A 115,343-nucleotide genomic window follows, 5' to 3' on the forward strand; every position below is an offset into this window, starting at 1 on the left:
GGTTACTTCTTTGGCCGGCAAAGAAGTAACTGCCACATTGCCAAGTGCCACTTGGTAAACAGCGTAAGGCCACTGAGCTTCAGCGGTACAAATCCACCTTGCTAAGGAGCCCTTGACAAATAAAGTACAGCAGCCGCGCCACCACAGAACAGTATCCAAGATTCCAAGCGGAACTTGGCGGTAACTGGAAGACTGCTGAGTCTCAGCGACACAACAACCATCCCGCAAAAATAAAAAACCAGCCCACACCGGGTTTAAGAAACTGAAACGCAGAAGGACGTCGTGCGGCAACGCATGCCGTCCTTCTGCGTTTCATGACAGGTTTTCGCGGGAATATCTTGTCAATCCCCAGTGCTTTGTGGTATACTATATATCGTATTGCGAAAAAACGGGAGGAATGTCGGCTTGCTGGATTTTATAACGGAACAGGAAGACCTTTGGCAGCGCCTGCAGCGCGCGGAAAAACCGGTCGTACTGTATGGGATGGGAGACGGCGCGGATAAGATTATGAAGGTATGCGCCGCTTACGGCATCCCGATAGCCGATGTTTTTGCAAGCGACGAATATGTGCGCGGCCACTCATTCCGCGGCTACGAGGTTCTGCGGTTCGGCGATGTTTTGAAGAAGCACGGACGCTGCATCGTTCTGCTGGCATTCGGCAGCGCGGACTCAAGGCTGATCGAACGGTTTGAATGGATGCGGCGGCATACCGAATTCTATGCGCCGGATGTGCCGGTGATTGGGGGCGGCCTGTTCAACGCGGCCTATGTCAGGGAACACGCATCCGAACTGCGGAGTGCCTATGAATTGATGGCGGACGAGCAGTCCCGCCGGGTGTTTGCGGCGACGGTCAACTACAAGCTCAGCGGGAAGATCGATTACCTGCAGCAGGTCACCACGCCGAAGGCAGAGGTCTATACCAGCCTGCTCAACGTCGACGAACGGGAGGTGTTTGTCGATCTCGGCGCGTATGACGGCGATACGATTGAGGAGTTCCTCCAATACACAAAGGGACAATTCGAAAGCATCCTTGCGGCCGAGCCTGACCCGAAGAACTATCAAAAGCTCCTGCAGCATATTGAAAAGGCCGGATGGAAGCGCGTTATCCCGATAAACCTTGGCATCTGGTCCGGGAAAGACACGCTGTCCTTCCAGGGCAAAGCGGGCCGCAACTCTGCGCTCGGCGAAAACGGCGGAATTCAGGTGCCGGTGGATTCGATCGATCATATTTTGCAGGACAGATGCCCGACCCTGATTAAAATGGATGTGGAAGGCGCCGAGTATCGGGCGCTTGAGGGCGCAGCCGAAACGATCCGGCGGCATCACCCGAACTGGATGATTTCCGCCTACCACCGCAACGAGGATCTGTTTGCGCTGCCGCTGCTCTTACACCGATTGGATCAGGACTGCAGTATCTATCTGAGGCATCATCCATATATTCCGGCGTGGGAGACCAATTTATACGCCGCGGCGCGGCGATGAACCCGATGAGGACAGAAGGAAAATCCGAAGGACCCGGCTGGCATCCAACAGACGCGTCAGGTGTTTCCGGAACGGCTGGAGAAGGGAGACGCATTCCTATATGGCTGTGCGGTGTTGAAATGACCGGAATCCACTGGAATCGATAAAAATATCCCATTTATTATTGACAAATTGGATTAGATATTCTACAATATTACATATATTATTCATATTGTGTCGGCAGAAATCAGGACGGCTGAAAGAGGTAGTTATGAAGACTTTAACCATGAAGGATATTGCAAATCTGGCAGGCGTGGGGCTTACAACGGTTTCCCGCGTCATCAATAACGAACCATATGTCAACGAGCATACCCGGCAGCGGGTTATGGAGGTCATCAACAAGTACAACTACATCCCGAACAACAGCGCGCGCAACCTGAAAAGAACGCGTTCCAATACCATCGGTGTGCTGGTCAAGGGCATCACCAACCCGTTCTTCTCCAGGATGATCAAGGTGATTGAAAGCGAGATTACCAAGCACGATTATACGATGACGCTGCATCAGGTTGACATCAACGACGATGAGATTGCGAACGCCATCAGCCTGGTCAATGAAAAAAGGCTGGCAGGCCTGATCTTTCTGGGCGGTAATTTCAGCCACTCGCAGGATCGTTTCCTGCAGCTGAAGGTCCCGTTTGTGCTGACCACCATTATGGTTGACAGTGATAAGGTGGACAAGGATGTCTTTTCCAGCGTCTCGATCAACGATACGAAGGAATCCTTCGATGCGGTCAACTACCTTTGCAGGCTGGGCCATCGCAAGATCGCGATCATAGCGGCAAGCCAGAACGATACCAGTATCGGCCGGCTGCGTCTGGACGGTTACCGTCTGGCGCTGGTCAGGAACGGCATCGATTTTGATGAAAACCTGCTGGAGCATGGTGAATTCACTCTGGAGTCCGGCTATATCGCCATGAACCGTCTGCTGGACCGCTGCGAGGGCATCACCTGCGTCTATGCGATTTCCGATTTTCTGGCGCTCGGCGCGAGCCGCGCGATTCTGGAACGGGGACTGCGCATCCCGGAAGACATTTCGGTCATGGGCTTCGACGGCATCGATCTCGGCGAATATTCGACCCCGTCGATCACGACAATCGCGCAGCCCGGTGAAGAGATGGCGCTGCAGAGCGTCAAAATCCTGTTTGATCTGATCTATAAAAAGAATACCAACCAGCACGTCATCTTTAAAGCAAAGCTGATTGAGCGGGAAAGCTGCCGTGAGGTGCAGCAGGCTTCTGTTCAGACGAATTGACAGCTCTTTGGCAGAATTAGCTGCCCAAGTTATTATAAAACGAATGAGAAAATTGACCAATACAAATTGGCAAAAGGATTTTAAAGGAATTATTGCCGGCAATTCTACAGAATTTTAAAGAATGCTCCAAACTGAAGGCAGGAGCATTCTTTTTTATAATATGGAGGATGGTTCACCTTCCATCGACAGGTTTCTTCCTTATTAATATAATGAAAGGATGCGCACCTGTAAACACAAAAAAAGAATATCCCGCGCCACTTTGACGCGGGATATTCTCTTGCTTTCATTTTGCCTCTTAAGATTTGCTATATTATAAACCATTCGGATTGTTCTGCGTAAAGCGCCAAGTGTCGGCGCACATCTCTTCGATGCCGCGGGTAGCTTCCCAGCCGAGTTCCTCCCTTGCCTTGGTCGGATCAGCATAGCACTCCGCGATATCGCCGGGACGGCGGGGAGCGATCTTCTTTTTGATTGAAACGCCGCTTGCCTTTTCGAACGCTGCAACCACCTGAAGGACGCTGTAACCGTTGCCGGTGCCGAGATTGTAGGTCATGACGCCGTCCGTTGCCAGGACTTTGTCGACCGCTTTCAGATGTCCAAGCGCCAGGTCCACAACATGGATGTAGTCGCGGACGCCGGTGCCGTCGGGTGTCGGATAGTCGTCGCCGTAAACGCTCAGGCATTCCAGCTTGCCGACTGCAACCTGCGCGATATAGGGCATCAAATTGTTTGGGATGCCGTTCGGATCCTCGCCGATGCGGCCGGATTTATGCGCGCCGATCGGGTTGAAGTAGCGAAGCAGCACAATGCTCCATTCCTTGTCGGCAACATACAGATCTCTCAGGATGTTCTCGATCATCAGTTTGGTGCTGCCGTACGGGTTGGTGGTTGAAAGGGGGAAATCCTCCCTGATCGGCACCGATTTCGGTGTACCGTAAACGGTTGCCGAGGAGCTGAATACGATCTTCTTACAGCCGTATTTCTCCATGACCTCGCACAGGATCAATGTGCCTGTGATGTTGTTGTGATAGTATTTCAAAGGGATGCGGACCGATTCCCCGACTGCCTTAAGGCCGGCGAAATGGATAACCGCATCAATCTTGTTTTCTGCGAACACTTTTTCAAGGGCTTCCTTGTCCAGCAGGTCAACCTCATAGAATTTGACCTCTTTGCCGGTCAGCTCCTTGATTCTGTTTAACGCTTCCGGTTTGGAGTTGACGAAATTGTCAACAACAACGATGTCTTTGCCGGCGTTCAGCAATTCCACACAGGTATGGGAACCGATATAACCTGTGCCGCCTGTCACTAAGATTGCCATAGAAAACACTCCTTTTCTGATTCCAGTGAAGCCGATCGTTATGATGGATTCCAACAAGCTGCCAGACTGACAAATTTACCGCCTGACGGCCTTTTCACGATACAGCAGTTTTCTGAGTGCCTTTTGTTTACAAACCCAGTATAACACATCCTGAGACGCTGTCAATCAATTCTGGAAAAGTGGATAGATAAATCTATTATCTCGCAACAATAATACATAAAACGAAAAGAATTTAGAAAGATGGCTTTTATTTTACGATTGAAAATTATATAATAAGATAGAGAATAGAATCCCCGATAAACCGTTCTTTTATGCTTGAATTTAAAAATATCGTGATTTTTTTATAGGAAAAGCGCACAAAAATTTTGTTTTGGAAAAAACTTTCGAAAGTGAGGAACACACATGTCCCATGTTACATTTAAGCAGGTTCAGAATCATGCCGAGATCAAAACCTACATCCAGAAAGCGGATGAAGCGCTGGAAAAACAAGGATACACAGAGCATTCCTTTGCGCATGTCACCAAGGTTGCCGAAACGGCGAAGGATCTGCTCATCCGGCTGGGATATTCCGAGCGGGAAGCCGAGCTTGCGCAGATCGCCGGTTTTCTGCACGATATCGGCAACGTCATCAACCGGGTGGACCATGCGCAGAGCAGCGCGGTGATGGCGTTCCGCATCCTTGACCGGATGAAGATGCCGCCGGATGAGGTGGCTACGGTGATTGCGGCCATCGGCAACCACGATGAGGAAACCGCCTTTGCGGTCAGCCCAATCGCGGCTGCGCTGATCCTGGCGGATAAAAGCGATGTGCGCCGCACCCGCGTGCGCAACCGCGATTTTGCGACCTTCGACATCCATGACCGGGTCAACTACGCGGTTGAAGATTCGAGGCTGATTCTGGACGCCGACACGCGCAGCATCACGCTGGATTTAAAGATCGACACGAAGATCTGTTCGGTGGTGGATTACTTCGAAATCTTCCTGAACCGCATGCTGCTGTGCAGGCGCGCGGCGGACTTTCTGGAGTGCCAGTTCCGGCTGAATGTGAACGGCACGGCGCTGCTGTGATAACTTCCATTCTGATGAAATACTTTTTTCAGTGTGATGGATCTCATAATCCTGGTTTGATATTGTCTGTGGCTATTGGTACCCGAGTGATATTTTTACGGTTTCAAGCCGATTCTGTATACTTGTCAATGAAACTGAAAGAGATACATCCAGTGAAAGATACAGATCAGGATAGATATGGACTGAGAAGGATACAGACAAGGGGAGACACAGACCGGGATCCATACAGAAAGACCGTAAGATGCGTTTTGAAAGCATGAAAAAAGGCGGCCGTTCAGCCGCCTTTTTACTGCCGGGGAACTGCTGTCAATATCCAAGCAGTCCATCCAGGGATTCATCCTGCAGAACCCAGGCCTCGTTGACGTCGATTGTCCGGTATTCATCCTTGGTATCGCGGACGACGACCGTCTGAATACCGGCGTTGATAATCATGCGTTTGCACATTGCGCAGGGATTGGCATCCTTGACGATCTCTCCGGTCCCGTATTCCTTGCCGACCAGAAACAATGTCCCCCCGATCATATCGTTGCGGCTGGCGGCGATGATGGCATTCTGTTCGGCGTGCACCGACCGGCACAGCTCGTAGCGCTCGCCGCGCGGGATGTTGAGCTTTTCCCGCGTGCAGACGCCCAGGTCCGAACAGTTTTTGCGTCCGCGCGGCGCGCCGACATATCCGGTCGAGATGATCTGGTCGTGCTTGACGATGATCGCGCCGAAGTTCCGCCGGATGCAGGTGCCCCGTTCCGCTACGGTCTCCGCGATATCCAAATAATAGTTGATTTTATCTCTGCGTTCCATACTGCATTTCACTTCCTCTTTGTCCGGACACAACGCCCGGTACGTTTCTTTATCCTCTATCATAATATGTACGTGCAGTTTTGTCAAATCTGTGCTATACTATGGAAGAGAATTTCAAAAAATATGATTGCAGGAGGCAGCTATGCAGAATTTATCCAACATCTCCACACTCAAGGAACTGCTTGGCCGGCATGGATTCCGATTTTCCAAAGGGCTTGGGCAGAACTTTCTGGTGAATCCGACGGTCTGTCCAAGGATTGCCGAGGAGGGCGGCGCGAAAAGTGGCGTAGGCGTCATCGAGGTCGGGTCCGGCGTCGGTGTGCTGACGGTGGAGCTGGCCGCCCGTGCGGACAAGGTGGTCTGCATCGAGCTGGACAGCCGGCTGATGCCGGTGCTGGATGAAACGCTCAGCGGGTTTGACAATATCCGCGTCATCAATGAGGACGTGCTGAAGGTCGATCTGAAAAAACTCATTGCGGAGGAATTTCCGGATATGCCGGTCGCCGTCTGTGCCAACCTGCCGTATTATATCACCTCGCCGATTATCATGACGCTGCTGGAGGAGCGGCTTCCAATCGATTCGATCACCGTCATGGTGCAGAAGGAGGCTGCGAAGCGCATCTGTGCGAAGCCCGGCACGCGGGATGTTGGAGCGGTCAGCATCGCCGTGCAGTATTACAGCGAACCGAGGCTGCTGTTCCATGTCTCACGCGGCAGCTTCTTGCCGTCCCCGGATGTGGATTCTTCGGTTATCCGGCTGGACATCCGAAAAGAACCGCCCATTGCGGTCACGGATGAAGCGTGGTTTTTTCAGGTGGTGCGGGCCGCGTTTTCGCAGCGGCGAAAGACCGTTCTCAACGCGCTTTCCTCTTCGCTTGGCATTTCAAAAGAGAAGGTGTCTGAAGCTTTAGAGCGTGCGGGTGTCGCAGCGTCGAGCCGGGCCGAACAGCTTTCGATGCTTGATTTTCAAAAAATTTACCAGAATCTTCATGCCTGAGCTGCCAGAAAACACAGGATAATCGTACAGATATTTTCTCCGTTTTTGGAGAGAATATCTGTTTTTTTGTCTGTATATGTTCCCGCCGAAAGCGAACAATAAAACTGCACGAAATATAGAAAGGATGTGCAGACTTATGAGCTTTAGAGATCGCAAAAAAAATGTGGAACATGCCAACCGCGTAAACAACGACCTGAAATGCTATGAAGGCTTCAGCCCACTTATCGAGAACCGTTATGGTTCCCACAACTATGCGCTGAACCCGATTGAACAGACGTTGGAAAGCTACCGGGCCAAGAATGAAATGCCCGGCAAGGATTAAACGCGGAGGGACAGCATGAAGAAAAAGGATGATATCGAGCTTCTGGACGAAATCTATCAAAATGCGCATATGGGCATGGAGTCCATCGATGCGCTGCTGCCGAAGGTCGACAACAACAACAAGCTTTACAATGAGCTGAAAACACAGCGGGACCGCTATTTAAATTACTGCGGTCAGGCGGAAGACATGCTGAAGGGATATCAGAAAAGCCCGAAGGATGTCGGCGCCATGGAGAAATTTTCGGTGAAAACGGGCATTGCCATGAACACGATCATCCAGCACGATACGCCGCATATGGCACGGATGGTGATCGAGGGCAATACCATGGGAATTGTCAAGATGACGGGACATCTCAAACGCCATCTTCACTGCGATTCCAATATCGTGAAGCTTGGCAGGGATGTCGTCAAATGTCAGCAGCAGAACATCGAGGAGATGAAACGCTACCTGTAGCCAGGCGCTGATTTTTTAAAATCAGCATATCAATGGTATTTTGTGCAGACTGGAGAGAAAAAAACATGTCAGATGAAAAGATTATCAGGGGAAATGACACCAAGATTGACCCAAATGAATATGTTTATCCGACGTATATCACCCAGGCGATCACGCAGATAAACGGACGGGGCGAAGGCCGCGTGCCGCTGGTGAACGAATGGAACGTATGCTACAATAGACGTTTTGTTGAGGTCAACAAGAAGTAACACAGCAAAAAAAGGGCGGGATGGAATATCATTTCATCCCGCTCTTTTTGCAGCTTTAGCGTAACAAAGCCACCGGTTCTGCGGAGAGAACACAAAGCTTTAGCTTTCAGGATAAGGGAAGCGAAGAACAACAATCATTTCGTACAAAGTGAGAAGCTGTGAGAGATAAACTGCTTTTAACAGCTGCAGTGCGTGCGATGCGATTGACGAATTATTCAGTGCCTTTTAAGAGGACAGCCCCCTTCCAAGGCTGGAACATACCACCAGTTCAACTGATGGTTTTGATTGTGAGTGAGAACGGCTGTAGAATCATTCTGAGGGAAAAGGACATTGCGGAAAAACCATCTTTACCACAGGATAGCGCTGCAACTGGTGGCTCCAATTGTAAGTTGCATGGTGACTGTTTGCTGAAGACCGGCAGTCAAATTATATGGAATAAGCAGCACTTGGATAGAGGCGGTTATTTCCATGTTCGTTTTTTCACTGGAGAAAAAAACTTTTTGCGACAGATAGTTTCCGAAAAGTGCCTACTTGACTTCTATTTTCCACTGCTTTATGATAAGATAAGGATAACGAAATGCAGGCATCTCTGCAGAAAGGAAAAGATCATGACCGCAAAGGATTGTTTAAAGATACTGCGCACGGTGAAGGATGCCGCCTTCGCCACGGTCGACGGGGAGGGAAGGCCGCAGGTCCGTATCATCGATGTCATGCTCGTCGAGGATGAACGGCTTTATTTCTGTACCGCACGGGGAAAGGATTTCTACCGGCAGCTGCTGGATACGGGGTGGACAGCCGTCACCGCCATGAACCATAATTTTCAGATGGTGCGGCTGAGCGGGCAGGCCGAACAGCTTCGGGAACAAAAGAAATGGATTGACCGTATCTTTGAGGAGAACCCGGTCATGAACGAGGTGTATCCCGGTCAGAGCCGGTACATACTGGAACCCTTCTGTATTGAAGCCGGACAGCTGGAATTCTTCGATTTGGGGAAAACGCCGATCTATCGGGAGAGCTTTGCGATCGGAAACGCCCCAAAGCCTGTCAAAGGGTTCGTTATCACGGAAGACTGCATCGGCTGCGGGACATGCCTGCAAAGCTGTCCGCAGGCATGTATCGAGGCGGGAAATCCCTATCTCATCCGGCAGGAACACTGCCTGCACTGCGGACTTTGCGTTGAAGCCTGTCCTGCCGGGGCCATTCAGAGAAGGGATGTGTAAAAATGTTACAAGAAATGTGGTCGATGCTCACACAGCGCACCGGATTTTTTCTGAATCTGGCGTGGGAGCATCTGGAAATCTCGCTGCTTGCGATCCTGATCGCCATTGTTGTCGGCGGGCTTGTCGGCATTTTGATCAGTGAATATCAAAAATCCTCAAAGCCCGCGCTGGGCGTCATCAATTTTCTCTACACGATCCCATCGATTTCGATGCTGGGTTTCTTAATCCCGTTTTCAGGAATCGGCAACGCCACCGCGGTCATTGCCCTGACGGTGTACGCCTTGCTGCCGATGGTGCGCAACACCCACACGGGCATCACCAACATTGACCCGGCGCTGCTGGAAGCGGCAAAGGGCATGGGAAGCACAAGGCTGCAGATCCTCTTTAAAATCAAGCTTCCGCTTGCCATGCCGGTCGTGATGTCGGGTATCCGCAACATGGTCACGATGACGATTGCGTTGACGGGTATCGCCTCCTTCATCGGAGCCGGCGGCCTGGGCGTTGCGATCTATCGGGGTATCACAACGAACAACGCGGCCATGACCATGCTGGGAAGCCTGCTGATAGCGGCGCTTGCGCTGATCATGGATGTGATCCTCGGCTTCATAGAGAAACGGATGAAGAAACGCTCCGCCAAGTCGAAGCGGACGAACCGGATTCTTGCCGTAGCTGCGGTGGTTCTGTGCGCGGGCGTTGTCGGCGGCGGCATCCTTGCGTCCCAGAAGAAGGACACCATCCACATTGCGACCAAACCGATGACTGAGCAGTATGTGCTCGGTGAGATGCTCGATATCCTGATTGAGCAGGACACGGAGCTGGATGTGCAGCTGACACAGGGCGTCGGCGGCGGAACCTCCAACATCCAGCCTGCCATGGAAAAAGGGGAATTTGATCTCTACCCCGAATATACGGGCACCGGCTGGAATATGGTCCTGAAAAGGGAAGGGCTCTATACAGAGAACCTGTTCGACGAGATGCAGGCCGCATATCAGGACGAGCTGCAGCTGCAGTGGATTGGCATGTATGGATTCAACAACACCTATGGCCTGGCAGTCCGGCGTGAAATCGCGGAACAGTACGGGCTCAAGACCTATTCCGATTTGAAAGCGGCCGCGGGTCAGCTCACCTTCGGTGCGGAATATGATTTCTTCGAGCGTGAGGACGGCTATGACGCGCTGTGTGAAACCTATGGCCTGCGCTTCAAAAACACCGTGGATCTGGATATCGGGCTGAAATATCAGGCCATCAACCAGGGCAAAATCGATGTCATGGTCATCTTTACAACGGATGGACAGCTCAGCGTGTCCGATGTCGTCGTGTTGGAGGATGACCAGAGCTTCTATCCATCCTACCTGTGCGGAAACGTCATCCGCACCGAGGTGCTGGAGCGGCATCCGGAGCTGGAGAGCGTTTTCGAAAAGCTGACCGGCATCCTGTCCGACGACGCCATGGCGCAGATCAACTACGAGGTGGAGACGGAGGGGAAGGAACCCAGAGCCGTTGCGGAAGCCTTTCTGCAAAATGCGGGCTTACTACAGTGAGGAGGCGCAGCATGAATACTGTGATTGCATTCAAAGATGTCAAAAAGGCATATGGCGACAAGGTCGTTTTGGAACACTTCAATCTGTCCGTCGAACAGGGGGAGTTTGTCACGATCATCGGCTCGTCCGGCTGCGGGAAGACGACCATCCTGAAGATGATCAATGGGCTTATCAAGCCGACCGGCGGCAGCATCCTGCTGCATGGGCAGAACATTGAGGAGAAGGATATGATCCAGCTGCGCAGAAACATCGGCTATGCGATTCAGGGCAGCGTGCTGTTTCCGCATATGACCGTGGAACAGAACATTTCCTATGTCCCGAACCTGCTGAACAAGAGAGATAAACAGCGGACCAGGAACGCCGTCAGCAAATGGATGAAGATTGTCGGCCTGGATGAGGAGCTGAAGGAACGCTATCCGTCCGAGCTGTCCGGCGGGCAGCAGCAGAGGGTAGGCATTGCCAGATCGCTTGCGGCGTCCCCGGACCTGCTGCTGATGGACGAGCCGTTTGGGGCCGTGGATGAGATCACCCGCGGACAGCTGCAGGTGGAACTGAAACAGATCTACGAGAAAACGGGCATCACGGTTCTGTTTGTCACCCACGATATTTCGGAAGCCCTGAAGCTCGGCACAAAGGTGCTGGTCATGGATCATGGCGTGATCCAGCAGTACGCGCCGCCCGATGTGCTCCTGCATGCTCCGGCGACGGAGTTTGTGAGGCGGCTGGTGGAGAAGGAACGCCGTGTCTGCCGTCTGCCGGAGGAAAAGCTTTTGGACTGCGCATACAGCGGCGCATCCAGCGCCATAGAATAATGCACCGATGATAGGAAGCAAAGGACGGGGACGCCTGAAAGATGGCGATGCCCGTCCTTTTTTCTGTTCATGAAACCATATGATGGAACGTTATGCCAAATTAAAACGATGAACACCGTCATAAAGAAGTATACCACCCGTATGCAATCTGTTTTTATCGTACCGCAGATATTATCCCCATGTGGTCATCTGTCCACAGCATACCAGAGCATTTCGGTCAGCCCGCTTAGAAGTTGGAGCGAGAGAAACAAATATACTACAGATGTAGAAAAATTAATAAATTATTCAAAAAGGTGTTTACTTTTCTACATCTGTAGTATATAATAAAATAAAAGGATTTCTCTGTGGGAAACATCCTTTCATTCAGAATGAAGAAGCGGATTCCAGAATGGAGAACGCTGCTGATTGGTTCAATTTCCTGCCGAGAAGAAACGTTTTGCAATAGTAGACCATTCTTTCCATTAAAGAGGAGGCTTTTGAAATGAAAAAGTGTTTCCGTGTTATTCTGGCGTTTGTTTTTATCAGTATGGTACTGACCGGCTGCAGCTCCAGGCAGAAGGGCGAGCCCATCACCGCAAATGTTTATCGTTTTACACCGTATGCAGATTGGGAAATGGAAACGGAACATCCCGATAATGGAGCGGATTATTTCGGCATTGTTTTTCTAATAAAACCCAGTGAAGCAGGACTTTGTGTAGCCTATACCGACCGGACAGTTCATACAAATGTTCCGGAGGCGAAAAAGAGAGCAGAACTGGCGGGACAATCGGTCGGAACAATTTCCTATGAAGATATAGTGAAGGATGAATGTGTAATCGGGGGACGTCAAATGTACCGCGTTGTCATGAAATGTATCAATTCAGATCCGGGTTTAGATCTGGATTTAAATCCAAATCCGGCAGAAATGTGGATTCATGTATATTATTTTGATACGGATCATGGTCTTGGCGAGGTCAGCATCTCTTACAATGCGGATGTCGATTACGATCCGCAAGAAGATCTCAATCAGGTGCTGAATTCATTGGAGTTTCTGGAAGAATAAAGCCGTATACATATGAGTGGACACTGCGCGTTGGTGGGACAGAGCTGTGTATGGACAGAATCATGGCAGCCGAAAGGACGGGAAACCATAGCGGGTCCATATCGAATTTTATCTGCAAAAGCCGCCGCTTAAAAAAGCAGGCGGCTTTTGATGTATTTGCTTATTGTGACAGCTTCGTTCCCAATACAGTACGCATAAAAATCCATGCATATGCCGCCTGTAGGCTGAACTGCTGTCATTGATTCCTGCTGGCAGACAGATCCCGCCCCGAAAATACCTGCGGCCATCTTCCAACAAAGTGGTTTAACCCGCTTTTCCGCTCACTGATTGCAAAAGGTGCTTATCATGATTTTTTGTCCGAATCATTTTCCAGAAAGCTCTTGACAAATTGGTTAGACGATGCTAACATATATACGGTTAGGAAAGCCTAACCGTATATATGTCCTTGAAGGTTAGCTTAGACTTACCGAAAAAGAGAGGGATGAACATGATGCCATTGACGTTTGCCAATGTTGGTGAGGAGAACATGATCCGAAAGGTGGGGGGCAATCCCCAAGTTAAAGCACATCTTGAAAACCTCGGCTTTGTGCCGGGGGGAAATGTAACGGTGATTTCGACCATAGGCGGAAATCTCATTGTCAATGTCAAGGAGTCACGCATTGCCATCAGCAAAGAGATGGCAAAGAAGATCATGGTGTGAGAATTGGCATAGTATCATAAAGTCAGGAGGCTGCAGTATGAAAACATTGAAAGAAGTAAAGGTTGGAAACACAGTCACGGTCGTGAAGCTCCATGGAGAGGGCGCCGTCAAGCGCCGCATCATGGATATGGGGCTTACCAAAGGCACTGCCGTTCAGGTGCGGAAGGTGGCTCCGCTGGGAGACCCCGTGGAGGTGACCGTCCGCGGATATGAGCTTTCCCTGCGCAAATCGGACGCGGAAATGATCGAAGTGGAGTAGCTTGCACCGCGTAGAAGCTCATTTTTTGGGCTTGTTAGTTAGTTATAACTAATTACATATGGAAAGGAAGAACGGTTATGGAAATTAGAATCGCTCTTGCGGGAAACCCAAACAGCGGCAAAACCACGCTGTTCAACGCGTTAACCGGGTCTAACCAGTTCGTGGGAAACTGGCCGGGCGTGACGGTGGAGAAGAAAGAGGGAAAGCTGAAAAAGCACGGAGATGTTGTGATTATGGACCTGCCGGGCATCTATTCGCTGTCCCCTTACACACTGGAAGAGGTCGTGGCAAGAAACTACCTGATCAATGACCGGCCGGACGCCATCCTGAATGTCATAGACGGTACAAATCTGGAACGCAACCTGTATCTGACCACGCAGCTGACCGAGCTGGGCATTCCGGTGGTTGTCGCGGTCAACATGATGGATGTCGTGCGCAGGAACGGCGACAAGGTTTATATCGAGGAGCTGTCCCGCCAGCTTGGCTGCAAGGTGGTAGAGATCTCCGCGCTGAAGGGTTTGGGCGTCATGCAGGCGGCTGAAGAAGCTGTCCGCGCGGCCCAGGGAGAGAAAACCGTGCCGCAGCACAGCTTCAGCGGCGTTGTGGAGCACGCGCTCGCCCACATCGAAGAAGCAGCGGTTCACAACCTGCCGGCCGAACAGCAGCGCTGGTATGCGGTGAAGATCTTTGAGCGCGATGAAAAGGTGCTCGAGCAGCTGAAGCTCGACAAGACGGTGCTTGCACACATCGAGCAGGACATCAGGGCCGCGGAAGAGGAGCTGGATGACGATGCGGAGAGCATCATCACCAATGAGCGGTACGTCTACATTGCGTCGATCATCAAGGGCTGCTATAAGAAAAAGAACCTGGGCAGGCTCTCCGTCTCCGACAAGATCGACAAGGTCGTGACCAACCGTTTCGCGGCGCTTCCGATCTTTGCGGTGGTCATGTTCATCGTATATTTTGTATCGGTTACGACGGTCGGCACCTGGGCGACGGACTGGGCCAACGACGGTTTGTTCGGGGACGGCTGGCATCTGTTCGGCATCGGTTCCTCTGCGTATGAGAAGGCGGCGGAGGAATATGCCGAACCCGGCGCAATCGTCGAGGCGTTTGAAGCGGCGGCGGAGGACGCCGGCATCGAACCCGATCAGGCGGCCAGCCTGACCGCCACCGCGCGCCTGTACGACGACGAAGGCAACATAGAGGAAGAGATTCCGGTGGACTTTGCCGCCTATGAACAGGCGGCTGCGATGGAAGAACCCGATCCGGCTGCGTACGGCGTATGGGTACCAGGCATTCCGGGAATGGTTGAAGACGGGCTGAACGCGATAAACTGCGTTGACTGGCTCCAAAACCTGATTGTCAACGGCATCATCGCAGGTGTGGGCGCGGTGCTCGGCTTTGTGCCGCAGATGCTGGTGCTGTTTTTGTTCCTCGCATTTCTGGAGTCCTGCGGATACATGGCCCGTATCGCGTTTGTCATGGACCGCATCTTCCGCAAGTTCGGGCTTTCGGGCAAGTCCTTTATCCCGATGCTGATCGGAACCGGCTGTGGTGTTCCGGGCATCATGGCTTCCCGTACAATTGAGAATGACCGCGACCGCAGGATGACCATCATGACGACCACCTTCATCCCCTGCGGCGCGAAGCTGCCGATCATCGCACTGATCGCCGGCGCGCTGTTCGGCGGCGCGTGGTGGGTCGCTCCAAGCGCCTACTTTGTCGGCATCGCGGCGATCGTCGTCTCCGGCGTCATGCTGAAAAAAACCAGGATGTTTGCCGGAGAACCGGCTCCGTTTGTCATGGAGCTTCCGGCCTACCATCTGCCGACGGTCATGAATGTTCTGCGTTCGATGTGGGAGCGCGGCTGGTCCTTTATTAAAAAGGCCGGTACCATCATCCTGCTCGCAACCATTCTGATCTGGTTTACCTCCAGCTTCGGATGGGAGAACGGCTCGTTCGGCATGGTCGGTATGGACAACAGCATCCTCGCCGCTATCGGCAATGCGATTGCGTGGATCTTCTCGCCGCTTGGCTGGGGCAACTGGCAGGCGTCCGTGGCGTCGATCACCGGCCTGATTGCAAAGGAGAACGTGGTCGGAACCTTCGGCGTCCTGTTCGGCGGATTCGAAGAGGTCGCGGAAAACGGCTGGCAGATCTGGAGCAATATGCGCATGGCGTTTACACCGCTCGCCGCCTACTCATTCCTGGTATTCAACCTGCTGTGCGCGCCCTGCTTTGCCGCCATCGGCGCGATCAAGCGTGAGATGAACAGCGCGAAGTGGACGTGGTTTGCGATCCTGTACCAGTGCGGCTTTGCTTACGCGGTTTCCCTGGTGGTGTATCAGCTGGGCATGCTCTTCACAGGACAGGGCAGTATCATCGGTTCCGTCGCGGCGTTTGCCATCGTTGCGGTGCTCGCATATATGCTGTTCCGACCGTACAAGGAGTCAGGTGCATTAAAGACAAAGGTCAAGGCGACATCTCATTAAGGAGGGACCTGCCATGTTAAGTTTCTTTGCTTCCTACGGAGGGACGATCATCATTGGGGTGGTTCTGGCCGCCATTGTTGCCCTGATTGTCGCAAAGCTGATCAGGGACAGGAGAAAAGGAAAATCATCCTGCGGCTGCGGCTGCGAAAACTGCCCATCCTCCGGTATGTGCCATAAAAAATAGCTTTCATCCAATCATCTAAATTCTTCTGATCCCGGCATGCGGAAATCAATCCGCATGCCGGGATTTTATTGTTCCGGAAATCACCCGCTGTGCCGGAGCGGTATCCCTGTATGTTAGGGCTTCAGGCATTGAGTAAAACGAACGAGCATGAAAATGGTTCGCCGCGGCTGAAAGGATGTCATATAACAACCGTCTCAGCAGTGGCAATGTGTTTGATGCGTGGGACATGTTGTTCCGTACTTCTCAAAATGCGAACCGGTTTTATGCCCCCTTATAGGAATGCTGTATACCATCCGTTCAACGGTCGATTTGATTGTCCAGCCGGATGATGAGGAGGAAACTCCCGGTGTCCGCGTACAGAGCAAGCCGGTGGAACAAACCGTACATGGGACGCAGTATATTTCATTTTAACGGTTGTGTTGCATGAGCTTTTCCTGCGTAGTGCCAGCCTTATGAACGCATATCAGCCGGACAGCCCACAAAAAGTGATAAATGAACTTTTTGTGAATGCTATTGACTTGGAGTTAAGTCCAGGTGTTATGCTGTTTACACAACAGGGAAACAGCATAACACCTGGAAAGAGGGAATACGATGCGGCCAGGGCGGGTTGGATAGGACGCTCCAGTGAAAAAGCGGGGCCGTCGCCTGTTGAAGATATGAGATTAAAAAACGATCACAAGACAAGAAGAGGAGGACATTGCTTGAAGAATATACTTGTTTTATCCGGAAGTCCCCGAAAGGGCGGCAATTCCGATATACTCTGCGACCAGTTTATCAAAGGTGCGGATGAAGCCGGAAATGTGACGGAGAAGATCTATGTACGGGAACAGGATATCGGCTATTGTACAGCCTGCGACGCCTGCAGAAATCGCGGCGCGTGTGTGCAGAGGGACGATATGTCCGCAATTCTTGACAAAATGGTAGAAGCGGATGTCATTGTAATGGCGACGCCGGTATATTTTTATTCCATGGATGCCCAGATGAAGACACTGATTGACCGTACGCTTCCGCGATACACCGAAATCGAGGATAAGGATTTTTACTTCATAGCGGCTGCGGCTGCGGGAAAGGCGGCGATGGAGCGGACGATAGACGGTTTTCAGGGGTTCACAGACTGTCTGCCCGGCGCAAAGGTAAAGGGCGTCGTTTATGGTTCAGGGGCTTGGCAGAAAGGGGATATCCGGCGCAGCAAAGCGATGGAGGAAGCATATCGGATGGGAAAAGGAGCATAGTACGCCCCGTGTTCGCCAATTCCGCGATGGAATTGCCTTTAAACCCAGCGGCTGAAAAAACTGATCCGAAATGCCGCCGGGACATCCGGACGGCATGGACAGGATCAGAATCTAAACAACGGAAACCTTCTTTCAATATAAAGACAATATGGGGGATTCTATATGCTGTATCATCCTTCAAAGGAGACATACAGGACCTGTCTTTGGATTTCACATGCACTGCGGTGCCTGTCGTTCCATCCTGAGAACGGCTATGAAAAGATCGGCTTTCAGAATGACGAAGATTTGTGGTCCCAGGTATTTCTTCTGGTCGGCAACGGTTATCTGGTGCGGTAAACCGGCATTCCTGTTATATAGCGGCTGTGTTCGCTGTATATCTGTTTATGAACCTGACGTTCTGCAGTGAGCATGTCCATTGATGAACCTGACGTTCTGCAGTGAGCATGTCCATTGATGAACCTGACATTCTGCAGTGAACGCATCCATGGAGGAACTTGACATGCTGCGGCGAGCGTGTCGATGAGAACCCGGCGAAACGGGTCTTGGATATGCCAGACAAGACAGGTACATATCCACGGATCGACTTCTGCGCCGGACGCCGAAGATAAAAATCAGCGGACAAGATACGTACATATTCACGAATTGATCGATCTGCGGGCGGATGTTAGACTTTTCCCGGGGAATATGGTATCATCATGATGACTGGCCGGATGCGCATGCGTCATATGAACAGATGAAGAGATGCATGGGCGTCATGCGTATCTATCTTGTATAGAAAACAGAAAGGGGAGAACGCAATGAAGTATCGAACACTTGGACGGACGGGCCTGCAGGTCAGCGAAATCGGATTGGGCTGCGAAGGCTTTTCCGGCCGGGATGAGACGTTTACGAAAGAAATGTTTGGCCTTGCTTTGGAACACGGCGTCAATTGTATGGATCTGTACAGCCCGGACCCGGAGATGCGCAGCCGAATCGGAAGGATGCTGCGGGGAAAAAGGGAATCGTTCGTCATGCAGGCACATCTGTGCACCGTCTGGAAGGACGGGCAGTACCAGCGCACCCGGGATATGGAAGAGGTCAAAGCCTCCTTTGAGGACCTGCTTACAAGGCTGCAGACCGATTATATCGATATCGGCATGATCCATTATGTGGATTCCGTCGATGAATGGAAGGAAATTGCGGATGGGGAGGTCATGCAGTATGCCTTCCGGCTCAAGGCGGAAGGCAGGATTCGGCATGTCGGTATCAGCAGCCACAATCCGGCTGCGGCGCTGGCGGCGGTCGGAAGCGGGCTGGTCGATGTGCTGATGTTCAGCGTGAATCCCTGCTACGACCTGCTGCCGCCCGATGAGAACTGTGAGTCATTGTGGCTGGAAAGCAGCTATGAAAAGCCGCTTCTGAATATGGACCCGGACCGTGAAAAGCTGTATGAAACCTGCCAGCGGCTCGGCGTGGGCATCACGGTCATGAAGGCGTTTGGCGGCGGGGACCTGCTGAGCCCCCATTCCCCCGCCGGAATGGCGCTGACGGTCAACCAGTGCATCCACTATGCCCTGACGCGTCCGGCGGTGGCTTCGGTGATGTCCGGTGTCCGGTCCGCCGAAGAGCTGCAGGCGAACCTCGATTACGAAACCGCATCGGACAGCGAGCGGGACTATGCGTCCGCCTTCGCTGCCCTTCCAAAAATCAGCTGGCAGGGGCACTGCATGTACTGCGGCCACTGCGCGCCCTGCCCGCAGGGCATCGATGTGGCGACGGTGACTAAGTTCCTGAACCTTTCGAAGGCGCAGGGAGCGGTTCCGGAAACGGTCCGGGAACACTATGCCGCCCTTGCGCATACGGCGGACGCCTGTATACAATGCGGCGCGTGTGAAAGCCGCTGCCCGTTCGGTGTGCCGATCCGGGAAAATATGAAGGAAGCCGCCGCCTTATTTACGGGATCATCCGCCAAGTGAAGCGGATGCCGCAGTGCTGCCATCTGCCCCCACCGGCGCATCAATGATTGCGAAGCTCTTTGCGCCGGTTTTCAGGGAAGACAATTTAACAGCGCGCTTCGCAACTCCGGTGATATCGGACGAAACATGATAAATTGATGGAGGAATATTTGTATGTCAACAATTGCATTGAAAAGAACAGCAATCAGGAATAAGTCTATCATGACAGTGCTGACGGTCGTGGCGGCCATCGTGCTGCCGCAGGTCTTTCACGCGGTCGGAATGGTCTCCGGCACCGGCGCCATGCTCGGCTCGGCCTTTCTGCCGATGCACCTGCCGGTGCTGCTGGCGGGACTGATGGGCGGCCCGGCCGTCGGCGTCATTGCCGGCGCTCTCAGCCCGGTGATCAGCGCCGGCATTTCCGGCATGCCCGCCGCCGCGGTGCTGCCGTTCATGGTGATTGAGCTTGCCGGATACGGACTGGTCGGCGGGTTCCTGGCAAAAACCAAGCTGCCGGTTTTCGCCAAATTGGTGCTGACGCAGGCCGCAGGCAGGGCACTCAGAGCCGCCGCCGTGCTTATCGCGGTCTACGGGCTAGGCAGCCAGGCGGTCCAGGCGGTGCAGATCTGGAACATGGTGACCACGGGACTTCCCGGCATCCTGCTGCAGTGGGCGCTGATCCCGCTTCTGATTTACCGCATAGAGGGGATGAAAAAGCGTCATGACTGATTGGGAACGCGCGAGGAACCTTTTAAAGGATGGAAGCTATACCTGCGTCCTGTGCAGGGGAGAGGTCCTGCACACCAGCACCAAGCGCGGCGTTGCGCCCCTGGTGGATTGGATCGATCTGGGCGCCGACCTGCACGGCTGCTCTGCCGCGGATAAGATTGTGGGCAAGGCGGCGGCGCTGCTCTTTGTGCTGGCGGGCGTCAAAGCCGTGTATGCGCCGGTCATGAGCCGGGAGGCCACACAGGTGTTTTCCCGGTACGGCATCCTTTACGAATGCGACACAACCTGCGAAGGAATCATCAACCGGCTTGGAACGGGATCCTGCCCGATGGAACAGGCCGTTCGGGATATCGAGGAGCCGATGAAGGCTCTGGAGGCTGTCCGACGCACCATGGAGCAGCTCAGAAGCAAACAGGAAGGAAAGTGAAACGAATATGAAGAAATTGGGATTCGGCCTGATGCGCCTGCCGCTCATCGATGAAAACGATCCGGCAAGCGTGGACATGGACCAGACCATACAGATGGTGGACACCTTTCTGAAACGCGGATTCACCTATTTTGACACGGCATATATGTATCACAACTTCAAAAGCGAGACGGCGGCCCGCGAAGCGCTGGTGAAGCGGCATCCGCGGGACAGCTTTACGCTGACCTCCAAGCTGCCGACAATGTTTTTGAAGACCAAAGAGGATATGGCGCGGATTTTTGACGAACAGCTGGAAAAGTGCGGCGTCGATTATTTCGACTACTATCTTCTGCACAATTTGAATATCTCACATTATGCGGTCGCGCAGAAGCTGGGCTGCTTTGATTTTATCCAGCGCAAGAAGCGGGAGGGGAAGATCAGGCGGATCGGATTTTCCTATCACGACAACGCGCAGCTGCTGGATGAAATCCTGTGCGCGCATCCGGAAGTGGATGTGGTTCAGCTCCAGCTCAACTACCTGGACTGGGACGATCCGAGCATCCAGTCCCGTAAATGCTACGAGGTGGCGAGAAAGCACGGCAAAGAGGTCATCGTCATGGAACCGGTTAAAGGCGGAACGCTGGCCAAGGTGCCGCCGCAGGCCGAAAAGCTCTTCAAAGAGTATGCGCCCGGCCGGTCCGCCGCATCCTGGGCGGTCCGCTTCGCGGCAAGTCATGACGGCATCCTGACGGTACTCAGCGGCATGAGCAGCATGGAGCAGCTCGAGGACAACACCGGCTATATGCAGGATTTTATCCCGCTCAGCGAGGAAGAACGCGCCGTTGTCAGAAGGACGGTGGAAATTATCAACGATTCCATCACAGTGCCCTGCACCGCCTGCGGCTACTGCGTCGAGGGCTGTCCCAAACGCATTCCGATCCCGCAGTATTTCGCGCTGTACAATGCGGAGAAGCAGGCGGGAAGCAAGGGATTTTCCCTCCAGCAGGCTTATTATGAAAACTATACGCACACCCACGGCAAAGCATCCGACTGCATTGCCTGCCGGCAGTGCGAACGCCAGTGTCCGCAGCATATTGCCATCATAGACGGGCTCAAGGCGGTCGCGGATGCCTTTGAAGAGGATATGCAGTAGGAATTTGTTATAGATAGAAGAATGAAAAGGGGAGGTCATTCCATGACCATCGCAGAGGTAAGCAAACGGTTTGGGCTGACAGCGGATACGCTGCGTTACTACGAGCGCATCGGGCTGATTCCGGCGGTGCCGCGCACATCGGGCGGCATCCGCAGCTATACGGAGGAGGACTGCAACTGGATCAACTTTGCGAAATGCATGCGGGGCGCCGGCCTGCAGGTGGAGGCACTCATCGAATATGTTGCGTTATTCCAGAAGGGCGATTCCACCCGGGAAGCCAGAAAGCAGATTTTGATCGAGCAGCGCGACCAGCTCCGCGAACGGGTTGAACAGATGCAGCAGACGCTGAAGCGCCTGGACGGAAAGATTGAAGGGTATGAACAGTGGATTGCATCGTCCGATGAAAAGCTGCGCTCTTCCCAGAGTAAGCAATGACCGGCGATCAAAGGGAAGCGGGAACCAAGTAGGAACCATATTTTCTTTCTAGATGATGGCTCATCCTGCAAAGCGTATAAACGCCGGATGGTTCGGTCGGTTCCGTATATGCTGTGTATTCCTCCCTAAGAATACACGGCATATGCTGATGTTCGGGATTTGTTTAAACATAAAGACGATGGTTTAATCTGTAAAGCGGATAACCATCAAACTGCTTAATTGTTCGGTCGGTTCCATATAGGTCTTTACTTTCCCGCAACAATATACGACATATGCCGGCGTGCAGGAATTGTTCTGCATATGAAGATGATGGTTCATCCTGCAAAGCGGATAAGTTTAAAACAACCCAGCCTGTACCTGATCGGCTTTTCACTTTCCTATGGAGAATACACGGCATATATAGGCTTTCATAAATTGTTCTGCATAAATTGTGCCGGTCCTGATTGAATGGATGCCAGTTGGGCAATCTAATGCCGGAGGTGTTTCTATGAATCCAAAGGTCTACGAGTTTGAGACGACCATCTACAAGGTTCCGGAAATCGACGGCGCATATGTGGAGTTCCCCTATGATGTGCGGGAAGAGTTCGGCAAAGGGCGTGTGCGGGTATCCGCGACGTTTGACGGCGTATCCTATGAGGGCAGCCTGGTGCGGATGAAAACGAAGCTTCACATCCTGGGCCTGCGCAAGGATATCCGGGAGCAAATTGGAAAAGGACCCGGCGATACGGTGAAGGTTACCATTCGTGAAAAAACCGAACATTAAAAGCGTACTGCCGCACAGAAAAAAATGATGCGGCAGTACGCTTTTTATGTTATAATAAGAGCCAAATATCTTGGAACCGTGAAGGAGGATGCCTGTATGAACCAGGAACTGCGCAGCCGGCTGGACAGCTGGCATGAACAGGATCAATATGAATCCATCGTAAAGACCATCAGGGAAATCCCGGAAGAGGAACGGGATTATGAGATGACCGGGCATCTGGCGCGGGCGCTCAACAACCTTTCGGAATATGAGGAAGCCGCGGCGCTGCTGCTCTCGGTTCAGGAAGCGGGGAAGGATGATCCGCTCTGGCATTTTCGCCTTGGATACGCCTATTATTATCTGGACCGCGAAGAGGAAGCCGCCCGGGAATTTGAACGCACACTGGAATTGGATGCGTCGGATGAGGATGCGCGCGAGATGCTCGATTGGTGCAGGGAGGAATTGGAAGAGCACACATCCCGTCCCCTCGAACTCTATGAGGAAGAGGAAATCCGTGCTGTCGAAGCGCACATTGAACGCCACTTTGGAACGTTCGAAAGCGTCTTTCACGAACTGGCGTCGCCGGATATCCATGTCGATCTCGCCGTCATCCAGCCGGATGAAAAACGCGATTACATCACGCTGGTCACCATGGGGATGGGCGCGCACCGCATGTCGGTGCCGGACGCGCTGTCCGAAGCCGGTTTTGACCGTGCGGAACTGCTCATCTGCCTGCCGAAGGACTGGGACCTGCGGAATCACGATGAAAAATGGTACTGGCCGCTGCGCTGGCTGAAGATACTGGCACGGCTGCCCGGCGATGAGGACACCTGGCTGGGATGGGGGCACACGGTGGAGAACGGCGGGCCGTTTGCAGAAAACACGGATCTGGCCGGTGTTCTGCTGACAAACCCGTTTGCGCCGTTAAGCCCCGCTGATGCGCAGGTTCCGGACCGCGAAGCAGCGGTCTGTACGCTGCCAGGCGGCGAAAAGGTACGGTTTTACCAGGTGATTCCGCTCTATCAGGAAGAGATGGATTACAAGATTGCCAGCGATACCGAAAGCATTCTGGAGCGGTTTGGAGAGACGCTTTCCCCGGTACTGAATATCGGCCGGCCGTGTGTCTGCCGCACCTGCGAACTGGAGGCCGGCGATTTCAAGAACAGCGCGTATGCTTCCTGTGAAACGGCCGTCACCCTGTGGCATCAGCCCGATGTGACGCTCAGCATCGATTTTCCCGCCGAGGAGGACAGGGAGACCTGTTTAAGACAGTACCTGCCCGTCCTGCGGGAGCGGGTTGCATGGCTGCAGGACAGCCGCACAGCCATTGTAAAGGCTTTGCTGGACGAAAATATGCTTTCATTGGCGGAGGATTGGGCCAGCAGTGCAGAGGAAGCCGAGGATGAGGAGCAGGAGTGCTATATCATGGAGGATGGGGAAAAGGTGTTCCTGCCCATCACACAGGAGAATTTCTGTGACAGTCTGCGGTTTGAGGGAATTCACATCGATTTTCCGGGAGAACTGCCGGAAATGGAATTGTACCTCTACTGTTCCCCGGATTACTTTGCCGGCCACTGCATCTGGGTTTCCATCGATGAAGCGGGACAGATTACCTGCAATGGACTGGCAGGATAAAGCGCTGTACGCAAGCCAAACACGGCCCTGCCGCGTAAAAAGGAATGCGGGACGCCTAAACAGGAGAGGAGAGAATCTATGAATCAATGGAACAAGATGGATCCGTCACAGTGTCCGGATATGGAAACGATCAGCCGCAGCGTGGACAACAAGCTGTGGGAGGACCTGTGCGGGTATCTGCATATACAATACCAGGCAAAACCGCTGATTTCATACAGCCGGTGTGCCAGTATGCCGGGATGGAATGTAAAATACCGCAAAGCGGGCCGCGGCCTGTGTACGTTGTATCCGTCTCAGGGGACCTTTACCGTGCTTGTCGTGATAGGAGACCGCGAGCGCGGGGAAGCAGAGCTTATACTCCCATCATGTACGCCGTACCTGCAGCGGCTGTACCATGATACCGCAGAGGGCATGGGTCAAAAATGGCTGATGATCGATGTAAAGGACGAACAAATTCTTACCGATGTGAAGAAAATGATTGCAGTTCGCAGAGAACCGGGAAGCCGGAAAAAGTAACATGCATTTGATAAGGTTAAACTGGTATCCGATTGATGCGAACGATGCTGTCCGAAATGGGGCTGTGCTTTTTGCTCTGACGCTATTCGGCTTCGATGCCGCATGCGCAGCGGATTTCGCTTTTGCTGTGTGATATAAAACGGGAGAGGTGAACGCGTTGAAAGATATCTACGAGGAATTCGCATATGACTACGATGAATTTGGAAACATTGAGGATTATCTTGGCAGTGAAAAGGCGTTTTTTGAACAGCTGTTTGCCGAGAACAACGTAGAAACCGTATTGGACTGCGCCTGCGGAACCGGGCAGCATCTATATATGCTGTCTGAAATGGGATACCGTGTCTTTGGCTCCGACTATTCGGCCTCCATGCTGGATGTAGCGGCTAAAAATCTGGAAAAGCATCGCAGAGAAATCCCTTTGCGCCAATGTGATTTCAGGTTTTTACAGAAGGCATACACAGAAAAATTCGATGCGGTTGTCTGTCTCACAACAGCGCTGCCCCATCTGCATACCGATGAAGACCTGGTTACGGCGCTTGTGTCCATGAAGGACAGACTTAAAGCGAATGGACTGCTTGTATTGACACAGGGAACAACGCATAATACATTATCGCTGCCGTCGATCGAGGTGGTGGTGAACAGGGATGATTTTTCCCGCATCTTTGTCAAAGAGCACGACAGCCGGTTTCAGACCATACACATCTTAGATCTGTACCATTCTCAGAAGCGGCGGGAAAACAGGCAGTACGACATTGTCTACAGGATTCTTCTGGATGACGATTACAGGCGGCTGTTGACGGCTGCCGGATTTGAACGGATCCAGATTTACGGTGATTACGATCGAAGTCCCTATGATCAGCAAAGCGGACGGCTTATCGTCGTTGCGCGATGATCAGAATGAGCTTCATCCTGGAGCAGACAGAAAAAGACCGCCATGCAAAGTGTGCGGACGGTGCGGAAGAATCAAGGAGGTTTTATCTGGATGGATTTGAATAGCTTTCTGCTGGAAACGGAATATGTCGATTATCGTTCTTCCATTATCGTCGGCAAAGCGGCGGAATTGTTCACCGAAAGCATGTCTGAGACCGAAAAAGCAAGAATTGCCTACGCGTTTGTGCGTGATGAAATCCCGCACTCTTTTGACTGCGACGCTTCAGTCATCACGGCAAAGGCATCCGATGTTTTAAAGTATCAGACGGGCATCTGCCACGCAAAGGCCAATCTGCTGGCCGCGCTTCTGCGTTCACAGGGAATACCGGCGGGCTTTTGCTTCCAGCATATCACGCTTGCGGACGACGATTCATTGGGTTACTGCGTCCACGCGTTCAATGCGGTCTGGGTGGAAAATCGATGGATCAAGCTGGATGCCAGGGGAAATACAAAGGGGATAAACGCTCGGTTCTCCTTGGCAGAGCCTGTTCTTGCATTTAAAAACCGGCCAGAGTACGATGAGTATTTTTGGAAAGGCATCTTTTCCCGTCCGCATCCTGCATCGATGGAAATGCTTGAGCGGGCGAGAGATTTGCAGGATATCATCGAACAGATCCCCGATACGTTGGCATAGAACCCTGATATTGCGGAGGATTAAAAGCAGAATTGGCAGTCCGCTCTATTTCCTGCACGCCATCTTTATGCTCCCGATATCATGGGCGATTCCAAGCAGAAACGAAGCGTATTGATGAAGGTTTACAGTCTCCACAGCGGTTTGCAGTGGAATTCTTATCCAACAAAGCGGGGCAGAATTGTAGCTTATAAAGGTTAAACTGTTTAGAAAGACAGCAAAATCAGCAGAAGATGCAAAACAACTTTTGCATGAATACCAGACACAATATTTTTAATTAGAATGCTGCAGAAAGGGGGGAAGCAGATGTATATCATCCGTCCGCCGTGCTAACTTTCCATATGGATTCGAGGACCTCCATATAGAATCTGCATACGGTCAACCGATCACAAAATTCAGATATTTAAATTATGGAGGTATCACAATGAAAAAGAGTTCTTTAACGCTCCGTCCCGTCAGCGACGCGGATATCGATATGTTGGCTGGATGGTTGAACAAGCCGTATATTTTAACATGGTATCATGACGCGGACGAATGGCTTACCGAAATAAACGGAAGGCTTAGCGTCTACGCATGGCTCCATCATTTTATCGTCATGGAGGGGGATACCCCCATCGGTTTTTGTCAGTATTACGACTGCTACGACGCCAGGGAGCTGGAAGACTGGTACCATGTCACCCGGCGCGGCGATACATACAGCATCGACTATTTGATAGGCGACGAAGCCTATCTTGGCAAAGGCTATGGAAAATCCCTGATAGCGCTTTTAACCGATACCATTCGGCAAAAGGAAGGCGCAAGACGCATCATCGTACAGCCGGACAGGGCGAACCACGCCTCCAACCATGTATTGATGGCAAACGGCTATCTGTATGATGAACAGATGGAGTATTACTGTAAACTGCTGGATTAGCCGCTTTAAAGCTGAAACCGGCAAAGAGGGATAAACACAAAGCCGGGCATCCAAGATGCCCGGCTTTTCTGTATCTGTATAGCGGTCAATCGGACCGCATCCATTCAGGAATCTCTTGACGGGATTTAAAGGCTCTGCGCAAATTCCCGGCCCAGCTCCTTGGCTTTCTGAAGATCTTCTTCCGATGGAACAAAACAGACCTTGTAACCGTCGCCGAATACCTTCATCTTCAAGCCGTTTAGGCGGGCGGCAATGTTTGGAACCGCCTCGCCGCTCCATCCAAAGGAACCGAAAGCAAGACAAGGCTTTTTCTGGTTGTTGATGGCGTCCACGTGGCTCAAAAGCACCCATACCGGCGGCACCGCATCGCGGTTGATGGTCGGGGAGCCGACTGCAAACGCGTCACAGCTGTTTAAAAGGGCCGAAAGCTGTGCCATATCGTGTTCGATGATGTTGCAGACATCGACGCGGGCATCGCTGTAAACCTCCAGAATACCCTCCTTGATCTTTTCTGCCAGCTTGCCGGTGTTGCCATAGGCACTGCAGTAGAAGACAGGGATGGTCTTGACCGGATTCTTCTGCGGCTGGCTCCAGACCTTGTACATCTCCTTGGCATATTCCAGCAGGCCGTTTTTGGTCAGAATCGGGCCGTGGCTGTTGGCCACGAATTCGATATCCAGCCCTTCCATCTTCTGAAGCCCTGCGAGCACATACGGCTTGAACGGGCCGAAGATGGCGTCGTAGTATCCCTTAAACGCCTTTTCATAGGCATCCTTGTAAACGATGTTGTAATCGAAAACCAGCGGCTCGCAGTAGTGACTGCCCAAAAAGTCACAGGAGAACAGGACCTTGTCGTCCTTGTCCCAGGTGAACATCGAATCCGGCCAGTGCAGCATCGGCGCGCTGATGAATTTGAGCTCCTTGCCGCCAAGATCCAGCGTGTCTCCGTCCTTGGCAACCCGCACCTTCAAATCCTTGTTGTTGGTGATGTTTTTGAGATAGATCGATCCGGCGGTCGAGACGACAATCGTCGCGTTTGGAATCAGCTCGGCCAGCTTCGCCAACGCGCCGGAATGGTCGGGCTCGCAGTGGTTCAGGATGATGTAGTCAATTTCCTCGAGCCTGCATACGCTCCTGATGTTCTCGAGATAGGCATCGAAATATGTAAGATGGCAGGTTTCAACCAGCGCTGTTTTCTCCTTGCCTTTGACGATGTAGGAGTTGTATGAGGTGCCGTAATCGGTGGCCATGACGATATCAAATACCCGCAGGTTCGGGTTTAAAATTCCCACAGAATAGATGTTGTCGGTGATTTTGCAGACTGACATAGACGTCCCTCCGTTTGAGATTTTTTTAACAATGAAACCTTTAAAGAATCGCCCTCTCTGGCAGGGGCGGTTTATAAGCGGTGGAAAGGGGGCGTCACGCCCCCTTTTTCGGACACTTAGTTTTTGTCAAACATGTCCTTGGTCGCGCCGCAGAGCGGACAGACAAAGTCTTCCGGGACGTCTTCCCATTTGGTACCGGGAGCGATGCCGTATTCCGGCGCGCCGTCCTCTTCGTTATAAACCCAACCGCATAATGTGCAAACATAGCTTTCCATAATCATGCTCCTTTCGGATAATTGTGATATCAAAATGGTAGACTGTTTTCGCAATATTGGGAATGCATCCGCCATTTTTTCACTCTGTTGTGTTGAATCTGCTAAAATTATACCATAAAAGTATACATCCAGTAAATAGACCAATTGGACGAACATCTTTGTTATTTTTGATCCTTTTTATCTATTTTATACACCAAGCGGGATCAAAAGGCATCCTGCATTTCTGCCGGTACATGGAGAACGAAGCTGTCAGCGGTATTCTGCCGAGCGCAATGCGTTTCCCTATACGAAATATGGCGAGTGCGATATATAGAGAACAAATCTGCCGGCGTATTCCGTGTGTACAATACGTTTCCCTGTATAAGAAATGATGGAGACAGTACGAGATGGACAAAGGTGCCGCAGTGTTCTGCCGGTTCATCCGGGTCCATTTATCTAGTATCATCATACTACCGCAAGAATACGCATGTTATTGTGAATTATTCGAAATATTTTTTCAAATATTTACCCGTGTAGGATTTTTCACAGTGGGCAATCTCCTCCGGCTTGCCGCAGACCACAACCTCACCGCCGCGGTCGCCGCCCTCAGGTCCGAGATCGATGACATAATCGGCGATTTTAATGACGTCCAGGTTGTGTTCGATGACCACCACGGTGTTGCCGGAGTCCACCAGCTTCTGAAGCACATCGATCAGCTGATGCACATCGGCGGTATGCAGGCCGGTGGTCGGCTCGTCCAGGATGTAGATGGTGCGCCCGGTTGAGCGCTTGGACAGCTCGGTCGCAAGCTTGACGCGCTGCGCCTCGCCGCCGGACAGCGTCGTTGCGGGCTGACCCACCTTGACATATCCGAGTCCCACGTCGTAGAGCGTCTGCAGCTTCCGCTTGACCTTCGGGATGTTCTCGAAGAACCCCAGCGCTTCCTCCACCGTCATCTCCAGCACGTCATGGATGCTCTTGCCCTTGTATTTGATATCGAGCGTTTCGCGGTTGTAGCGCTTGCCCTTGCAGACCTCGCAGGGGACGAATATATCGGGCAGGAAGTGCATCTCAATCTTGATGATGCCGTCGCCCTCGCAGGCTTCGCACCGGCCGCCCTTGACGTTGAACGAGAACCGTCCCGCCGAGTAGCCGCGCATCTTCGCGTCGTTGGTGTTCGCGAAGATTTCACGGATGTCGCCGAAAACGCCGGTATAGGTGGCGGGATTGGAACGCGGCGTGCGGCCGATCGGGGACTGGTCGATGTCGATGACCTTGTCCAGGTTTTCGATGCCGAGGATCTCGCTGTGCGCGCCGGCCTTCTTGCGCGCGCCGTTCAGCTCGGTCGCCAGCGTCTTATACAGGATTTCATTGATCAATGAACTTTTTCCGGAGCCGGATACGCCGGTGACCACCGTGAAGGTTCCGAGCGGAATCGACGCGTCGATCTCCTTCAGGTTGTTTTCGGCGGCGCCCTTGACGGTCAGGAACTTTCCATTGCCTTCGCGCTTGTGTTCCGGAATTGGAATGAACTTTTTGCCGCTCAGATACTGGCCGGTCTGTGAGTTTTTGCATTTTTTGATCTTGTCGATCGTACCGGCGCAGACGATCTCGCCGCCGTGTACGCCCGCGCCGGGGCCGACGTCGACGATGTAGTCCGCGGCGTTCATCGTGTCCTCGTCGTGCTCCACGACGATCAGCGTGTTGCCGATGTCGCGCAGCCGCTTGAGCGTGGCGATCAGCTTGTCGTTGTCGCGCTGATGCAGGCCGATGCTCGGCTCGTCGAGAATGTACAGCACGCCGACCAGCGAGGAGCCGATCTGCGTGGCGAGCCGGATGCGCTGGTTCTCTCCGCCCGACAGCGTGCTTGCGTTGCGCGCAAGGGTCAGATAATCCAGGCCGACGCTTTTCAGGAAGCCCAGGCGCTCGCGGACCTCCTTGAGGATGCTGTGCGCGATCATCTCGTCGCGTTCGGACAGCTTCAGGTTTTTCACAAAGTCCAGCGCATCGTTGATGCTCATCCGACAGAACGCGCTGATGTTGATGCCGCCGACCGTCACGGACAGCGCGCTTTTGTTGAGGCGTTCGCCGTGGCATTCCGGACAGAGCACGGCGTTCATATAGGAGGTGATTTCGGTGCGCATCCATTCGCTGTTGGTTTCGCGGAACCGGCGTTCCAGATTGTTGACGATGCCCTCGAAATCGGTGTAGTAGGTGCCGTTCACGACGCCGTTTTCGCGCTTCATCGAAAAGCGTTCGCCGCCCGAGCCGTACAGGATGATGTCCAGTATCCGCTTCGGCAGTTTTTTGACCGGGACGTCCAGCGAGAAGTCATAGTGCTTCGCAAGCCCCTCCATATACATCTGCGCGATGCCGCCTTCGGCGTAGTACCATCCGCTTGCCCGGATCGCTCCCTCCCGGATGGTCAGATTCTTATTGGGGATGACGATATCCGGATCGACCTTGAGGAAGGTGCCGAGTCCCGAGCATTTCTGACAGGCGCCGAACGGGTTGTTGAAGGAGAACATCCGCGGCGTCAGCTCCTCGATGCTGATGTTGTGCTCCGGGCAGGCGTAGTTCTGTGAGAACATCATCTCCTTGCCGTCCACGACATCGACGATGATGAGTCCGCCGCTGAGTCCCAGTGCCGTTTCAATCGAGTCGGAAAGGCGCGATGCGATCTCCGGCTTGACGACGAGACGATCCACAACGACCTCAATCGTATGCTTCTGATTTTTGTTCAGCTTGATTTCTTCCGATAAATCGTACAGATTGCCGTCCACCCGCACGCGGACAAAGCCGGAGCGGCGCGCGGCGTCCAGCTCCTTGATGTGCTCGCCCTTGCGTCCGCGGACGACCGGCGCCATGATCTGGATTTTGCTGCCCTCGGGCAGTGCCATGGTCTTGTCCACCATCTGGTCCACCGTCTGCTGTTTAATGGGTTTTCCGCAGACCGGGCAGTGCGGTATACCGATCCGCGCGTAGAGCAGGCGCAGATAGTCGTAGATCTCCGTCACCGTGCCGACGGTGGAACGCGGGTTCTTCGAGGTGGTCTTCTGATCGATCGAGATGGCAGGGGAGAGACCTTCGATGTAGTCGACATCTGGCTTCTCCATCTGGCCGAGGAACTGGCGGGCATAGGAGGACAGGCTTTCCACATATCGGCGCTGTCCGTCCGCGTAGATGGTATCGAATGCCAGAGAGGATTTTCCCGAACCGGAAAGGCCGGTGACAACGACCAGCTTGTCACGCGGGATTTCAATATCGATGTTCTTCAGGTTGTGCTCCCTGGCGCCCTTTATAATAATTTTATCAATAGACAATTAAAAACCTCCCAAACGCTGATTCAACCCGCCGCCCGGCCGGGCGGCGGATGCTTCGCAGGGCCTGCCTGCGACGTATATAACAATTTTCTTATTTGAGATGTTTATCCTTTAAGGATTCTTCAAGCTTCTGGATCTTGTCGCGTAAGTAGGCGGCATGCTCAAATTCCAGAATCTTGGCAGCGTTTCGCATCTCGCCCTTCAGCTTCTCAATCAATGCGTACGTTTCGCGCTTGTTGAGCTTCCGTCCCTTTTTATTCTTGGGCTTGTCGTCGTCATGCACCGAGATTTCAAGGATGTCGCGGACATCCTTCTTGATGGTCCTCGGCACGATGCCGTGCGCTTCGTTATACGCCTGCTGGATTTCACGGCGGCGTTCAGTCTCCCGGATCGCGCGTTCCATAGACGGCGTGACGCTGTCCGCGTACATGATGACCTCACCATTCTCATTGCGCGCGGCGCGTCCGATGGTCTGCACCAGGGAGGTTTCGCTTCTCAGGAAGCCCTCCTTGTCTGCGTCCAGGATCGCCACCAGCGACACTTCCGGGATATCCAGACCCTCTCTGAGCAGGTTGATGCCGACGAGCACGTCGAATTCACCGAGCCGCAGATCGCGGATGATCTCCATACGCTCAATGGTGTCGATGTCGTAGTGCATGTACCGGATTTTGACGCCCATATCTTCGAAGTAAGCGGTCAGGTTTTCCGCCATCTTTTTGGTCAGCGTTGTGACCAGCACCTTTTCGCCTTTGGCGGTTCGCAGGTTGATTTCGGACAGCAGGTCGTCGATCTGCCCCTCGACCGGCTTGACCGTGATCCTCGGGTCGAGCAGTCCGGTCGGCCGGATGACCTGTTCCACAATCTGCTTGGATTTTGAGCGTTCAAAGTCGCCGGGCGTCGCCGAAACAAAGATGGTCTGGTTCAGCTTGTCATAGAACTCGTCGAAGTTGAGCGGACGGTTGTCATAAGCGCTCGGAAGGCGGAAGCCGAAATCGATCAGGTTCTTTTTGCGGGCATGGTCGCCGCCGTACATGCCCTTGACCTGCGGCAGCGTGACATGCGACTCGTCGATAAAGAATAAGAAGTCGTCGGGAAAATAGTCGAGCAGCGTAAACGGGGCGCTGCCGGATTTCCTGCCGGACATGACCGCCGAATAGTTCTCGATACCCTTGCAGAATCCGATTTCGGTCAGCATTTCGAGATCATAGTTGGTGCGCTCCGCAATGCGCTGCGCTTCGATCAGCTTGCCGTTGTCCCGAAAAAACTTCACGCGCTCGTCCGCTTCGGCGCGGATTTTCTCAAGCGCCGACTGCATCTTGTCCTGCGGCACGATGTAGTGCGAAGCCGGATAGATGGCGACATGGGCAATGCTGTTTTTGATTTCTCCGGTCAGCGGGTTGATTTCGGAGATGCGGTCGATCTCATCGCCGAAGAACTCCACCCGGATCGCGGTATCACCGCTGTAGGCCGGAAAGATTTCGACAACGTCCCCGCGCACGCGGAACTTGTTGCGGATAAAGTTGATGTCATTTCGTTCATACTGGATTTCAACCAGCTTGCGGATCAGCTCGTCGCGCTCTTTTGTCATCCCTTTCCGCAGCGAGATGACCATGTTGCGGTAATCGATCGGGCTGCCCAGGGAATAGATGCACGAGACGCTCGACACGATGATGACGTCCCGGCGTTCCGACAGCGCGGAGGTCGCCGAATGGCGCAGCTTTTCAATTTCCTCGTTGATGGCGCTGTCCTTTTCAATGTAGGTATCGGTGTTGGCGATGTATGCTTCCGGTTGGTAGTAGTCATAGTAGGAGACAAAATACTCCACGGCGTTCTCCGGGAAGAATTCCTTGAACTCCGAGCAGAGCTGCGCGGCCAGCGTCTTGTTGTGCGCAAGCACCAGGGTGGGCCGGTTCACCTTGGCGATGATGTTTGCCATGGTAAAGGTCTTGCCGGAACCGGTGACGCCCAGCAGCGTCTGTTCCTTGTACCCGTTCTCGACGCCGTGAACCAGCTGGTCGATTGCCTGCGGCTGATCTCCAGTCGGCTGATACGGCGATTTCAAAATAAAACGATCCATAAAACTAGCTCCTAAAATACTGTGATCAATCACAAAATATGGCGTTTTCCCGTCTCTATCTAATCGCGTCATTCGCTTCATTCGTCATAATAGTGTCATAGACCAGCCGGATCATGATGATACAGCGAACAGGTCCTCAAAAAACCGCTGAATTCGGCAGGTTCTGAGAAAAGTTCGCAACGAAAAAGCCCGCTTGGCGGCTTCTTATGATCAACTGGTTTTACAGTTCATTATAACACAAAATAAAAGTTTATTCAATTGGACAGGTATCTAGTTCATCCCCGGGACGACCACACATTTTTTGTAAGTTATGGTTGCTTAATATGCGATTCCATGATGATCTATGTAAAATTTGGTATTGAAAGTTTGATCCACCCTCATCCTTTAACATGAAGATGTGGGCATAAAAATGATACAATTGCATTTTCTCAATGGAGGGAAAAGAAAGGCTTTCTTTCAGAGAAGTTATTTTTCAGTATACCCAATATCTTGTATATTTTGATGCTGCAATGAAAGGCGCGCGCGGCGGTATGTACATGCCAGGCTCTCGGCACGCGGCTTTGTTTCCTGAAGCGGAAAAAATTATGATGGGCGCATGGCGGACGAAAATTTCTGAAGAAATGCGTGGATATCGTTCAGTATGTCTTTTCGATAAGAAAACCATCTGATGATACCATTTCCGTCATGAATTAAAAAGTGGCGCGGTTTATTCTGACTCTTTAGATCGTTAAAAAACAAAACGGCGGCTTTGAAATTTCTCCAAAATCGCCGTTTTGTTATCTGTATGTAATTTGGTATCAGCAGTCGTCTTCCGATCTGCAGGCTTATCGTTTTCATACGAGTGCTGTCTCTTTGGCGTCAATAGATGGATTCTCTGTCAACTGACGCCGCTGCGGCCGGTAGGAACTTGCTTTTATATGCGGCCAATTCCTTATGAAGATGGACGGCCATCCATACAGTGACCACCGCAGAAATCACGTCCGCAATCGGCTGAGCGAAGAGGACGCCGTTCAGTCCAAAAAAACGCGGCAGAATCAGAATGAGAGGTATCAAGCAGATTCCCTGTCTGCAGGCGCCGAGGATACTGCCCTCCTTTGCTTTCCCCATGACAAGAAACAAAAACGAATATACCGTATAAAAGCCGAAGAGTATAAACGTCATACCGTTTGCCCGCAATGCAAGCGAACCGACACGAATCATTTCCGTATCGCCTTTTGTAAAGAACGCCATGATCTCTTCGGAGAATATGGCGGCAGCGAAACCAAAGATGGCGCAGAATACAGTGGACCAGAGGATGGAAGTTTTCATCGCGTCACGCAGACGGTCAAACTTTTTTGCCCCATAGCTAAATCCGGCGATTGGCTGGAACCCTTTCAGAAATCCAAATACAACAAGGCTTCCCATAGACATGATTTTGGTAAACGGCCCCATTGCGGCAAGCGCGGAACCTCCCAATTCCTTTGCCGCATTGTCTGTCATACCGATCGAAAAACTGGTCAGCAGCTGGAAAACCAGTGTGGGAATTCCAATCTTTAAAATCTCGGACATGATCTTTTTGGAAAAACTGCATTCTCTCACGCGAAAATGGAATATACTCTTTTTCCGGAAAATATAGCACAAATAAACCAACGTGGACACGATTTGTGAAATGGCAGTGGCGATGGCGGCACCGGTAACGCCGAAGTTTAACGCATAGATGAGTACAGGGTCCAATATCACATTCAATACAGCCCCCATCATAAGCGCAAACATGGCCGTTTTTGCGGCTCCTTCACTGGATACGATGTTGTTCATCGTGACATTGAATACATTAAAAATTGAAAAGGTGATATAAATACTGGAATAGGCAATGGCATCGGGCATGACGCTTTCAATTGCGCCGAATCGGCTCAGTATGGGCTTCAGGAAAACAACCATGCAGAAAATAGCAATTGCCCCAATGAAAATACTGCTGTACACGGCTGTGCTGGCCACTTTGTTCGCCGTATCTTTGTCTCCTCGGCCAAGCAGCCTCGACAGATAGGCAGCAGCGCCATTACCAAACAGCAGCCCTAAGCCCACCACAATCTGCCCCAGAGGAAAGGCCACCGTAACCGCTCCCATTTGGTCGGTTCCCAGCCCTCCCACAAAGTAGGAGTCCGCCAAATTGTAGAGGGCATTGATCAGCATACCGATCATGGTTGGCAGTCCCAACGCCAGAAGTGCTTTTGGTATTGGCGCGCTCCCCAGCAATTCTATTTTTGTGTTGCGTCCATTCATGTTGACTCTCCTTTCACTTGACAAAACACGTAAATTATAGTACTATAAATTATAGTAATTGTGTGATAGAAACCATACTACTATAATTTATACTAGTTGTCAATAGAAAAAGGAGGTTATTATGGCAACCATAGATTTGATCGTATTGGGAATATTAAAAAAAGAATCCTTGAGCGCTTATGACATTCAAAAGCTGGTGGAGTATCGCAACATCTCGAAGTGGGTAAAAATCAGTACGCCTTCGATATACAAAAAGGTGATTCAGCTGGAGGAGAAGGGCTGCATCAAAGGACAATCAATAAAAGAGGGGAAAATGCCGGAGAAAGTCGTTTATTCCCTGACAGACACCGGTGAAAAGGTATTTGAAAGTCTGATGTATGAGATCGCTTCGCAGCCCATTCATTTATTTTTGGATTTTAATGCTGTGATCGTAAATCTGTCAAGCCTTTCACCAGAGGGCCAGAAAGCATGCCTGACCTACATTGAGGACAATGTAAAGACCCTAAAGGCGTATCTGGAAGATAATATTAGAGAAAAAGAACATGCGTCGGATATCCCTGAAACAGGTATGGCCGTCTTAAAGCAGCAGTATGTATTGGTGCAAACCATCGAATCATGGATTGCGCCGCTGAAAGAGAAAGCGCTTTTTTTAGATTGAGATTGACGAAAACCGCACGGATTCTCTGTTTTTTACCGCCTGGTAAAAATGTACCGGCGGTCTGACAAACGATGCTTCTCTGGGGCAAACGGTACAGCCTAGAAAGCTGCACTCCCGCCCAAAAGTATTTTTGGTTACCAAAGAGCCATTGATAGGATTTTCGAAACTGAAGAAGCAAAGGACGACTGCCGGCGGCCCCGTTTTTTCTAAGCAGTTTGATATTAAATGGATGGATCGTTTTTATGTACCTGCGATTTAAGACCAGACTGTTTTCGTCCGTAATATTCACCGAATGCCGCTCCGCCCAGAATGAGAAAGGCGCCTGCAAACTGAATCAATGCCAGCCGTTCCTGCAGGAAAGCCGCAGAGAAGAAAAGTGCTGAGAGTGGTTCCAAATAGCCGCACAGAGCAACCGACTGCGCGGTCAGGTGTCCGATTGAGGAAAAATACAGATAGCATCCGATACCGGTGTTGACAACGCCGAGGAACAGAACAGGAAGAAGATCTCCAGCGGCGACAGGAATGCAAAAGCCCTGTTTTAGAAAGGTGAAAATCGCTACCGTGACAAAGCTGGATGACAGCTGCCAAACAGCGTTTTCGAGTCCGGTGATGCTTGCTGAAAGTTTATTGAATACGACCATCACAGCATACATGACCGCAGACAAAATGCCGCAGATCAATCCCCAAGAGAACCCGCCCTGCAGCAGATCGTTTCCATTTATCAGAAAGATGCCAAGGAGGGCGGCAATGATGCCTGTGATCTTTGTTGCTGTCAGCTTTTCTCTGAAAAGAAACGGTGCGGCCGCCATCACGATGACGGGACCGAAATAGTATGTCAGCGTTGCCAGACTGACGCCTATTTGATGATAGCCCTCGTATAAAAACATCCAGCTTGCACCCATCGCGGCTCCGGAGATCATCAAATACAAGGTGTGTTTTTTATTCTGGGGCAGTTGAAATCTTTTTTGGGTTATACAGTATATCAGGAGTAAAAATATGCTGCCGATCATGGTTCTTAAAAAAACAGTCTCATAGCTTGTCAGGGAGATATAGCTGGCTACAAGTCCATTGGAACCGAAAAGCAGCAGTGCAAAGATGTATTTGATATAGTTTTTTCTCATCATGTCACCATCCCAACTTGTAATTTCTTAACGGATAGTATATCATATCTGTATATATCAGAAAAACGAATGTTTATCATCTGTTATATGACAATCTATCATAATGAGGGAAACGATCATGGGAATTCAAAAATATATGGCATTTGTGAAAGCGGCGGAGTGCGGGAGCTTTACAAGGGCGGCTGAATTGTTAAACTATTCACAATCAGGCGTCAGCCGTATGATAGCGGACTTGGAAGCGCAATGGGGAATATCTTTGCTGGACCGGGGCCGGTCCGGTGTTGCGTTGACTTCAGACGGCCTCAGACTGCTTCCTTATGTACAGTGCATCTGTAATGATTACCGTCAGCTCCAAATGCAGGTGGACGACTTGAACGGAATGCAGTCAGGCCTGATTCGAATCGGTACCTTTTCCAGTGTAGCCACCCATTGGCTTCCTAAAATCATCCAGGAATTTCAAAAGGACTATCCCAATATTGAATACGAACTGCTTTTGGGAGATTACACGGAGATTGAAAAGTGGATTCTGGAGGGACGGGTGGATTGTGGTTTTCTCCGGCTGCCTGCGAGGCCGGAACTCGAAACCATCTTTTTAAAACGGGACCGGCTGCTGGCGGTACTGCCGGAGAACCATACGTATGTGGCCTGTGACAGATTTCCGCTGTCCGCATTATGCAGGGACCCTTTTGTGCTTTTGGAAAAGGGCGCAAAGGCTGAAATATCGGAGGTCTTTGACAAGAACCATATCACTCCGAATGTACGCTTTACGACGTGGGATGACTATGCTGTTATGTCCATGGTGGAGAGCGGGCTGGGGATCAGCATTCTGCCGGAACTCATTTTACAGCGCATACCATATAAAGTGGTATGCAAGGAATTGGAAATACCGGCTTATCGCGACATCGGATTCGCCATGAGAGACAGTAAAACGGTATCCGTGGCAGTCAGACGGTTTCTGGAATATCTGCCTTACAGAGATAGATAATAGGAATTTCCGGAGGATGCAAGCCGGATGCCAAAAAACAGATGGCATTTCCAAGACTCTTAGTCTTACAGACAGATTGTGATGGATATCGCAGATTAAGGACGGCGCGGTTCTGCGCTGCAGCGGAAGCATTTCACCTGTAAAATAGCGGAAGGCCACAGATTCCCTGCAGCCTTCCGCTATAAATGCTTTATTGTGAAATTTGCAATTAAAACCCGGTGAAAGATGGGTCAAATGCGCCTGAGTCTGCCAATGAAACAAAATCATCCTCTGCGACAATGATATGATCCAATAGCTGAATGTTTAATGTCTCCAAAACTTCCTTGATCTTCAGTGTTGTATCGATATCATCGTTGGAGGGAATGGCCAGTCCCAATGGATGATTATGTGCAACGATGCAGGCCGTTGCGTTGTCTTTGAGTGCCAGCTCGACAATTTTGCGTATGGAAATGGCAACAGCATTTACATTTCCTTCAATGATCTTGCTGCAGTTGATAACCTTGGACTTGTTGTCCAGACTCAGCAGATAAGCAGCCTCGTTCGTACGGCCTATAAACTTTGGAAGAAGGAATTCTCCAGCTTGCTCGGTGGAATTGATGACATGTCCATTCTTGTATTTGTCATCCAGATAAGCGCGGGAGAGAGGCGCAATCAATTTAAGCAGTGAAGCGGAGTTTTCCGATATGCCCTTCACCTTGACAAGTTCCTCATAAGGAGCATCCAATACATTGGACAGAGAACCGAAAGCATCCAGAAGCGCATGTGCGATTGGATTTGTATCTTTCTGTGGAATCGAATAGAAAAGCAGCAATTCCAAGATGTTATGATCTTCAAAATCATCCATTCCGCTTTGTAAAAAACGCTTTTTCAGCCGTTCCCGATGTCCTTTGTGTGGATTTTCTGTCAATTCCAGTACCTTCTGTCCTTTAAAATTTCTATCTGTTATTTGGTCGGCAGTTTACGGCTGCCGGGTTTCACCAAATCAATTTTGCCTTCTTTGCACAGGGGGCAGTTCTCAGCTTCCCAAGCCTCTACATCCACTGCGATGACGCTCTCAAATGGGACGCCAAAATCGATCTTTCCATTGGTGCGGTCTACAATGGATCCGACGCCAACGATATCCCCACCGGCCTGTTTGACCAGTTCAATGACCTCGCGCACCGAACCGCCGGTGGTGACAACATCTTCTACAATCAGAACCTTCATACCTTCATGAACCTGGAATCCACGGCGCAATGTCATTTTACCGTCTTCACGCTCTGCAAAGAAGTTCTCACAGCCAAGTGTGCGGCTGACTTCATAGGCCATCTGGATTGCTCCCAAAGCCGGACCGATGACAACCTCAACACCCTTGTCCTTGTATTTTTCAGCAAGAGCGGCGCAGAGCTCTTCGCTGTATTTGGTATGCCGGAAGATCTTAGCGCACTGCAGGTATTTATTGCTGTGTTTGCCGCTGGTCAGCAGAAAATGTCCCTCCAGCAGAACACCAGCTTCTTTTAAAATTTCCAAAACCCGTTCTTTTGTAATCACAATCAATTACCCCCTGTATTTGTCATGAACCCACCTGAAAATGATCTGTAGGTCATATTATTTCTATTATATAATATTTCTAGCGTCAAGTAAATAGGCCATTTTATGACCTTTTTGTCACTTATGTGTTACTTTCAGATAGTGTATATGCAGATAACTCTTTTGTGAGACTCGGTTGTTGTCTATAACTGTGTCAAAAGTAAGAACTGTCATAGATCGACGAAAAAGCAAATAGATTGACAATATCCTTATGAGCGCGGTATAATAATACTGTTCATAAAGAATCACGGAAATCCCTGTGCGAATGTCGAGTGAACATGAAATCTCCAGGAGGTTCGCAGTGTCGTATTGATGGGATTTTTTGAATATTGACGGTGTTTGATGGTAAGATTGAGATGCTGTTTATCACCTTCGCATAGAAGAAGCTGTAAAATGGCCTGTTAGGCTGGTTCTTTGTGTATGCGGTCGCACCCTTTGCGGGTGCGTGGATTGAAATGCGGAATCCTTAATTGGAGCAACATCAGGCGGAAAGTCGCACCCTTTGCGGGTGCGTGGATTGAAATTCTTTGTGCGTCCGGGAGATTTCGCAGGCTTCGCGTCGCACCCTTTGCGGGTGCGTGGATTGAAATAACTCGTCTATGCTTTTAGGTTCGGCGCAATCGGGTCGCACCCTTTGCGGGTGCGTGGATTGAAATAGCGCATCGATCAGTCGATCGACCACTACCCATTGGTCGCACCCTTTGCGGGTGCGTGGATTGAAATTAGATAGCCGAAAAGAGGATTCTTTTTTATGTGGGTGCAGTCGCACCCTTTGCGGGTGCGTGGATTGAAATGCGTCCACCGTGATGACCGTATCCTCCGGTCCCGTCGCACCCTTTGCGGGTGCGTGGATTGAAATCCGATGCTTTGCGTCACCATACACCTGAACTTCTGTCGCACCCTTTGCGGGTGCGTGGATTGAAATCGGGCGTCGGCGGCATGGGCTTTAACATCGGCCTGTCGCACCCTTTGCGGGTTCGTGGATTAAAATTCCACAACGCCGTCTTCGCTCGTTTTAACCAGCCGTCGCACCCCTTTGTGGGTGCTTGGATTAAATTTGTTGAAGCAAGTCGTATCCTTCATAAGTACGTAAATTGAAATCAATCTGTCTGATTCCCACAAGTCACAAAACAGGATTGTGCAAACAGTCCGGATCTTTATCAGTACTAAAGAATAAACAACAAAAAATCCCCGCAGATGATCTTGGTCTGCGAGGCTTTTTGTTTGCTAAAATTTCATTTTAGCAAACAAATTCATCATAAAAATAAGATGGAAAATTGATATAATATTTTGAATAGCGGAATTTGAAGAAAAGGGAGAGAGTATGAAGACTTTTGTCATTGGGCAAAACGACTGCAACCAGCGCATCGATAAGTTTATCACCAAAGCCGTGCCGAAGCTGCCCCAGGGGCTTTTATACAAATATATTCGCACCAAACGTATCAAAATGAATGGCAAGCGCTGTAAAAACGATACCCGCCTGCAGCTTGGAGATACGGTTTCCCTTTATATCAACGATGAATTTTTTGAAACGAATCCCGGCGGTCTTGATTTTTTACGGGCCGGCACGCACATTGATGTGGTCTATGAGGATGAAAACATTCTGCTGGTCGATAAGCGCCCGGGGCTTATCGTGCACGAGGACCAGCAGGAACAGGTTGACACACTGATCAACCGGATCAAACATTATCTGTATGAAAAAGGGGAATATGATCCTGAGGATGAACATTCCTTTGCTCCGAGTTTGTGCAACCGAATTGACCGGAACACCGGCGGTATTGTGATTGCGGCCAAGAACGCGCCGTCGCTTCGAATACTGAATGAAAAGATAAAATGCAGAGAACTGAGAAAATGGTATCTCTGCATTGTACACGGGATATTGCCGCAGAAGAGAGGCGTGCTGAAGGGCTATTTGACGAAGGATGAGCAGAACAATACCGTCACGGTGTTCGAGTCTCCAAGACCTGGAGCAAAGACGATTCTGACCAAGTACAGGGTTTTGTCTGAAAAGCGGCTGTTCAGCCTGGTTGAAGTTGAGCTTCTCACAGGGCGGACACACCAGATTCGGGCGCATTTCGCGTCGATCGGCCATCCACTGCTGGGCGATACCAAGTATGGCCGCAATCGGATGAACAAGGGAACGGGATTTAAACATCAGGCCCTGTATTCGTATAAGCTCACGTTTGATTTTCAAACCGATGCCGGTGTGCTTGATTACCTGAACGGCCGGACCTTTACAGTTGAGGACGTATGGTTTGCGCGGGATTTTGAAGCGGGAAAAATAATTTGACAGAACCCCGGCAGGTTCGGTATAATAAAACAATATGTTTTACAAATTCCGACCGGATGTCATATCTTTCGAAACTGCCATTGAAACGTGCTGTATGGCGGTTTGATAAACGACAAGGAGGAAACAATTCCTTATGGTAAAATCCGTAAGCACCGTTCCAGAAGAAATACTGGATGAACAGCGCGCCTTTATGAAGCGTGTTTATGATATCAATATGACTGCATGCCAGCAAAGCGGCTCAAGTCCGTATGCGTTTGTACACAGCTATGGCTGTCAGCAGAATGTTGCCGACGCCGAGCACATCAAGGGCATGCTTGCGGAGATGGGATACCGCATGACCGATGAAATTGGGCAGGCGGATGTCGTCATCTACAACACCTGTGCCGTACGGGAAAACGCGGAAGACCGTGTGTTCGGCAATGTCGGCGCTCTCAAAAACCAGAAACGGCGGAATCCATCGATGATTATCGGGCTGTGCGGCTGCATGATGCAGCAGGAACACATCGCTCAGCGGATTAAAAAGAGCTTTCCTTTCGTAGACCTCGTATTCGGAACCCATGCGCTGCACGCGTTTCCGGAGCTGCTGTACGAGGCGTTGACCAGCGGGCACCGCGTTTTTGAAACCACCGGGTCGGACGGCGTCATAGCGGAAGGACTGCCGACCAAACGCGACGGCCATATCAAGGCATGGGTTCCGATTATGTATGGATGCGACAACTTCTGTACCTACTGCATTGTTCCATATGTGCGCGGCCGAGAGCGCAGCCGGTCCTCGGAAGCGATATTAAAAGAGGTAAAAGAGCTGATAAACGAGGGCTTTAAGGAGATAACATTATTAGGGCAGAATGTCAACTCCTATGGCAGCAAAGAGGACGAGATATCCTTTGCGGAGCTGCTGCGAAGGATTGCGGCCATCGATGGGGATTTCCGTGTCCGCTTTATGACTTCCCATCCAAAGGACGCCACAAAAGAACTGATTGACACCATCGCCGCATGCGATAAAATCTGCAGCCACATCCATCTGCCGGTGCAAAGCGGTTCCAACCGGATTCTGAAACAGATGAACCGCCGCTATACAGCAGAGGATTATCTGGACATCATCCGCTATGCAAAGGAAAAAATCCCGGGCGTGACCTTTACCAGCGATATCATGGTGGGATTCCCATCCGAAACCTATGAGGACTTCAAACAGACGCTCGCGCTTGTCAAGCAGGTCGAATATGACGCGCTCTTCACCTTCCTCTATTCCAAGCGCGTCGGCACCAAAGCCGCCGCTATGGAGGACCTTACGACCGACGCGGAGAAATCCCGCTGGTTCCGGGAGCTTTTGGAGGTGCAGGGTGAAATCGGCAGGAAGCGCAACGCTTCCTATGTCGGACAAACACTGCGTGTGCTGGCGGATGGGAAGGGGCGCTCCGGGGAGGGCTTTTTGACCGGACGCAGCGAAAGTAATACCATCGTTGATTTCGAAGCGGATGATAGCCTGATTGGCCAGTTTGTTCATGTAAAGATCACTGAAGCACGAAACGCGGCGCTGTCGGGCGTGCTGGTTTGAGCATACTTAGAAAGGTTCTGTCCCGGCGTGGGCGTCGGTGCGCCCCGAAGTTTACGGCGGCAAAAGGGCTGGGCAAATAGGGTTCATTTGCTTTACGAAACCTTTGCCGGCGGATGTAAATCAAATTGAGGACTGCTTTGCGAACATGACCGAATATCGCTGAACGCAGCAGGGATGCTGCATTCAGATGCAAGGGCTTTTTGGAAGAGAGCCTTTGCATCTGAATAAAAAGAGATTTGTTCAGTATATTACAGTCAAAGGAGTTATGGATTATGGATATCATTCAAATGGCAAAGGACATGGGCAAGGCCATCCAGGCCGATGAGAGATACATCGCGCTGATGAGCGCCAAAAAAGCAAACGACGAGGATAAAGAGCTGCAGGAGCTGATCGGCAAATTCAACCTCGTGCGTCTGGACCTCAACAACGAGGTCAGCAAGGAAGATAAAGATCAGAAGAAGCTCGAGGAGCTCAATGAAGAGCTGCAGAAGGTCTATCAGCAGGTCATGAGCAATCCGAATATGGCTGCGTTCAACACCGCCAAGGTGGAGATGGACACGCTGCTGAACCAGGTCAACCAGGTGCTGAGCCTGTGCGTCAACGGTCAGGATCCGGATACCATCGATCTGGATGCGCAGTGCTCCGGCAGCTGCTCGAGCTGTTCGGGCTGCCACTAAACTTCATAGAAGCTGATCGTCGGCCTGCCGGTTTTCTCCGGCGGGCCGGGACCATATCATAAGAGAATCCATGCAAAAGGGAGAACGACAATTATGGCAGAGCTTTCACCCATGATGAAACAGTATACCAACATCAAAAAGCAGTACCAAGATGAAATCCTGTTTTATCGGCTCGGCGACTTTTACGAGATGTTTTTCGACGATGCGATCAAAGCGTCGAAGGAACTGGAACTGACCCTGACCGGCAGGGACTGCGGACAGGAAGAGAAGGCCCCGATGTGTGGCGTACCCTATCACAGCTACGAGGCATATGTCAAGCGGCTGGTGGAGAAGGGGTACAAGGTCGCCATCTGCGAGCAGGTGGAGGACCCGGCAAAGTGTAAGGGCATCGTCAAGCGGGAGGTCGTACGGGTCATCACGCCGGGTACGATCATTGAAACCAGTATGCTCGACGAAACCAGCAACAACTTCCTGTGCTGCATCTATCTCAATGAGAAGAAAAAGGCAGGCGTCTGCTTTGCGGATATCTCCACCGGACAGATCTACATCACCGAGCTGGTGGACAAGAATATCCAGAACCGGCTGATGAATGAGATCGGGCGGTTCACGCCTTCGGAGATCATCTTCAATCCGCGGGTGCTGAAATGCAAGAAGCTCACGGACTTCATCAAGGTCACGCTGAACTGCACGGTGGATTATTATGAGGAAGAGGACTTTGCGCTGGAGCCCAATACCCGTGAGGTCCTGAACCATTTTAAAAAACCGCTGCCGGATATCGGGCTGGACGACAAGGATACGGCGATACAGTGCCTGGGCGTGCTGCTCTCCTATGTCTCCAAGACGCAGATGTCCGGTCTGGAACGGCTGCACACCGTCAACTTTTACAACGACAACCAGTTTATGAATCTCGATCTGGTCGCGCGCCGGAATCTGGAGCTCACCGAAACGATGCGTTCCAAAGAGAAGAAAGGCTCCCTGCTGTGGGTGCTTGACAGGACCAAAACCGCCATGGGGAAACGGCTCATCAAAACCTATCTGGAACAGCCGCTTTTGAATCCCGCGCTGATCAACAACCGGCTCAACGCGGTCCAGGTGCTTTATCAGGAAAATGTCCTGCTGCAGAGCCTGACCGAGCTGCTGACCCATGTCTTCGATATGGAACGGCTGATGACCAAGATCGTCTATGGCAATGCGAACGCAAGGGAGGTCAGGGCGCTGGCCTTTACGTCGAGGGTGCTTCCTCAGATCAAGCAGAGCATCGAAGGCATCGACACCATTATGCTGCGGGAAATCTATCAGAATATCGACACCCTGGAAGATATCCATGACATGATAGAAAACGCGATCGTCGACGACCCGCCGGTCAACCTCAAGGACGGGCATGTGATCCGTACGGGATACAACCGCGAGCTTGACGAACTCAGGGACATTGTCCGGCACTCTAAACAGTATCTGACCAATTTGGAGTCGTCGGAGAAGGAGAAAACCGGCATCAAGAATCTGAAGATCGGCTACAACAAGGTTTTCGGATATTACATAGAGGTAACCAAGTCCAATCTGCCGCTGGTACCAAAGGCGTACATCCGCAAGCAGACGCTGGCGAACTGTGAGCGGTACATCACCGAAGAGTTAAAGGAGCTGGAAAGCAAAATACTTGGAGCCAATGAAAAGATCGTCCTGCTCGAGCAGGACCTCTTTGAACAGATACGCAAGGAGATTGCGGCGCAGCTCTACCGCATCCAGCTGACCGCACAGGCCGTCGCCAAGCTGGATGTGCTCTGTTCGTTCGCGTCGGTCAGCGTCAAGCAGGGTTACTGCTGCCCGACCATCACGCTGGGCGATGAGATCATCATCAAGGATGGCCGCCATCCGGTGGTTGAAGCGGTGCAGAGCGGCTCGCTGTTTGTGGCGAACGACACCGACCTCAACTGCGCGGACCGGCAGATCGCCGTGATCACCGGACCGAACATGGCAGGAAAATCCACCTATATGCGCCAGGTGGCCCTGATCACCCTGATGGCGCAGATCGGCTGCTTTGTGCCGGCTAAGTCGGCGCAGATCGGCATTGTGGACGGCATCTATACCCGTGTCGGCGCATCCGACGATCTGGCGAGCGGGCAGTCCACCTTCATGGTCGAGATGAACGAGGTTGCGAACATCCTTCGAAACGCGACCAGAAAGAGCCTGCTGATCCTCGATGAGATCGGCCGCGGCACCTCGACCTTCGACGGCATGAGCATTGCGCGCGCGATTCTGGAATACATCGCGGATTCCAAAAAGTTGGGCGCCAAAACGCTGTTTGCCACCCACTACCACGAGCTGACCGAGCTGGAGGAGATGTTCGACTGCATCAAGAACTACAACATCGCGGTCAAGAAGCGCGGGGACGACATCATCTTTCTGAGAAGGATTATCCCGGGCGGCACCGACGACAGCTACGGCATCGAGGTTTCGAAGCTGGCGGGCATCCCGAACGAGGTGGTCAAGCGCGCCTATGAGATTCTGGACAATCTGGAAAACGGCATCGGCATCAACCTGCCGAAGAACGTCAAGGTCAAAAAGCGGGAGTACAATCCGGACCAGTTCATCATCCAGAATCCGCAGGATAATGAGGTGATCAAGCGGCTGGGGGAAATCGACACCAACGTCCTTTCCCCGCTGGAAGCGCTCAACATCCTGCATGAGCTCAAGCTGATCAGCGGTAAGAAGGACGGCTGACGCACAAATTCGAGACAGTATCTTGGCGTTACTCATCTGTTTTGGTCGAAGCTTTAGTCGTTTTTCAAAAAGGAAACATACATTTTTCAAAATAAGAATATCGAACAAATGATTACAGAAGACAGAATAAGCGAGGTGAGTTTGATTGGCAAATATCCGTGTTCTGGACAAGCAGGTCGCCGAACAGATTGCGGCGGGAGAGGTCATTGAACGGCCGGCGTCGGTGGTCAAGGAGCTTGTCGAAAACGCCATCGATGCGGGTGCGACAACCATCACCGTCGAAATCAGGCGGGGCGGTGTGACCTTCCTGCGCGTGACCGACAACGGAAAGGGCATCGAGCCGGATGACGTGCCGACGGCGTTTCTGCGGCACGCAACCAGCAAGGTGCAGACCAGCGAGGACCTCGACACGATCTTTACGCTGGGTTTCCGCGGCGAGGCGCTCGCATCCATCTGCGCGGTGTCCAAAGTGGAGCTTTTGACCAAAACAGCCGGGCAGCAGAACGGCACCCGTTACGTCGTGCACGGCGGCGAAGAGGTTTTCCGCGATGAAGCGGGCTGCCCGGACGGCACCACCGTCGTCGTGCGGGATATCTTCTACAATGTACCCGCGCGCATGAAATTCCTGAAAAAAGATGTGACCGAAGCGAACGCGATTGCGTCAATCGTCGACAAGATGGCGCTGGCCAACGAGCAGATATCCTTCCGGCTCATCAACAACGGCACCGAAAAGCTCTTTACGCCGGGGGACAGCAACCCGCTGTCAGCCGTCTATGCGGTGTTCGGGCGGGAATTTGCCGGTTCGCTGGTCAAGGTGGATTATGAGGAGAACGGCCTGCGCGTCCATGGATTCATCAGCCGGCCCTCCGCTTCACGGCCCAACCGGCGGATGCAGCACTTCTTCATCAACCGGCGGTACATCAAGTCACAGGTGCTGATGGCCTCGCTGGAGGAAGCGTACAAGCACGCCATCATGGTTGGGAAGTTTCCGGCCTGCGTCCTGAACATTGAGATTCCGCCGAACACCGTCGACGTCAACGTACATCCCGCCAAGCTCGAGGTGCGCTTTGCGGATGAACGCCGCGTCTTCCAGCTGCTGTATGCGGCGGTCAGAAATACACTGATGAGCGCGGAAGATCATGTGCCGATCAGGATTGCCGACCAGCAGAAGGCATTTACATCCGCTCAGCCGAAAGCGCCTGAACAGCTGCATATGACGGCGCAGGCCTATAAGGAAGCATTCGGCGCGCAGCCGGCGGAAAAGCCGCGGCCATCCTGTGAGCCGGCTGAGGATGGCTCTGTAATCGGACAGCGCCGTTCCCAGTATGAAGCGGCGATACCCGCGGAAAAATCCAAAGCACAGGGGCAAACCATTCTGCGGCAGCCCACCGCTGTTGTCTATGAAAGCAGTCGTTCCTGGCCCGAAACCGCCGCCGAGGATGCGCAAAATCAGCAGATGAAAACCGAGGAGATTGAGTGGCGAAGGATCGAGCGGGAGCAGGCCGCGTCGTTGACCCAGCCTGTGATGCCGATGGAAACTCAGCGTACGAACCTGGAGACAGGCGGGTCACAGGATGCTCCCGAACATACAGGGGGTTCGGAGAATACCGGCTTCTCGGACATCGACGAATACCGCGTGATCGGCGAAGCGTTCTGTACCTACATTGTCGTGGAGCATCATGACGAGCTGCTGCTGATCGACAAGCATGCGGCGCATGAACGCATCCTGTATGAACAGATACTGGAAGGTGCAAAGGAGCACAAACAGGTGCTGCTCGCGCCGGTGACGGTCAGCCTGAGCCGGGAGGAGTATGACGCGGCCATCCGTCATCTGGAGCTGTTTGACGAGGTCGGGTTTGAAACCGAGGACTTTGGGGAAGGCATGCTGATTGTGCGGTCGGTCCCAATCAGTCTCAGCGAAAAGAGCGTGTCGGATATCATCTGCGAAATTGCGGATGAGATGGCAAATCATAAGCGGAAGATCCTTCCCGAAGACCTGGACTGGCTGTATCATTCGGTTGCCTGCCGCGCGGCGATCAAGGCGAACGACCGCAGCTCCAAGCTGGAGCTCAGACAGCTGGTATCCATTTTGAAGGAGCATCCGGATATTCAGCACTGCCCGCACGGCCGGCCCATCTATCTGAAGCTCACCCAAAAGGAGCTGGAAAAACAGTTTGGACGGTTGGGCTCATGATCGTGTAACGGCTTATAACACTTATATCGGTTACATAAGGCTGAGATATATAAACTGGATTGTAACGGTTTTGCGGTACGATTTCCGTTACCATTCCGCTGCCCGGTACATTTTATGAATCCGTCATCATCTGCAGGTACGGTGTTTCCCAGCAATTTCATAAACATTTATTGACGTACTGTCGCACAAAAGGACAGGGAATAACCTGAACCCAAACGTTAAAGCGGAGACAGCATCACAGCCGGATAACCAATCCTGCCGGCTCTGGCAATGATACCGTTATATCCATCGTTTCAGAGTTTTATCGCGCGGCATGCCTGTTCGGCCGCGTTCAATACCGGGCCTAAATGCTGTACGGGTATTAGTCAAAATGATAAAATAATTCTATGAGACTTGTTTTTATGAAAGATCATGGTATGATAATGATAGAACACAAACCGGAGTGAGAGTATGATCAATCTTGTCGCAGTGGTCGGACCGACGGCGTCCGGCAAAACGGCGCTGGGCGTCGCGCTGGCACAGCGGTATCATGGGGAGATTGTCTCCGCCGATTCGATGCAGATCTACAGGGAGATGCAGATCGGCACCGCGAAGCCGTCCGCTGAAGAGATGCGGGGCATCCCGCACCATCTGATGGATTTTGTCGATCCCGCAGAGAATTTCAGCGCGGCGGATTATGTCCGGTGTGCGAAGCCGGTCATTTCCGGCATCCACGCGCGGGGGAAGCTGCCGGTACTGGTCGGCGGCACCGGCCTTTATGTGCGCGCGCTGCTCGAAAACATCCAGTTCAAAGAGGCCGAAAGCGATTCCGCTGTTCGGCTCAGGCTGGAGGAAGAGGGCCGCGCATACGGACCGCTCACGCTTTGGGAAAGGCTCAAAGCAGTGGATCCCGTCCTTGCTGAAAAGCTGCATCCGAACAATCAGGGCCGGGTTATCCGCGCTCTGGAGGTGTACGAGCTGACCGGCATCCCGATGAGTGAGCATCAGCGCCGCTCGAGACTCGCGCCGAGAGAATACAATACCTGTATGATCGGCCTTGCGTACCGCGACCGGCAGAAGCTGTATGACCGCATCAACCTGCGGGTTGAGAAGATGATGGATGCGGGGCTTTTGCAGGAAGCACAGCGCCTGTACCGTCAGAGTCTCAGCCGGACAGCCAGGCAGGCCATCGGCTACAAGGAGCTGTTCCGCTATTTCGACGGGGAGCTTTCTTTGGAAGAGGCGGTCGATAAGATCAAGCAGGAGAGCCGCCGGTATGCGAAACGACAGCTGACCTGGTTTCGCCGGGAAGAACATATAAATTGGATTTATATGGATGATATGGACGAAATAGAAAATTTATTGGAAATTTGCGGAAAAAGTATGGAAATTTGTGGGATACTATGATATCATGTAGGAGAACCAAGCGGATAGCCGCGAACTATTTGGAAGGAAGTGCAAAGATGATGAACAAACCAATCAATCTGCAGGACGTGTTTTTAAATCAGGCAAGAAAGGACAAGATTCCGGTCACCATTTACCTGACCAACGGATTCCAGTTCAAAGGCGTGGTCAAGGGCTTCGACAACTTTACCGTGGTGCTGGACTGCGAGAGCAAACAGAATCTTGTATATAAGCATGCCATCTCCACAATCATCCCTTCACGATCGATCAACATTGTGGAGGCGGTCGAGAAGGAAGCGCAGGCAAACGGAGAGAGATAGGATGGAGAAGATTGTCAGACGGCTGGCGGTAATCCTCATCATCCTGATCGTGCTCGGCATCGGCGGATATCAGCTGTTTCGCTACCTGAATCCGCCGTACAAGTTTGAAACGGCCTATCAGGCGACGATGGATGATTTTGTGGAGGGCAAGGGCCTTATTATCCGCAATGAACAGCTCATTGAACAGCAGGCCGGCGATTACGCCGTTGCTTACACCCAGTCGGACGGCAGCAAGGTCGCCAAGGGCGGCAAGGTCGCGCAGCTGTATACCGATGACAGCGACATCCAGTACCAGACACAGATTGACAGTATGAAGGAGGAGCTCGAGCTGCTTGAGAAAGCCGAGCAGTCGGCGGTCGTCTATCTGACCGATGCCGACATGACGGCCAAACAGCTCAGCGAACAGCTCTATGGGCTGTCCGACCTGATGGACGGCACCTGTGCCGACAGGGCGGAGAGCGTGCACGGCGAGCTGCTGTTCGAGCTGAACCGCCGTCAGGTATCCTTGGGCACGGTGAAGGATTTCTCCGAGCGCAAAAGTGCGCTGCAGACCCAGATTTCCGAACTGGAAGGCAAGCTCGGCGCGGGCGTGCAGGACATCACCTCCGATGAGGCGGGCTACTTTACCAGCGTTGTGGACGGGTTTGAGGACCGTCTCAGTGTCTCGGACCTTGACCGGCTGAAGGTTTCCGACCTGGATGCGATGATGGATGAAAAACAGCAGATCTCCGGCACGGCCGTGGGCAAGATCATTGTCGGTTATGACTGGCGCATTGCGGTGCCGGTCGATCCCGCGGATGCGGAGAAATTCTCCGAGGGCAGCACACTGACCGTCAGCTTCGAGGACCTGCCGGACGTCAAAGCGCCCGGAACGGTCGTCGGTCTCAAGCAGGACAATACCTCTGACAAGGCGTATGCGATCATCCGGCTGGATTATATGAACGCCGCGCTTTCCCGTATGCGCACCGCCGAGCTGAAGATCACGTTCGCGAGCTATACCGGCCTGCGCATCAATAAGGATGCGGTCCGGCTTCAGGACGGCACGGAGGGCGTTTATGTCAATGAACAGAATTATGCGGTCTTTAAGCGCATCAACATCATCTATCGGACCGACGCGTACGTTCTGACCAGCGACAAAGGCATTTCAGAGGAGGAACTCAGCGCGTACAGCTGGGTGCAGCTCTATGACAATATCGTGGTGGAAGGCAGGGATTTGTATGAAGGAAAACCGCTTCGATGAGGAGAAGCGCGCCCTTAGAGAACGTTTAAAAAGTGTTATGGACCAGGTTCACAATCAGATGGTAAAATCGAACAGAAGCATCGATGATCTGCGCGTGATGGCTGTCACTAAGACCATCGATCCCGAAATCATCAATGAGGCGATCCATCAGGGCATCGCGCTGCTCGGCGAAAACCGCGCGCAGGAGCTGCTGGAGAAGTACGAGATCTATGACAAACAGGGAGTCGACATCCATTTCATCGGGCATCTGCAGACCAACAAGGTCCGGCAGATCGCCGACAAGGTCTGTATGATCGAATCGGTCGACAGCCTGAAGCTGGCTTCGGAGATCGACAAGGAGATGGCGAAGCGCGACAGCGTTATGGAAATTCTTGTCGAGGTCAACATTGGAGGCGAGCAGAGCAAATCCGGCATCGCCAAGGAGATGACCGAACAGCTTTTGGAACAGATTTCCTCGATGCGGCACCTCAGGGTGCGCGGACTCATGACAATTCCGCCGGTTTGCGAAAAAAAAGAGCAGGTTCTTCGATATTTTGAAGATATGTACCGGTTATTTGTTGACATCAGGGCCAAAAACATGGATAATATAGATATGTCCTATCTGTCGATGGGCATGTCGGGCGATTATCTCGAAGCCATTCAGTGCGGCGCAAACATCATCCGTTTGGGTACGGCGCTGTTTGGACGGAGGAGCCGTCCGGTCAACGTGTAATGTAGGAGGAAAAATAGGGATGAGCTTTTTTAACAAACTCTTTGGAAACCCCGACGACGAATTTGAGGAAGAGACAGTCGATGAAATAGAAGAAAAGGTTGAGGAGGAAAAACCGGCGCCGTCCTTCAGCGAGCCGGCCCGCAACCGCGCAAAGATCACCAACATCCACCCGACCACGCAGCTTCAGGTTGTGCTGGTCAAGCCGGAGCGCTTTGAGGAGGCAAGCTCGATTGCCGATCACCTGAACGCGAAGAAAACCGTAGTGCTGAACCTCGAGGCAGCCGGCAAGGACACCGCCCGCCGCCTGATTGACTTTCTAAGCGGCGTCGCCTACGCGAACAACGGCCAGGTCCAGAAGGTCTCCAGCAGCACCTTCATCATTACGGCGCACAACGTCGATCTGATGGGTGAGATTCTGGACGAGATTGAGAACGGCAACCTGTATTATTGAGATGAACCTGAACCATCTGAATGAGGAGGACAGGCTGTTTATCTCCCGCATCGGCGACCTGTTCGCCATTTCGCAGACGCGGAATATTCCGAAGTACATAGGATTTTTGAATGAACGCGAGGTCTTTCTGGCCTCAGAGCTGATCCGGCAGCAGGGATTTACAGGCTGCCGGTTCTTCGGCGGCTACGAAGGCGCCGCCAGGGTGGTGCTTGGCGCGCTGCCGGATTATCTACAGGATTCGGAAGCGTCCTTCCCGGTGCGCTGCGTCGGCGTGCGCTACCCGAAGCAGTATGCCTTATCCCACCGCGACTTTCTCGGCACGCTGATGCATCTGAACATCGCGCGGGAATGCGTCGGGGATATTGTGGTCGGGGAAGGGCAGGCATACCTCTTTGTGCTGGAGCAGGTCGTGCCGCTGATTCTGGATGAGGTTGTCAAGATCGGCTCGGTCGGCGTGAAGTGCGAGGAGACGCAGCCGCCTGAAATCGAATCGGAGCAGGCCTTTGAGGAGATTTCCGGAACCATCGGCTCCGAAAGGCTGGATGCCGTTGTCGCGCTGGCCACAAGGCTCAGCCGACAGAAGAGCTGCGAGCTGATCAGCCGCGGGCTGGTCCAGTTACAGTATGAAACCGTCTCGAAGCCGGATATCCCGCTGAAAGAGGGGGATGTCTTTTCGATTCGCGGATATGGAAAATACAAACTGAGCAGGATAGGCTCGCTCAGCAAAAAGGGCCACCTGCATATCACCATTGAACAATACCGTTAAGGGGGTTAAGGATACGATGACACCGAACAACATCAAAGAAGTCCGGTTCCGAAAGAGCTTCCGCGGCTACGATGTCAGAAGCGTCGAGGCCTACAAGGAAGAGGTTGCAAAGGCGTATGCGAATCTTCTGGAGGAGAAGGAAGATCTCGAAGAGAAGCTGCGGGTCGTTGCAGGCCGTCTGCAGGAGTACATCAAAGAAGAGGACAGCCTGAGCAAGGCGATTCTCTGCGCGCAGAAGACCGGCGACCAGCTTGTCGCTGAGGCGGAAGAGAAGGCTGCCCGGATTGTTGAGCACGCGAACCAGCAGACCGAGCAGATGATGGAAAATACCCGCCGCCAGATCGAACGGGAGCAGCTTTCGCTGAACCGTCTGCAGCATGAGGTTTCCAACTTCAAAAGCAAGCTGATTTCCATCTATAAGACCCATATCGAACTGATCACGGCGCTTCCAGATGAGGAAGTGGACGAATCCGCGCGTTCGGTCAAGGTGGAAGAGAAGGCCGATGCGCCGGCGAAATCCCGTGCATCAGAGGAAAAGGCCGAGGAAGAAGAGAATCTGGCCTACAATTGAACGGTGCAGACCGCGCAGCGGACAGCTGAAACGCGAATGGAAGGGCCGCGTTTCAGCTGCCCGGTGCTGCAATGAAATATCAGGGCGGTTTGGGTGGAAAACCTGTCATTGGATGAAGCTGTGCTGTACGGCGCGTTTCCGAGGTTCAAAAGGGCCCCGCTTCGATATCCAGATGCGGATGCCCACTCCCGTATGATACCGTCCGTGCCGGATTATAGACAAGTCTGATAGGCCATTTATGGCAGAATATGCGGTGCGCCCGCTTCGGGCACGCCGCAAAATTTTCGTGGAGGAGTACTATGGGAATCTATATCGCGCTCGTATCCATTGTCGTGCTGATCGGTGTCGATCAGCTGATTAAATTTCTCGTGGATGCCAATATGGTCGTGGGCCAGAGCATCCCGGTGATACAAAATATCTTTCACCTGACCTATGTCGAGAACAAAGGCTCCGCTTTTGGATTGTTCAGCGGACACCGCGAATTCCTGATCATCATCGCCGTGGTGCTGCTGGCCGCTGGCGTCTGGCTGATGCTCAGCAGGAAGATCAAGGGCAACTTTGTCCTGACCTGTGCCGCCATGATCATTGCGGGCGGATTGGGCAACCTGATCGACCGCATCTTCCGCGGCGCCATCATCGACTACCTCGACTTTCCGTTCCTGAATTTCTATATCTTCAACTTTGCGGACTGTCTGGTCGTGGTCGGCGTGATATGTTTCATAGTTTATTTATTATTTGGTGATTACTTTAAACGCAAAAAACATGTAAAATTGGAGCGGGAATCGGTTTGAAAGAACTGAAATTCGAATTGGAACCTGTCTTTTTGTCCCAGCGCATCGATAAGGCGCTGTCCGAACGGATGGACGGCCACACGCGTTCCGCCATCCAGAGACTGCTGGATGACGGCTTGGTGTCGGTCGACGGAAGGACGGTTTCCAAAAATTATAAAATTAAGCCCTCCGATCGATTGATATCGGTCACACTGCCCGAACCGAAGGCGCTGGACCTGCCGGCACAGGACAGGAAGCTTAACATCCTGTACGAGGACGACTGCCTGCTAGTGGTCAATAAGCCGAAAGGCATGGTCGTGCATCCCGCGCCGGGCAACGAGGACGGCACACTGGTCAACGCGCTGCTGTACCACTGCAGGGACAGCCTGTCCGGCATCGGCGGCGTGCTGCGCCCCGGTATCGTGCACCGGATCGACAAGGACACCAGCGGGCTGCTGATGGTGGCCAAGAACGACCAAGCGCACCTGTCGCTGGCCGGGCAGATCAAGGAGCATTCGTTCACCCGCCGCTATCATGCGGTGGTGTACGGAAATATCAAAGAGGATGCGGGAACGCTCAATTACCCGATTGGACGGCATCCGGTCGACCGCAAACGGATGGCGGTCACGCAGAAAAACGCGCGCGAGGCCGTCACGCATTTCCGCGTGCTGGAACGTCTGGGCGGCTTCACCTATCTGGAGCTGACGCTCGAAACCGGCCGCACCCATCAGATCCGCGTGCATCTGGCCCATATTGGACATCCGGTTGCGGGCGACCCTGTGTACGGCCCGAAAAAGTGCATCCGGGAACTGGAGGGGCAGTGTCTGCATGCCAAGATGGTCGGTTTCGTACATCCGGTAAGCGGCGAATATCTGGAATTTGACAGCGAGCTGCCGGATTATTTCCAAAACTTTTTGGATAAGCTTAGACGGATGCAGAATTCCTGAGTGCTCACGTGGAAAAGCAGTTGTTATACCGCGTGTGTTCGAATCACATCAACTGTATCCGGCAGCAAAAAATGCCCTGTTTTTGTTGAAGCTTCGGGCGATGTAGCTGGAAATCCCGTCAAGTGAATCAGGTAAACCGGATGCTTTCAGCACTATGAATGAATAACAAGCAGTAAATGCTATCAATACAACCGAATGCGAGGAAGATGGATGATACAATCACTCAGTGATATTCTGCTGATCACCGATATGGACGGTACGCTGATGTCCAAATCGACCGGTATCCTGCCGTGCAATCTGCAGGCGATCGAGCGGTTTGTGCGGAAGGGCGGCAGATTTACCGTGGCGACCGGCCGTGCGCCGCTGGCCGCGCGGTGCTATCTGGAAAAACTCCCGATCAATGAGCCGCTCGTGATGTTCAACGGCGGCGCAATCTATGATTACAATAAAAAGGAATTCCTTTGGAATGCCGTTCTGCCTGGGCAGGCGCTCCGATATGGTCAGGAAATCCTCGATGCCTTTCCGGAAATTGGATCGGAAATCGTGCTGGGGGATTCCTTTCATATTGTGCGCCAGAATGCTTATATCGAGGAACTGCTTGCCATTGAATATGTCGAAGAAGCGCACATCACGCGCGGCGGCGTTGACCGCGGCGGTTTCAAGATGCTGTTTGCGGGCGAAAGCCGTCAGATCGAGCTGCTCAGGGAGTTCGTGAAGGAGAAGGGCTACGACGGCGTGGACTTTGTGCAGTCCGATCCGAACTACTATGAGATGCTGCCGCAGGGGCATACCAAGGGCACCTCTCTGCAGAAGCTGACCGCGATGCTCGGCATCCCGATGGAGCACACCGCGGCAATCGGCGACTATTACAACGATGAGGATATGCTGCGCAAGGCCGGTATCGGCGCTGTGGTCGGCGGCGCGCCGAAAGAGCTGCTTGCGGCGGCGGATTTTATCGCGCGGCCTTTTGATGAGGGGGCAGTCGCATCCCTGATCGAGCACCTTGAAGCGTTATATCCGATGTGATATTTTCAGTATCCAGGCAGACAGACCGTACTGGCCGGATTTCTTTCGTAATGGGCTGCATTCGTTGGACGGGGTTGTCCGACGTTTCGATAAACGGTGCCGCCCCAATGATATTCTATAAAACAAACGACAACCGCAGAGAGAAATATGCGGTGAAATAGAGAGACAAGCAAAGGGTTTAGACCGAACCTGAGATTCACAGATACATCCTGCCAAATGTGTCATATGGCGCAGAATCAGAAATGGAGTTGAAGATTTATGAATGACAGTTTAAAAAGGGAGCTGGAGCTGACAGCCGGCAAGATCCGTCTGCATGCTGTCGATGCGATCTACCACGCGAAGTCCGGACATCCGGGCGGCTCGCTCTCGATCGCGGACATCCTTGCCTATCTGTATTTTGTTGAGATGCATGTCGATCCGAAGAACCCGAAATGGGAGGACCGCGACCGGCTGGTGCTTTCAAAGGGCCATGCCGCGCCCGCGCTCTATGCGGCGCTTGCGCTCAAGGGTTTCTTTCCGGTCAGCGAGCTTAAAAATCTGAGGAAGCCGGGCTGTATGCTGCAGGGGCATCCCGATATGAAGGGCACCCCGGGCATCGATATGTCAACCGGCTCATTGGGCCAGGGCATCTCCGCCGCCTGCGGCATTGCGCTGGCGGGCAAGCTGGACAACAAGGGCTACCGCGTCTATGCGGTCCTCGGAGACGGGGAGCTCCAGGAGGGCCAGGTCTGGGAAGCCGCGATGTTTGCGGCGCACCGGAAGCTGGACAATCTGTGCATCTTTGTCGACAACAACGGCCTGCAGATTGACGGCAAGGTCTGTGAGGTCTGTTCGCCGCATCCCATCACCGATAAATTTGCCGCATTCGGCTTTGAAACGCTGACCATCGACGCGCACAGCTTCGATGAAATCGAGCATGCGTTGCAGCACGCCCGTTCGGTCAAGGGCAAGCCGACCGCCATCATCGCCAACAGCACAAAGGGCAAGGGCGTTTCCTATATGGAGCACAACGTATCCTGGCACGGCGCCGCGCCGAACAAGGATCAGCACGCTGTCGCCATGAGCGAATTTGAAAGATTCAACGGGGAGGAGCAGTCATATGTCTGAACAGAAAATCGCCACCCGCCAGAGCTACGGGGAAACCCTCGTGGAGCTTGCGAAGGAACATGAAAACATCTATGTACTGGATGCGGACCTCTCCAAAGCAACCAAGACGGACATCTTCGCCGCGCAGTTCCCGGAGCGCTTTATCGACTGCGGCATTGCGGAGGCCGACATGATGGGGGTCGCCGCCGGCCTTGCAACCTGCGGAAAAATTCCGTTTGCCAGCTCGTTCGCGATGTTTGCGGCGGGCAGAGCCTACGAAATTATCCGCAACTCGATCGGCTATCCGCATCTGAACGTCAAGATCGGCGCCACCCATGCCGGCATCTCGGTCGGCGAGGACGGCGCAACCCATCAGTGCTGTGAGGACATTGCGCTGATGCGCACCATTCCGGGCATGACGATTCTGAACCCGTCCGACGATATCGAGGCGAGAGCCGCCGTCCGTGCGGCCGCCGCGCATGACGGACCGGTTTATATGCGGTTTGGAAGGCTGCCGGTGCCGGTGTTCAACACCAATGAGGATTACCGCTTCGAGCTTGGCAAGGGCGTGCAGCTCAGAGACGGCTCAGACATCACGATTGTCGCAACGGGCCTGATGGTCTACGAGGCTTTGCAGGCCGCCGATCAGCTCAAGAAGGACGGCATCCATGCGAGGGTCGTCAACATTCACACGATTAAGCCGATCGACCGTGAAATCATCCTGAAAGCCGCCGAGGAAACCGGCAAAATTCTGACCGTGGAAGAGCACAACGTCATTGGCGGCCTCGGAGAGGCTGTCTGCGACGTGGTCTGCGGCGGATGCCCGGTTCCGGTCTACAAGATCGGCGTGCAGGACCGCTATGGCTACTCCGGACCGGCTGTCGAGCTGCTGAAGCTGTTTGGGCTGTCTTCGGACAACATCCAGGCGACGGTCAGGGAGATTCTGTCGAAATAATATAAGAACAGAATGCATCGGTTCTGCCCTTCTGCGGGACTTCGCAGGGGGACAGAACGATGTTTTTTATACGATCCAGCTCCATACGAAGGACATGAACAGACACGGCCGGATTTGGCTGCGCCAATGCAGCGCTTGTTCAGGATACAGCGGCCGGTCCGCGCGTTTTGAAGGACGCATGCATGGCCTGTCCCGGTGAAATCTATGTTCCCGGTATGGATATTCCATTTAAAATCCCAGCGCTGAACAAAATTTACAGACGAGAACAGATGTTTTATTCACGGATGCAAGAGAGCCTGGCGATCCGGTATAACCGGACGGCTTCGCCGTTTGGCTATGCCGAGATGCCTTTTCAAAAGCAAGCTGATTTGCGGATTGCTTGATTCCGGTGCGCCCGTCGATTGACGGAAGGAATGAGTTTGTAAATGGACAGGGATATGAAGGTGCTCATCACGGTGGCGGTGCTGTTCATCGTCGCGGTGGTGGCATACAACGCACTGTTCGCGCCGGACATCAAAGAGCCGGTTGTGGTCAATTACCTGTCGGGTGAAAGCGAAGCGGTCTCCGGCTGGAGTTCCGCCGGTTTTGTATCCGGCTCGTCTAATGAATCGTCCGGCGCAGCTTCAGCATTGTCGGAGGAATCGTCCGCACCGGATGGTTCTGCCGCGGAGTCTGAGCCGGTTTCCTCAAAATCATCGAATGAGGAGGAAGCGCCGCGCCAGACCAGCAGCGCGCCCGAGAAAATGCAGCCGGGCGAGGGGAAGATCGACATCAACACGGCAACCTCCGAAGAATTACAGCGGATTCCGGGCATCGGTCCGGCGACTGCCGAAAAGATTCTCGATTACCGTGCGGAAATCGGTGTGTTCACCAGCTTGGACCAGCTTCTGGAGGTCAAGGGAATCGGTGAAAAGAAGCTTGAAACCATACGGGAATATGCGGTTATCGAGTGACCCGGTGCATCGTCTGCAAGGATCTGTTTTTTTAGGAGCGAAGAAGATACGCTTTCTTTCGTTTGGAGGAACATCAACATCCAACGGTAACCGTAAACAAGTAAGGTGGTATGGATTTGAAAAAGAAGGTCATGGTCGGCATGAGCGGCGGTGTGGACAGTTCGGTCGCCGCCATGCTGCTGATGGAACAGGGCTACGATGTGGTGGGCGTCACATTCCGTCTGTGGCATCTGAACGATGAGTTCGACGAGCTGCGCGCGGAAACCTGCTGCTCCCTCGACGACGTCAACGATGCGCGCGAGGTCTGCTATACGCTCGGCATTCCGCATTATGTCTTCAACTACAAGGACCTGTTCCGCGAAAGGGTTGTCGACTACTTTGTGGAAGCTTACCGCAAGGGCCATACGCCGAATCCCTGCATCGCCTGCAACCGCCACATCAAGTTCGACGCGTTCCTGCAGAAGGCCGATGACCTGAGCGTGGACTGCATTGCAACCGGCCACTATGCGCGCATCCTGCAGGATGCGCAGACCGGCCGCTATGCCTTAAAAAAAGCGCTGAATCTGCCGAAGGACCAGAGCTATGTTCTCTTTACCCTGACGCAGAAACAGCTTGCGCGGACGCTCATGCCGCTCGGTTCGTTTCGTTCCAAGGATGAGGTGCGCGGGATCGCCGAAAAAAACGGTCTGGTCGTCTCCCGTAAAAAGGAAAGCCAGGACATCTGCTTTGTGCCGGACGGCGATTACACGGCGTTTTTGGAGCGGTACACCGGAGAGCAGATGAAGCCGGGCCCGTTTGTGGATAAAGAGGGGAGAACGCTCGGTGAGCACCGCGGCATCTGGAACTATACGATCGGCCAGCGCAAGGGGCTGGGGCTCAGCTTCCCGCAGCCGATGTTTGTCGTGGACATCCGTCCCGAAGAAAACGCGGTGGTGCTGGGAATTTCGGACGAGGTGTTTTCCGACCGGCTCACAGCAGGGGAACTCAACTGGATCGAGACGGATTCCCTAAAGGATGCGCGCCGCTGCAAGGCGAAGATCCGCTACGCGCACACACCGGCCGACGCCGTGGTCTCGATGCTGGATGACGGCACCGCCGAAGTGCGTTTTGACACGCCGCAGCGCGCCGTCACAAAAGGGCAGGCCGTTGTGTTTTACGACGACGACACCGTAATTGGGGGAGGTACCATTCAATGATTGCTGCTTTACAGGATACCATACGCAAGCTCAAGAAGGAAAAAAACATCGCGATACTGGCACACAGCTATCAGTCCACCGAAATTCTGGAGGTCGCCGACCTGGTCGGGGACTCCTTTCAGCTGAGCCTGGCCGCCAGGGATATCGACTGCGACACCGTGATACTGTGCGGCGTGCGGTTTATGGCCGATACGGTCAAGATCCTGTCGCCCGAAAAGAAGGTCATTCTGCCGGTCGGTATCGCAACCTGCCCGATGGCCGAGCAGATCGGTCCGCAGCGCGTGCTGCGGTATAAAGAAGAACATCCCGATCACAAGGTGGTCGCCTATATCAACACGACGACCGAACTGAAAGCGGTGTGCGATGTCTGCGTGACCTCGTCGACCGCCAAGAAGATCGTCGACAACATCGATGAGAAGGACATTCTGTTCATCCCGGATTACAATCTCGGCTCCTATATCAAGAAGACCAGCCCGGACAAGAACATCATTCTGTGGAACGGCATGTGCCCGACCCACGCGGCTGTGACCGAACGCGATGTCGAAGAGATGCGCGCACGGTATCCCGACGCGCTGCTTCTGGTACATCCGGAGTGTCCGCCTGAGATTGTAAAACACGCGGATTACGCGGGCTCCACCTCCGGTATCGTCCAGTATGCCTTGGAAGTCGATCGGGACTGCATCATCGGCACCGAAATCAGCATCGCGAACTACCTTGCCATGCTGAAGCCCGAACGGAACTTCCCGGTACTCAGCAAGCGCCTGATCTGCCCGAACATGCGGGTGACCAATCTGGCCGACGTCTACAAGAGCCTGACCGGGGAGGGCGGCGAAGAGATTGTGCTGGATGAAGCGCTGCGCCTGGCCGCGAAAAAACCGATTGACGAGATGATCCGGCTGGGCAGTATGAACGCGTGAAGTGGGGAATCGTTGGAAGGTTCTCTCTGTTCCGGCTAAGATTTGTCAAGAATCCGGAAAGATATTGGAAGATGTGATAAAGTTCGCAGAAAAAGCTTGACAAATCCACTGGAATCGTTTATGATAAGACTAACGAATTCAAATGCGCTTTAAAGCGCTAAAATATTGAGGAAAGGAGAGTACCTGATATGGCAACGTTAAAGTCCAATTGCATGACAAAAGAATATTTTTATTACTTTTTTAGCTTGGGCTTTTACTTTAGCGCAGGCTTCTTTTGGTGCGCAGAAAAGGATCGGTTGCCGAACAGTATACTCTCATAGTAAATTTTAGCGAAATACATATGCTGAAAATGTGAGCTGATACTTTTGGTGACAAAGGTATCAGCTTATTTTTATATCGTCAGACTTTCGCAGCTGCAGAGTGGAGGATCTGATATCAATACCAATACAAAAGATAATATATTTTAGGAGGAAATCATCATGATTGTTATATTAAAACACGGCATTGGCGCTGAACAGGTGGAGGGACTGGTAAGGAATCTGGAATCCTACGGTGTAAAGGCCAGTGTGATTACCGGTGAAAACACAACGATCATCGGTCTTGTGGGTGATACTTCTGCGATTGATATCGATCTTGTCAAATCCAACGATGCGGTTGAAACCGTCAAACGCGTACAGGAACCGTACAAAAACGCCAACAGGAAGTTCCATCCGGACGACACCGTCATCGATGTGTGCGGACTGGAGATCGGCGGAGATGAAGTACAGATCATCGCCGGACCGTGTTCGGTTGAATCCGAAGAACAGGTCTGCGAAGTCGCGAGAAGGGTCAAAGCGGCCGGTGCCACCATCCTCAGAGGCGGCGCATACAAGCCGAGAACCTCCCCGTACGCATTCCAGGGACTCGGTGCCCAGGGTATCGAGCTTCTGCTTCATGCGAAGAAGGAAACCGGGCTGCCGATCATCACTGAAATCATGAACATCGAACACCTGAAATACTTCGCCGATGTCGATATCATCCAGGTCGGCGCGAGAAATATGCAGAACTTTGAGATGCTCAAGGAGCTTGGCCATTCCGACAAGCCGATCCTGCTGAAGAGAGGTCTTGCAAACACGATTGACGAATGGCTGATGAGCGCGGAATACATCATGGCCGGCGGAAACGGCAAGGTCATCCTCTGCGAAAGGGGTATCCGGACCTTCGAGACCGCGACCAGAAATACGCTGGATCTTTCTGCGGTGCCGATCATTAAAAAGAAATCGCACCTGCCGGTCATCGTCGACCCGAGCCATGCAACCGGCATCACCTGGCTGGTGGAGCCGCTGTCCAAAGCAGCTATCGTATCCGGCGCGGATGGCTTGATGATTGAGGTGCACAACGATCCGAAGAACGCGCTCTGCGACGGCGCACAGTCCCTGACTCCGGAACAGTTCGAAGAGACCATGAAGACCGTCAGGCGCACCGTCGAATTCGAAGGCAGGCATCTGCCGGAATGGAAATAAGCATACGAAGAAGACATCCTGAGGTAGGAATCAACGGATGCTCAAGGGCAGAAGAAAACATCCTGAGGTAAGAACAACCGATGCCCAAGTGCAGTATACGACAGCTGTGCGCCTGCCGCATCCGACAGCCATCGTACGGACAGCGGTCTGTTCGATGGCAGCATGAAATAAACAACAGATTGGGAGAGAAGCATGGAACACGACTTTCAGGTCGCCGTAATCGGTCTTGGATTGATCGGCGGCTCGTTTGCCAAAGCAATCAAAGAATACACCGATTACACGGTCATCGGCTGCGATACCGATCAGAAGGTCCTGCAGAAGGCGCTGAACGAGGGGACGATTGACCGCGCTCTGACAGAAAAAAAGGAGATCGGCCGGGCGGATATGACGATCCTCTGTCTGTATCCGCATCAGGCGGTTCGGTTTATCGAAGAGCATCTTGAGGCTTTCAAGCCCGGCAGCCTGATTACCGATACCTGCGGCATCAAGCGGTATGTGGTCGAGCAGGCACAGCGGCTGATCGGCCGCCGGGACCTGCACTTCATCGGCGCGCATCCGATGGCCGGCCGGGAGTTTTCAGGCTACGATTACAGCATCCCAACCCTGTTCGCCGGAGCAAGCATGATCTTGACACCGGGGGAAGATACCGGTAAAATAGAATTTATGAAAGCGTTCAGCAAAGCGCTTGGATTTGCCCATGTGGAAGTCACCACCCCGCAGCAGCACGACACGGTCATCGCGTTCACCTCGCAGATCGCGCATGTGCTCTCCAACGCCTATGTCAAAAGCCCGAACGCGCTTCGGCAGGCGGGATTCAGCGCGGGCAGCTTCAAGGATTTATCCCGCGTCGCGAAGCTCAACGAGACGATGTGGACCGAACTGTTTCTGCTGAATCGGGACTGTCTCGGCTATGAGCTGGACATGCTGATCGAGCATCTGAGCGAATACCGTGATGCGCTCAAGGACAACCAGCCCGAACGTCTGAAGGCGCTTTTAAAGGATGGCCGAGAGCTGAAAGAGCGAATCGGGTAATCCGCACAGACAGCGCATATCTGATTTTCCTGAGGCGATATAAGAGAACATCAAGCAACCGGTCTGTCCTTGCCTGATCAGGCAGGGGACAGCCGGGCATGAAAGGAACCGATCGATTGATGAAAAGGATGACCGTCCACACCAACCGTCCCTATGAAGTGCTGATTGGAAACGGGTTGATCCGGCAGGCCGGCGAATATCTGCGGGAACTCACCAGCGCTCAGCGGGCTGTGATCATCTCCGAGGACCATGTCGCGCCGCTCTATGCCGATACGGTCAAGCGTTCGCTGGAATCCGCCGGATTTACCGCCGAGCTGTTTGTCTTTCCGCACGGGGAGAACGCTAAAAATATGGATACCGTCATGCAGATCTATGCGTTTCTAATGGAACACAATGTCACCCGCAGCGACATGCTCGTCGCCCTGGGCGGCGGCGTGGTCGGCGATACGGTCGGTTTTGCGGCCTCCACCTATCTGCGCGGCGTCGATTTCATCAATATCCCGACGACCTTTTTGTCCCAGATCGATTCCTCGGTCGGCGGCAAGACCGGCGTCAACACGAGCTTCGGCAAGAATCTGGTCGGTACCTTCTGTCAGCCAAGGCTGGTGCTCTGCGACATCGACACGCTCAGTACCCTGACCGACGATGTCTTTGCGGACGGCACAGCCGAAGCGCTGAAATATGGACTCATCCGGGACAAAGCGCTGTTTGCGCTGCTTTCTGCCGGGGATTTTGGAGGGCAGCTGGCCGATGTGATCTACCGCTGCGTCGACATCAAACGAGAGATTGTCGAGCACGATGAGTTTGACAAGGGCGAACGCTTCCTGCTGAACTTCGGCCACACGCTGGGACACGCCATTGAAAAGCAGTACAACTATGAAACCTATTCCCACGGAAAAGCGGTCGGCATCGGCATGTACCAGATCACCAAAGCCGCCGAACGCGCGGGACTGACCCCTAAGGGAACCGCAGAGCAGATCAAAGCGGCTCTGCGGAACTGCTCGCTGCCGGATGCCATTGACATGCCTGTCGAGCTGGTTGCACAGCACTGCCTGCATGACAAGAAGCGAAAGGGGCAAACACTGAATCTTGTGCTTTTAAAAGAGATCGGAAACGCCATGATCCACACCATCGATGTGGCGGCCTTTACGGATTTTTTAAGGGCATAACCGATAGGGAGAAGACTATGGATATTTGTATCACAGCATCCCCTCTGCAGGGCGTGTACACGCCGCCCGCATCCAAGAGCATGGCGCACCGTGCGATCCTGTGCGCGGCATTGTCAAAGGGCGTATCCCAGCTTGAGAACATTGCGTTCTCGAAGGACATCGTCGCAACGCTCGAAGCGGTCAGGACGCTGGGCGCAAAGGCTGAGATCGATGGGGATAACCTGCGGATCACCGGCATCGAGCAGCCGCCCAGGGAAGCGGTGATCGACTGCGGCGAGTCCGGGTCGACGCTGCGTTTCCTGATCCCCGTCGCGGCGGCGCTCGGTGTCAAGACGACCTTTCTGGGCGCTGGAAAGCTGCCGGAACGCCCCATCACGCCGTATCTGGACAGCCTGCAGGACAAAGGCGTCGTCTTTGACTATCAGGGAATGATGCCGTTTACGATCAGCGGGAAGCTGACCGGCGGAAAATTCGTGATTCCCGGAAATATCAGCTCCCAGTTCATTACGGGGCTTCTGCTCGCTCTGCCGCTGACCGGGGAAGTCAGCGAAATCCACATCACAGAACCGTTTGAATCGAAGCCCTATGTGCATCTGACGCTTCAGACGCTCGCGGCGTTCGGCGTTGAACCGATCGAACTGCCGGATGGATATTTGATTCATCCCGGCAGCAGCTTCACGCCCGCCGGGATTCGTGTGGAGGGGGACTTCTCGAACGCGGCGTTCTTTATGTGCGCCGGCGCGCTGTACGGCGCGACGACCGGCCTGGATCTGTCGCTTTCCTCGGTACAGGGGGACCGGCAGATTGTTTCCATTCTCAGAGCGATGGGCGCCGGCTACAGCGGTGAAGGCGGCCTGTCCTTCTTTGAACAGCCGCTGCACGGCATCGAGGCGGATGTCTCGGACATCCCGGATCTGGTGCCGATTCTGGCTGTGACCGCGGCGTTCGCAAAGGGCAAGACGCTCCTTTACGGTGCGGCGCGGCTGCGCATCAAGGAAAGCGACCGGCTGGCGGCGGTGACCGACTGCCTGAAACGGCTGGGCGCGGACATCACGGAGTATGACGACGCGCTGGAGATCTACGGAAAGGAATCCCTTCGGGGCGGCGCGACGGTTCCGTCGTACAACGACCACCGCATCGCGATGGCGATGGCTGTGGCCGGCCTGCGCTGCCGTCAGCCGGTTGTGATCCAGCATGCCGAATGCGTGGAGAAATCCTATCCGGCGTTTTTTGAAGATTATCGGAATTTAGGAGGAAATGCGGATGTCATCAATGTGGGGTGAGAAGCTGAAACTGTCCGTCTTCGGCGAATCGCACGGCGGCGGAATCGGCGTCGTAATCGACGGGCTTCAGCCGGGCGAGAAGATTGATCTGGAGGAGCTGCGGCGTTTTACCAGCCGGCGTACCGCCAAGAAGGAGGACCGGCTTTCCACCGCGCGCGCGGAACAGGACCTGCCGAAGATCCTGTCGGGCCTTGTGGACGGTGTGACGACCGGAACGCCGCTGTGCGCGGTGATCGAGAACACCGACACCAAGTCCGGCGATTATAAGGAGATGCAGCAGCTTGCAAGGCCGGGACATGCCGATTATACCGGGCATCTGCGCTACCGGGGATATAACGATATCCGCGGCGGCGGGCATTTCTCCGGCCGTCTGACCGCGCCGCTGGTCTTTGCGGGCGGCGTCTGCAAGCAGATTTTAGAGCGCCGCGGCATTTCGGTCGGCGCACACATTTCATCCGTCAAGGATGTTGCGGATCGGCCGTTCGACCCGGTCAATCTGACGCCTGAGGAACTGCTCGGTCCCGGGGAGAAGCCGTTTCCTGTCATCGATGACCAGCAGGGCGAACGGATGCGGGTCGAGATAGAGAAGGCGCGTTTGGATATGGATTCGGTCGGCGGCATCATCGAATGCGCGGCGGTCGGTTTCCCGGCAGGAGTCGGCTCGCCGATCTACGACGGACTGGAAAATGTCATCAGCGGCATTGTCTTCTCCATTCCGGCGGTCAAGGGCATTGAATTCGGCCTTGGCTTTGAAGCGGCGCGGCTGTTCGGCAGTCAGAACAACGATGCGTTTTACAACGATGGCGGCACTGTCAAAACCCGTACAAACCATCACGGCGGCATTCTGGGCGGCATCAGCTCCGGTATGCCGATCATCTTCCGCGCGGCTTTCAAGCCGACCCCGTCCATTGGAAAGGAACAGGATACCGTGTCTTTTGTAACCGGGGAGGAGCAGAAGCTCTCGGTCAAAGGCAGGCATGACCCGTGCATCGTGCCCCGCGCGGTTCCCTGTGTCGAAGCCGCAATGGCAATCGCTCTGCTCAGCCAGCTGATTTCATAGATCAATGGAAACATTCAGACAGCAATGTTTTCCATTATGGAATAAACCGAAATAGGGGAGAAGGACTGTGGGATTACAAGAATACAGGGAACAGATCGATCGGCTGGACAAACAGCTGGTGGAACTGTTCAAACAGCGTATGGACATCGTCGAAAAGGTTGCGGACTATAAGCTTGAACATCAGATGGAGATCTTTCACCCCGAGCGGGAGGAACAGCTTCTGCAGAAGGTCTGCCGGCAGGCCGGCGAGCCGTTTGAGCATGAAATCCGGCTCTGGTTCACGGTGCTGATGGACATCAGCAAAAACCTGCAGCACAAGCGGATTTCCGCTTATGTAAAACGCCAGGCCGAAGGCCCCCGGGAGGAGATGCCGGTGCATGTCGGCTTCTATAAACAGGCTGACCGCGAAGATACCCCGGTTCGCACCCTGTTAAAGGACGCGCTGAAGCATCCGGCTGAGATGAAAGAAAACCCGGTCGTCGCCTGCGCGGGTGTGAAGGGCGCGTTTGGCTCCCAGGCCTGTGACCGTCTGTTCACGGAAAAGCAGTCGGTTTTCGTCGAGAATTTCGAGGATGTTTTTCAAGCGGTCGAATCGGGCCAGGCGCATTACGGCGTCATTCCGATCGAGAATTCAACCGCCGGTTCGGTCCTTTCCGTCTACGACTTGATGCAGAAGTACCGCTTCTATATCATGAAAGACTGCAAAATCGACGTTGTGCACGACCTGCTGGGCAAAAAGGGATGTTCCTTAAAGGATATCCGCTGCGTCTATTCGCATGAGCAGGGGCTTCTCCAGTGCAGTGAATTTCTGGGCAGGCATCCCAGTATCCAGCAGAACAGCTTCTCCAACACAGCGGCGGCGGCAAAGTTCGTGGCGGACAGCGAGGACGTGACGATTGCGGCCATCTCTTCACATGAATGCGCCGCGCTTTACGGCTTGGATGTCTTGGAAGCCGGCATCCAGAACAGCAACGAAAACTGCACCCGCTTTTTGCTGATATCCAAAGATCTGCAGATCCCCGCGGGTTCGAATAAAATCGGTCTGGCGCTGGTTCTGCCGCATGAGGCGGGGTCGCTGTATAAGCTGCTGACCCGCTTTTCGGTCAACGGCATCAATTTGACCAAGCTGGAATCCCGCCCGCTTGCAAGGAAGGATTTTCAGTTCAAGTTCTATCTGGAATTTGAAGCCGACCTGCGCGACCGGAATACCTTTGAATTGATCTGCAGCCTGTATCGGGAATACACGGATTTTGAATTTCTGGGAAGCTTTTTATCCGAGTGATGGGTCCGCCCATCCGCTTTACAGCGGCGTTTTCTGCCGCTATGGCTTGATCATTTATGAATAAGATGGAATCAAGAGGCGTTTTGAGACAATCTGTCCCAAAACGCCTCTTTTTATGGATATCATAAAATCCACGGCGTGTACATATATTTTAATGGCGACTGGTACGCCGGCCTGAAATGGTACATATGATGATGTGTCGGGTATTGTTATGCCCGGTAATACCATGCTGAATCATGCACGGGAAATCGGATTCGTTCTGTCATCCGATCGCACAGAATAGATGGAAAGGGGATATTTTATGAATATTAACTGGAAGGTACGCTTAACAAATCCCATGTGGTGGATTTCACTGATTTCGGTCATCCTGATGCCGATATTCTCCTATATGGGCATCACCGGGGAGATGCTGACAAGCTGGGACAAGGTAGGTGCCATGTTCCAGGCATTTATCTCGACGCCTTACCTGATTTTTATGGTCGTCATGGCGGTCCTGCAATTCTTGGGCATCAACACCGACCCCACGACCAAGGGTATCAAGGACAGCGAACGGGCGATGACTTACTCTCAGAGAAGCTGATCATCCGATTTACCAGGCATGCGGCAACATGAGGAGAGGAATTGAGGATTTCATGCCGGATACCAATGCAGCATGCAACACCCTATATTATGAAGAAAAATTCAAGAATCTGGATGACAAGCTCGATGGATATTCCAAGCGGCTCTGCACGCTGCAGGATGATCTCACCGAGCTTGATAAATCCTTCTCCGTCTATATGGAAGGCACCAATCTGACATTGGAGCGGTTAATCAACCTTCCAGAAAACATTGAAAAACTGACTGTATCCTGCAAAGAAATGCGGTGTTCTATGGAAAACCTGCATCACGGTCTCGATGACACCAATTCGAAGCTGTCAGCCGTGCAGAACGATATCGTCAAAATAGACGAAGAGGGAAAATTCAACATCAGGCTGTGGCTCAAGAACAACTGGGTATCGATTCTGCTCGCGCTGAGCGCTTTGGCAGCGACCGGTGCGGCAGTATTGAAATAACCCTGGAGTTTTTTTGATGCCTGAAAGTGTCGAGAGCTTCCATTTTGCATTACGATACAAAATGGAAGCTTTTCTGAATCACGAAAGTATGATTGCAAGCAAGATGCTGCCATTTCGTCCTGATGAAACGGTAAAAACAAGAACCTCGATACAGATGAAACCATCTCTGTATCGAGGTTCTTATTCTTTGCTTATAAAGCGGTATGAGTTAGACAGGATATTTCTGTTCCTGAAGATATTTTTCAGATGATTGCAGGGTGTAAATAACACCTGAGTATGAGAATGCAAACAATGGGATTTGTGACGGTTTGAGATTGGCACAGTTACAGCCGCAGACCCTTGATGTCTTTGATCCGGGACAGAATGATGTTGCAGCTGCAGCTGATCACGCCGGGCAGCGGATCGATGACTTCCCGAATCAATTCCTCCATTTTTTCCCCGGAAGCCGCCACCGCATGGACATGCAGCTTGCTTTGACCGGTGACGCGGTAAATCTGTGTGATGGTATCATTTTGACTGAGCGTTTCGCTGATCTTCAAAAGCATATCCGGGGCTGCTTCCATTTCAAAATAACAGGACACCGCGCCGCTGATTTTCTGCGGGTTTATGATGGTCGTGTATTCTTCTATAACGCCGCGCTGCTCCAGAGATTGCACGCGCATTTTTACCGCAACCCGTGAGATGCCAACCTGCTGGCCAATCTCTGAATAGGACATACGGGCGTTTTGAATCAGCAGCTGAACGATCTTTTGATCGAGACTATCTAAGCCATCTAGAAACATAGTTACAACTCCTTTATCGTCCGATATGTTTTATTATAGAACGATTTTACGCAAAATGCAATATTGAAATTGACATAAGGAATAAATATTGATATAATAATTTCTAAACGGAATATATAACTTACATATAGAAAGGTGACGTGGAGAATGAAAGGGGATTTAACACAGGGGCCGGTTGTCAAGACCATGCTGCTTTTTGCAGTGCCGATGATTTTAGGAAATCTTCTGCAGCAATGTTACAATGTGGCCGATACATTGATTGTAGGACGTTTTCTTGGCCCGGATGCGTTGGCGGCCGTGGGGTCGGCTTTTACCCTGATGACCTTTTTAACATCCATTTTGCTGGGCCTCTGTATGGGCAGCGGTTCGGTGTTTTCCATTCGTTTCGGCCAAAAGGATCATAAAGGTCTGCAGGAAGCGATTTGTGCCTCATTCATGCTGATTGCCAGCCTGACCATCCTGCTCAATATCCTTGTTTTTGCCGGTATGGACTGGATTCTCCTGTTCCTTCGGGTTCCACAGGAACTGCAGGGAATGATGCGGGATTACCTGCTTGTCATTTTCTGTGGACTGGCCGCAACATTCTTCTATAATTTTTTCGCTTCGCTTTTACGTGCAGTTGGAAATTCTGTAATACCGCTGCTCTTTCTGGCGATCTCTGCCATCCTCAATATTGTGCTGGATCTATGGTTTGTGCTGGGATTGGGGCGCGGCGTGTCCGGGGCGGCGGAGGCCACAGTGATTTCCCAATACGTCTCCGGCATCGGCATTATGCTCTATACCTGGATAAAGTGTCCGGAACTGCGCATGACACCTGCCCATTGCAGGATTCGATTGGCATGTATCAAACAAATTGCCAGCTTTTCTGTCCTGACCTGTGTGCAGCAGTCTGTGATGAATCTTGGCATCCTGATGGTGCAGGGGGTCGTCAACAGTTTTGGACCAAGCGTTATGGCCGCATTTGCGGCCGCTGTGAAGATAGATTCCTTTGCCTATATGCCTGTACAGGATTTCGGAAACGCCTTTTCCACCTTTATTGCACAAAACTACGGTGCGAAACAGGAGAAACGCATCCGTACCGGCCTGAAAGGAGCTTTCCTCGCGGCTCTTGCCTTTTGCATAATCATATCCATCGCTATATGGATATTTGCCCGGCCGCTTATGCTGCTGTTTGTCAGTGAAGGTGAAACCGCTATCATTGCCGAAGGCGTACGATATCTGCATATTGAAGGGACATTCTACTGCGGCATCGGTTGCCTGTTCCTGCTGTACGGGTTATATCGTGCATTGGGAAAACCGGGCATGTCCGTTGTGCTTACCATAATCTCGCTGGGTACCCGTGTAGCGCTTGCATATACCCTTTCCGCAGTGCCTGCCATCGGTGTGGCTGGCATCTGGTGGGCGGTTCCGATTGGCTGGATTCTTGCGGATGTGATTGGACTCATCTATTATAGAATGAAAAAAGCGCATCTGTTTTGCTGGAAGGGATATGCAGGTGTATCAAATTTAGAACCATGATAGAAGGTATTCTTGCTGATACGCAATAATATTGTTAAAAACAGTTGTGATAAATGAAATATTTCTCTATCACGCCATCTATCAGAGTGAGTTTTAAATTAAATTAATCTATCCAGGAACTTAGCGCTATCCATCAGGGGAGCGCTTTTCTTTAAGCGGGCTTCTGAGTAACTGAATAATCTTTTAGCTGATTTGGTGTGATTCCCAATACCTCACATAACATCAACGTTTCGTTGGCTTCCAATTTTCTGCGCTTCCTCAAAATATCTGAAAGCTGCTGTTTTGTTAATATCTTGCTTTTCTCCGCTATGTAAGACTTTTTATAGCCACTGTTTGCAATTATATTTTGCAAATTGTCTCTAATATCAATCATATATACAACCTCTCAATTTTTGAGTACATCTTGATACCAAGACTAAAATTATGAGTTCTCAATAGTTTTATACTCAAATTTTTAGTTTTCTGTATTGATTTTCTATTCACTGATGTGCTATACTAAAAAAGGGAGTGATATTTTGACCAAAGAAGAAATAGGCGCGGTTTTAAAAAAATTAAGATTAAACTGTGGTATGACGCAGCAACAAGTTGCGGATGCTTTAAGTAGAAAACAGCAAGTAATTGGACATTGGGAAACTGGATATGCCCAACCAGATGCTGACACACTATTTACACTTTGTGATTTGTATGGAGCATCAATAGATGAAGCATTTGGTTTCAAAAAAGAAAAAGCCTCCGCCGTGGACGATGAGAGCCCATTGACGGAGGAAGAAGAAAAAGCAGCGATGAAACTCTATAATGCGTTTTTAGAAGCTGGAATTATCCAGCCCGGAGGGGGACTCACAGATCGGCAGGTTGAGTTCTTTGACGGTCTGTCGCTCATGATTAACGCAGTATTCGGTGAGAATGAAGGCGCAGATTAAGTCTACATTATCTCCCCGGTTACTATACGTTTTGCGAGTCGCACTATGCTCTTGTCTAATTTTACTGCCATTATTTACAAACCTCTAACTTTAATTACACGTCTGAACTTTAACAGAATATTGTCGAATTATATATATTATTATAATAATCTGTCACCATTATAGCTTATATTCAGGTGTAATACAACAACCAATCTCATGTTTGGAAGGATTTTCTTCCGCAAAATTCGACAAATCAGCAGCGTTTTAAAGAGGTGTGGATTGAAATTGCGCAGAGGGCCTTGTCCGATTTATCTCCGACTGTCGCATCCTGCGTGGGTGCGTGGATTGAAATTGCATCTTGTCGGTATCAACATACCAAAGAGATATAGGCGGCATTTTGAGATGCTGTAGCAGTCGCATCTTGTGTGGGTGCGTGGAGTGAAATTAATGGGGTGTGGATTGAAAAAATAACATTTGGAAACTGTTGTCCCTGCGTGAGCAGAACATATGAAAAGGGTTGATGATATGGATTTTACAGAGCTTGATATTCTACAGGCAAAGCTTGCATCGATGCGGCCTCTTAATAAAGCAGAACTGTCAAGGCTGCGTGATGAATTTGTCATTGAAAATACCTACAATTCCAATGCAATAGAAGGCAATACGTTGACATTGAGAGAGACGGCGCTCATTCTGCAGGAAGGTATCACCATCGCTGAAAAACCTCTGAAGGAACACCTCGAAGCAATCGGTCATAAAGATGCATTTGAATATGTATTATCCCTTGCTGATGCAAAAACACCGCTTACCGAGCGGATTATCAAAGATATTCATTCTCTCGTTTTGATGAACGATGCAGCCAATAAAGGTGTATATCGCAGTCTTCCGGTCACGATTCTGGGGGCCTTGCATACACCACCGCAGCCATATTTGATTCCTGTACAGATGGAACGGCTGCTGACAGATTATGAAATGATGACAAGCAGTATGCATATTATCGAAGCAGTATCAGAATTCCATCTGCGTTTTGAAAGAATTCATCCATTCATAGATGGAAATGGGCGAACCGGTCGGTTAATACTTAATCTAGAATTGATCAAAGCAGGTTATTTACCGGTCAACATTAAATTTACCGACCGGCGTAAATACTATGAAGCATTTGATGCATATCACAGTAAAGAGTCATCTGATTCCCTGACACAGCTCGTTGGAGGATACGAATTGGAGGAACTGAAGAAAAGGATAGAGATGCTGGAAGGGCAGCACAAAGCAGGGGAATGATTGAACATGTTAAAAGCAGCGGCATATGCCCGCTATAGCACAGATCATCAAACGGAAAATAGCATTGCTTATCAAATGAATAAAATTCGAGAGTATTGTGCAAAAAATGATATTGTCATTTCGCACGAGTATAAAGACGAGACCCAATCCGGAACCAATATGGACCGCTCTGATTTTATGGATATGGTTGATGCAGCTGCAGGCATGAGTTTGATGCAGTTATCATTTATGATATCACCCGTGGCAGCCGCGACGTAGGGGATTGGTTTCAATTTCGCAGAATGATGGCCACGCTTGGTGTCAAGGTTATTTCTGTTGAAGATAAGCTTGGAAATATACTGGACCCCAATGACTTTTTGGTGGAGTTGCTTGGAGTTGGTATCGGCCAACATCAAGTTGCTCACCACGCGGCAAAAATCTATCGACGGCGTTGCGGAGAAAGCAAAGACCGGCCAGTTCCTTGGAGGAATCCCTCCGGTGGGTTACGATATCATCAACGGAAAATACGTGATCAATCCATACGAAGCGCATATTGTGCAAACCATCTTTCGGATGTATGCCGATGGCTATGGATATGGTACAATTCTGGATGAACTCTCCGGTGCGAAAGGCAAGCGCGGAAAGCCCCTGGGGAAAAACAGTTTGAATAGTATTCTCACAAACGAAAGGTATATCGGTGTCTATACCTGGAATAAAAGAAAAGTGAAAATGCTTGGCAAGTGGGCCGGCGGGATTCCTAATGAAAATGTTGTACGGTTGGATCATGCAATCGAACCGATCATATAAAAATCGTAGCATTGTATCAAGAATCATTGGATAACTGGGAAAATGATCTTAAAAACATCATAAAATATCACGTAACAAAAATGTACGCCCATGCCAACGGATCTTTCACCGTGAACATAGGCGTACATTTAATTGGTTGCGGAGAGAGGATTTGAACCTCTGACCTTCGGGTTATGAGCCCGACGAGCTACCGAACTGCTCCACTCCGCGATATTTGTTTTTCAGTCTCTCTTGACTGCTCTAATAGTATACTACGGATATCAGAAAAAATCAACCCTTAAAACCATTTATTTATCACTATTTCCAAATCGTTCATATACGCACTGAAATACCATAAAATTATGCTATTATGTGATGTGCCATTCACAATTATACGGCAAATTGATATGTATGCTGTGATTTGTCAAAGAATCGAAGCTGCTTTCATATACTGTTCTATCTGATATTAAATTTGGAGGGATTGGAATGATCAGCATCAGCCTGTGTATGATCGTCAGGGATGAAGAGGATGTCATCGGCAGAAATCTGGAATGTGCAAAAGAAATTGCCGATGAGATTATTGTGGTCGATACCGGTTCGAAGGATCGGACAAAGGAAATAGCATTGTCATACACCCGGCATGTCTATGACTTCGAGTGGATCGATGATTTCGCCGCAGCAAGAAATTTTTCATTTTCCAAAGCAACCGGAGAATACATCATGTGGCTGGATGCGGATGATGTTTTGCTGCCGGAAGACCGGGAGAAATTGATCATCCTCAAAGAAACCCTTGATCCGGCGGTGGATCTGGTCATGATGAAATACAATGTAGCGTTTGATGCCGCTGGCAATCCAACCATGTCCTATTACCGGGAACGTCTGTTCAAACGAAGCTGCAACTACCAATGGGTTGGAGCCGTGCATGAAGTGATCACGCCGTCCGGCTATGTTGTGTATGAAGACATTGCCGTCACCCATAAGAAGCTGCATGCCGGTGATCCTGACCGGAACCTGCGAATTTTTCAGAAGATGAAACAGCAGGGTAAAGCATTGGATCCTCGCCAGCAGTTCTATTATGGAAGGGAGCTGTACTATCACGCGCTCTATTTGGAAGCTGCTGCCGTACTGGAAGCTTTTTTGCAGGAGGGCAGGGGATGGGTCGAAAACAACATCGATGCTTGTCAGACGTTGTCAAACTGTTATCAGGGCCTGCATCAGGAAGAACAGGGGTTGCAGGCGCTGTTCCGCAGTTTTCAGTATGATGAGCCGCGCGCAGAAATCTGTTGTGATATTGGGCGGTATTTTTTCGAGCATCATGAACTTGATTCGGCGATTTTTTGGTATGAGCTGGCGGCGAACCGTCCGCGGACCGATATAAAAGGGGGATTTCAATCCAATGACTGTCATGGATATATTCCCTATATTCAGTTATGTGTATGTTACAGCAGGCTGGGACAGCATGAACAGGCATGCTTCTATAATGAAAAAGCTGCGGAAATAAAGCCATCGGACCCTGCGGTTCTCTACAATAGAGAATATTTTAAAATGCTGGAATCAGCAAAGAAAATGGAATCCGTTGAAGCAACAGATCCAGCAGCAGGGCAAACAGGTTCTTGATGCAGAACGCATAACAAGATTACCAGGATAAACAGCATTTTTCCCGTGTATAGAATAACAGTATGACGAATGAAGATGGCAGATATACCCTGTGATGGCTTGCATATATCTGTTCTCCCATCGGTTTGAATATGGGCAAAATTGCGATAAAGGTGTTCCACAGCAAAGTCATTTGCCAGCCGCAGCGTCTATAAAGTAAGGGAAAACAACAAAAGACACATGTTTTTCTTCACACATTTCGTTTATCTGCATAAAATGGAAAGAACCAATTTTAGATTAGGAGGTCTTTTCATGGATCATTATCGTCATTCTGGCTGTCATGACAATCCTTACATATACGAAAAACCCGAGGTATGTGCCTCTTGCCGTCCACAGTGTCCGCCCCCTTGTCCGCCTCCCTGTCCGTCGCCTTGCCCTCCCTGTCCATCACCCTGTCCGCCCTGTCCATCTCCAACCGGGATTGGCATCACCGGCCCTACTGGCCCGACCGGAGCCACCGGTCCCCGCGGTGTGACGGGACGTACCGGAGCAAACGGATCTACCGGCCCAACCGGAGCTACCGGCCCGACCGGCGCAAATGGTATTACCGGTCCTACGGGACCAATTGGTCCTATTGGAGCGACCGGCCCAACCGGAGCCACCGGTCCCATGGGTCCGACAGGAGCTACCGGTGCCGACGGTGCGGATGGCCCGACCGGCCCAACCGGAGCCACCGGTCCTAACGGAGCGACCGGAGCTACCGGCCCCATCGGCGCTACCGGTCCAACCGGCGCTGATGGAAGACCCGGCCTGAACGGTGTAACCGGTCCGACTGGCGCAACTGGAGCGACTGGAGCGACCGGCGCAAGCGGTGTCCCCGGTGCTACCGGTCCAACTGGCGCTACCGGCCTTGCAGGAGTTGCCGGCCCAACCGGTCCGACCGGCGCCACCGGTTCAACTGGAGCGACTGGAGCAACTGGCCCGATCGGAGTTGGCATCACAGGTCCGACCGGTCCAACTGGGTCCACTGGTGTTGCCGGCCCAATCGGCCCAACTGGAGTGACCGGTGCAACCGGAGTGACCGGCCCGACGGGACCGACTGGAATCGGCGTCACGGGACCAACGGGCCCAACCGGCCCGACTGGCGCTACCGGTGCTACCGGCGCCACTGGAGCAACCGGTCCGACCGGCCCAACCGGAGCGACCGGTGTAGCAGGCAGTGCGGCGGTGATACCGTTGACATCCGGCAGGTCGGTGACCCTGGGTACCACGGCCGCGGGATTGGTCGGCGTACCGGCATTCATCGGTTTCGGCAATGCTTCTCTGGGTACGGCGGACTTGGGAGCCAACATCGATCTGACCGGGGATGCGGCCGCGATGATCAACTATGCGTTCTCTATTCCCCGTTCCGGCATGATCACCGATATCTCGGCTTATTTCAGTGTGGCTGTTGCCGTCAGCATTCCAGGCACAACCATCACCGTTACAGCACAGCTTTATCAGTCTCAGGCGCCCGACAACACCTTTGTTCCGGTGACAGGTTCTGCCGTGACGCTGGAACCGGCCCTTTCCGGAACGATTACAGCGGGAACAATGAGTCACGGCGTGCTGCATGGGCTGAATATTCCGGTAACACCGGAAACCCGTCTGCTTATGGTCTTCTCAGCCCGGGCAGCGGGAGCCAGCTCCGTCAACACCGTCACCGGTTATGCAAGCGCGGGTATCGCCATTTCATAACGAGGGACGGAGATCCCATCGTCATGTTTTCATAGATATATGACCTATCTGCTGCCGGATGGTTCGGACAGAATGCGAGACCTCCGGCACAGAAAGAAAGGCTCCCCGAATGAAGTTTCATCCGGGGAGCCTTTCTTTCTGCTTCTGAAAATATAAATTGCTGTTTATAAATAAACTCTTTACAGATGATATTTTCTTCTGCGGTAGAACCATGCAAACAGCAGAGCCGCTATTAGGAAAGCTGCGGATACAGCGAGTACTAGGATGGAATCCAAAGAAAATCCATTCTGTCCGGAAGGTTCTGCTGCATTTCCGGGAAGCTGCATATTGTCCGGGAGACTTCCGCCCATCTGTCCGCCGCCCATATTGACGGGGACATTTGCCGCCATATTTTTCAGCGATTCAATCTGCTCGTCATCCAGCCCCAGTTCCTTGAGCTGTGCGGTCTGTTCTTCGGTCAGTTCTCCGTCCGTCATGGACTGAAGAATCTGCATAGCCTGCATCATGACTTCGCGGTCCGGCATGTTTTCCATATCACCGAACATCTGCGTTCCTCCGGGCGCACCATTCTGCATATCTCCGGGGGCATCATTCGGGTTTCCGGCCTGTGCGTTATCCAGCTCCCCATTCTGCTGGCTTCCCTGCGGTTCACCCTGACCTGAACCTGCCGTATCTTCGGCGGCACTGCCGTTTTGTCCGGTATTGCTGTCATTCCGCTCATTTCCGAACTGCTGTGCGCCGGCGTCCTGTCCGCCGCCGGTCTGCCGGTTCATGCCTGCGAAACCGCCGCCTCCCATGCCGCCGCCCTGAACGCCCAGATCGGACAGGTTCAGCGAAGCGGTGTCTATCAGGCTGCTTGGATCCGCGGACTGCCCGTCCGTGGTAGATGGGATGCTTCCGCTGAGCTGCCCGGCAATGCTCTGTGAACGAAGAATGCCGAACTGCTTGAGCGCCGGAAGGGAATTTTCATATTCCTCATAGGTGCAGAATGCCGTCGCGTCGTTCTGCACATAGGCTTTGATCAGCTGATCCACACGGTCAATGGTGCTGGTGAAGATGCCCCCGTTGAAGTACTCGTCGACGATCTGCTGCAGATATTCGTGATATTTCTCCAGATATGCGGGAACCTCCAGGAGCTTTCCGATCAATGGCCTTTGTTCCAGCGTGGTGTCGGCGACCGGCGTATCGATTGGCGCGTTGATTGCCGAACTGGCCGATCCGGACTGGAACCCGCCGAAAGCCAGATTGAAATCCCATGGAAGGATGGAAAGCTGGGAATCCTTCTCATAGAGATAGTAGTTGTGTTTGAGATTGCCAATATAGCTGTCATAGTTGACCAGCACGGTATGCACGGCAAAGTAGCGCAGCACCTCATCCACATTGATGTAGGTTTCCAGATCGGTGCCCGCATTCAGGTTCCTGATGGCCTCAATGACCCGGCTGTAATCCGAATCGGACGAATCGAACACCGCGTTGTCAAAGATGTCGGAATAGCTGCTGATCTCGTCGTCGGTGTAGACAAGGTCGCTGCCGCCCGACGAGAAATCTATCCCGCCGGGGCCGCCCATTCCACCCATGCCGCCGAAACCGCCGGGGCCGCCTTGCGCACCGGACGGCTGATTCTGCTGTGTATCCGAAGATGAGCTGTCCGCATTGCCGGCGTTTTGACCGGCGTTCCCCGTGCCGGAAGCGGTATCGTTTGAATCCGTCCCGCCGCCGTTTGCATTGTCCGCTGTGCCGCCGGCCATGTCAGGCGGCGCGCCATTCCCATCCTTGTTCGGCATGCCGGATGGCGGCTGTCCCATATTGCCGCCGTTCATATCAGGCGGGGAGCCCATCTGGCCGTTCATATCGGGAGGAGTACCCGCCTGATTCCCATCTGTGGGCGGTTGTGCACCGCCAGACGGGGTCCCGCTGCCGGAAGATGCGGTGCCGGATGTGTCTGCGTCGTTTCCGATATTGCCGGGTTGCGCCGCTTCGCCGGCCTCTCCCGCCTGTCCGTTCTGCATGTCGGGCGGCATACCGCCGGGCGCTTGGCCGCCGTCCCCATTGTCCTGCGCGTTGCCTTCACCGCCGGCGTCATCCTGGTTCAAAAACTCCTCCATTTTTCCGCCGCCGCGGTTGCCCATGCTTTCCGGCTTATACAGCATGCCGTAGTCGCTGCCGAAATTGCGCAGGGCATAGGACTCCTCGAGCGCCTCTACCGCCAGATAGAAGCCCCAGTCCTCGCCGTTTACCTTGATGTTCGCATATGCGTACAGTGATGACGGCACGTCCATGTATTCCATCATATCATAAGCGAGATATTCCTTCATATACGTATTGTCGGACTGGATGTTGTTGACGACGAATTTGTCCAGCCCGTAGCAGGTCTGTCCCTTGACATAGTGGTCGAATTCCAGCTTGAAGCTGAACCGGTCGGTGTTCGGGTCGCTGGCGACCTGTGTCAGGCTGGAATTCCCCTTCGGCCGGATGCCCACGGTGTTGAAGGTCTCCCCGTTGATTGTGATATCGCAGGAGATGTACTCCTCGGCTGTGGCGTTTTCCAGCATTTCAGCCCATTCATCCTTGTCCACCAGGATATCGATCTCCATCACGCTGTTTTTATCGAACAGCTTGGCGGCGTACTGCGGCTGGCTGCTGGCGGCATAGACGCCGACCGCGTTCGGCGTGAACATCAGCACGCCGGTAAAGATGACCGCCACAGCCAACAGGACACTGATAAAGACATTGATATGTCTGCTTGTGATCATCGAATCCCCACCTTAAGACATGTATTCGCCGTTATAGCTGACAAGCACTGCGTTGGACACACCGTCAATCGACGCGATATGGTTGACAAATTCGGTTGTCATCTCTTTGAGACGTATCTCTATCGTCAGCTCGATGCCGTCCGGAGAGACGGTTTTGGATTTGATCATGTGTTTCTTGACGTTGGACTGCACGGAGTTGTTGACGGCCTTTTCGACCTGGTCGTTCCGGCAGTTCACGATCAGCACATATGGGTTGTCGGTGCTTTTGCGGTTCGCGAAGATCAGCAGGACAAGCCCGACAAAGACCGAGCCGAAGATCGCCAGCGGGATGAGGCCCGCGCCGAGCACGATGCCGCAGGAGATCGACCAGAACAGGAACGCGATGTCCATCGGTTCCTTGATGGCGGTGCGGAAGCGGACAATCGAGAGCGCGCCGACCATGCCGAGCGACAGCACCACGTTCGAGGTGACCGCCAGGATGATCAGCGTCGTGATCAGCGAGATGGCGACCAGCGAGATGCCGAACGAGGACGAATACATAACGCCGTTAAAGGTCTTTTTATACACGAGAAAGATGAACAGGCCCAGCACAAAGGCCAACGCCATGGCGATCACCATATCCAACAGAGAGAAGGACGATACCTTCTCTATAAAGCTCGATTTAAAAATGTCATTGAATGTCATGATAAAACCCTCCTGAATTCTTTATCGGCACGGTTAAGTGAACATATGAAAAAGTTCTGAAGAGGCGTTTGTTTCATAGGATTTCAGTCTTTTTGGCTTTCATCCCCGCCTGAGGCGGGCGGAAGGCCAAAAACAGGACTGTTTTTTCATGTTAACTTAACAAAGCCTTTTTATCCGTAGATTCTGCATGCCGCGTATTTTGAAAAGGTGCTGCACCGCCTGTCCCGTGTCTGAAGAACATCACAGATGATCTCTGGAATGAAGGCGTCGTACTTCACCTCCATGATGACGGTGCCCGGGGCGGAGCGGATGGTTGGAACCGCATCGCTGAACAGCTCGGTCGAGGAAATCCCTGTCCGGATCTGGCTGTCAAAGGTGACGCGAACGTTGCCGGGCGGATAGATAAACGGCTCCCGGACATATTCCACCAGCGTTTTCGGGCGGAGCTGCTGGTTATACATTTTGGTATAAAGCTCCATGAGCAGCCCGCTGTCGGACGCTTTCATCCATCCGATGTCGCCGCTCAGCAGCCGGTCGCATTCCTCCCTTGTAATTCTGCGGGAAAGCTTTCTGCAGAGGCCGTTTTCCTTGCATTTCTTTTCCAGCTTGATGTATGTGTCGCTTTCATTGTAGATGCGCAGTCGGAACTTTTCCCGGTTGTCGACACCGGTCAGCTTTTCGATCAGTGCTTTGTTATCGGCATTGTCAAAGTAAAGACTTCGAATTCTGTACCGCCCGTCCTCACCGGCATAAGGGTCCCGCTTTGCAATGACGGAAAGCCGGCGGCTGATGGCCAGGTAATCCGAAACGCTCACGAAGTGTTTGTACTCATGCCGGTATTTCTTTTTCTGCATGTCATCACAACCTGTTTGATTTTGTTTTGTAAGATATCTGTAAAATCGACAGGTTTTATTGTAGAGAATCCGCGTGACGGCTGGTTGAAGGGCGGTTGAATTGTGAACGAACAGTCCGGAATATTCTGTTCACACGCCCATATAAATAGGTAGAAAGAGAAAATGAGCTTGTCCATTTTAAAGATATCATGCGCCGGGATGTTCTAAAGGATGGGACAGGTTCATATACATTATCAACGCAGAGAATCAGGATGTGGAGGAAAACGGATATGGACAAAGCATCGCGGTATTTCGAACAGGCTGTCCAGAACCTCGGCGAGTCGGTCAGAAGGTATCTGGCCGGGCTTCCCGACCCGATTAAAAGGGACGCGCAGGAGGTCCGGCTGAGGACCGGGGAACCGCTGCAGCTCGGGATGGGGGACAGACTCTATTTTATAGACAAGCAGGGTGCGGCGCAGACTTCTGCGAACGCGGACAGCGTGACCTGCACGAAGGAGACGCTGCAGGAAAGCTTCCGGGCCTTGTGCCAGTATTCGGTGCACAGCCACATTGAGGAAATCCGCAACGGGTTTATCTCGGTGAAGGGCGGGCACCGCGCCGGCATCTGCGGCACGGCCGTCATGGAAAGCGGCGTGCTGACAGGCGTGCGGGATGTCTCCTCAATCAATCTGCGCATCGCGAAGCAGATTCCGGGAGCGGGCAGCGAGGTGATGAAAATCTTTGCGGACGACCCGCATACCGGGCTTCTGATCATCGGCGCGCCGTCCAGCGGCAAGACGACCATCCTCAGGGATTTGACCCGGCAGCTTTCAAACGGCGGCCTTGGCCGGTATCTCAAGATTGCCGTCGCGGACGAACGCTCCGAAATCGCGGGCGTCAGCGCCGGACAGCCGCAGAATGACCTGGGGCCATGCTGCGATGTGCTGGATGGCTATCAGAAGGCGGACGCGATCATGATCGCGGTGCGCTGCCTGTCGCCCGACATCATCATCTGTGATGAGCTCGGCACCACGCGTGAAGCCGAAGCGGTCGAGATGGGGCTCAACAGCGGCGTCACGGTCATCGCGTCGGCGCATGCATCCAACCCGTCTGAGATTCAGAACAAGCCGCAGATCCGGCGGCTGCTGGGCACCGGCGCGTTCTCCAGAATCGTGCTGCTGGACAACCGGGAGCGTGTAGGCAGAATCCGGCAGGTCATACCCGTCGATATGGATGGGACAACCGCATCCCTGAAAACAGGATGTCTTTCCTGATCTTTCAGATGCAGGGGAGAATATGAACAGAAAACCTTGCGTGACATCCAACAAAAATGCACGTATGGTATCCGGTCTGTGAAACGTGTTAGCTTATCAAATGTGGCGTATATGCGTATGTTCAAAGGAAGCGTCCCCCTGCATATCACGAAAAGGGAATCCGGGAAAATGGATAGATGGATTACAACATTCCTATAAAAATATGAAAGAGAGTTCCCCGCGTGAGGTGCGGCGGACAACAGATATATCAAGGAGGGAAGGGCTATGATCAAACTGATCGGCGTATTCTTTATCATCGGCTGTACATCAGCCGTTGGGTTCAAGTACTCGTCCGGACTCAGCAAACGGGTCCGCCAGCTCGAAAGGTGCATTTCGATGATCCATATGATGATCTCCGAGCTGCAGTATTCCCTGTGCCCGACCATGGACCTGCTGAATCATCTGAGCGCAATGGACGAGTTCCAGGATTTTTACTTCCTGAACGCCTGCAAGAACCTGATGAACAAGTCCGTTCCGTTTACAACAAGCTGGCGGACCTCGCTGCTCAGCCATTCGGAAAACCTGCAGCTCAGCGGGGACGACAAGAAGGTCCTGCTGCGGGTGGGGGATATCCTCGGCGCAATGGACGGGGAAAACCAGGTCGGTGAGCTGAAGCTGATCGAAACTACGCTGGACGACCGGCTGGAACAGGCAAGGCTCAGCCGGGAAAAATACGGAAAGCTCTACCGCAGCCTTGGCGTACTGGCCGGCGTCGGTATTTCTATATTTATGCTGTGAGCATGATAAAGGTATTTGGAAATGGGCTGGAAACGCGGTTTCATAAAGCTGTTTCATCCTCTGAAAGATTCGCATCCGATCAGGATCACTCATATGCAGCTTCTTGATGGACCCAGGCCCCCCGTGCACGGTGTGCAAAAAAACCGAAGTACAAGCCCGCGGCAAACCATGAATGCTGACTGAACGCAGCACTGCGTCATGAAATCTGAAAGTCTGCTCCCGGCGGCTCTTTTGCGAAGGACAGCTTCTTTGCATGGAGCAATGCACAGGATCTTACAGATGCTGACTGATGCAACAAAAAGATAACCACACAACAAGAAAACAACCGGCTTGATTCATGCGTTTTGACAGAAGGAATTATGGAATGAATTCCAAAACAGTGGCCTATAGCATCAAAATAAGACGTTTCAAGGCGTACAGAAAAGGGAAGCGGACTGAAAACCAAAACAAAGGTGGTATAACAATATGGATGTGGATTTGATTTTTAAAATTGCGGCGATCGGCATCATTGTGGCGGTGCTCAACCAGGTCCTGATTCGTTCCGGCAGGGAGGAACAGGCCATGATGACCACACTGGCCGGCCTGATTGTGGTGCTGATGATGATCATCTACGAAATCAGCACCCTGTTCGACACCGTCAAATCGGTGTTTGGTTTATAACGATGAATATCATCATGGTGGTCGGCATCGCAATTGTCGGCGTGGCGCTGAGCCTTGTGCTCAAACAGCACAAGCCCGAGTTTTCCATGCTGATCTCTCTGGGCGTCGGCGCGGTGGTGCTGATTCTGATTGTGACCTCGTTCACCCCCATATTGGATACCATACAATCGTTGATTGAAGATACCCAGATGCCGTTTGAATACGGCGCCATCCTGATGAAGGCGCTCGGCATCTGTTTTATCGCACAATTGGCCTCAGACACCTGCCGCGACGCCGGGGAATCGGCCGTCGCCTCGAAGGTGGAGCTGGCCGGGAAGATCGCAGTGATCCTCATCAGCCTGCCGCTTTTTGAGAAGATCCTCTCGATTGTCGGCTCGCTGGTCGCTGTGTAAAAGGTACAAGATCATGAAAAAAATCATCTGCTGTCTATTGATGGCGCTCTTGATTCTGCCAAGCTTCTCTCCGCTGGTTTTGGCTGAGGAGAGCGGCGATGAGGATGAAACCGGCCAGTTGATCAGCGGCCAGCTCCAGTCGAGCGGCGCGAACGACCTGCTTGGAAAGACACCGGAGGAAAGCCAGAAAATCCTCGAACAGCTTCGGATTGACGATCTGGACACCGAGACGATTCTGCAGCTCAAGCCCTCCGATTTCCTGCAGGTCCTCTGGAACACCGTAACCGATGTGGCGTCCTCCCCGCTGAAGATCCTGTGTATCATCATGGCTGTGGTGATGCTCTGCGCACTGACCAATGCCATGAAGCTGTCCTTCGCCGAAAAGACGCTGGGGACCGTGTTCAACACCGTCTGTGTGCTGTGCGTCGCGGTGGCCGTCATCGTGCCGGTCGTCGACTGCATCAACCGCAGTGCGCAGACCATCAAGAACTGCGCGGAGTTCATCATGAGCTTTATCCCGGTTCTGGCGGGCATTATGACGGTCAGCGGGCAGCCGGTCAGCGCGAGCACCTACAACATCTTTCTGTTTTCGACCTCGCAGGTCGTCGCGGATATCGCCGCAACCACCATCGTGCCGCTGCTGTGCATCTTTTTGGCCTTCTGCATCGTCGGCGCGCTGAACTCGAACCTGAACATCAATTCGGTGGCCAAAACGATCAAGACGATCAGCTGCTGGGTACTCGGCTTCATGCTGACCGTGCTGGTCGGCATCCTGACCTTGCAGGGGCTGGTGTCCTCCGGCGCCGACAATGTGGCGATGAAGGCGGCTAAGTTTGCGATGAGCAGCTTTATCCCGGTGGTTGGCGGCGCGCTGTCCGACGCGCTGGCTTCGGTGCAGGGATGCCTCAAGCTGGTCAAGACGACGGTCGGAACCTTTGGCATCCTGGTGGCGGTCTGCACCTTCCTGCCAATTCTGCTGGAATGCTTGATGTGGATTCTGGTGCTGAGCATCGGCGCGACGGTGGCCGAGATTCTGGACATCGGGGAAATCACGAAAATCCTGCGCGCGGTGGTATCGGTGCTGGGCATCCTGATCGCGGTCATTCTGTGCTTCGCTCTGCTGCTGATCATAACAACGGCAATCATGCTGATGATAGGGATGGGATCATAATGGACGTGGTAAAACAGTGGGCGTTCAGCGCCTGCGCGGCTGTGATTGTCGGCGCGATCATCCACATGATGGCGCCGAACGGCAAATTTGAGAAGATCATGAAGCTGACAGTCAGCACCTTTTTCCTCTGCTGCCTGTTCTCACCGTTCATTCTGCGCAGCCCGGCGCTCTCCTTCGATGTGAACAGCTTCTTCGGAGAGCAGGCCGGTTCCTATGCAAGCGAGCTGGAAGGGCAGACCAACGAGCAGCTTTACCGGCAGTTCCGCATCACGCTCAAGGAATACATCGAGAAGAGCCTGGCCGAAATCGACGTGGTGCCGAACATCACGGACATCGAGGTGGACGAGGAGGAGACCGACACGACCAAAATTGTAAAGTCGGTCGAGATGACGCTGGATGAGAGCTATCAGGGCAGGGAAAAGGAGATCGTCGGCACCATCAAGGACGTAACCGGGCTGAAGGACGATGCGGTCCGTGTCATCTTTGACTGAAGGGAAGGGATTCTATGGGTTCGCTGAAGCTGGATAAATTCAAGGAGAAAGCATCAAAGCTGCTGAAATCGGATAAAAAGGTGGGAATCATCCTGATCATCGGCCTTGTCGGCATCGCGCTGATCTTCCTTTCGGAGTTCATCGGCGGCACGCCGAAAAAAGAGGAGAAAGATTTTTCCAATCAGGATATATTGACGAACAACTATGCATATGAATTAGAAGAAAAGCTTTTAAAGGTTGTTTCCACCATTGAAGGAGTCGGCCAAGCACAGGTCATGGTCACGCTGGAAAACGGCGTAGAGTATGTATACGCCCAGGAGGAGAAGACCAGTGTGGACCGCAATGAGGACACCAAGTCCGACAGCACCACCAAGACCCAGGAGAAGGGAAGCTCCGAAGGGAAGATCGTTGTGATCGACGGTCAGAACGGCACCAAGGAAGCGCTGGTGCAGACTGAGAAGCAGCCCACTGTCAAGGGGGTCGTGATCATCTGTGAGGGCGGCGACGACATCATGGTGGAGCAGAAGATCATCGATGTTGTGGGAACAGCGCTGGACATCTCCGCCAACCGGGTCTGCGTCGCCAAGAAAGCGTCTCAGGAATGACGCAGCCAACCGGCTGCCGAATCATCCCCGTTCAACCGAATCCATTCAGAAGGACCATATCAGCTGGATGGATATGAACCCAGGATGCAAAAGGTCGAATCCCGGTTGAAACAGAACATGCCCCAGCAAAGCGAATCCGGCACACCCATTGTTACAGCAGTCTGGTAAGGTAATTTTACCATAAAATCAATATGATGGTTTGTCAATAAAAAGGAGGAATCTCACAGATGCATGCATTATTTGGAAAGAAGCAAATCATCCTGGCGACCCTGATTCTGGCGCTGGGCATCACGGTCTACCTGAACTGGCAGTTTGCGCAGAGCGGCGGAGACCTCGCGGTCACCGAGACCGTCGAGGGGCAGAAGTACGGCGACGCGCAGCTGGTCAACAAAAATTCAAGCGGCAGCGCCAGCGCGGCGAACCAGAGTCCCGACGCCTATTTTACCCAGGCCAAGCTGGACCGCGAGAAATCCCGGGGCGCGTCTAAGGAAGCGCTTGAGAAGACGCTGGCGGATGAAAACACCGACAGCGCTTCCAAGAAGGAGATCACCGAGCAGATTGCCGCCATGGCCAAGGCCGTTGAAAAGGAAGCCGCGATCGAGAACCAGGTCAAGGCCAAGAATTTCAGCGAATGCATGGCCTACATCGAGGGCGACAAGGTCACCGTGTCGGTCAAAACGGCGGGACTCGTCTCCAGCGAGGTGTCTCAGATCAAGGACATCATTCTGAAGGAAACGGGGGTTGCGGTACAAAATATCAATATTGTTGAGGTAAACTAGTTGTGTCTTTGAGATTTTGTGTTATAATAGTAGTAACTCAAACAAATGAGTCTTCACGTCAGCAGTCTGACAGGAGGACAAAGGAGGCACAACAGTGGAGAAAGATATGCACCTTTCGGGCGGGGATTCGCTGAAGATTTCCGAAGGCGTCCTGGAAACCATCACCGGCGTCGCGACAGCGGAGGTCAAAGGCGTTTACGGCCTTGCCGATATCAAAGACAGGAAGGACAGGAATGCAAAGTCCAAGAATGCGGTCAAAATTGTGGTATCGGACGAGGTCGCTGTGATTGACGTTGCGGTCATCTTAAAATATGGCGTCAACGTTGCGCAGGTCTCCCAGGAGATACAACATAATATAAAACGCTCCATTCAGACAATGATCGGCATCACGGTGGCGAAGGTCAATATCCATATCGTCGACATTGTACCGCAAACGGTTAAAGTACATGCATAATGTTTAGATTTAACCCTCCATCATTTCATGGAGGGTTTGTTTCTATGTGTAGAAATATTGGGAAAGATGGTGTATACCTATGAAGAGAAGTGAAGAACGGGAGCAGGCCTTTATTCTGGTCTTTGAAAAGTCCTTTAAAGAGGACAGCATGCGCGAGATCATCGAGCAGTCCCGGGAAAACTACGATAAAGAGCTCAGCGAGTTCGCGGTTTCGGTATCCAAGGACATCATCGTGAATCTGCCGATTCTCGATGAACTGATTGAAAAGAACTCCCGCGGATGGAAGAAGGACCGCCTGCCGAAGGTGACGCTGGCCATCCTGCGGCTGGCGCTCTATGAAATGATCTATCTGGAGGACATCCCGATCAGCGTATCGATCAACGAAGCGGTCGAGCTGGCCAAGAAGTTCGCGACCGAGAATGACGCGTCGTTTATCAACGGCATCCTCGGGTCGATCGCCAAGCGCATCGAGGGCGGCGACTGATGGCGCAGTATCTCGGCATTGACACCAGCAACTATACCACCTCAGTTGCCGTTTACGACAGTAAAACCGATGCGGTGATCCAGTCGAAACGCCTTCTGCCGGTCAAAGCGGGTGGAAAGGGACTCAAGCAGAGCGACGCGGTGTTTTTACATACAAAACAGATTGCCGATGTGTTTAAAGAAGTCGCGATTGACAAAGATAAGATTGCGGCCATCGGCGTGTCCTGCCGCCCGCGGGATGTGGACGGCTCCTATATGCCCTGCTTTCTGGTCGGGCAGGCGCTGGCAGAGGTGCTCGCGCAGACGCTGGACGTCCCGGTGTACGGGTTTTCCCATCAGGCGGGACACATCGCGGCGGGGCTTTACAGCGCCGGCCGCATGGAACTGACCGGCCAAGCCTTCCTCGCGTTTCATCTGTCCGGCGGCACAACCGAAGCGCTTATGGTGAATCCTGGGCAGGATACGCCGTTTAACATCCGGTGTGTGGCGTCCTCGCTCGATTTGAAGGCCGGACAGGCGGTCGACCGGGTCGGCGTGATGCTCGGCATTTCCTTTCCCGCAGGAAAAGAGCTCGAACAGCTTGCCGAAGCGTCGAGGCGGGAATTCCACATCCGCGTGCCGATGAAGGGGGCGGACTGCTGCCTTTCCGGCGTGGAGAACCAGTGCCAAAGGATGCTCGCGGCTTCGGAGCCCGGAGAGGATATCGCGAAGTACTGCCTTACATACATCCTGACCGTGCTGGAACGGATGACCGAAGCGCTGCAGGAAACCTACGGCAGCCTGCCGCTGTTATATGTCGGCGGCGTGATGTCCAACCGGCGCATCCGGGAGAGGATGACCGAACGCTTCGATGCGTCCTTTGCAGCCCCAGCCTTTTCGGCGGACAATGCGGCCGGTACGGCCATACTCACTTATTTAAAGGCGGAAAAACGATGATCGGAATGAACATCCTGACGGTATCCCAGCTGAACCGCTATATCGGCGCCTGTATTCAGGAGAATTCACGGCTGTCGGATATCATCATCAAAGGGGAAATCTCAAATTTCACCCATCACTACAAAACCGGGCATTTCTTCTTCGTTTTGAAGGATGAAAAGTCGTCGGTCAAAGCGGTCATGTTCCAGAGCCATGCGTCCCAGGTTCCATTCAGGCCGCAGAACGGCATGAGCGTGCTGGTGCGCGGCGATATCCGCGTATTCGAACGGGACGGCATCTACCAGATGTACGCCTATGAGCTGCAGCCGGACGGCGTCGGCGCGCTGTCGCTGGCCTTTGAGCAGCTCAAGAAAAAGCTCCGCGATGAGGGGCTGTTCGACGAAGCGTACAAGAAGCCGCTGCCCGAGCTGCCGCGGAACATCGCGGTTGTGACCTCCAAGACCGGCGCGGTGCTGCATGATATCCTGCACGTGCTGGAACGCCGGTACCCGCTGGCGCATGTATATTTATACCCCGTCCAGGTGCAGGGTGACGCCGCGCCCGGGCAGATGATCGAGGCGCTGCGGGCGCTGGAAGCGCGCGGCGGCATCGATGTGATCATTCTGGCGCGCGGCGGCGGCAGCCTTGAGGAGCTTTGGGCGTTCAACGACGAGGGGCTTGCGCGGGCGGTTTTTGGCTGCCATATCCCGGTTATCTCGGCTGTGGGGCATGAAACCGACTATACGATCTGCGATTTTGTCGCGGACCTGCGCTGTCCGACGCCGACGGCCGCCGCCCAGATGGTTGCGCCGGATGTGACGCAGCTTTCCTACCATCTGGCGACGGTGTTCGAACGGATTCAAAACCGGACACAGGGCCTCATCAACGGTTGGCAGAACCGGCTCGAACGGATCAGAAATCAGAATTTTCTGAAAAATCACAAGTTTTTCTTGAATAAAAATAGACAGCGGCTCGATTTTTTGGTAAAATCAATAGATAACGGGATGCAGAATGTTCTATTGGGATATTCGAATTCCCTTTTGACATTGCGCACGCGGCTCGAAGCGGCCGGCCCCCTGCGGGATTTGTCCCGGGGATATGCGCTGGTGCGAAGGGACGGCAGGCCTGTCGTTTCAGCGGCCCAGCTGCGCGAAGGGGATGCGCTCGCCATCCGATTTGCGGACGGCACGGTGCGCGCTTCGGTCACAGGGGTGGACCGCGATGAAGAGGAGAGGGGTGTATAGGCTTGCCTCAGAAGAACATGACGCTCGAGAGCGCGATGAAGCGGCTGGAGAAGATTTCAGAGATGCTGGAAAGCGGGGAGCTTCCGCTGGAAAAGTCGCTGAAGCTCTATGAGGAGGCAAATTCGCTGATCTCGTTCTGCGACGAACAGATCAAGCATGCAAAACTCGTTGTGGAGGAGCTTTCACAACAGAACAAACAGGTGATCGATGGTGAATGATTGGAAAAACCGGCTAAACGACTACACGAATATGGTTGACGCCTATCTGCTCGAGCAGGTGTCGGACGCATCCAGCCTGCAGAAAAGCGTGATCGAGGCGATGAAATACAGCCTGACAGCCGGCGGAAAGCGCATCCGTCCGGTACTGGCGCTGGAATTTGCACGTGCGCTGGGCGCGCAGCCCAAACGGGTGCTGCCGTTCGCCAGCGCCATTGAGATGGTGCACTGCTATTCGCTGATACACGACGACCTTCCCTGCATGGATGACGACGACATGCGGCGGGGACAGCCGTCCTGCCACATTCAGTTTTCCGAATCGACCGCGCTGCTTGCGGGCGACGCGCTGCTCACGCTGGCGTTCGAGTCGATGAGCAGGCACTGCGATTTCTTCGCGCCTGAGCAGGTGCTGGAGGCTATCCATGAGCTGTCGGCGTCCGCCGGTGTTTACGGCATGATCGGCGGCCAGGTCATCGACCTAGAAAGCGAAGGAAAACGGCTGGATGTCGAGCATCTGACACAGATGCACCTGTTAAAGACCGGCGCGCTGATCAAGGCGAGCGTGCGCATCGGCTGCATTCTGGGCGGCGCGGATGACGATTACCTGAAGCACGCGTCATTGTACGCGCAGAAGCTGGGGCTGGCGTTTCAGGTCGTCGACGACATCCTGGATGTGACCGGAGACGCTGAGAAGCTCGGCAAGCCGATTGGCAGCGACAAAGGCAACGAGAAGAACACCTATACCAGCCTGTACGGGCTGGAGCAGTCGAAGAAAATCGCCGAACAGCTCACGGAGGAGGCGTTGCAGGAGCTTTCACAGCTTCGCATCAGGGACGGATTCCTGCGTGAACTGACGGGACTCCTTTTGAACCGGGAGCATTGACAGGGAAGCTAAAATAGGGACTACATGTGAGACACGGAAGGGAAAGGATCCCCTTCCCCGAAAGGATGTCTATATATATGGGGAAATTGATGCATTTGATCGGCAACTACTATTTGATTGTCGCGATCATTGCGTGGGTTTCGGCACAGGTTTTGAAAACATTGTTTACCTTTATCAAGACCAAAAAGGTCAATTTGGAACGGATGGTCGGCGCCGGCGGCATGCCCAGCGCGCATTCCGCCACGGTCTGCGCGCTGGCGGTCGCCATGTCGCGCAAGGCGGGGGTGGCGTCCCCGGAGTTCGCGCTGGCGGTCATCTTCGCCGCGATCGTCATGTACGACGCGATGGGCGTGCGGCGTGCCACCGGCGAGAACGCGAAGGTCATCAACAAGATGGTCGACGCGATGAAGGCTGAGGCGAAAGCCGAGGCCGAAAACGAGAAACCCGCAGAAAAGCACGGCGAAGAGCCGCTCGAATTTTACGAGGACGACGACGATTTTTCCGTCGAGGAGCTTGGCAGCAAGGAACTTAAGGAGTTTATCGGCCATACGCCGCTTGAAGTGCTGGCCGGCGCGCTGCTGGGCATCCTGATCGCCATGCTGATTCCGATTATATAACAGTGGAACGGGTGTGGGTACAGTGTGCCGCCATGGCATCGGCCCTGCGCCGAAGCTCTTCGACAGCCGCACAGCAAGACGATTTGCGGCAGCTGCTTGGTACCCATCCCAAAATCAAATGGAAATGGAGGGGATATGATGTCAGGGCAGAATATCTTGGATGATATCCATTCCCCGGACGATGTCAAGAAACTCTCGCTGGACGAGCTACCCATCCTCTGCAACTGCATCCGGTATGAGCTCATCAAGACCGTATCGGTCACCGGCGGGCATTTAGCTTCGAATCTCGGTGTGGTGGAACTGACCGTCGCGCTGCACTATATCTTCGATTCGCCGAACGACCAGATTGTCTGGGATGTCGGCCACCAGTGCTATACGCACAAGCTTCTGACCGGCCGTAAGGACCGGTTCCAGACACTGCGGCAGGAGGGCGGCCTGTCCGGATTTCCAAGGCAGAATGAAAGCATCCACGACGCGTTTATCGCAGGGCACAGCAGCACCTCGATTTCGGCGGCCTGCGGGCTTGCCAAGGCCAATACGCTGCATCACAACGACCATTCGGTCATAGCGGTGCTGGGCGACGGCTCCTTCACCGGCGGCATGATCTATGAGGGCATGAACAACGCCGGCAAGTCGAGCGACCGCCTTATCATCATACTCAACGATAACGACATGTCGATCTCCAAGAGCACCGGCGCACTGGCCAACTATCTGTCCAACATCCGGCTGAAAAGCTCTTATCAGAAATTTAAAAATACGCTGGACAACGCGCTCAAACACCTCCCGCTGGTGGGAAATAAGCTTCGAGAAACCCTGCTCACCTCCAAATCGGTCGTGAAGCAGATCCTATATCACAGCACCTTTTTTGAGGAGCTGGGCTTTGTCTATCTGGGGCCGATTGACGGCCACGACCTGAAAAGCCTGCTCAAGGCGCTGACTCTCGCGCAGCGGCTGGCCTGTCCGGTCTTTGTGCACATCAAGACGATCAAGGGCAAGGGCTACAGCTTTGCCGAAAACAATCCCGGCGCATACCACGGCGTCTCGAAATTCAATCCGCTGACCGGGGACTTCAGCAACCTGACCGATGAAAACTACTCACCCGTTAGTCCCATGTGCCTTGTCAGCCTGGCGAATGAGGATTCCCGCATCTGCGCAACGACTGCCGCGATGAAATATGGCACCGGACTGCAGTTCTTCGCGAAGAAATACCGCGAACGCTTCTTCGACGTCGGCATTGCCGAGCAGCACGCGGTGACCTTCTCGGCGGGGCTGGCCCGCAATGGGATGCTGCCGGTCTTTGCGGTTTATTCGACCTTTTTACAGCGCGCCTACGACCAGGTCATTCACGATGCGGCGATCGAAAACGCCCACATCGTGCTGGCGGTGGACCGCGCGGGATTGGTTGGGGAGGACGGCGAAACCCATCAGGGCATCTTTGACGCCTCTTATCTGTCCGCCATCCCGAACATGAAGCTCTACTCCCCGTCCAATTACCGGGAGGTCGAGCTCTGCTTGAAGAAATGCCTGTATGAGGAAACCGGCATCTGTGCGCTGCGGTATCCGCGCGGCAAGGAGCCGGTCATAGAAAAGGATTTACAGTCGGTCACCGACAGTTATCATCTGCTGACACAGGAGCATTTTTCCGGCGGTATCGCGCTTTCCAAAAACGGTCCGGCTGCCCCGGCGGACAAGCAGCGGATTCTGCTTGTCTCCTACGGCAGGGAGATCGCACCCGTCTGCGGCGCGGCTAAGAAGCTCTGCGCGCTGGGATACCATGTATTCGTGCTCAAGCTCTGTCAGATCAGCCCGATCCCGCCCGCGTGCATCGAGCTTGCGCTGCCGTACGAACGGGTCTTCTTTGTTGAGGAGGGCATCCGCAAGGGCGGCATCGGCGAGCACTTCGGCAGTCTGCTGCAGGAGGCGGATTACGCGGGACATTATCATATCCGGGCGATCGAGGACCGGTATGTCGACCATGCGCCGGTTGAGCGGCTGCTGAACCGGCTGGGGCTGGATGCCGGCGGCATCGAGTCGTTTGTCCGGCAGAACATTGAGAAACAGGAGAAAAATACGTGAGCGAAAAGATCAGATTGGATATCGCCATGGTGAACCGTTCGCTGTCAGAGAGCCGCGAAAAGGCCAAAGCGCTGATCATGGCGGGACAGGTTTACGTCAATCAGCAGAAACAGGATAAGGCCGGCACCCCGGTAACCGGGGTGGATCACATCGAGGTGCGCGGAGATACTTTGAAATATGTGAGCCGCGGCGGGCTGAAGCTCGAAAAGGCCATGCAGAGCTTCCCCATCTGCCTGACAGATAAGGTGTGCATGGATGTCGGCGCATCGACCGGCGGCTTCACCGACTGCATGCTGCAGAGCGGCGCAAGCCGGGTCTACGCGGTGGATGTCGGCTACGGACAGCTCGCCTGGAAGCTGCGCACCGATGAACGGGTCGTCAACCTCGAACGGACCAATGTCCGGCATCTGACCAAAGAGCAGGTGCCCGAGCCTGTCGGCTTCGTCAGCATCGATGTCGCGTTCATCTCCTTAAAGCTGGTTTTACCGGTACTGAAGGCGTTTCTGCGGCAGGACGGCGAGATCGTCGCACTGGTCAAGCCGCAGTTTGAGGCCGGACGCGAGAAGGTCGGCAAGAAGGGCGTGGTGCGCGATCCTGATGTTCACCGGGAGGTATTGCAAAACACCCTGGCGTTTGCGCTCGAAAGCGGATATCATGTCAAAGGGCTTGATTTTTCTCCGGTCAAAGGGCCGCAGGGCAACATCGAATATTTGATGTACCTGTCGGTTTTACCGGGCGAAGAAGCCTGTGAACCGAATGTGAAACAGCTGGTGGAGCTTTCCCACAGCACTTTGGACAGAGATGCATAGCAGAAGCACAGTTCCTTTATCCATAAACCGTTCGAGGGCATCAGAAATCATTCAGGGGAACCGCAGTAAAAGGAATGAATTCTGGGATTTGAATATACATACCGATCTTATATTCAGAATCATATAAAAAGCAAAACCGAAGAATATAGAAGTCAACATCCGCGTTGCCACAGTTCATCGGTCTTTCTTTTATGAACAGCAGGCTTCAGGATGATCGACTGATGAACGCATACGGTTATTTCCGTCCAGTATCCCTTGAAGTCTGCCATTGGGGACAAACTTATCTGAATCGATGGGGACACCTCAGGCAATCAAGGGGAACCAGCAGGACAGGCCGGATAACAGAACGATACTTTTTCAGGAATGACACGGCGGAATTACCCGCTGTGAACGAGGTTGCAGAGAATGAACGTTGTTTTAATGCCGAATCTGGATAAAAAAAATGCGCTGCAGTGCACCTGCAGTGTAATAGACAAGCTGTCTTCCCTCGGCGTTTCGGTTCTGATGTCGGACGCTTACCGAGAAAGTCTCAGCCGCGGCGATGTGCAGTACGGCGATTTTTATGAGAACGTCCGGCGGTGCGATGCAATTATCGCCATCGGCGGAGACGGCACGATCATCCACAGTGCGAAACATGCGATCGAATACCGTAAGCAGGTGCTTGGAATCAACGTCGGCAGGCTGGGTTTTCTCGCACAGCTGGAAGAAACCGATCTCGATTGGCTGGACGCCTTTGTCAAAGGGGATTACACCGTCGACAAGCGGATGCTTCTGCAGGTGGAGATCCTCAAGAAGGGCGAAAAGGCATGCTTTTATGCGCTCAACGATGTGGTGCTGACCAAGGGCGAGCTTGCGCGCATGGTGGACCTCAAGGTGTTCTGCGACGGGAAGCTTGTCAGCGATTACCGCGCGGACGGCATCATCTTCTGCACGCCGACCGGCTCGACCGCCTATTCCATGTCGGCGGGCGGCGCGATCATCGACCCGGTGTTCGACTGCATCTCGATGACCCCGATCTGTCCGCATTCCCTCTTCTCGCGGACGATCATCTTCTCGCCGGAAAAAGAGCTTACGGTGGAGAACGTCTATATCAACAGTGAAAACGAGCTGTATCTCACCGTGGACGGTGAGAAGGCAATCAAAATAGAGGAGGAAGACCGCGTCACCGTCAAAAAGGCGGATATCTACGCGGAATTCGTCAATCTGGGGCACCGGGATTATTACGAGGTGCTGGGCGAAAAAATAATGAAAAGGGGTTAGAACTGTATGAAGACCAAACGACACGCCAAGATTTTAGAACTCATCTCAGAGCGGGAAATTGACACGCAGGAAGAGCTTCTCAAAGCGCTGAAGACATCCGGCTTCGATGTTACGCAGGCGACGGTGTCGCGCGACATCAAGGAGCTTCGGCTGATCAAGACTCTCTCCTATAATGGAAATTACAAGTATGCGGCATCCACCAACGATCAGGGCGTGGATATGGCTTCGAAGTTCTATTCCATCTTCAAGGAGTCGGCCTATTCGGTCGACTATGCGGGCAACCTCGTCGTGGTCAAATGCTATGTCGGCATGGCCAACGCGGCCTGCGCGGCGCTGGACATCATGCACCTGCCCGGCGTAGTCGGCACGCTGGCCGGGGACGACACCATCCTGATTGTCATGCGGGATGAAGCAGGCACCATGCATATGATAGAAGAGCTTAAAAAAATCATCGATAAATAGCAGAAAAAAGACAGAGGGGAGGAAGGATATGCTATCTCATCTGTTTATCCGGAATGTTGCGGTCATTGAAAAGACCACCGTCGATTTCACCGGGGGACTGAATATCTTCACCGGAGAGACCGGCGCCGGAAAATCGATCATCATCCACGCGCTCAGCGCCATCCTGGGCGGCAGGGTTTCCAAGGATATCGTCCGCAGAGGGGCCGACAAGGCTGTGGTCAACGCGCTGTTCACCGACATCGGCAGGACGGCTGAGGATGCGGTGCGCGAGCTTGGCTTCGAGATGGAGGACGGGGAACTGCTGATCTCCCGCGAAATCTCAGCGGAAGGACGCGGCAGCTGCAGGATCAACGCACAGCCCGCCACGGTCACCATGCTGCGGCAGCTCGGACAGCTTCTGATCAGCATTCACGGACAGCACGACAATGAAGAACTGTTAAACGAACAGAAACACATCCGGTTCATCGACCGGTTCGGCGCATTACATACACAGCTGTCGCGGTACCGCGATTTGTACACCAAGCTACAGGATATCCGGCAATCGCTCGAACAGCTGCAGATGGATGAGGCGCAGAAGGCGAAGACGCAGGACATCCTGACCTACCAGATCGAGGAGATCGAGTCGGCGAAGCTGAAACCCCGGGAAGAGGAGGAGCTGACCGCGCAAAGGGAGCTTCTGCTGAACACGCAGAAGATTTCCGGTGCGCTGTGCTCGGCACATGAAAGCATCAACGGGGATACCGACACGCAGGGCGCGATGCAGCTTGTGCGGCTTGCGCAGCTTCAGCTGCAGGATATCGCCTCCTACCTGCCGATGTTTGGGGAATGCGCGCAGAAGCTGACGGATATCTACTACGAGCTGGAGGGCATCAACGACGAAATCCGCGGCTACCTCGACGACGACGAGACGAATCCCGGCGATCTGGACGCCATCGAAGGCAGGCTGGATCAGATCTACCGGCTGAAGCTCAAATACGGCGAAACCGTGGAGCAGGTGGTTGCTTACTATGAGGACTGCCGCCACAAGCTCGAGCAATTACAGGATTCCGAAGAAGAGATCGCCCGGCTGAAGGAAGCACTGCAGCAGGCACACGCACAGGCGGCGGCATGCGCGAAGCGGCTTTCGGAGGATCGAAAAGCGGCGGCGCAGCGTTTTTCCGCACTGGTATGTGACGAGCTCAGCTTTCTCGAGATGCCGTTTGTGCAGTTTTCGGTGGATGCAAAGCCCATAGAACTTGGCAGGAACGGCATGGACAGCATGCAGTTTCTGATATCGACCAATCCCGGCGAACCGCCGAAGCCGATCGACCGCATCGCGTCGGGCGGCGAGCTGTCCCGCATCATGCTGGCATTCAAATGTGTGCTGGCCGACCAGGATGAGATCGGCACGCTGATCTTTGACGAGGTGGATACCGGCGTCAGCGGCAAGACCGCGCAGCGGGTCGGCGTCAAGCTCAAGGAAGCGTCGCGCAGCCGGCAGGTGATCTGTATCACGCATCTGGCGCAGGTCGCGGCGTTTGCGGACAACCATCTGCTGATTGAAAAGCATCTGGATGAAAACAGCACCCGCACGCAGGTGCACACGCTGTCGCTGGAGGAACGCCAGCGGGAGATTGCGCGGATCATCGGCGGCGCCGACATCACCGCGCTCACATTGAATCACGCGAAGGAGCTCATAGAGCAATCCAATATAAGAGATTTTTAAGGAGAGAGTATATCGATGACAGTATTTGAAGAACTGAAAAGACGCGGGCTTATCGCCCAGATGACCCATGAGGATCAGATCAAGAAGGCGCTGGAAAATGAAAAGGTCACCTTCTATATCGGATTCGATGCGACGGCTGACAGCCTGCATGTGGGCCATCTGCTGCAGATCATCGTCATGATGCATATGCAGAGAGCGGGCCACCGTCCGATCGCGCTTCTCGGTACCGGAACCACAATGGTCGGCGACCCGACCGGCAAGACGGATATGCGCAAGATGCTCACCAAGGAGCAGATTAACAGCAACGCTGAACGTTTTAAGGCACAGATCTCCAAATTCGTCGATTTTACGGACGATAAGGCACTGGTTCTGCGCAACGGCGACTGGCTGCTGAAGCTCAATTATATGGAGTTCCTGCGCGATATCGGCGTGCATTTCTCGGTCAACCGCATGCTGACGGCGGAATGCTTCAAGAGCAGGCTGGAGAAGGGCCTGACCTTCATCGAATTCAACTATATGCTCATGCAGAGCTATGACTTCTTATACTTGCTGCAGAACTACGGATGTACGCTGGAGCTGGGCGGCGACGACCAGTGGTCCAACATTATAAGCGGCGTGGATCTGGCGCGCAAGGTGGAGAAGAAGGAGGTCTACGGCATGACCTTCACGCTGCTGACCACAAAGGAAGGCAAAAAGATGGGCAAAACCGAGAGCGGCGCGCTCTGGCTGGACCCGGAGAAGGTTTCGCCGTATGATTTCTTCCAGTACTGGAGAAACATTGACGACGCGGACGTCATCAACTGCCTGAAGCTCATGACCTTCCTGCCGATCGAGGAGATTGAGGCAATGGAATCCTGGGAAGGCAGCCAGCTGAATGAAGCCAAGGAGCTGCTCGCGTTTGAGGTGACCAAGCTGGTACATGGCGAAGAGGAAGCCTTAAAGGCAAAGGAAGCGGCCAGGGCGCTGTTCGGAGCAGGCGTCGACAGCGAAAACATGCCGACCACCGCGCTTTCCGATGCGGATTTCACCGAAGGCGCCGTCACCGTGGCGGACCTGCTTGTGAAGACCGGACTTGCAAATTCCAAGGGCGCAGGCCGCAGACTGATCGAACAGGGCGGCATCTCCATTGGTTCCGAGAAGGTGTCCGACCCATTCGAGAGCGTCGACAGGGACGACTTCGCGGAAAACGGCTACATTGTGCTGAAAAAAGGCAAGAAGGTTTATCATAAGGTGACGCTGTAAGCATCCTGATACGGACTCTAGATGGGTGGCCGTAACCGCTTCGGCTATTAGGACATATTAGAATCTCCCGGTTCCGCCGTCTAGGCGGGCCGGGAGATTCTTTTGGTTATATGGATAAGTTCAGCGCCAAATGTTTCGCGCGGGATCATGGTTTTGTATGGGTTCCGCATCCATAGCAAAGCCGCTCCTCCTCCACCTCATCCGGGCGTAACCATTTCCCCATTCTTCCTCAGCTATTGCCTCGATCCGGTGTTCCCTTGCGGCTTTTCACGCGGCGTCAGTCCCGCACCAAATTCCCCGGTTTAAATGGAGCGCATCGGGACACTTCATCTTGATGCAGACAAGGCAGCCGCCGTAGGCCGGTTAAATATTATAATATTACTATAGAGGCTCAGCCCTCGAAATGAAAGGACAGACAGCACAAAACAAGGCGGTACCAAAAGCGGTACCGCCTTGTTTCACAGACTATGATATGCGTTCGGCATATATATCCGCATTGATATACCATTCGCCGTCATCTTTTACGGTAACATTCTGCCAATGAAAATGATGATCCTCAATTTCGACAAAAACCCACTTCCTTCTTTCATCGTCAATGTTCGTAAGGACGATCATATCATGTTGTTTTGTCGCTTCAAGTCTCATGATTTTTCCTGTGTAACCATAGGCGACATCCCATGCGTGTGTGACTGGGTTGTAGACCCGAAGCGTTGTGCCGTATTCCGTGATAGGATGTGGGATTTCCGTTTTTGTTTCTCGCGAAGGCAAAATAATGACATCCTGCACCGCCATGCCTTCAAGAACCCATGAAAAATGCCATTCTCCTTTGACCGAACAGGACATGTTGTGGTCCGTATAATCGAGTTTCCAGCTGCCGATAAGTTTCCCGAAATAATTATATTCTTCGGGCAGCTGGGCGCTCTTGCCCTTGCTTGTCAATGTTTCTATAAAGCTGTTCATTTACAAATTCTCCTCACTGAATAATCGGAAATAGTCGGCTCTGCGGTGTGTATCAAGCTGTAGAATATCATTTCTGTAAAAGCCTGACCAACGGTCCGCGATGACAAAATGATGCTTATAACTGTTTTAGCAGCACACGCATCAGCCGGCGGACCGTTCAGGATATTGCCGATAGTGGATATAACTTGATGCATCGCTTTATTCCGCTCAGAAGGTGAGCTGATATCAAGCCCTGTTCAGGCCGGTACGTATCAGCCGTTTAACGGGTGGCTTTTGCGGGCTCTCGGAAGCTTATTCACCATCACCCAGATCGACCGCTTTGAGCGGCTTGCGCATCAGCAGGTCATAGATGGCCGGTACGATAAACAGGGTCAAAAACGTAGCGTAGGTCAGTCCGAAGATGATCACCACAGCCATCGGCTGTAACAGGTCCGAGCCGGAGCCGATGCCCAGTGCCAGTGTTAAAAGGCCCAGAATGGTGGTCAGTGCAGTCATCAGAATCGGACGGATGCGCCGCCGTCCGGTCAGAATCAGCGCTTCGTGCTTCTCCGCGCCGTCCAGCCGCAGCTGGTTTGTGTAATCGACAAATACGATGCCGTTGTTGACGACCACGCCCGCCAGCACCAGGAAGCCGAGCATTGCGACGATGGTCAGGTCGAATCCGCCGGCCCAGAGCGCGAGCAGACCGCCGGTGAACGCCAGCGGCAGCGTGAACATGACGATGAACGGGGACATCAGCGACTGGAACTGCGCGGCCATAATCGCGTAGATCAGCACAATGGCCAAAAGGATCATCTTGACCAGGTCGGAGAGCGTGTTGTTGATCGTCTCGTTTTCACCGGAGATTTCGACCTTGTAGCCTTCCGGCGCTTCATAGTTCGCGAGCTTGGATTCCAGTTCGCGGCTCACCAGTCCGATATTGTGGTCCGGATCGATCTGCGCGGTGACCGACATCGTGCGCGCCCGGTCTTCATGATGGATTGCCGGGAGGCCCTGCGCCTGTGTGACCGACGCGATATCGCCGAGCTTCACATCGACGGTTTCACCGTCCTTTGTGCCCTCGATCGTGTAATCGGCAAGCCTGTCGTGCTTCGGCAGGTTCTCTTGGTCCTGTACGACGATCACATCGTACTCCTTGCCGTCCATCGACAGCGTGGTGGCCTTGCTTTCGGACTGGATGGCCTGCGCAAGCGCCTGATAGACCTGCGCAACGGTCAGCGAGTATTCCATCGCCCTGTTTTTATCGACCGTGATGCGGGTCTCGTTGGTGGTCTCCTCGAGTCCATCGGAAACTTCGACCGTGCCGTCCACCTGTTCCACGATACCCGCTACATCGCGCGCGATCTCCTGCAGCTGGTCGAGGTCGTCGCCGGTGATGTCGATCTGGATGCCCGAACCGGCCATCGCCGAGATGTCCATGCCGGAGGAGGATGCATCCACGGTGCAGTCAAGCCCGTCGGTCTCTTCCTTGATGAGCCGTTCGATCTCCTGGCTGGTATTTTTGCGGCTTTCATCCAGCAGTACATACATGCTGACGCTGTTTTCATCCTGCGACTGCATCGCGCCGACCGTCTTCACGCCGTCAATGTCCTCGATGCGCGAGATGATCTCATCGCTGAGCGCGCGCGTCTGCGTTTTTGTGGTCTCCTTCGGCGTCTCCATCGTGACGGTGATCTGGTTGCTGTTGGTTTCAGGCATGAAGCCGGTGCCCAGCAGCGTGGTGCCGAAGATGCTCAGTCCCAGAAGTGCGCCCGCACAGCACAACGTCATCGCCTTATGCCGAAGTGTGAACCGAAGCGCCCTTTCGTAGACATCCACGACCTTGTCAAACCAGCTGTGCTTCGTCTCCCTGGCCTTTTTGAGCATTGTAGAGGAGAGCGCCGGAATCAGCGTCAATGCGATCAATAGGCTGGCGACCAGCGAGAACCCGATGGTAAGGCCCATATCCGCGAACAGCTGCCGCGAAATACCCTCGGTGAAGACGATCGGCAGAAAGACGCAGATGGTGGTCAAGGTCGACGCGGTGATCGCGCCGGCAACCTGTTTTGCGCCCTGTACCGCGGCTCTGGCAGCCGGGACGCCGTCGCTGCGCAGCCGGTAGATGTTCTCTATAACCACAATGCTGTTATCCACCAGCATGCCGACGCCGAGCGCAAGGCCAGCCAGCGAGATGACATTCAAGGTCACGCCGCAGAAATACATCAGCACCACGGCAAAAACGAGGCTGATTGGGATGCTGACCGCGACGATGAAGGTTGGCTTAAACCGGTGCAGGAACAAAAACAGGATCAATATTGCGAGGATGCCGCCCATCAGCAGGTTCTGCAGCACCGAGTTGATGACCGTGTTGATATAAATGCCCTGATCGTTCAGCGCGGTGATGTGCATGCCGCTGTTGAGTTCTTCGAGCTTCTCCATCGTCTGCCGTGTGAGGTCGGACACCTCGGTGGTCGACGCGGTGCTCTGCTTCTGCATGGTCAGCAGGATGCCGTCGTTGCCGTTGATCTTCGCGTACATCTCTCCGACATTGCTGGAAAATCCGATATCCGCGACGTCGCCGAGCCTGATTACGCCGATGTCGTCGTTCTTGGTATCCATCAGCACAAGGTTTTCTACCTCCTTTTCATCGGCGAACTGGTCGCCGACCCGGATCGAATAGCTCTCGTCGCCCTCGGTCAGGCTGCCGGCGGGCATCGAGAAGTTCTCCGCTGTCAAGAGGTCCTTTATCATCTTCGGCGTGAGCGCGCCGCTCAAGTTGGCCTTCGCATAGGCCTCCTCCTCGGCGGACTCCATCTCGGCTTTCTTCTCCTCCAGCAGCTTTTCCTGGTCGGAAAGCTCGCGGTCGGCCTTGCTGAGCGCGTCCTCGAGCTGGGCTTTGCCGAGATTCAGCTGCTTTTCCCCCTCCAGAAGCTGGTCAAACTGCTTCTGCAGAGTGCTCTGCTGTGTCTTAATCGCCGAAATGCCGCTGTCGGCCTGCGTAATGCCGTCGTCCAGCTGCTTTAACAGGCCTTCAAGCTGTTCTTTAAGCTTGCTGCCCGGCGCCTGTGCCTCGGAAAGGATGCTGTTCATCGTGCTTTCATCGATCAGACCAGCCTCGACAAGCCCTGAAAGCAGTGTCCGCAGCTCACCCGCCTGCACCGATGCGCTTGCGTCCAGCCGCTGGATTACCCCCTCCAACACGGTTTTCAGCGATGCGAGCTGTGTGCGCTGGGCCTGTACATCGCTGAGCGTACCCGCCAGCTGAGACATTCCCTGCTGCATCTGCTGCTTGCCAGACTCAAGCTCCTTGGACTTTTCGGCCAGCTCGCCTGTCTGCCTGCTCTTCTCGGATTCGAAGGTTTCGCGGCCCTCTTTGAGCTTCCGCTCACCTTCCGTCATCGCCTGTTTGGCATCCGCCAGGCCGCTGTCGACCGAACGAAGCACCTTGTCGTTGAGCGCGTCGATCTTCTTCTGATTGAGCGTGACCTTGAGGCTGTCCTCGACCAGGCCGATGGTTTCAACCGATGCCACGCCGTCCACGCGTTCAAAAGACGGGACGACCTCCTCCTTGACGATCTTGGAGATCGCGGCGGAATCCTTTCCATCCCAGTCGACGCTGGCGATCATGATCGGCATCATATCCGGGTTGATCTGCATCAGCACCGGGGAGGATACCGCGTCGTCCAACTGGGCTTTGGCGGTTCCGATCTTGTTGTTCATATCGATCATCACGCGGTCCATGTTGACCCCGTAGCCGAATTCAAAGATGATCATGCTGGTATTTTCCTGGGAAATGCTGGTGACTGTCTGCACGCCGCTGGTGGTGGACAGCACGCTTTCCAGCGGCTTGGTGACCGAAAGCTCCACCTTTTCCGGGCTGGCGCCCGGATAGGCCGTGATGACCGCCGCATATGGCAGGTCAATTTTCGGCAGCAGATCGACCGGCATCATCGTGAACGAGATGACGCCGAGCAGAAGGATTAACAGAACGGAAAGGATGATGGTGAGCGGCTTTTTTACACTGAATTTTGATAACATGTCATTCCCTCGTATATTCTTTTATATGTATATTTGGATCCTGTAAGCTGTGATGCGTTTTACTACAGCACAGCTTACGCGTCTTTAAGTGTATAACAATGCCGGATATTTGTCAAGATATGATGGTAAACAATTGACAAACAAATCATTTCAGGATATACTGAAACGGGTAAGTAATTTGAATGGGAGCGTATGGGTATGAAAGCTATTGACAACAACCAACTGGCACAGCGGCTGGTGGGTTTTTTGATCGTCTTCTTTGCCGCGTCCAAACGGCCGTCCGGCATGTTCGATGATTTAAAGCTGAACTGCCGGCCGATGCATGTGCTGTGTACGCTGCGGTACCATCCTAACCGCAGAATGACCATGTCGCAGCTCGCGGCCGATTTACAGATGTCCAAGCAGCAGTTGTCCAAGCTGGTGAGCGCGCTGGAAAGCAAGGGCTTGGTGCTGCGCGAGCACGATCTCGAAAACCGGCGGCGGGTGTATGTGCAGATCACCGAACAGGGCGGCCAGGAGGTCGAAGAGGTGGTGCAGGGCGTCATCGGCCGTATCGCAGAGGACATGGATGTGTTCAACGAGGAGGAAAAGCAGCGTTTTGCCAGCTGCATTGGGGAACTGACCGGTTTTATTGAGAAGCTGGAATGGAAGCAGTGGTAGTACCTTCACTGTCATCATGCTTAGACAGGTACGGCGGTCTGCTGATCCCATGTCCTTTTAGAAACATTTAATCTGGTCAACACAGTCGTCTGTCCATGCATGCCGACTTATGAAATCGGGCATGGGCAGGCGGACAGGATCCAAATCATGCAGAGAGAAACCTTTACAGAGATGAGGAGGAAGACGGATGTCCAGTTCATTTGACAGAATCTACGAGATTGTCCGGCAAATTCCGTATGGCAGGGTGGCCACCTATGGGCAGATCGCCATGCTGGCAGGCAACCCGCGCTGGTCCAGAGTGGTGGGCTATGCACTGCATGTCAACCCGCAGCCGGATGTGATCCCGTGCTTTCGGGTGGTTAACCGGTTCGGCGAGGTTTCCAAAGCATTCGCGTTCGGCGGAGAGAACCGGCAGGTCGCGCTGCTCGAGCAGGAAGGTGTCGAGTTTACCCCGGACGGACGGGTTGATTTAAAACGATTTCAGTGGGACGGTGCACAGGCCTCCCAGCTGTCATAACATGGCCGGTCCGCATCGTTTGCCGTTGTATACAAAAACGACCGCGAAAGGGGAAATCTGATATGGATTATTTTGAATTGATCGCGCAGCGGGAAAGCTGCCGGAATTTCACCGAAAAAGCAGTGGAGCAGGAAAAGCTGGTCCGCTGCATCGAAGCGGCGAGAATCGCACCGTCGGCCTGCAACAGCCAGCCTTGGAGCTTTGTGTTGGTGAACGGCGGAACGCTTGCGCCCAAGACTGCGAAATGCCTGCAAAGTCTCGGTATGAACAAGTTCACCGACCGCTGCCCAACCTTCGTCGTTGTGCTGGAGGAGAAGGCAACTCTCTCTGCAAAGCTCGGCGGCAAGGTCAAGGATCAGCACTACGCCCCGATTGATATCGGCATTGCGGCGGCGCATCTGTGCCTGGCAGCCACCGCACAGGGGCTTTCAAGCTGTATCATGGGCTGGTTTGACGAGAAAAAACTCAAGAACCTTCTTTCGATTCCACAGAACAAACGCATCCGGCTGGTGGTTGGAATCGGCTATGCGGCAGACGATAAGCTTCGTGAAAAGAAGCGCAAACCGCTTGAACAGATATTGACCTTTGCCGAAGAATAAGCCGGATGTCCAAAAAATGACATCGGCCGGCGAATAGGCGGGATGCTGAAGAGAAATCATCTGCCAGCGATGCATGGAGGGGAAGCCAAGATGAATGGCGTTTTATAAAACCATGTATCATTTTATAGATTGACCGCGTCACGGCTTTACCACTATGCCAACCGCTGATCGGTTGGCTGCATCACAGCTTTGAAACGATACTGCCCGCTTTGAAATGATGTTATCCGCTGTCTGAAGTCAAAAAGGAGAATAGACCATGAAATCCTACCGGAAAGAACTGCATTTTCATTTGCCTGAGCGCAGAGGACTTGTCAATATCACATCACAGGTGCGAGCCGCTGTCAGCGACAGCGGCGTCACAGAAGGCCTTGTGCTGGTCAACGCAATGAATATCACGGCCAGTGTGTTTATCAACGACGATGAACCGGGTCTGCATCGGGATTATGAGGCCTGGCTGGAAACACTGGCACCCGAAAAGCCGTACAGCCGCTATCATCACAACGGATTCGAGGACAATGCCGACGCGCATCTCAAGCGCACAGTGATGGGGCGGGAGGTTGTTGTGGCAATCACAAATGGAAAATTGGATTTTGGAACCTGGGAACAGATTTTTTACTATGAGTTTGACGGGAAACGTGATAAACATGCACTGATAAAAATTATCGGAGATTGATCCAGGAACCTATAAGTATGTATGGATGAGAAAAGGAGCGATGTACAATGATGGAAACCTATCACCTGCGCACCAATCGGCAGGGATTTACGAACATCACCGCCATGGTGCGTCAGACACTGCGAAAAAGCGGCGTGATCAGCGGGCTGGCGGCGGTATACTGCCCGCATACAACCGCCGGCATCACCATCAACGAGAATGCGGACCCCGATGTCGTGACAGATCTGCTGTTTGCGCTGGATGAGACCTTTCCGGACCGGTCTCAGTTCCGGCATATGGAGGGGAACTCCGCCGCGCACCTCAAGGCGAGCGTGATCGGCAGCAGTGTCACGGTGCTGATTGAGGATGGCAATCTGGTACTGGGCACCTGGCAGGGCATCTATTTTTGTGAGTTCGACGGTCCCAGAAGCCGGGATTTTTATGTAAAGATCATAGAAGGCTGATGTTTGTCTCGGATATGACTATTTGCGGGACTGAGTGTGATTCTGCGCAAGCTCTCTATCTATCCAGTCCGGATGACCTCGCAAAGTTTCTGCATAGCATCTTTGCGGATAATAAAAGCAGACAATCAAAGGGGCCAGTTGAACTGGTGGTATGCATCAGCCCTGGAAGGGCGTTATACAGACAGGCCTCTTAAGAGGCACTGAATCACGGCTATTTTCATTACGCGCACTGCAGCTGCTAAAGCAGTTATATATCTATAGCTCCTCACTTTGAGCGAAATGATCGTTGTCACTCTGAAAGCTAAAGCCTTTTATTCTCACGGAAGAGCCGGTGGTTTTGTTACGCTAAAGCTACAAAAAGCCGTACAGCCCTGATAGGGTTGTACGGCTTTTATTTCGTCAAATCGGTCCGCTGGTTGCTATGGTCTAAATTCATGCATACAGATTAAGTAAGCTGGATTAAAAAAGCCCCTGACGATTTCCTCAGAGGCGATGGGATATATTAAACCGCTGCATAGTTTTTCAAAATGCGGTCAACCTCTTTTCGTCCCTCTTCGGAGATGCGCAGAAAGCGGTTCTCTTTGTTGATGCGCATGACGGTCTCGCTATCCTGTGCGGGATAGATCTCTATGCGGTCCTGATTATCGGAGAACACCAGATAACAGCTGTCCGAAAAGCTCTGAATTGGAACATCGATATAACTCTGTCCCTGAAAGATTTCTTTCAATTCTGCAACGGTTTCGGTGTCTGTGATTTCTTTAGAAACGGTATTCCCATCTTCCTCATAGGACACATATACATGGGTGGCAAAGCTGATGTTGAAATCCTTACAGCTGTGGCCAATCCAATACAGGCATCCAAACAGAAAGACACCTACGGCAGAGATGGCAATGATTTTTTTCATGGAAAGCCCCCTTCATCGATAAACGATAGCCCTATCGATAACTGTTGACATATTGCCTGATTCCCGCATGTTTTATGCGGAGCTGTTCATGTTGTAAGCTGCGGATCGATGCTATTGTCCCATCATATAAAGTTTTTTATTATGTGAGGATGAACTTGTATAATCCTTACAGTAATTAAATTATAATACAATCATCATGAAATGTCAATTGAATTTCTAAAAGATGACAGTGAAATTTTGGGAATTTTCAGGATTTATGCCTGTTAAGCTGATTTGGAGCCGAAAACAGGCCGTTTCCTGAAACCAGGAAAGAAAGCGCCATGCTGCGACCGAAGACGGAACGGGTCATTGAGACAACGGAAGATCATATAGACATTGAAGATACAGGCTCAGCATAGAAAGAAAAGAATCGGATTCAGCAGCAGCCTGCGCCTTTGCATCAGAAAAAAGAGAGGGAGGTCGGAAAAAAGGGAGAGATTTCTTCGCGGTTTCATGTCATTTTCAAAAAACTATCACAATTGAAGTGTATACTGAAAGCAAGTTAAGAGAGGGGGCAGGCCATGGAGAGAGTCTTAGAGAATTAACCGCGACAGTATGTAAAAAGGAGAGCAGCTGTAACATGTAAGCCACACCCGAATATATAGACTTCACACGCTAAAAACTTCACATATATTACAAATACTGTTAATCCGCCGGATGGTCGGAACACCGGTTCGGCGGATGTAACAGACGAAACAAAACCTCGTGTCAGAAGGAAGGCATAGGGGCTTTTTTGCTTTTTAGCCACAATTCAGCGGATATTCACGCAGCGGTCACAAAGAAAAGCTACAATGAAAGGCATCACAACGGGTGAAAACCCGGTTGGAAGGTGAAGATATGTACAAAATTTTAGTGGTCGACGACGAAGACGGCATCCGCAACCTCATCAAGAAATATGCGGTTTTTGAGGGGCATCAGGTCATCGAGGCGGTGGACGGCATGCAGGCAATTGAAATCTGCAAGCAGGAATCCTTCGATATCATCGTCATGGACATCATGATGCCGCAGCTGGATGGCTTTTCAGCATGCCGGGAAATCCGGAAATACTGCCAGACTCCGGTCATTATGCTGTCTGCCAGAGGCGAGGAATACGATAAAATCCACGGCTTTGAGCTGGGCATCGACGACTATGTCGTGAAACCGTTTTCCCCTAAAGAACTGATGATGCGCATCGGCGCGATCATCAAGCGTTCCAGCGGCGGAGAAGCCGGCCGGGATGTTGTGAAATTCGAGGGCGTCACGGTGGATTTCACCGGGCGGCTTGTCTATATTGACGCGGAAAAGGTCAACATGTCTCCGAAGGAATACGACCTGTTTTTTTATCTGGTCAAGAACCGCGGTATCGCGCTGACCAGGGAAAAGCTGATCAACGATGTCTGGGGCTATGATTTTTACGGGGATGACCGCACGCTGGACACCCACATCAAGCTGCTGCGCCGTACGCTCGGCAAATACAGCGGCTATATTGTGACGCTCAGAGGGGTAGGATACCGGTTTGAAGCATAAAAAAGCTGCTGAGCAGAACCATCAGAATGCCAACATCCGGAAAAACCGCCGGAATCCAAGCATTAAATGGAAGGTCATCAAATACTTTGCGATTTTTGCCGGCAGCATGCTGCTGCTGCTGTGGTTCTTCCAGATCGTCTTTCTGGACACCGTATACCGGTCGATCAAAATGCACGAGCTTCGCTCCGCCAGTGATACGATCAGCGCCAATGTTGACAACGGGGAGCTGGACACGCTGCTGGAAAGCATCTCGCACCAGAAAAACCTGTGCGTGCGGATAGTGAACGCCGATTACACCGATTACAACTCGGTTGACTATGTACCGGCCTGCGCCATCCATAAAATGTCGCCGGACGATGTGCGGGCAATCTATGACAAAACCCGCGAGGAAGGCGGTTCTCTGCTGCAGACCTACACCAAGAACCATTGGAAGAAGCCGTATGAGCCGCAGGGAGGCGCCGGCATCAGGGATATGCGGGCTGTGCCGCCCCGCCCCGGTATGGAACTGTTCCAGAGCATGGTGTACACGCGGATTGTCACAGCCGCCGACGGCAGCGAACGCATGGTGATGCTCAATTCGGTCATCTCGCCGGTCAACACGACGATGGAAACGCTGACCGTCGAGCTCGGCTACATCACGGTCATCCTGCTTGTGCTGGCCATTCTGCTGTCCCTGCTGATGTCCAAGCGGATTGCAAAGCCGATCATCAAGATCAACGAATCGGCCAAGCGGCTTGCCAAGGGCCGGTACGACACGCGGTTTGACAGCAAGGGATATCTGGAAATCGCGGAGCTTGGCGACACGCTCAACTACGCGGCGACCGAGCTTTCGAAGGTCGAGGGGCTGCGCCGGGAACTGATCTCGAACATCTCGCACGACCTGCGCACACCGCTGACCATGATCGCCGGCTATGCCGAGGTCATGCGCGACCTGCCGGGTGAGAACACGCCGGAGAATGTGCAGGTTATCATCGACGAATCCCGCCGGCTGACCACGCTGGTCAACGACCTGCTGGATTTATCGCAGCTGCAGTCCGGAGGCCGGGAGCTCAACTTCTCAGATTTCAACCTGACCCAGACGGTGCGGGATATCTGCAAGCGCTGCTCCAAGCTGACCCAGCAGGAGGGCTACCAGATCAAATTCATCAGCTCCGGTGAGGTTTACGTCAATGCGGATGAAGTCAAGCTGTCCCAGGTGGTCTACAACCTGATCATCAACGCGATTAACTACACCGGCGACGACAAGCGGGTGACCATCTGCCAGAGTGTACGGAAGGATGTTGTCAAGATCGAGATCATCGATACCGGCGACGGCATTTCGGAGGACCAGCTTCCGTATATCTGGGACCGTTATTATAAAATTGAAAAGAGCCACAAACGCGCGATGATCGGCACCGGTCTTGGACTTTCGATTGTCAAAACCGTGCTGGAGATGCACGGCGCTCCGTTCGGCGTGATCAGCACGCCGGGACAGGGCAGCATCTTCTGGTTCGAGC

At 52.8% G+C, this 115,343-nt stretch carries 114 protein-coding genes, 1 tRNA gene and 1 CRISPR repeat array (1 of these 116 running past the window's edge); of the genes, 95 read left to right on the forward strand and 20 right to left on the reverse strand.

What is annotated here, in order from left to right:
• Positions 1-291, reverse strand: a 291-nt coding sequence (locus BN348_RS14135) for a hypothetical protein (RefSeq protein WP_207641735.1), incomplete at its 3' end; no start/stop codon positions are given.
• Positions 292-405: 114 nt separating this feature from the next.
• Between BN348_RS14135 and BN348_RS05805 the strand changes: the two genes are divergently transcribed.
• Both BN348_RS05805 and BN348_RS05810 read left to right on the forward strand, forming a co-directional pair.
• Positions 406-1,482, forward strand: a complete 1,077-nt coding sequence (locus BN348_RS05805; protein WP_052446760.1) for an FkbM family methyltransferase — start codon at positions 406-408, stop codon at positions 1,480-1,482.
• A gap of 250 nt (positions 1,483-1,732) precedes the next feature.
• The gene (locus BN348_RS05810) at positions 1,733-2,773 is read left to right on the forward strand and encodes a LacI family DNA-binding transcriptional regulator (RefSeq protein WP_040196870.1); all 1,041 of its coding nucleotides are present in this window, start codon (positions 1,733-1,735) and stop codon (positions 2,771-2,773) included.
• 310 nt (positions 2,774-3,083) lie between these two features.
• Here the strand turns inward: BN348_RS05810 and galE are convergent, their stop codons facing one another.
• Complete coding sequence (gene galE / locus BN348_RS05815; RefSeq protein ID WP_040196871.1) at positions 3,084-4,091, reverse strand: UDP-glucose 4-epimerase GalE; 1,008 nt, start codon at positions 4,089-4,091, stop codon at positions 3,084-3,086.
• A 402-nt stretch (positions 4,092-4,493) separates the two neighbouring features.
• Between galE and BN348_RS05820 the strand changes: the two genes are divergently transcribed.
• On the forward strand, positions 4,494-5,159 hold the full coding sequence (locus tag BN348_RS05820) for an HD domain-containing protein (protein ID WP_040196872.1): 666 nt from the start codon (positions 4,494-4,496) through the stop codon (positions 5,157-5,159).
• A gap of 306 nt (positions 5,160-5,465) precedes the next feature.
• On the opposite strand, the gene BN348_RS05825 is transcribed toward BN348_RS05820, so the two are convergent.
• Positions 5,466-5,957 (reverse strand): deoxycytidylate deaminase, encoded by a 492-nt coding sequence (locus tag BN348_RS05825; protein ID WP_040196873.1) that lies wholly within the window; start codon positions 5,955-5,957, stop codon positions 5,466-5,468.
• Positions 5,958-6,099: 142 nt separating this feature from the next.
• On the opposite strand from BN348_RS05825, the gene rsmA reads away from it, so the two are divergent.
• The 25 genes from rsmA to BN348_RS05940 all read left to right on the forward strand — a co-directional run bounded on the left by rsmA (position 6,100) and on the right by BN348_RS05940 (position 27,486).
• Positions 6,100-6,954, forward strand: a complete 855-nt coding sequence (rsmA, locus tag BN348_RS05830) for a 16S rRNA (adenine(1518)-N(6)/adenine(1519)-N(6))-dimethyltransferase RsmA (RefSeq protein WP_040196874.1) — start codon at positions 6,100-6,102, stop codon at positions 6,952-6,954.
• Between the two features lie 136 nt (positions 6,955-7,090).
• Entirely contained in the window at positions 7,091-7,276 is a 186-nt protein-coding gene (locus tag BN348_RS05835; protein ID WP_040196875.1) for a hypothetical protein, read from the forward strand.
• A gap of 15 nt (positions 7,277-7,291) precedes the next feature.
• A complete protein-coding gene (locus BN348_RS05840) occupies positions 7,292-7,729 on the forward strand; it encodes a hypothetical protein (RefSeq protein ID WP_040196876.1) in 438 nt (145 codons plus the stop codon).
• Positions 7,730-7,794: 65 nt separating this feature from the next.
• Complete coding sequence (locus BN348_RS05845; RefSeq protein ID WP_040196878.1) at positions 7,795-7,977, forward strand: hypothetical protein; 183 nt, start codon at positions 7,795-7,797, stop codon at positions 7,975-7,977.
• A gap of 608 nt (positions 7,978-8,585) precedes the next feature.
• On the forward strand, positions 8,586-9,197 hold the full coding sequence (locus BN348_RS05850) for a 4Fe-4S binding protein (RefSeq protein WP_040196879.1): 612 nt from the start codon (positions 8,586-8,588) through the stop codon (positions 9,195-9,197).
• A 2-nt stretch (positions 9,198-9,199) separates the two neighbouring features.
• Positions 9,200-10,738 carry an ABC transporter permease/substrate-binding protein gene (locus BN348_RS05855; RefSeq protein ID WP_040196881.1) on the forward strand — a complete coding sequence of 513 codons (1,539 nt, stop codon included), beginning with the start codon at positions 9,200-9,202 and terminating at the stop codon, positions 10,736-10,738.
• Between the two features lie 11 nt (positions 10,739-10,749).
• Positions 10,750-11,550: an ATP-binding cassette domain-containing protein gene (locus tag BN348_RS05860; protein ID WP_040196883.1), complete on the forward strand. Its 801-nt coding sequence runs from the start codon at positions 10,750-10,752 to the stop codon at positions 11,548-11,550.
• A 481-nt stretch (positions 11,551-12,031) separates the two neighbouring features.
• The gene (locus tag BN348_RS05865; protein WP_040196884.1) at positions 12,032-12,592 is read left to right on the forward strand and encodes a hypothetical protein; all 561 of its coding nucleotides are present in this window, start codon (positions 12,032-12,034) and stop codon (positions 12,590-12,592) included.
• Positions 12,593-13,079: 487 nt separating this feature from the next.
• The gene (locus BN348_RS05870; protein WP_040196885.1) at positions 13,080-13,292 is read left to right on the forward strand and encodes a FeoA family protein; all 213 of its coding nucleotides are present in this window, start codon (positions 13,080-13,082) and stop codon (positions 13,290-13,292) included.
• Between the two features lie 37 nt (positions 13,293-13,329).
• Complete coding sequence (locus BN348_RS05875) at positions 13,330-13,551, forward strand: FeoA family protein (protein ID WP_040196887.1); 222 nt, start codon at positions 13,330-13,332, stop codon at positions 13,549-13,551.
• 77 nt (positions 13,552-13,628) lie between these two features.
• A complete protein-coding gene (gene feoB / locus BN348_RS05880) occupies positions 13,629-16,046 on the forward strand; it encodes a ferrous iron transport protein B (protein ID WP_040196889.1) in 2,418 nt (805 codons plus the stop codon).
• Between the two features lie 13 nt (positions 16,047-16,059).
• A complete protein-coding gene (locus tag BN348_RS13555) occupies positions 16,060-16,230 on the forward strand; it encodes a FeoB-associated Cys-rich membrane protein (RefSeq protein ID WP_082020820.1) in 171 nt (56 codons plus the stop codon).
• Positions 16,231-16,931: 701 nt separating this feature from the next.
• On the forward strand, positions 16,932-17,462 hold the full coding sequence (locus BN348_RS05885) for an NAD(P)H-dependent oxidoreductase (RefSeq protein WP_040196890.1): 531 nt from the start codon (positions 16,932-16,934) through the stop codon (positions 17,460-17,462).
• Between the two features lie 162 nt (positions 17,463-17,624).
• A complete protein-coding gene (locus BN348_RS13880; protein WP_156136433.1) occupies positions 17,625-17,798 on the forward strand; it encodes a hypothetical protein in 174 nt (57 codons plus the stop codon).
• Positions 17,799-18,259: 461 nt separating this feature from the next.
• Positions 18,260-19,417: an aldo/keto reductase gene (locus tag BN348_RS05890; protein ID WP_040196891.1), complete on the forward strand. Its 1,158-nt coding sequence runs from the start codon at positions 18,260-18,262 to the stop codon at positions 19,415-19,417.
• Positions 19,418-19,570: 153 nt separating this feature from the next.
• Positions 19,571-20,125, forward strand: coding sequence for a hypothetical protein (locus BN348_RS05895; RefSeq protein ID WP_040196892.1), 555 nt, complete (start codon positions 19,571-19,573; stop codon positions 20,123-20,125).
• Positions 20,118-20,552 carry a DUF1893 domain-containing protein gene (locus BN348_RS05900; RefSeq protein ID WP_040196893.1) on the forward strand — a complete coding sequence of 145 codons (435 nt, stop codon included), beginning with the start codon at positions 20,118-20,120 and terminating at the stop codon, positions 20,550-20,552. The genes BN348_RS05895 and BN348_RS05900 overlap by 8 nt, the downstream gene beginning before the upstream one ends.
• A gap of 7 nt (positions 20,553-20,559) precedes the next feature.
• Entirely contained in the window at positions 20,560-21,684 is a 1,125-nt protein-coding gene (locus BN348_RS05905; protein ID WP_040196895.1) for an aldo/keto reductase, read from the forward strand.
• Between the two features lie 42 nt (positions 21,685-21,726).
• Positions 21,727-22,119, forward strand: a complete 393-nt coding sequence (locus BN348_RS05910) for a MerR family transcriptional regulator (RefSeq protein ID WP_040196896.1) — start codon at positions 21,727-21,729, stop codon at positions 22,117-22,119.
• A gap of 487 nt (positions 22,120-22,606) precedes the next feature.
• Entirely contained in the window at positions 22,607-22,882 is a 276-nt protein-coding gene (locus BN348_RS05915) for a DUF1905 domain-containing protein (RefSeq protein ID WP_040196897.1), read from the forward strand.
• A gap of 96 nt (positions 22,883-22,978) precedes the next feature.
• Positions 22,979-24,496: a suppressor of fused domain protein gene (locus BN348_RS14225; protein ID WP_052446761.1), complete on the forward strand. Its 1,518-nt coding sequence runs from the start codon at positions 22,979-22,981 to the stop codon at positions 24,494-24,496.
• Between the two features lie 78 nt (positions 24,497-24,574).
• Positions 24,575-25,012 (forward strand): DUF3788 domain-containing protein, encoded by a 438-nt coding sequence (locus BN348_RS05925; protein ID WP_040196899.1) that lies wholly within the window; start codon positions 24,575-24,577, stop codon positions 25,010-25,012.
• A 157-nt stretch (positions 25,013-25,169) separates the two neighbouring features.
• Entirely contained in the window at positions 25,170-25,904 is a 735-nt protein-coding gene (locus tag BN348_RS05930) for a methyltransferase domain-containing protein (RefSeq protein WP_040196900.1), read from the forward strand.
• Between the two features lie 90 nt (positions 25,905-25,994).
• Positions 25,995-26,576 (forward strand): transglutaminase-like domain-containing protein, encoded by a 582-nt coding sequence (locus BN348_RS05935; RefSeq protein ID WP_040196901.1) that lies wholly within the window; start codon positions 25,995-25,997, stop codon positions 26,574-26,576.
• Positions 26,577-26,997: 421 nt separating this feature from the next.
• Entirely contained in the window at positions 26,998-27,486 is a 489-nt protein-coding gene (locus BN348_RS05940) for a GNAT family N-acetyltransferase (protein WP_040196902.1), read from the forward strand.
• A gap of 125 nt (positions 27,487-27,611) precedes the next feature.
• On the opposite strand, the gene BN348_RS05945 is transcribed toward BN348_RS05940, so the two are convergent.
• The 4 genes from BN348_RS05945 to uvrB form a co-directional block, all read right to left on the reverse strand.
• Entirely contained in the window at positions 27,612-28,814 is a 1,203-nt protein-coding gene (locus BN348_RS05945; RefSeq protein WP_040196904.1) for an FprA family A-type flavoprotein, read from the reverse strand.
• A gap of 116 nt (positions 28,815-28,930) precedes the next feature.
• Entirely contained in the window at positions 28,931-29,089 is a 159-nt protein-coding gene (locus BN348_RS05950) for a rubredoxin (RefSeq protein ID WP_052446762.1), read from the reverse strand.
• Positions 29,090-29,568: 479 nt separating this feature from the next.
• Positions 29,569-32,391 carry an excinuclease ABC subunit UvrA gene (gene uvrA / locus BN348_RS05955; RefSeq protein ID WP_040196907.1) on the reverse strand — a complete coding sequence of 941 codons (2,823 nt, stop codon included), beginning with the start codon at positions 32,389-32,391 and terminating at the stop codon, positions 29,569-29,571.
• A 91-nt stretch (positions 32,392-32,482) separates the two neighbouring features.
• A complete protein-coding gene (uvrB, locus tag BN348_RS05960) occupies positions 32,483-34,468 on the reverse strand; it encodes an excinuclease ABC subunit UvrB (RefSeq protein WP_040196910.1) in 1,986 nt (661 codons plus the stop codon).
• 431 nt (positions 34,469-34,899) lie between these two features.
• On the opposite strand from uvrB, the gene BN348_RS05965 reads away from it, so the two are divergent.
• Positions 34,900-35,136 carry a hypothetical protein gene (locus tag BN348_RS05965; protein WP_040196912.1) on the forward strand — a complete coding sequence of 79 codons (237 nt, stop codon included), beginning with the start codon at positions 34,900-34,902 and terminating at the stop codon, positions 35,134-35,136.
• Between the two features lie 190 nt (positions 35,137-35,326).
• Here BN348_RS05965 and BN348_RS05970 read toward each other — a convergent pair whose 3' ends face one another.
• Positions 35,327-36,727 (reverse strand): MATE family efflux transporter, encoded by a 1,401-nt coding sequence (locus BN348_RS05970; RefSeq protein WP_040196914.1) that lies wholly within the window; start codon positions 36,725-36,727, stop codon positions 35,327-35,329.
• A gap of 121 nt (positions 36,728-36,848) precedes the next feature.
• On the opposite strand from BN348_RS05970, the gene BN348_RS05975 reads away from it, so the two are divergent.
• Entirely contained in the window at positions 36,849-37,385 is a 537-nt protein-coding gene (locus tag BN348_RS05975; RefSeq protein WP_040196916.1) for a PadR family transcriptional regulator, read from the forward strand.
• Between the two features lie 221 nt (positions 37,386-37,606).
• Here BN348_RS05975 and BN348_RS05980 read toward each other — a convergent pair whose 3' ends face one another.
• Complete coding sequence (locus tag BN348_RS05980) at positions 37,607-38,506, reverse strand: DMT family transporter (RefSeq protein WP_040196917.1); 900 nt, start codon at positions 38,504-38,506, stop codon at positions 37,607-37,609.
• Between the two features lie 136 nt (positions 38,507-38,642).
• Between BN348_RS05980 and BN348_RS05985 the strand changes: the two genes are divergently transcribed.
• Positions 38,643-39,491: a LysR family transcriptional regulator gene (locus BN348_RS05985; protein WP_242844313.1), complete on the forward strand. Its 849-nt coding sequence runs from the start codon at positions 38,643-38,645 to the stop codon at positions 39,489-39,491.
• A gap of 208 nt (positions 39,492-39,699) precedes the next feature.
• Here the strand turns inward: BN348_RS05985 and BN348_RS05990 are convergent, their stop codons facing one another.
• Both BN348_RS05990 and pyrE read right to left on the reverse strand, forming a co-directional pair.
• Positions 39,700-40,398, reverse strand: coding sequence for a JAB domain-containing protein (locus BN348_RS05990; protein ID WP_242844314.1), 699 nt, complete (start codon positions 40,396-40,398; stop codon positions 39,700-39,702).
• Between the two features lie 35 nt (positions 40,399-40,433).
• Complete coding sequence (gene pyrE, locus BN348_RS05995; RefSeq protein ID WP_040197035.1) at positions 40,434-41,021, reverse strand: orotate phosphoribosyltransferase; 588 nt, start codon at positions 41,019-41,021, stop codon at positions 40,434-40,436.
• 464 nt (positions 41,022-41,485) lie between these two features.
• A CRISPR array of direct repeats spans positions 41,486-42,051; the repeat unit is 32 nt; unit sequence GTCGCACCCTTTGCGGGTGCGTGGATTGAAAT.
• Positions 42,052-42,384: 333 nt separating this feature from the next.
• Between pyrE and BN348_RS06000 the strand changes: the two genes are divergently transcribed.
• From BN348_RS06000 to BN348_RS06140, 29 genes are all read left to right on the forward strand, one after another.
• Positions 42,385-43,350, forward strand: coding sequence for an RluA family pseudouridine synthase (locus BN348_RS06000; RefSeq protein ID WP_040196922.1), 966 nt, complete (start codon positions 42,385-42,387; stop codon positions 43,348-43,350).
• Between the two features lie 133 nt (positions 43,351-43,483).
• A complete protein-coding gene (gene miaB / locus BN348_RS06005; RefSeq protein ID WP_082020822.1) occupies positions 43,484-44,905 on the forward strand; it encodes a tRNA (N6-isopentenyl adenosine(37)-C2)-methylthiotransferase MiaB in 1,422 nt (473 codons plus the stop codon).
• A gap of 272 nt (positions 44,906-45,177) precedes the next feature.
• Positions 45,178-45,582 carry a YlbF/YmcA family competence regulator gene (locus BN348_RS06010; RefSeq protein ID WP_040196923.1) on the forward strand — a complete coding sequence of 135 codons (405 nt, stop codon included), beginning with the start codon at positions 45,178-45,180 and terminating at the stop codon, positions 45,580-45,582.
• Positions 45,583-45,675: 93 nt separating this feature from the next.
• On the forward strand, positions 45,676-48,300 hold the full coding sequence (gene mutS, locus BN348_RS06015; RefSeq protein WP_040196924.1) for a DNA mismatch repair protein MutS: 2,625 nt from the start codon (positions 45,676-45,678) through the stop codon (positions 48,298-48,300).
• Between the two features lie 145 nt (positions 48,301-48,445).
• Positions 48,446-50,494: a DNA mismatch repair endonuclease MutL gene (gene mutL, locus BN348_RS06020; RefSeq protein ID WP_040196925.1), complete on the forward strand. Its 2,049-nt coding sequence runs from the start codon at positions 48,446-48,448 to the stop codon at positions 50,492-50,494.
• A gap of 450 nt (positions 50,495-50,944) precedes the next feature.
• Positions 50,945-51,880: a tRNA (adenosine(37)-N6)-dimethylallyltransferase MiaA gene (gene miaA, locus BN348_RS06025; RefSeq protein WP_040196926.1), complete on the forward strand. Its 936-nt coding sequence runs from the start codon at positions 50,945-50,947 to the stop codon at positions 51,878-51,880.
• A gap of 59 nt (positions 51,881-51,939) precedes the next feature.
• Positions 51,940-52,197: an RNA chaperone Hfq gene (gene hfq / locus BN348_RS06030; protein ID WP_040197038.1), complete on the forward strand. Its 258-nt coding sequence runs from the start codon at positions 51,940-51,942 to the stop codon at positions 52,195-52,197.
• A gap of 1 nt (position 52,198) precedes the next feature.
• On the forward strand, positions 52,199-53,437 hold the full coding sequence (locus tag BN348_RS06035) for a biotin/lipoyl attachment domain-containing protein (protein ID WP_040196927.1): 1,239 nt from the start codon (positions 52,199-52,201) through the stop codon (positions 53,435-53,437).
• A complete protein-coding gene (locus BN348_RS06040) occupies positions 53,415-54,149 on the forward strand; it encodes a YggS family pyridoxal phosphate-dependent enzyme (protein ID WP_052446763.1) in 735 nt (244 codons plus the stop codon). The genes BN348_RS06035 and BN348_RS06040 overlap by 23 nt, the downstream gene beginning before the upstream one ends.
• A 19-nt stretch (positions 54,150-54,168) precedes the next feature.
• Positions 54,169-54,600 carry a cell division protein SepF gene (locus tag BN348_RS06045; RefSeq protein WP_040196928.1) on the forward strand — a complete coding sequence of 144 codons (432 nt, stop codon included), beginning with the start codon at positions 54,169-54,171 and terminating at the stop codon, positions 54,598-54,600.
• On the forward strand, positions 54,575-55,366 hold the full coding sequence (locus tag BN348_RS06050) for a YlmH family RNA-binding protein (protein WP_156136435.1): 792 nt from the start codon (positions 54,575-54,577) through the stop codon (positions 55,364-55,366). The genes BN348_RS06045 and BN348_RS06050 overlap by 26 nt, the downstream gene beginning before the upstream one ends.
• 16 nt (positions 55,367-55,382) lie before the next feature.
• Complete coding sequence (locus BN348_RS06055; protein ID WP_040196931.1) at positions 55,383-55,937, forward strand: DivIVA domain-containing protein; 555 nt, start codon at positions 55,383-55,385, stop codon at positions 55,935-55,937.
• Positions 55,938-56,236: 299 nt separating this feature from the next.
• Positions 56,237-56,728 carry a signal peptidase II gene (gene lspA / locus BN348_RS06060; protein ID WP_040196932.1) on the forward strand — a complete coding sequence of 164 codons (492 nt, stop codon included), beginning with the start codon at positions 56,237-56,239 and terminating at the stop codon, positions 56,726-56,728.
• Positions 56,725-57,654: an RluA family pseudouridine synthase gene (locus BN348_RS06065; protein ID WP_040196934.1), complete on the forward strand. Its 930-nt coding sequence runs from the start codon at positions 56,725-56,727 to the stop codon at positions 57,652-57,654. The genes lspA and BN348_RS06065 overlap by 4 nt, the downstream gene beginning before the upstream one ends.
• Before the next feature lie 210 nt (positions 57,655-57,864).
• The gene (locus BN348_RS06070; protein ID WP_040196935.1) at positions 57,865-58,680 is read left to right on the forward strand and encodes an HAD-IIB family hydrolase; all 816 of its coding nucleotides are present in this window, start codon (positions 57,865-57,867) and stop codon (positions 58,678-58,680) included.
• 258 nt (positions 58,681-58,938) lie between these two features.
• Positions 58,939-59,787 (forward strand): transketolase, encoded by an 849-nt coding sequence (locus BN348_RS06075; protein WP_040196937.1) that lies wholly within the window; start codon positions 58,939-58,941, stop codon positions 59,785-59,787.
• Positions 59,780-60,721, forward strand: a complete 942-nt coding sequence (locus tag BN348_RS06080; RefSeq protein WP_040196938.1) for a transketolase family protein — start codon at positions 59,780-59,782, stop codon at positions 60,719-60,721. Before BN348_RS06075 ends, BN348_RS06080 begins: the two co-directional genes overlap by 8 nt.
• 182 nt (positions 60,722-60,903) lie before the next feature.
• Positions 60,904-61,104, forward strand: coding sequence for a hypothetical protein (locus tag BN348_RS06085; protein WP_040196940.1), 201 nt, complete (start codon positions 60,904-60,906; stop codon positions 61,102-61,104).
• Positions 61,105-61,146: 42 nt separating this feature from the next.
• Positions 61,147-61,674: a ComEA family DNA-binding protein gene (locus BN348_RS13095; protein WP_052446764.1), complete on the forward strand. Its 528-nt coding sequence runs from the start codon at positions 61,147-61,149 to the stop codon at positions 61,672-61,674.
• A gap of 116 nt (positions 61,675-61,790) precedes the next feature.
• Positions 61,791-62,870, forward strand: coding sequence for a tRNA 2-thiouridine(34) synthase MnmA (gene mnmA / locus BN348_RS06095; protein WP_478209979.1), 1,080 nt, complete (start codon positions 61,791-61,793; stop codon positions 62,868-62,870).
• The gene (nadA, locus tag BN348_RS06100) at positions 62,867-63,787 is read left to right on the forward strand and encodes a quinolinate synthase NadA (protein ID WP_040196944.1); all 921 of its coding nucleotides are present in this window, start codon (positions 62,867-62,869) and stop codon (positions 63,785-63,787) included. The genes mnmA and nadA overlap by 4 nt, the downstream gene beginning before the upstream one ends.
• A gap of 479 nt (positions 63,788-64,266) precedes the next feature.
• The gene (aroF, locus tag BN348_RS06105) at positions 64,267-65,289 is read left to right on the forward strand and encodes a 3-deoxy-7-phosphoheptulonate synthase (RefSeq protein ID WP_040196946.1); all 1,023 of its coding nucleotides are present in this window, start codon (positions 64,267-64,269) and stop codon (positions 65,287-65,289) included.
• Between the two features lie 192 nt (positions 65,290-65,481).
• Positions 65,482-66,321 (forward strand): prephenate dehydrogenase, encoded by an 840-nt coding sequence (locus BN348_RS06110; RefSeq protein ID WP_040196948.1) that lies wholly within the window; start codon positions 65,482-65,484, stop codon positions 66,319-66,321.
• A 98-nt stretch (positions 66,322-66,419) separates the two neighbouring features.
• Positions 66,420-67,490 carry a 3-dehydroquinate synthase gene (gene aroB / locus BN348_RS06115; protein WP_242844315.1) on the forward strand — a complete coding sequence of 357 codons (1,071 nt, stop codon included), beginning with the start codon at positions 66,420-66,422 and terminating at the stop codon, positions 67,488-67,490.
• Positions 67,491-67,507: 17 nt separating this feature from the next.
• Complete coding sequence (gene aroA / locus BN348_RS06120) at positions 67,508-68,773, forward strand: 3-phosphoshikimate 1-carboxyvinyltransferase (RefSeq protein WP_040196950.1); 1,266 nt, start codon at positions 67,508-67,510, stop codon at positions 68,771-68,773.
• Positions 68,754-69,833 carry a chorismate synthase gene (gene aroC / locus BN348_RS06125; RefSeq protein ID WP_040196951.1) on the forward strand — a complete coding sequence of 360 codons (1,080 nt, stop codon included), beginning with the start codon at positions 68,754-68,756 and terminating at the stop codon, positions 69,831-69,833. Before aroA ends, aroC begins: the two co-directional genes overlap by 20 nt.
• Positions 69,834-69,900: 67 nt before the next feature.
• On the forward strand, positions 69,901-71,115 hold the full coding sequence (locus BN348_RS06130) for a bifunctional chorismate mutase/prephenate dehydratase (RefSeq protein WP_040196953.1): 1,215 nt from the start codon (positions 69,901-69,903) through the stop codon (positions 71,113-71,115).
• A 301-nt stretch (positions 71,116-71,416) separates the two neighbouring features.
• The gene (locus BN348_RS06135; protein ID WP_052446765.1) at positions 71,417-71,695 is read left to right on the forward strand and encodes a phage holin; all 279 of its coding nucleotides are present in this window, start codon (positions 71,417-71,419) and stop codon (positions 71,693-71,695) included.
• Positions 71,696-71,723: 28 nt separating this feature from the next.
• A complete protein-coding gene (locus tag BN348_RS06140; RefSeq protein WP_156136436.1) occupies positions 71,724-72,167 on the forward strand; it encodes a hypothetical protein in 444 nt (147 codons plus the stop codon).
• 323 nt (positions 72,168-72,490) lie between these two features.
• On the opposite strand, the gene BN348_RS06145 is transcribed toward BN348_RS06140, so the two are convergent.
• Positions 72,491-72,949, reverse strand: a complete 459-nt coding sequence (locus tag BN348_RS06145) for an Lrp/AsnC family transcriptional regulator (protein ID WP_040196955.1) — start codon at positions 72,947-72,949, stop codon at positions 72,491-72,493.
• A 147-nt stretch (positions 72,950-73,096) separates the two neighbouring features.
• Here BN348_RS06145 and BN348_RS06150 point away from each other — a divergent pair, with 147 nt between their 5' ends.
• On the forward strand, positions 73,097-74,467 hold the full coding sequence (locus tag BN348_RS06150) for an MATE family efflux transporter (RefSeq protein WP_040196956.1): 1,371 nt from the start codon (positions 73,097-73,099) through the stop codon (positions 74,465-74,467).
• Positions 74,468-74,618: 151 nt separating this feature from the next.
• Here BN348_RS06150 and BN348_RS06155 read toward each other — a convergent pair whose 3' ends face one another.
• Entirely contained in the window at positions 74,619-74,840 is a 222-nt protein-coding gene (locus BN348_RS06155) for a hypothetical protein (RefSeq protein ID WP_040196957.1), read from the reverse strand.
• Between the two features lie 142 nt (positions 74,841-74,982).
• Here BN348_RS06155 and BN348_RS13100 point away from each other — a divergent pair, with 142 nt between their 5' ends.
• From BN348_RS13100 to BN348_RS13110, 4 genes are all read left to right on the forward strand, one after another.
• A complete protein-coding gene (locus BN348_RS13100) occupies positions 74,983-75,387 on the forward strand; it encodes a helix-turn-helix transcriptional regulator (protein ID WP_052446766.1) in 405 nt (134 codons plus the stop codon).
• Between the two features lie 489 nt (positions 75,388-75,876).
• Positions 75,877-76,647, forward strand: coding sequence for a Fic family protein (locus BN348_RS06165; protein ID WP_197068291.1), 771 nt, complete (start codon positions 75,877-75,879; stop codon positions 76,645-76,647).
• 6 nt (positions 76,648-76,653) lie between these two features.
• On the forward strand, positions 76,654-76,905 hold the full coding sequence (locus BN348_RS13105; RefSeq protein WP_156136437.1) for a recombinase family protein: 252 nt from the start codon (positions 76,654-76,656) through the stop codon (positions 76,903-76,905).
• 111 nt (positions 76,906-77,016) lie between these two features.
• Positions 77,017-77,433, forward strand: a complete 417-nt coding sequence (locus BN348_RS13110) for a recombinase family protein (protein ID WP_197068292.1) — start codon at positions 77,017-77,019, stop codon at positions 77,431-77,433.
• A 133-nt stretch (positions 77,434-77,566) separates the two neighbouring features.
• Here the strand turns inward: BN348_RS13110 and BN348_RS06175 are convergent.
• Positions 77,567-77,643, reverse strand: a tRNA-Met gene (locus BN348_RS06175).
• A 255-nt stretch (positions 77,644-77,898) separates the two neighbouring features.
• Between BN348_RS06175 and BN348_RS06180 the strand changes: the two genes are divergently transcribed.
• Both BN348_RS06180 and BN348_RS13560 read left to right on the forward strand, forming a co-directional pair.
• On the forward strand, positions 77,899-79,029 hold the full coding sequence (locus BN348_RS06180; protein WP_052446769.1) for a tetratricopeptide repeat-containing glycosyltransferase family 2 protein: 1,131 nt from the start codon (positions 77,899-77,901) through the stop codon (positions 79,027-79,029).
• Between the two features lie 648 nt (positions 79,030-79,677).
• Entirely contained in the window at positions 79,678-80,745 is a 1,068-nt protein-coding gene (locus tag BN348_RS13560) for an exosporium glycoprotein BclB-related protein (protein WP_338140320.1), read from the forward strand.
• A 179-nt stretch (positions 80,746-80,924) separates the two neighbouring features.
• On the opposite strand, the gene BN348_RS06195 is transcribed toward BN348_RS13560, so the two are convergent.
• The 3 genes from BN348_RS06195 to BN348_RS06205 all read right to left on the reverse strand — a co-directional run bounded on the left by BN348_RS06195 (position 80,925) and on the right by BN348_RS06205 (position 85,036).
• Positions 80,925-83,498, reverse strand: coding sequence for a CotH kinase family protein (locus BN348_RS06195; RefSeq protein ID WP_040196959.1), 2,574 nt, complete (start codon positions 83,496-83,498; stop codon positions 80,925-80,927).
• Between the two features lie 12 nt (positions 83,499-83,510).
• Positions 83,511-84,182, reverse strand: coding sequence for a DUF4956 domain-containing protein (locus tag BN348_RS06200; protein ID WP_040196960.1), 672 nt, complete (start codon positions 84,180-84,182; stop codon positions 83,511-83,513).
• Positions 84,183-84,352: 170 nt separating this feature from the next.
• Positions 84,353-85,036 (reverse strand): polyphosphate polymerase domain-containing protein, encoded by a 684-nt coding sequence (locus BN348_RS06205; RefSeq protein WP_040196961.1) that lies wholly within the window; start codon positions 85,034-85,036, stop codon positions 84,353-84,355.
• 269 nt (positions 85,037-85,305) lie between these two features.
• Between BN348_RS06205 and BN348_RS06210 the strand changes: the two genes are divergently transcribed.
• The 21 genes from BN348_RS06210 (at position 85,306) to tyrS (ending at position 103,529) form a co-directional block, all read left to right on the forward strand.
• A complete protein-coding gene (locus BN348_RS06210; RefSeq protein ID WP_052446770.1) occupies positions 85,306-86,289 on the forward strand; it encodes a hypothetical protein in 984 nt (327 codons plus the stop codon).
• A 264-nt stretch (positions 86,290-86,553) separates the two neighbouring features.
• Positions 86,554-87,066 carry a stage III sporulation protein AB gene (locus BN348_RS06215; RefSeq protein ID WP_040196962.1) on the forward strand — a complete coding sequence of 171 codons (513 nt, stop codon included), beginning with the start codon at positions 86,554-86,556 and terminating at the stop codon, positions 87,064-87,066.
• Between the two features lie 465 nt (positions 87,067-87,531).
• Positions 87,532-87,726: a stage III sporulation protein AC gene (gene spoIIIAC / locus BN348_RS06220; protein WP_040196963.1), complete on the forward strand. Its 195-nt coding sequence runs from the start codon at positions 87,532-87,534 to the stop codon at positions 87,724-87,726.
• Between the two features lie 2 nt (positions 87,727-87,728).
• Positions 87,729-88,118 (forward strand): SpoIIIAC/SpoIIIAD family protein, encoded by a 390-nt coding sequence (locus BN348_RS06225; RefSeq protein WP_040196964.1) that lies wholly within the window; start codon positions 87,729-87,731, stop codon positions 88,116-88,118.
• A gap of 13 nt (positions 88,119-88,131) precedes the next feature.
• A complete protein-coding gene (locus tag BN348_RS06230; RefSeq protein ID WP_040196965.1) occupies positions 88,132-89,289 on the forward strand; it encodes a stage III sporulation protein AE in 1,158 nt (385 codons plus the stop codon).
• Positions 89,289-89,780 (forward strand): stage III sporulation protein AF, encoded by a 492-nt coding sequence (locus tag BN348_RS06235; protein WP_040196966.1) that lies wholly within the window; start codon positions 89,289-89,291, stop codon positions 89,778-89,780. The genes BN348_RS06230 and BN348_RS06235 overlap by 1 nt, the downstream gene beginning before the upstream one ends.
• A 14-nt stretch (positions 89,781-89,794) precedes the next feature.
• Positions 89,795-90,385, forward strand: a complete 591-nt coding sequence (locus tag BN348_RS06240; protein ID WP_040196967.1) for a hypothetical protein — start codon at positions 89,795-89,797, stop codon at positions 90,383-90,385.
• A 227-nt stretch (positions 90,386-90,612) separates the two neighbouring features.
• Positions 90,613-91,164 carry a SpoIIIAH-like family protein gene (locus tag BN348_RS06245; protein ID WP_040196968.1) on the forward strand — a complete coding sequence of 184 codons (552 nt, stop codon included), beginning with the start codon at positions 90,613-90,615 and terminating at the stop codon, positions 91,162-91,164.
• A gap of 94 nt (positions 91,165-91,258) precedes the next feature.
• Positions 91,259-91,618 carry an Asp23/Gls24 family envelope stress response protein gene (locus tag BN348_RS06250; protein WP_082020827.1) on the forward strand — a complete coding sequence of 120 codons (360 nt, stop codon included), beginning with the start codon at positions 91,259-91,261 and terminating at the stop codon, positions 91,616-91,618.
• Between the two features lie 79 nt (positions 91,619-91,697).
• The gene (gene nusB, locus BN348_RS06255) at positions 91,698-92,102 is read left to right on the forward strand and encodes a transcription antitermination factor NusB (protein ID WP_040196969.1); all 405 of its coding nucleotides are present in this window, start codon (positions 91,698-91,700) and stop codon (positions 92,100-92,102) included.
• Complete coding sequence (locus tag BN348_RS06260; RefSeq protein WP_040196970.1) at positions 92,102-93,037, forward strand: tRNA (adenosine(37)-N6)-threonylcarbamoyltransferase complex transferase subunit TsaD; 936 nt, start codon at positions 92,102-92,104, stop codon at positions 93,035-93,037. Before nusB ends, BN348_RS06260 begins: the two co-directional genes overlap by 1 nt.
• Complete coding sequence (gene xseA, locus BN348_RS06265; RefSeq protein ID WP_052446771.1) at positions 93,034-94,260, forward strand: exodeoxyribonuclease VII large subunit; 1,227 nt, start codon at positions 93,034-93,036, stop codon at positions 94,258-94,260. Before BN348_RS06260 ends, xseA begins: the two co-directional genes overlap by 4 nt.
• Before the next feature lie 2 nt (positions 94,261-94,262).
• Complete coding sequence (gene xseB / locus BN348_RS06270; RefSeq protein WP_197068294.1) at positions 94,263-94,478, forward strand: exodeoxyribonuclease VII small subunit; 216 nt, start codon at positions 94,263-94,265, stop codon at positions 94,476-94,478.
• Entirely contained in the window at positions 94,471-95,358 is an 888-nt protein-coding gene (locus BN348_RS06275; RefSeq protein ID WP_420885255.1) for a polyprenyl synthetase family protein, read from the forward strand. Before xseB ends, BN348_RS06275 begins: the two co-directional genes overlap by 8 nt.
• 77 nt (positions 95,359-95,435) lie before the next feature.
• Complete coding sequence (locus tag BN348_RS06280; RefSeq protein WP_082020828.1) at positions 95,436-95,975, forward strand: divergent PAP2 family protein; 540 nt, start codon at positions 95,436-95,438, stop codon at positions 95,973-95,975.
• A gap of 138 nt (positions 95,976-96,113) precedes the next feature.
• Entirely contained in the window at positions 96,114-98,051 is a 1,938-nt protein-coding gene (gene dxs, locus BN348_RS06285) for a 1-deoxy-D-xylulose-5-phosphate synthase (protein ID WP_052446772.1), read from the forward strand.
• Entirely contained in the window at positions 98,048-98,860 is an 813-nt protein-coding gene (locus tag BN348_RS06290; protein WP_278247740.1) for a TlyA family RNA methyltransferase, read from the forward strand. Before dxs ends, BN348_RS06290 begins: the two co-directional genes overlap by 4 nt.
• Before the next feature lie 405 nt (positions 98,861-99,265).
• Complete coding sequence (locus BN348_RS06295; protein WP_040196973.1) at positions 99,266-100,120, forward strand: NAD(+)/NADH kinase; 855 nt, start codon at positions 99,266-99,268, stop codon at positions 100,118-100,120.
• A 6-nt stretch (positions 100,121-100,126) separates the two neighbouring features.
• Positions 100,127-100,582 carry an arginine repressor gene (locus tag BN348_RS06300; RefSeq protein ID WP_040196974.1) on the forward strand — a complete coding sequence of 152 codons (456 nt, stop codon included), beginning with the start codon at positions 100,127-100,129 and terminating at the stop codon, positions 100,580-100,582.
• 28 nt (positions 100,583-100,610) lie between these two features.
• Positions 100,611-102,287: a DNA repair protein RecN gene (gene recN / locus BN348_RS06305; RefSeq protein WP_040196975.1), complete on the forward strand. Its 1,677-nt coding sequence runs from the start codon at positions 100,611-100,613 to the stop codon at positions 102,285-102,287.
• A 15-nt stretch (positions 102,288-102,302) separates the two neighbouring features.
• Positions 102,303-103,529 (forward strand): tyrosine--tRNA ligase, encoded by a 1,227-nt coding sequence (gene tyrS, locus BN348_RS06310; RefSeq protein WP_040196976.1) that lies wholly within the window; start codon positions 102,303-102,305, stop codon positions 103,527-103,529.
• Between the two features lie 465 nt (positions 103,530-103,994).
• Here tyrS and BN348_RS06315 read toward each other — a convergent pair whose 3' ends face one another.
• Positions 103,995-104,489 (reverse strand): hypothetical protein, encoded by a 495-nt coding sequence (locus BN348_RS06315; RefSeq protein ID WP_040196977.1) that lies wholly within the window; start codon positions 104,487-104,489, stop codon positions 103,995-103,997.
• A 291-nt stretch (positions 104,490-104,780) separates the two neighbouring features.
• Complete coding sequence (locus BN348_RS06320) at positions 104,781-108,506, reverse strand: efflux RND transporter permease subunit (protein ID WP_040196978.1); 3,726 nt, start codon at positions 108,504-108,506, stop codon at positions 104,781-104,783.
• A gap of 198 nt (positions 108,507-108,704) precedes the next feature.
• On the opposite strand from BN348_RS06320, the gene BN348_RS13115 reads away from it, so the two are divergent.
• The 5 genes from BN348_RS13115 (at position 108,705) to BN348_RS06345 (ending at position 111,398) form a co-directional block, all read left to right on the forward strand.
• Complete coding sequence (locus BN348_RS13115; protein WP_052446774.1) at positions 108,705-109,166, forward strand: MarR family winged helix-turn-helix transcriptional regulator; 462 nt, start codon at positions 108,705-108,707, stop codon at positions 109,164-109,166.
• A gap of 187 nt (positions 109,167-109,353) precedes the next feature.
• The gene (locus BN348_RS06330) at positions 109,354-109,683 is read left to right on the forward strand and encodes an MGMT family protein (RefSeq protein WP_040196979.1); all 330 of its coding nucleotides are present in this window, start codon (positions 109,354-109,356) and stop codon (positions 109,681-109,683) included.
• Between the two features lie 62 nt (positions 109,684-109,745).
• Complete coding sequence (locus tag BN348_RS06335; protein WP_040196980.1) at positions 109,746-110,282, forward strand: nitroreductase family protein; 537 nt, start codon at positions 109,746-109,748, stop codon at positions 110,280-110,282.
• Between the two features lie 256 nt (positions 110,283-110,538).
• Positions 110,539-110,955, forward strand: a complete 417-nt coding sequence (locus BN348_RS06340) for a secondary thiamine-phosphate synthase enzyme YjbQ (RefSeq protein WP_040196981.1) — start codon at positions 110,539-110,541, stop codon at positions 110,953-110,955.
• 47 nt (positions 110,956-111,002) lie between these two features.
• Positions 111,003-111,398, forward strand: coding sequence for a secondary thiamine-phosphate synthase enzyme YjbQ (locus BN348_RS06345; protein ID WP_040196982.1), 396 nt, complete (start codon positions 111,003-111,005; stop codon positions 111,396-111,398).
• Positions 111,399-111,900: 502 nt separating this feature from the next.
• Here BN348_RS06345 and BN348_RS06355 read toward each other — a convergent pair.
• Positions 111,901-112,302: a hypothetical protein gene (locus BN348_RS06355; protein WP_040196984.1), complete on the reverse strand. Its 402-nt coding sequence runs from the start codon at positions 112,300-112,302 to the stop codon at positions 111,901-111,903.
• 876 nt (positions 112,303-113,178) lie between these two features.
• Here BN348_RS06355 and BN348_RS06360 point away from each other — a divergent pair.
• Complete coding sequence (locus BN348_RS06360) at positions 113,179-113,847, forward strand: response regulator transcription factor (RefSeq protein ID WP_040196985.1); 669 nt, start codon at positions 113,179-113,181, stop codon at positions 113,845-113,847.
• Positions 113,837-115,343, forward strand: partial view of a HAMP domain-containing sensor histidine kinase gene (locus tag BN348_RS06365; RefSeq protein ID WP_242844316.1) — the 5' portion only. The gene runs 35 nt beyond the window's last position; the window shows 1,507 of its 1,542 coding nt (coding positions 1-1,507); it begins with the start codon at positions 113,837-113,839; its stop codon lies beyond the right edge, outside the window. The genes BN348_RS06360 and BN348_RS06365 overlap by 11 nt, the downstream gene beginning before the upstream one ends.

The sequence above is a fragment of the Candidatus Soleaferrea massiliensis AP7 genome (genome assembly GCF_000820765.1).
Classification (GTDB): domain Bacteria; phylum Bacillota; class Clostridia; order Oscillospirales; family Ruminococcaceae; genus Soleaferrea; species Soleaferrea massiliensis.

Bases quoted from the DNA above. Each gene is read 5' to 3' on its own strand.
- BN348_RS05810 (WP_040196870.1), top strand. From the start codon at position 1,733: ATGAAGACTTTAACCATGAAGGATATTGCAAATCTGGCAGGCGTGGGG.
- galE (WP_040196871.1), bottom strand. From the start codon at position 4,091: ATGGCAATCTTAGTGACAGGCGGCACAGGTTATATCGGTTCCCATACC.
- BN348_RS05820 (WP_040196872.1), top strand. From the start codon at position 4,494: ATGTCCCATGTTACATTTAAGCAGGTTCAGAATCATGCCGAGATCAAA.
- BN348_RS05825 (WP_040196873.1), bottom strand. From the start codon at position 5,957: ATGGAACGCAGAGATAAAATCAACTATTATTTGGATATCGCGGAGACC.
- rsmA (WP_040196874.1), top strand. From the start codon at position 6,100: ATGCAGAATTTATCCAACATCTCCACACTCAAGGAACTGCTTGGCCGG.
- BN348_RS05835 (WP_040196875.1), top strand. From the start codon at position 7,091: ATGAGCTTTAGAGATCGCAAAAAAAATGTGGAACATGCCAACCGCGTA.
- BN348_RS05840 (WP_040196876.1), top strand. From the start codon at position 7,292: ATGAAGAAAAAGGATGATATCGAGCTTCTGGACGAAATCTATCAAAAT.
- BN348_RS05845 (WP_040196878.1), top strand. From the start codon at position 7,795: ATGTCAGATGAAAAGATTATCAGGGGAAATGACACCAAGATTGACCCA.
- BN348_RS05850 (WP_040196879.1), top strand. From the start codon at position 8,586: ATGACCGCAAAGGATTGTTTAAAGATACTGCGCACGGTGAAGGATGCC.
- BN348_RS05855 (WP_040196881.1), top strand. From the start codon at position 9,200: ATGTTACAAGAAATGTGGTCGATGCTCACACAGCGCACCGGATTTTTT.
- BN348_RS05860 (WP_040196883.1), top strand. From the start codon at position 10,750: ATGAATACTGTGATTGCATTCAAAGATGTCAAAAAGGCATATGGCGAC.
- BN348_RS05865 (WP_040196884.1), top strand. From the start codon at position 12,032: ATGAAAAAGTGTTTCCGTGTTATTCTGGCGTTTGTTTTTATCAGTATG.
- BN348_RS05870 (WP_040196885.1), top strand. From the start codon at position 13,080: ATGATGCCATTGACGTTTGCCAATGTTGGTGAGGAGAACATGATCCGA.
- BN348_RS05875 (WP_040196887.1), top strand. From the start codon at position 13,330: ATGAAAACATTGAAAGAAGTAAAGGTTGGAAACACAGTCACGGTCGTG.
- feoB (WP_040196889.1), top strand. From the start codon at position 13,629: ATGGAAATTAGAATCGCTCTTGCGGGAAACCCAAACAGCGGCAAAACC.
- BN348_RS13555 (WP_082020820.1), top strand. From the start codon at position 16,060: ATGTTAAGTTTCTTTGCTTCCTACGGAGGGACGATCATCATTGGGGTG.
- BN348_RS13880 (WP_156136433.1), top strand. From the start codon at position 17,625: ATGCTGTATCATCCTTCAAAGGAGACATACAGGACCTGTCTTTGGATT.
- BN348_RS05890 (WP_040196891.1), top strand. From the start codon at position 18,260: ATGAAGTATCGAACACTTGGACGGACGGGCCTGCAGGTCAGCGAAATC.
- BN348_RS05895 (WP_040196892.1), top strand. From the start codon at position 19,571: ATGTCAACAATTGCATTGAAAAGAACAGCAATCAGGAATAAGTCTATC.
- BN348_RS05900 (WP_040196893.1), top strand. From the start codon at position 20,118: ATGACTGATTGGGAACGCGCGAGGAACCTTTTAAAGGATGGAAGCTAT.
- BN348_RS05905 (WP_040196895.1), top strand. From the start codon at position 20,560: ATGAAGAAATTGGGATTCGGCCTGATGCGCCTGCCGCTCATCGATGAA.
- BN348_RS05910 (WP_040196896.1), top strand. From the start codon at position 21,727: ATGACCATCGCAGAGGTAAGCAAACGGTTTGGGCTGACAGCGGATACG.
- BN348_RS05915 (WP_040196897.1), top strand. From the start codon at position 22,607: ATGAATCCAAAGGTCTACGAGTTTGAGACGACCATCTACAAGGTTCCG.
- BN348_RS14225 (WP_052446761.1), top strand. From the start codon at position 22,979: ATGAACCAGGAACTGCGCAGCCGGCTGGACAGCTGGCATGAACAGGAT.
- BN348_RS05925 (WP_040196899.1), top strand. From the start codon at position 24,575: ATGAATCAATGGAACAAGATGGATCCGTCACAGTGTCCGGATATGGAA.
- BN348_RS05935 (WP_040196901.1), top strand. From the start codon at position 25,995: ATGGATTTGAATAGCTTTCTGCTGGAAACGGAATATGTCGATTATCGT.
- BN348_RS05940 (WP_040196902.1), top strand. From the start codon at position 26,998: ATGAAAAAGAGTTCTTTAACGCTCCGTCCCGTCAGCGACGCGGATATC.
- BN348_RS05945 (WP_040196904.1), bottom strand. From the start codon at position 28,814: ATGTCAGTCTGCAAAATCACCGACAACATCTATTCTGTGGGAATTTTA.
- BN348_RS05950 (WP_052446762.1), bottom strand. From the start codon at position 29,089: ATGGAAAGCTATGTTTGCACATTATGCGGTTGGGTTTATAACGAAGAG.
- uvrB (WP_040196910.1), bottom strand. From the start codon at position 34,468: ATGGATCGTTTTATTTTGAAATCGCCGTATCAGCCGACTGGAGATCAG.
- BN348_RS05965 (WP_040196912.1), top strand. From the start codon at position 34,900: ATGGAGGGAAAAGAAAGGCTTTCTTTCAGAGAAGTTATTTTTCAGTAT.
- BN348_RS05970 (WP_040196914.1), bottom strand. From the start codon at position 36,727: ATGAATGGACGCAACACAAAAATAGAATTGCTGGGGAGCGCGCCAATA.
- BN348_RS05975 (WP_040196916.1), top strand. From the start codon at position 36,849: ATGGCAACCATAGATTTGATCGTATTGGGAATATTAAAAAAAGAATCC.
- BN348_RS05980 (WP_040196917.1), bottom strand. From the start codon at position 38,506: ATGAGAAAAAACTATATCAAATACATCTTTGCACTGCTGCTTTTCGGT.
- BN348_RS05985 (WP_242844313.1), top strand. From the start codon at position 38,643: ATGGCATTTGTGAAAGCGGCGGAGTGCGGGAGCTTTACAAGGGCGGCT.
- BN348_RS06000 (WP_040196922.1), top strand. From the start codon at position 42,385: ATGAAGACTTTTGTCATTGGGCAAAACGACTGCAACCAGCGCATCGAT.
- miaB (WP_082020822.1), top strand. From the start codon at position 43,484: ATGGTAAAATCCGTAAGCACCGTTCCAGAAGAAATACTGGATGAACAG.
- BN348_RS06010 (WP_040196923.1), top strand. From the start codon at position 45,178: ATGGATATCATTCAAATGGCAAAGGACATGGGCAAGGCCATCCAGGCC.
- mutS (WP_040196924.1), top strand. From the start codon at position 45,676: ATGGCAGAGCTTTCACCCATGATGAAACAGTATACCAACATCAAAAAG.
- miaA (WP_040196926.1), top strand. From the start codon at position 50,945: ATGATCAATCTTGTCGCAGTGGTCGGACCGACGGCGTCCGGCAAAACG.
- hfq (WP_040197038.1), top strand. From the start codon at position 51,940: ATGAACAAACCAATCAATCTGCAGGACGTGTTTTTAAATCAGGCAAGA.
- BN348_RS06035 (WP_040196927.1), top strand. From the start codon at position 52,199: ATGGAGAAGATTGTCAGACGGCTGGCGGTAATCCTCATCATCCTGATC.
- BN348_RS06040 (WP_052446763.1), top strand. From the start codon at position 53,415: ATGAAGGAAAACCGCTTCGATGAGGAGAAGCGCGCCCTTAGAGAACGT.
- BN348_RS06045 (WP_040196928.1), top strand. From the start codon at position 54,169: ATGAGCTTTTTTAACAAACTCTTTGGAAACCCCGACGACGAATTTGAG.
- BN348_RS06055 (WP_040196931.1), top strand. From the start codon at position 55,383: ATGACACCGAACAACATCAAAGAAGTCCGGTTCCGAAAGAGCTTCCGC.
- lspA (WP_040196932.1), top strand. From the start codon at position 56,237: ATGGGAATCTATATCGCGCTCGTATCCATTGTCGTGCTGATCGGTGTC.
- BN348_RS06070 (WP_040196935.1), top strand. From the start codon at position 57,865: ATGATACAATCACTCAGTGATATTCTGCTGATCACCGATATGGACGGT.
- BN348_RS06075 (WP_040196937.1), top strand. From the start codon at position 58,939: ATGAATGACAGTTTAAAAAGGGAGCTGGAGCTGACAGCCGGCAAGATC.
- BN348_RS06080 (WP_040196938.1), top strand. From the start codon at position 59,780: ATGTCTGAACAGAAAATCGCCACCCGCCAGAGCTACGGGGAAACCCTC.
- BN348_RS06085 (WP_040196940.1), top strand. From the start codon at position 60,904: ATGGCCTGTCCCGGTGAAATCTATGTTCCCGGTATGGATATTCCATTT.
- BN348_RS13095 (WP_052446764.1), top strand. From the start codon at position 61,147: ATGGACAGGGATATGAAGGTGCTCATCACGGTGGCGGTGCTGTTCATC.
- nadA (WP_040196944.1), top strand. From the start codon at position 62,867: ATGATTGCTGCTTTACAGGATACCATACGCAAGCTCAAGAAGGAAAAA.
- aroF (WP_040196946.1), top strand. From the start codon at position 64,267: ATGATTGTTATATTAAAACACGGCATTGGCGCTGAACAGGTGGAGGGA.
- BN348_RS06110 (WP_040196948.1), top strand. From the start codon at position 65,482: ATGGAACACGACTTTCAGGTCGCCGTAATCGGTCTTGGATTGATCGGC.
- aroB (WP_242844315.1), top strand. From the start codon at position 66,420: ATGAAAGGAACCGATCGATTGATGAAAAGGATGACCGTCCACACCAAC.
- aroA (WP_040196950.1), top strand. From the start codon at position 67,508: ATGGATATTTGTATCACAGCATCCCCTCTGCAGGGCGTGTACACGCCG.
- aroC (WP_040196951.1), top strand. From the start codon at position 68,754: ATGTCATCAATGTGGGGTGAGAAGCTGAAACTGTCCGTCTTCGGCGAA.
- BN348_RS06135 (WP_052446765.1), top strand. From the start codon at position 71,417: ATGAATATTAACTGGAAGGTACGCTTAACAAATCCCATGTGGTGGATT.
- BN348_RS06140 (WP_156136436.1), top strand. From the start codon at position 71,724: ATGAGGAGAGGAATTGAGGATTTCATGCCGGATACCAATGCAGCATGC.
- BN348_RS06145 (WP_040196955.1), bottom strand. From the start codon at position 72,949: ATGTTTCTAGATGGCTTAGATAGTCTCGATCAAAAGATCGTTCAGCTG.
- BN348_RS06150 (WP_040196956.1), top strand. From the start codon at position 73,097: ATGAAAGGGGATTTAACACAGGGGCCGGTTGTCAAGACCATGCTGCTT.
- BN348_RS06155 (WP_040196957.1), bottom strand. From the start codon at position 74,840: ATGATTGATATTAGAGACAATTTGCAAAATATAATTGCAAACAGTGGC.
- BN348_RS06165 (WP_197068291.1), top strand. From the start codon at position 75,877: ATGAAAAGGGTTGATGATATGGATTTTACAGAGCTTGATATTCTACAG.
- BN348_RS13105 (WP_156136437.1), top strand. From the start codon at position 76,654: ATGTTAAAAGCAGCGGCATATGCCCGCTATAGCACAGATCATCAAACG.
- BN348_RS06180 (WP_052446769.1), top strand. From the start codon at position 77,899: ATGATCAGCATCAGCCTGTGTATGATCGTCAGGGATGAAGAGGATGTC.
- BN348_RS13560 (WP_338140320.1), top strand. From the start codon at position 79,678: ATGGGTCCGACAGGAGCTACCGGTGCCGACGGTGCGGATGGCCCGACC.
- BN348_RS06195 (WP_040196959.1), bottom strand. From the start codon at position 83,498: ATGATCACAAGCAGACATATCAATGTCTTTATCAGTGTCCTGTTGGCT.
- BN348_RS06200 (WP_040196960.1), bottom strand. From the start codon at position 84,182: ATGACATTCAATGACATTTTTAAATCGAGCTTTATAGAGAAGGTATCG.
- BN348_RS06205 (WP_040196961.1), bottom strand. From the start codon at position 85,036: ATGCAGAAAAAGAAATACCGGCATGAGTACAAACACTTCGTGAGCGTT.
- BN348_RS06210 (WP_052446770.1), top strand. From the start codon at position 85,306: ATGGACAAAGCATCGCGGTATTTCGAACAGGCTGTCCAGAACCTCGGC.
- BN348_RS06215 (WP_040196962.1), top strand. From the start codon at position 86,554: ATGATCAAACTGATCGGCGTATTCTTTATCATCGGCTGTACATCAGCC.
- spoIIIAC (WP_040196963.1), top strand. From the start codon at position 87,532: ATGGATGTGGATTTGATTTTTAAAATTGCGGCGATCGGCATCATTGTG.
- BN348_RS06225 (WP_040196964.1), top strand. From the start codon at position 87,729: ATGAATATCATCATGGTGGTCGGCATCGCAATTGTCGGCGTGGCGCTG.
- BN348_RS06230 (WP_040196965.1), top strand. From the start codon at position 88,132: ATGAAAAAAATCATCTGCTGTCTATTGATGGCGCTCTTGATTCTGCCA.
- BN348_RS06235 (WP_040196966.1), top strand. From the start codon at position 89,289: ATGGACGTGGTAAAACAGTGGGCGTTCAGCGCCTGCGCGGCTGTGATT.
- BN348_RS06240 (WP_040196967.1), top strand. From the start codon at position 89,795: ATGGGTTCGCTGAAGCTGGATAAATTCAAGGAGAAAGCATCAAAGCTG.
- BN348_RS06245 (WP_040196968.1), top strand. From the start codon at position 90,613: ATGCATGCATTATTTGGAAAGAAGCAAATCATCCTGGCGACCCTGATT.
- nusB (WP_040196969.1), top strand. From the start codon at position 91,698: ATGAAGAGAAGTGAAGAACGGGAGCAGGCCTTTATTCTGGTCTTTGAA.
- BN348_RS06260 (WP_040196970.1), top strand. From the start codon at position 92,102: ATGGCGCAGTATCTCGGCATTGACACCAGCAACTATACCACCTCAGTT.
- xseA (WP_052446771.1), top strand. From the start codon at position 93,034: ATGATCGGAATGAACATCCTGACGGTATCCCAGCTGAACCGCTATATC.
- BN348_RS06280 (WP_082020828.1), top strand. From the start codon at position 95,436: ATGGGGAAATTGATGCATTTGATCGGCAACTACTATTTGATTGTCGCG.
- dxs (WP_052446772.1), top strand. From the start codon at position 96,114: ATGTCAGGGCAGAATATCTTGGATGATATCCATTCCCCGGACGATGTC.
- BN348_RS06295 (WP_040196973.1), top strand. From the start codon at position 99,266: ATGAACGTTGTTTTAATGCCGAATCTGGATAAAAAAAATGCGCTGCAG.
- BN348_RS06300 (WP_040196974.1), top strand. From the start codon at position 100,127: ATGAAGACCAAACGACACGCCAAGATTTTAGAACTCATCTCAGAGCGG.
- recN (WP_040196975.1), top strand. From the start codon at position 100,611: ATGCTATCTCATCTGTTTATCCGGAATGTTGCGGTCATTGAAAAGACC.
- tyrS (WP_040196976.1), top strand. From the start codon at position 102,303: ATGACAGTATTTGAAGAACTGAAAAGACGCGGGCTTATCGCCCAGATG.
- BN348_RS06315 (WP_040196977.1), bottom strand. From the start codon at position 104,489: ATGAACAGCTTTATAGAAACATTGACAAGCAAGGGCAAGAGCGCCCAG.
- BN348_RS06320 (WP_040196978.1), bottom strand. From the start codon at position 108,506: ATGTTATCAAAATTCAGTGTAAAAAAGCCGCTCACCATCATCCTTTCC.
- BN348_RS13115 (WP_052446774.1), top strand. From the start codon at position 108,705: ATGAAAGCTATTGACAACAACCAACTGGCACAGCGGCTGGTGGGTTTT.
- BN348_RS06330 (WP_040196979.1), top strand. From the start codon at position 109,354: ATGTCCAGTTCATTTGACAGAATCTACGAGATTGTCCGGCAAATTCCG.
- BN348_RS06335 (WP_040196980.1), top strand. From the start codon at position 109,746: ATGGATTATTTTGAATTGATCGCGCAGCGGGAAAGCTGCCGGAATTTC.
- BN348_RS06340 (WP_040196981.1), top strand. From the start codon at position 110,539: ATGAAATCCTACCGGAAAGAACTGCATTTTCATTTGCCTGAGCGCAGA.
- BN348_RS06345 (WP_040196982.1), top strand. From the start codon at position 111,003: ATGATGGAAACCTATCACCTGCGCACCAATCGGCAGGGATTTACGAAC.
- BN348_RS06355 (WP_040196984.1), bottom strand. From the start codon at position 112,302: ATGAAAAAAATCATTGCCATCTCTGCCGTAGGTGTCTTTCTGTTTGGA.
- BN348_RS06360 (WP_040196985.1), top strand. From the start codon at position 113,179: ATGTACAAAATTTTAGTGGTCGACGACGAAGACGGCATCCGCAACCTC.